General features: G+C 44.7%; 103 protein-coding genes, 1 tRNA gene and 1 riboswitch (1 of these 105 running past the window's edge). Of the genes, 36 read left to right on the top strand and 68 right to left on the bottom strand.

From position 1 onward, the window contains the following. On the bottom strand, window positions 1–228 hold the 5' portion of the coding sequence (gene thiM, locus ACOV1R_RS02155; RefSeq protein WP_021357002.1) for a hydroxyethylthiazole kinase. Its footprint begins 564 nt before the window's first position; 228 of the gene's 792 nt are visible here — the first part of the coding sequence; the start codon lies at window positions 226–228; its stop codon lies off the left edge, out of view. Window positions 229–306: 78 nt separating this feature from the next. Beyond that, a riboswitch (TPP riboswitch) is annotated at window positions 307–412 on the bottom strand. Between the two features lie 171 nt (window positions 413–583). On the opposite strand from thiM, the gene ACOV1R_RS02150 reads away from it, so the two are divergent. Further along, window positions 584–1,561, top strand: coding sequence for a zinc-binding dehydrogenase (locus ACOV1R_RS02150; RefSeq protein WP_021357001.1), 978 nt, complete (start codon window positions 584–586; stop codon window positions 1,559–1,561). Between the two features lie 199 nt (window positions 1,562–1,760). On the opposite strand, the gene larE is transcribed toward ACOV1R_RS02150, so the two are convergent. Genes larE through larA form a run of 6 tightly spaced genes read right to left on the bottom strand, consistent with a single transcriptional unit; the run spans window position 1,761 to window position 6,645 of the window. After that, window positions 1,761–2,591 carry an ATP-dependent sacrificial sulfur transferase LarE gene (larE, locus tag ACOV1R_RS02145; RefSeq protein WP_015379628.1) on the bottom strand — a complete coding sequence of 277 codons (831 nt, stop codon included), beginning with the start codon at window positions 2,589–2,591 and terminating at the stop codon, window positions 1,761–1,763. A gap of 24 nt (window positions 2,592–2,615) precedes the next feature. After that, the gene (larD, locus tag ACOV1R_RS02140; RefSeq protein ID WP_003643656.1) at window positions 2,616–3,332 is read right to left on the bottom strand and encodes a D/L-lactic acid transporter LarD; all 717 of its coding nucleotides are present in this window, start codon (window positions 3,330–3,332) and stop codon (window positions 2,616–2,618) included. 4 nt (window positions 3,333–3,336) lie between these two features. Continuing rightward, entirely contained in the window at window positions 3,337–3,768 is a 432-nt protein-coding gene (gene larC, locus ACOV1R_RS02135) for a nickel insertion protein (RefSeq protein ID WP_003641714.1), read from the bottom strand. A 38-nt stretch (window positions 3,769–3,806) separates the two neighbouring features. Continuing rightward, a complete protein-coding gene (locus ACOV1R_RS02130; protein ID WP_003641713.1) occupies window positions 3,807–4,598 on the bottom strand; it encodes a LarC family nickel insertion protein in 792 nt (263 codons plus the stop codon). Window positions 4,599–4,628: 30 nt separating this feature from the next. Next, window positions 4,629–5,369, bottom strand: coding sequence for a nickel pincer cofactor biosynthesis protein LarB (gene larB / locus ACOV1R_RS02125; protein ID WP_003641712.1), 741 nt, complete (start codon window positions 5,367–5,369; stop codon window positions 4,629–4,631). A gap of 1 nt (window position 5,370) precedes the next feature. After that, complete coding sequence (larA, locus tag ACOV1R_RS02120; RefSeq protein ID WP_003641711.1) at window positions 5,371–6,645, bottom strand: nickel-dependent lactate racemase; 1,275 nt, start codon at window positions 6,643–6,645, stop codon at window positions 5,371–5,373. Between the two features lie 252 nt (window positions 6,646–6,897). Here larA and ACOV1R_RS02115 point away from each other — a divergent pair, with 252 nt between their 5' ends. The 5 genes from ACOV1R_RS02115 to ACOV1R_RS02095 are packed head-to-tail and all read left to right on the top strand — an operon-like array spanning window position 6,898 to window position 10,347. Beyond that, window positions 6,898–7,563, top strand: a complete 666-nt coding sequence (locus ACOV1R_RS02115) for a Crp/Fnr family transcriptional regulator (protein WP_003641710.1) — start codon at window positions 6,898–6,900, stop codon at window positions 7,561–7,563. A 14-nt stretch (window positions 7,564–7,577) separates the two neighbouring features. Then, window positions 7,578–8,564 (top strand): cobalt transporter CbiM, encoded by a 987-nt coding sequence (gene cbiM, locus ACOV1R_RS02110; protein ID WP_003641709.1) that lies wholly within the window; start codon window positions 7,578–7,580, stop codon window positions 8,562–8,564. Continuing rightward, window positions 8,539–9,360: an energy-coupling factor transporter transmembrane component T gene (locus tag ACOV1R_RS02105; RefSeq protein ID WP_003641708.1), complete on the top strand. Its 822-nt coding sequence runs from the start codon at window positions 8,539–8,541 to the stop codon at window positions 9,358–9,360. The genes cbiM and ACOV1R_RS02105 overlap by 26 nt, the downstream gene beginning before the upstream one ends. A 1-nt stretch (window position 9,361) precedes the next feature. Continuing rightward, entirely contained in the window at window positions 9,362–10,093 is a 732-nt protein-coding gene (locus ACOV1R_RS02100; RefSeq protein ID WP_003646303.1) for an energy-coupling factor ABC transporter ATP-binding protein, read from the top strand. A 20-nt stretch (window positions 10,094–10,113) separates the two neighbouring features. Continuing rightward, window positions 10,114–10,347, top strand: a complete 234-nt coding sequence (locus tag ACOV1R_RS02095; RefSeq protein WP_003641706.1) for a hypothetical protein — start codon at window positions 10,114–10,116, stop codon at window positions 10,345–10,347. Between the two features lie 67 nt (window positions 10,348–10,414). Here ACOV1R_RS02095 and ACOV1R_RS02090 read toward each other — a convergent pair whose 3' ends face one another. The 3 genes from ACOV1R_RS02090 to ACOV1R_RS02080 form a co-directional block, all read right to left on the bottom strand. Further along, window positions 10,415–11,194 carry an aminoglycoside adenylyltransferase domain-containing protein gene (locus ACOV1R_RS02090; RefSeq protein WP_021356999.1) on the bottom strand — a complete coding sequence of 260 codons (780 nt, stop codon included), beginning with the start codon at window positions 11,192–11,194 and terminating at the stop codon, window positions 10,415–10,417. Between the two features lie 27 nt (window positions 11,195–11,221). Further along, window positions 11,222–11,347: a hypothetical protein gene (locus tag ACOV1R_RS02085; protein WP_003641704.1), complete on the bottom strand. Its 126-nt coding sequence runs from the start codon at window positions 11,345–11,347 to the stop codon at window positions 11,222–11,224. A 104-nt stretch (window positions 11,348–11,451) separates the two neighbouring features. Beyond that, window positions 11,452–12,201 (bottom strand): hypothetical protein, encoded by a 750-nt coding sequence (locus ACOV1R_RS02080; protein WP_003646301.1) that lies wholly within the window; start codon window positions 12,199–12,201, stop codon window positions 11,452–11,454. Between the two features lie 668 nt (window positions 12,202–12,869). On the opposite strand from ACOV1R_RS02080, the gene ACOV1R_RS02075 reads away from it, so the two are divergent. Continuing rightward, entirely contained in the window at window positions 12,870–14,513 is a 1,644-nt protein-coding gene (locus tag ACOV1R_RS02075; protein WP_003646300.1) for a peptide ABC transporter substrate-binding protein, read from the top strand. A gap of 101 nt (window positions 14,514–14,614) precedes the next feature. On the opposite strand, the gene ACOV1R_RS02070 is transcribed toward ACOV1R_RS02075, so the two are convergent. Next, window positions 14,615–15,049, bottom strand: coding sequence for a pyridoxamine 5'-phosphate oxidase (locus tag ACOV1R_RS02070; protein ID WP_003641701.1), 435 nt, complete (start codon window positions 15,047–15,049; stop codon window positions 14,615–14,617). Between the two features lie 169 nt (window positions 15,050–15,218). On the opposite strand from ACOV1R_RS02070, the gene yaaA (ACOV1R_RS02065) reads away from it, so the two are divergent. Continuing rightward, complete coding sequence (gene yaaA, locus ACOV1R_RS02065; protein ID WP_003646299.1) at window positions 15,219–15,965, top strand: peroxide stress protein YaaA; 747 nt, start codon at window positions 15,219–15,221, stop codon at window positions 15,963–15,965. A gap of 181 nt (window positions 15,966–16,146) precedes the next feature. Here yaaA (ACOV1R_RS02065) and pepI read toward each other — a convergent pair whose 3' ends face one another. Continuing rightward, window positions 16,147–17,031, bottom strand: a complete 885-nt coding sequence (gene pepI, locus ACOV1R_RS02060) for a proline iminopeptidase (protein ID WP_164906277.1) — start codon at window positions 17,029–17,031, stop codon at window positions 16,147–16,149. Between the two features lie 997 nt (window positions 17,032–18,028). Here pepI and ACOV1R_RS02055 point away from each other — a divergent pair. Next, window positions 18,029–18,181 carry a hypothetical protein gene (locus ACOV1R_RS02055; RefSeq protein WP_003646152.1) on the top strand — a complete coding sequence of 51 codons (153 nt, stop codon included), beginning with the start codon at window positions 18,029–18,031 and terminating at the stop codon, window positions 18,179–18,181. A 202-nt stretch (window positions 18,182–18,383) separates the two neighbouring features. Beyond that, window positions 18,384–19,718 carry an MATE family efflux transporter gene (locus tag ACOV1R_RS02050; RefSeq protein WP_003646153.1) on the top strand — a complete coding sequence of 445 codons (1,335 nt, stop codon included), beginning with the start codon at window positions 18,384–18,386 and terminating at the stop codon, window positions 19,716–19,718. Window positions 19,719–19,888: 170 nt separating this feature from the next. On the opposite strand, the gene ACOV1R_RS02045 is transcribed toward ACOV1R_RS02050, so the two are convergent. Further along, window positions 19,889–20,212 carry an ArsR/SmtB family transcription factor gene (locus tag ACOV1R_RS02045; protein ID WP_003641695.1) on the bottom strand — a complete coding sequence of 108 codons (324 nt, stop codon included), beginning with the start codon at window positions 20,210–20,212 and terminating at the stop codon, window positions 19,889–19,891. Between the two features lie 166 nt (window positions 20,213–20,378). Here ACOV1R_RS02045 and ACOV1R_RS02040 point away from each other — a divergent pair, with 166 nt between their 5' ends. Both ACOV1R_RS02040 and ACOV1R_RS02035 read left to right on the top strand, forming a co-directional pair. Then, window positions 20,379–21,383 carry an NADP-dependent oxidoreductase gene (locus ACOV1R_RS02040; RefSeq protein ID WP_003641694.1) on the top strand — a complete coding sequence of 335 codons (1,005 nt, stop codon included), beginning with the start codon at window positions 20,379–20,381 and terminating at the stop codon, window positions 21,381–21,383. Window positions 21,384–21,420: 37 nt separating this feature from the next. Continuing rightward, complete coding sequence (locus tag ACOV1R_RS02035; protein WP_003643650.1) at window positions 21,421–22,095, top strand: type 1 glutamine amidotransferase domain-containing protein; 675 nt, start codon at window positions 21,421–21,423, stop codon at window positions 22,093–22,095. Between the two features lie 30 nt (window positions 22,096–22,125). Here ACOV1R_RS02035 and ACOV1R_RS02030 read toward each other — a convergent pair whose 3' ends face one another. The 6 genes from ACOV1R_RS02030 to ACOV1R_RS02005 form a co-directional block, all read right to left on the bottom strand. Further along, window positions 22,126–22,617 (bottom strand): GNAT family N-acetyltransferase, encoded by a 492-nt coding sequence (locus ACOV1R_RS02030; protein ID WP_003641692.1) that lies wholly within the window; start codon window positions 22,615–22,617, stop codon window positions 22,126–22,128. 187 nt (window positions 22,618–22,804) lie between these two features. Continuing rightward, window positions 22,805–23,689 carry an EamA family transporter gene (locus ACOV1R_RS02025; RefSeq protein WP_003643649.1) on the bottom strand — a complete coding sequence of 295 codons (885 nt, stop codon included), beginning with the start codon at window positions 23,687–23,689 and terminating at the stop codon, window positions 22,805–22,807. Between the two features lie 5 nt (window positions 23,690–23,694). After that, window positions 23,695–24,066 (bottom strand): DUF3658 domain-containing protein, encoded by a 372-nt coding sequence (locus tag ACOV1R_RS02020; RefSeq protein WP_128485147.1) that lies wholly within the window; start codon window positions 24,064–24,066, stop codon window positions 23,695–23,697. A gap of 29 nt (window positions 24,067–24,095) precedes the next feature. Beyond that, on the bottom strand, window positions 24,096–24,371 hold the full coding sequence (locus tag ACOV1R_RS02015) for a hypothetical protein (RefSeq protein WP_003641689.1): 276 nt from the start codon (window positions 24,369–24,371) through the stop codon (window positions 24,096–24,098). A gap of 17 nt (window positions 24,372–24,388) precedes the next feature. Continuing rightward, a complete protein-coding gene (locus ACOV1R_RS02010; RefSeq protein ID WP_021357392.1) occupies window positions 24,389–26,407 on the bottom strand; it encodes an elongation factor G in 2,019 nt (672 codons plus the stop codon). A 261-nt stretch (window positions 26,408–26,668) separates the two neighbouring features. Next, a complete protein-coding gene (locus tag ACOV1R_RS02005) occupies window positions 26,669–27,316 on the bottom strand; it encodes an FMN-dependent NADH-azoreductase (protein ID WP_021357391.1) in 648 nt (215 codons plus the stop codon). Window positions 27,317–27,433: 117 nt separating this feature from the next. Here ACOV1R_RS02005 and ACOV1R_RS02000 point away from each other — a divergent pair, with 117 nt between their 5' ends. Further along, window positions 27,434–28,354, top strand: coding sequence for a helix-turn-helix transcriptional regulator (locus ACOV1R_RS02000; protein WP_003641685.1), 921 nt, complete (start codon window positions 27,434–27,436; stop codon window positions 28,352–28,354). A gap of 86 nt (window positions 28,355–28,440) precedes the next feature. Here ACOV1R_RS02000 and ACOV1R_RS01995 read toward each other — a convergent pair whose 3' ends face one another. Further along, window positions 28,441–29,109, bottom strand: a complete 669-nt coding sequence (locus ACOV1R_RS01995) for a type 1 glutamine amidotransferase (RefSeq protein WP_015379618.1) — start codon at window positions 29,107–29,109, stop codon at window positions 28,441–28,443. A 143-nt stretch (window positions 29,110–29,252) separates the two neighbouring features. Between ACOV1R_RS01995 and ACOV1R_RS01990 the strand changes: the two genes are divergently transcribed. Both ACOV1R_RS01990 and ACOV1R_RS01985 read left to right on the top strand, forming a co-directional pair. Continuing rightward, window positions 29,253–29,702: an ASCH domain-containing protein gene (locus ACOV1R_RS01990; protein ID WP_015379617.1), complete on the top strand. Its 450-nt coding sequence runs from the start codon at window positions 29,253–29,255 to the stop codon at window positions 29,700–29,702. A gap of 82 nt (window positions 29,703–29,784) precedes the next feature. Then, window positions 29,785–31,221, top strand: coding sequence for a 4-hydroxyphenylacetate 3-hydroxylase N-terminal domain-containing protein (locus tag ACOV1R_RS01985; RefSeq protein ID WP_015379616.1), 1,437 nt, complete (start codon window positions 29,785–29,787; stop codon window positions 31,219–31,221). A gap of 72 nt (window positions 31,222–31,293) precedes the next feature. Here the strand turns inward: ACOV1R_RS01985 and ACOV1R_RS01980 are convergent, their stop codons facing one another. After that, the gene (locus ACOV1R_RS01980) at window positions 31,294–32,040 is read right to left on the bottom strand and encodes a tyrosine-protein phosphatase (protein ID WP_003646161.1); all 747 of its coding nucleotides are present in this window, start codon (window positions 32,038–32,040) and stop codon (window positions 31,294–31,296) included. A gap of 148 nt (window positions 32,041–32,188) precedes the next feature. Beyond that, a complete protein-coding gene (locus ACOV1R_RS01975) occupies window positions 32,189–33,532 on the bottom strand; it encodes a threonine/serine ThrE exporter family protein (protein WP_003641680.1) in 1,344 nt (447 codons plus the stop codon). A 273-nt stretch (window positions 33,533–33,805) separates the two neighbouring features. Between ACOV1R_RS01975 and ACOV1R_RS01970 the strand changes: the two genes are divergently transcribed. Then, a complete protein-coding gene (locus ACOV1R_RS01970) occupies window positions 33,806–34,822 on the top strand; it encodes a choloylglycine hydrolase family protein (protein ID WP_021357210.1) in 1,017 nt (338 codons plus the stop codon). Window positions 34,823–34,907: 85 nt separating this feature from the next. On the opposite strand, the gene pgmB (ACOV1R_RS01965) is transcribed toward ACOV1R_RS01970, so the two are convergent. The 6 genes from pgmB (ACOV1R_RS01965) to arsC all read right to left on the bottom strand — a co-directional run bounded on the left by pgmB (ACOV1R_RS01965) (window position 34,908) and on the right by arsC (window position 40,777). Continuing rightward, the gene (pgmB, locus tag ACOV1R_RS01965; RefSeq protein WP_003646163.1) at window positions 34,908–35,579 is read right to left on the bottom strand and encodes a beta-phosphoglucomutase; all 672 of its coding nucleotides are present in this window, start codon (window positions 35,577–35,579) and stop codon (window positions 34,908–34,910) included. A gap of 330 nt (window positions 35,580–35,909) precedes the next feature. Next, complete coding sequence (locus ACOV1R_RS01960) at window positions 35,910–37,445, bottom strand: PucR family transcriptional regulator (RefSeq protein ID WP_003641676.1); 1,536 nt, start codon at window positions 37,443–37,445, stop codon at window positions 35,910–35,912. A 168-nt stretch (window positions 37,446–37,613) separates the two neighbouring features. Next, complete coding sequence (locus ACOV1R_RS01955) at window positions 37,614–38,267, bottom strand: nitroreductase family protein (RefSeq protein ID WP_003641675.1); 654 nt, start codon at window positions 38,265–38,267, stop codon at window positions 37,614–37,616. 27 nt (window positions 38,268–38,294) lie between these two features. Further along, window positions 38,295–39,140, bottom strand: coding sequence for an acetoacetate decarboxylase family protein (locus ACOV1R_RS01950; protein WP_003641674.1), 846 nt, complete (start codon window positions 39,138–39,140; stop codon window positions 38,295–38,297). Window positions 39,141–39,171: 31 nt separating this feature from the next. Beyond that, window positions 39,172–40,032, bottom strand: coding sequence for an SDR family NAD(P)-dependent oxidoreductase (locus tag ACOV1R_RS01945; RefSeq protein ID WP_021357209.1), 861 nt, complete (start codon window positions 40,030–40,032; stop codon window positions 39,172–39,174). A 319-nt stretch (window positions 40,033–40,351) separates the two neighbouring features. Further along, on the bottom strand, window positions 40,352–40,777 hold the full coding sequence (gene arsC / locus ACOV1R_RS01940; protein ID WP_003641672.1) for an arsenate reductase (thioredoxin): 426 nt from the start codon (window positions 40,775–40,777) through the stop codon (window positions 40,352–40,354). Window positions 40,778–41,112: 335 nt separating this feature from the next. Between arsC and ACOV1R_RS01935 the strand changes: the two genes are divergently transcribed. Beyond that, complete coding sequence (locus tag ACOV1R_RS01935; RefSeq protein WP_003641671.1) at window positions 41,113–41,538, top strand: flavodoxin family protein; 426 nt, start codon at window positions 41,113–41,115, stop codon at window positions 41,536–41,538. A 69-nt stretch (window positions 41,539–41,607) separates the two neighbouring features. On the opposite strand, the gene ACOV1R_RS01930 is transcribed toward ACOV1R_RS01935, so the two are convergent. Together ACOV1R_RS01930 and ACOV1R_RS01925 are read right to left on the bottom strand one after the other, a co-directional pair. Next, window positions 41,608–42,495 carry a LysR family transcriptional regulator gene (locus tag ACOV1R_RS01930; RefSeq protein ID WP_003643641.1) on the bottom strand — a complete coding sequence of 296 codons (888 nt, stop codon included), beginning with the start codon at window positions 42,493–42,495 and terminating at the stop codon, window positions 41,608–41,610. A 109-nt stretch (window positions 42,496–42,604) separates the two neighbouring features. Next, the gene (locus tag ACOV1R_RS01925; RefSeq protein WP_015379612.1) at window positions 42,605–44,020 is read right to left on the bottom strand and encodes a DASS family sodium-coupled anion symporter; all 1,416 of its coding nucleotides are present in this window, start codon (window positions 44,018–44,020) and stop codon (window positions 42,605–42,607) included. Between the two features lie 464 nt (window positions 44,021–44,484). On the opposite strand from ACOV1R_RS01925, the gene ACOV1R_RS01920 reads away from it, so the two are divergent. Together ACOV1R_RS01920 and ACOV1R_RS01915 are read left to right on the top strand one after the other, a co-directional pair. Further along, window positions 44,485–46,854: an FAD-binding protein gene (locus ACOV1R_RS01920; RefSeq protein ID WP_003646167.1), complete on the top strand. Its 2,370-nt coding sequence runs from the start codon at window positions 44,485–44,487 to the stop codon at window positions 46,852–46,854. Window positions 46,855–47,200: 346 nt separating this feature from the next. Further along, complete coding sequence (locus tag ACOV1R_RS01915; RefSeq protein WP_003646168.1) at window positions 47,201–47,848, top strand: FusB/FusC family EF-G-binding protein; 648 nt, start codon at window positions 47,201–47,203, stop codon at window positions 47,846–47,848. Between the two features lie 67 nt (window positions 47,849–47,915). Here the strand turns inward: ACOV1R_RS01915 and ACOV1R_RS01910 are convergent, their stop codons facing one another. The 13 genes from ACOV1R_RS01910 to yycF form a co-directional block, all read right to left on the bottom strand. Next, window positions 47,916–48,284, bottom strand: coding sequence for a 6-carboxytetrahydropterin synthase (locus ACOV1R_RS01910; RefSeq protein WP_003646169.1), 369 nt, complete (start codon window positions 48,282–48,284; stop codon window positions 47,916–47,918). Window positions 48,285–48,399: 115 nt separating this feature from the next. Continuing rightward, window positions 48,400–49,041 carry a nitroreductase gene (locus ACOV1R_RS01905; RefSeq protein WP_015379609.1) on the bottom strand — a complete coding sequence of 214 codons (642 nt, stop codon included), beginning with the start codon at window positions 49,039–49,041 and terminating at the stop codon, window positions 48,400–48,402. 248 nt (window positions 49,042–49,289) lie between these two features. Continuing rightward, a complete protein-coding gene (locus tag ACOV1R_RS01900) occupies window positions 49,290–49,922 on the bottom strand; it encodes a uracil-DNA glycosylase family protein (RefSeq protein ID WP_003646171.1) in 633 nt (210 codons plus the stop codon). Beyond that, window positions 49,901–50,854, bottom strand: a complete 954-nt coding sequence (locus tag ACOV1R_RS01895; RefSeq protein ID WP_003646172.1) for a DUF5655 domain-containing protein — start codon at window positions 50,852–50,854, stop codon at window positions 49,901–49,903. The genes ACOV1R_RS01900 and ACOV1R_RS01895 overlap by 22 nt, the downstream gene beginning before the upstream one ends. A gap of 106 nt (window positions 50,855–50,960) precedes the next feature. Continuing rightward, window positions 50,961–52,388, bottom strand: coding sequence for a coniferyl aldehyde dehydrogenase (locus ACOV1R_RS01890; RefSeq protein ID WP_003646173.1), 1,428 nt, complete (start codon window positions 52,386–52,388; stop codon window positions 50,961–50,963). A gap of 67 nt (window positions 52,389–52,455) precedes the next feature. Next, window positions 52,456–53,031 (bottom strand): TetR/AcrR family transcriptional regulator, encoded by a 576-nt coding sequence (locus ACOV1R_RS01885; RefSeq protein WP_128485150.1) that lies wholly within the window; start codon window positions 53,029–53,031, stop codon window positions 52,456–52,458. Between the two features lie 482 nt (window positions 53,032–53,513). Then, on the bottom strand, window positions 53,514–53,993 hold the full coding sequence (gene rlmH / locus ACOV1R_RS01880; RefSeq protein WP_003643636.1) for a 23S rRNA (pseudouridine(1915)-N(3))-methyltransferase RlmH: 480 nt from the start codon (window positions 53,991–53,993) through the stop codon (window positions 53,514–53,516). Between the two features lie 554 nt (window positions 53,994–54,547). Beyond that, window positions 54,548–55,810 (bottom strand): S1C family serine protease, encoded by a 1,263-nt coding sequence (locus tag ACOV1R_RS01875; RefSeq protein WP_003641660.1) that lies wholly within the window; start codon window positions 55,808–55,810, stop codon window positions 54,548–54,550. 110 nt (window positions 55,811–55,920) lie between these two features. Next, entirely contained in the window at window positions 55,921–56,736 is an 816-nt protein-coding gene (locus tag ACOV1R_RS01870) for an MBL fold metallo-hydrolase (RefSeq protein ID WP_003641659.1), read from the bottom strand. Window positions 56,737–57,094: 358 nt separating this feature from the next. Next, complete coding sequence (locus ACOV1R_RS01865; RefSeq protein ID WP_003646175.1) at window positions 57,095–57,949, bottom strand: two-component system regulatory protein YycI; 855 nt, start codon at window positions 57,947–57,949, stop codon at window positions 57,095–57,097. A gap of 11 nt (window positions 57,950–57,960) precedes the next feature. Next, window positions 57,961–59,286 carry a YycH family regulatory protein gene (locus ACOV1R_RS01860; protein ID WP_003646176.1) on the bottom strand — a complete coding sequence of 442 codons (1,326 nt, stop codon included), beginning with the start codon at window positions 59,284–59,286 and terminating at the stop codon, window positions 57,961–57,963. After that, a complete protein-coding gene (walK, locus tag ACOV1R_RS01855) occupies window positions 59,267–61,141 on the bottom strand; it encodes a cell wall metabolism sensor histidine kinase WalK (protein WP_003641656.1) in 1,875 nt (624 codons plus the stop codon). The genes ACOV1R_RS01860 and walK overlap by 20 nt, the downstream gene beginning before the upstream one ends. A 13-nt stretch (window positions 61,142–61,154) precedes the next feature. Further along, window positions 61,155–61,862: a response regulator YycF gene (yycF, locus tag ACOV1R_RS01850; protein WP_003637294.1), complete on the bottom strand. Its 708-nt coding sequence runs from the start codon at window positions 61,860–61,862 to the stop codon at window positions 61,155–61,157. Window positions 61,863–62,185: 323 nt separating this feature from the next. Here yycF and ACOV1R_RS01845 point away from each other — a divergent pair. Then, window positions 62,186–62,258: transfer RNA gene (locus ACOV1R_RS01845), tRNA-Lys, on the top strand. A gap of 177 nt (window positions 62,259–62,435) precedes the next feature. Here the strand turns inward: ACOV1R_RS01845 and ACOV1R_RS01840 are convergent. Together ACOV1R_RS01840 and ACOV1R_RS01835 are read right to left on the bottom strand one after the other, a co-directional pair. Then, a complete protein-coding gene (locus ACOV1R_RS01840; RefSeq protein WP_003641655.1) occupies window positions 62,436–62,660 on the bottom strand; it encodes a hypothetical protein in 225 nt (74 codons plus the stop codon). Between the two features lie 91 nt (window positions 62,661–62,751). Beyond that, complete coding sequence (locus ACOV1R_RS01835) at window positions 62,752–62,952, bottom strand: cold-shock protein (RefSeq protein WP_003643615.1); 201 nt, start codon at window positions 62,950–62,952, stop codon at window positions 62,752–62,754. A 197-nt stretch (window positions 62,953–63,149) separates the two neighbouring features. Here ACOV1R_RS01835 and ACOV1R_RS01830 point away from each other — a divergent pair, with 197 nt between their 5' ends. The 3 genes from ACOV1R_RS01830 to pgmB (ACOV1R_RS01820) all read left to right on the top strand — a co-directional run bounded on the left by ACOV1R_RS01830 (window position 63,150) and on the right by pgmB (ACOV1R_RS01820) (window position 67,396). Then, on the top strand, window positions 63,150–63,599 hold the full coding sequence (locus tag ACOV1R_RS01830; protein ID WP_003641653.1) for a pyridoxamine 5'-phosphate oxidase family protein: 450 nt from the start codon (window positions 63,150–63,152) through the stop codon (window positions 63,597–63,599). A 387-nt stretch (window positions 63,600–63,986) separates the two neighbouring features. Further along, entirely contained in the window at window positions 63,987–66,707 is a 2,721-nt protein-coding gene (locus ACOV1R_RS01825) for a glycoside hydrolase family 65 protein (protein ID WP_217203173.1), read from the top strand. Window positions 66,708–66,724: 17 nt separating this feature from the next. Then, window positions 66,725–67,396: a beta-phosphoglucomutase gene (pgmB, locus tag ACOV1R_RS01820; RefSeq protein ID WP_128485151.1), complete on the top strand. Its 672-nt coding sequence runs from the start codon at window positions 66,725–66,727 to the stop codon at window positions 67,394–67,396. 151 nt (window positions 67,397–67,547) lie between these two features. Here the strand turns inward: pgmB (ACOV1R_RS01820) and ACOV1R_RS01815 are convergent, their stop codons facing one another. The 23 genes from ACOV1R_RS01815 to dnaA form a co-directional block, all read right to left on the bottom strand. Continuing rightward, entirely contained in the window at window positions 67,548–68,315 is a 768-nt protein-coding gene (locus tag ACOV1R_RS01815; protein ID WP_021357483.1) for a Cof-type HAD-IIB family hydrolase, read from the bottom strand. A gap of 332 nt (window positions 68,316–68,647) precedes the next feature. Beyond that, window positions 68,648–70,465 (bottom strand): glycoside hydrolase family 13 protein, encoded by a 1,818-nt coding sequence (locus ACOV1R_RS01810; protein WP_128485152.1) that lies wholly within the window; start codon window positions 70,463–70,465, stop codon window positions 68,648–68,650. A 17-nt stretch (window positions 70,466–70,482) separates the two neighbouring features. Continuing rightward, on the bottom strand, window positions 70,483–72,879 hold the full coding sequence (locus ACOV1R_RS01805) for a glycogen/starch/alpha-glucan phosphorylase (RefSeq protein ID WP_021357481.1): 2,397 nt from the start codon (window positions 72,877–72,879) through the stop codon (window positions 70,483–70,485). 19 nt (window positions 72,880–72,898) lie between these two features. Further along, complete coding sequence (gene glgA, locus ACOV1R_RS01800) at window positions 72,899–74,338, bottom strand: glycogen synthase GlgA (protein WP_021357480.1); 1,440 nt, start codon at window positions 74,336–74,338, stop codon at window positions 72,899–72,901. Further along, on the bottom strand, window positions 74,331–75,503 hold the full coding sequence (gene glgD / locus ACOV1R_RS01795) for a glucose-1-phosphate adenylyltransferase subunit GlgD (protein ID WP_003641646.1): 1,173 nt from the start codon (window positions 75,501–75,503) through the stop codon (window positions 74,331–74,333). The genes glgA and glgD overlap by 8 nt, the downstream gene beginning before the upstream one ends. Next, complete coding sequence (locus tag ACOV1R_RS01790; protein WP_015379601.1) at window positions 75,500–76,639, bottom strand: glucose-1-phosphate adenylyltransferase; 1,140 nt, start codon at window positions 76,637–76,639, stop codon at window positions 75,500–75,502. The genes glgD and ACOV1R_RS01790 overlap by 4 nt, the downstream gene beginning before the upstream one ends. Continuing rightward, window positions 76,629–78,512, bottom strand: a complete 1,884-nt coding sequence (glgB, locus tag ACOV1R_RS01785; protein WP_225914157.1) for a 1,4-alpha-glucan branching protein GlgB — start codon at window positions 78,510–78,512, stop codon at window positions 76,629–76,631. The genes ACOV1R_RS01790 and glgB overlap by 11 nt, the downstream gene beginning before the upstream one ends. 351 nt (window positions 78,513–78,863) lie before the next feature. Beyond that, on the bottom strand, window positions 78,864–80,480 hold the full coding sequence (locus tag ACOV1R_RS01780) for a peptide ABC transporter substrate-binding protein (protein ID WP_003646181.1): 1,617 nt from the start codon (window positions 80,478–80,480) through the stop codon (window positions 78,864–78,866). Window positions 80,481–80,941: 461 nt separating this feature from the next. After that, window positions 80,942–82,180 carry a glutamate-5-semialdehyde dehydrogenase gene (locus ACOV1R_RS01775; protein ID WP_012778280.1) on the bottom strand — a complete coding sequence of 413 codons (1,239 nt, stop codon included), beginning with the start codon at window positions 82,178–82,180 and terminating at the stop codon, window positions 80,942–80,944. Window positions 82,181–82,198: 18 nt separating this feature from the next. Next, window positions 82,199–82,996, bottom strand: a complete 798-nt coding sequence (proB, locus tag ACOV1R_RS01770) for a glutamate 5-kinase (RefSeq protein ID WP_003643611.1) — start codon at window positions 82,994–82,996, stop codon at window positions 82,199–82,201. A 21-nt stretch (window positions 82,997–83,017) separates the two neighbouring features. Then, window positions 83,018–84,241: an MDR family MFS transporter gene (locus tag ACOV1R_RS01765; RefSeq protein WP_003641639.1), complete on the bottom strand. Its 1,224-nt coding sequence runs from the start codon at window positions 84,239–84,241 to the stop codon at window positions 83,018–83,020. Between the two features lie 221 nt (window positions 84,242–84,462). Further along, on the bottom strand, window positions 84,463–85,887 hold the full coding sequence (dnaB, locus tag ACOV1R_RS01760) for a replicative DNA helicase (RefSeq protein ID WP_003641638.1): 1,425 nt from the start codon (window positions 85,885–85,887) through the stop codon (window positions 84,463–84,465). Between the two features lie 15 nt (window positions 85,888–85,902). After that, window positions 85,903–86,355: a 50S ribosomal protein L9 gene (gene rplI, locus ACOV1R_RS01755; RefSeq protein WP_003641637.1), complete on the bottom strand. Its 453-nt coding sequence runs from the start codon at window positions 86,353–86,355 to the stop codon at window positions 85,903–85,905. Window positions 86,356–86,367: 12 nt separating this feature from the next. Next, window positions 86,368–88,380 carry a DHH family phosphoesterase gene (locus ACOV1R_RS01750; RefSeq protein ID WP_003643610.1) on the bottom strand — a complete coding sequence of 671 codons (2,013 nt, stop codon included), beginning with the start codon at window positions 88,378–88,380 and terminating at the stop codon, window positions 86,368–86,370. A 180-nt stretch (window positions 88,381–88,560) separates the two neighbouring features. Next, a complete protein-coding gene (gene rpsR / locus ACOV1R_RS01745) occupies window positions 88,561–88,797 on the bottom strand; it encodes a 30S ribosomal protein S18 (protein WP_003641635.1) in 237 nt (78 codons plus the stop codon). 38 nt (window positions 88,798–88,835) lie between these two features. Next, the gene (ssb, locus tag ACOV1R_RS01740; RefSeq protein ID WP_003646183.1) at window positions 88,836–89,417 is read right to left on the bottom strand and encodes a single-stranded DNA-binding protein; all 582 of its coding nucleotides are present in this window, start codon (window positions 89,415–89,417) and stop codon (window positions 88,836–88,838) included. A 36-nt stretch (window positions 89,418–89,453) separates the two neighbouring features. Beyond that, window positions 89,454–89,753 carry a 30S ribosomal protein S6 gene (gene rpsF, locus ACOV1R_RS01735; protein WP_021357319.1) on the bottom strand — a complete coding sequence of 100 codons (300 nt, stop codon included), beginning with the start codon at window positions 89,751–89,753 and terminating at the stop codon, window positions 89,454–89,456. A gap of 621 nt (window positions 89,754–90,374) precedes the next feature. Beyond that, complete coding sequence (gene gyrA / locus ACOV1R_RS01730; RefSeq protein ID WP_003641633.1) at window positions 90,375–92,936, bottom strand: DNA gyrase subunit A; 2,562 nt, start codon at window positions 92,934–92,936, stop codon at window positions 90,375–90,377. Between the two features lie 164 nt (window positions 92,937–93,100). Then, window positions 93,101–95,047, bottom strand: coding sequence for a DNA topoisomerase (ATP-hydrolyzing) subunit B (gyrB, locus tag ACOV1R_RS01725; protein ID WP_003641632.1), 1,947 nt, complete (start codon window positions 95,045–95,047; stop codon window positions 93,101–93,103). Further along, window positions 95,044–96,168: a DNA replication/repair protein RecF gene (recF, locus tag ACOV1R_RS01720; RefSeq protein ID WP_003641631.1), complete on the bottom strand. Its 1,125-nt coding sequence runs from the start codon at window positions 96,166–96,168 to the stop codon at window positions 95,044–95,046. Before recF ends, gyrB begins: the two co-directional genes overlap by 4 nt. Continuing rightward, window positions 96,169–96,402 carry a S4 domain-containing protein YaaA gene (gene yaaA / locus ACOV1R_RS01715; RefSeq protein ID WP_003641630.1) on the bottom strand — a complete coding sequence of 78 codons (234 nt, stop codon included), beginning with the start codon at window positions 96,400–96,402 and terminating at the stop codon, window positions 96,169–96,171. Between the two features lie 524 nt (window positions 96,403–96,926). Next, window positions 96,927–98,066 (bottom strand): DNA polymerase III subunit beta, encoded by a 1,140-nt coding sequence (gene dnaN, locus ACOV1R_RS01710; RefSeq protein ID WP_128485153.1) that lies wholly within the window; start codon window positions 98,064–98,066, stop codon window positions 96,927–96,929. A gap of 177 nt (window positions 98,067–98,243) precedes the next feature. Then, on the bottom strand, window positions 98,244–99,611 hold the full coding sequence (gene dnaA / locus ACOV1R_RS01705) for a chromosomal replication initiator protein DnaA (RefSeq protein ID WP_003641628.1): 1,368 nt from the start codon (window positions 99,609–99,611) through the stop codon (window positions 98,244–98,246). A gap of 505 nt (window positions 99,612–100,116) precedes the next feature. On the opposite strand from dnaA, the gene rpmH reads away from it, so the two are divergent. From rpmH to lepB, 13 genes are all read left to right on the top strand, one after another. Then, complete coding sequence (rpmH, locus tag ACOV1R_RS01700) at window positions 100,117–100,251, top strand: 50S ribosomal protein L34 (protein ID WP_003640225.1); 135 nt, start codon at window positions 100,117–100,119, stop codon at window positions 100,249–100,251. Between the two features lie 110 nt (window positions 100,252–100,361). Then, window positions 100,362–100,706, top strand: a complete 345-nt coding sequence (gene rnpA / locus ACOV1R_RS01695) for a ribonuclease P protein component (protein ID WP_003640224.1) — start codon at window positions 100,362–100,364, stop codon at window positions 100,704–100,706. A gap of 15 nt (window positions 100,707–100,721) precedes the next feature. Next, window positions 100,722–101,555 (top strand): membrane protein insertase YidC, encoded by an 834-nt coding sequence (gene yidC / locus ACOV1R_RS01690; RefSeq protein ID WP_003641627.1) that lies wholly within the window; start codon window positions 100,722–100,724, stop codon window positions 101,553–101,555. 714 nt (window positions 101,556–102,269) lie between these two features. Then, on the top strand, window positions 102,270–103,907 hold the full coding sequence (locus ACOV1R_RS01685) for a peptide ABC transporter substrate-binding protein (RefSeq protein WP_003646186.1): 1,638 nt from the start codon (window positions 102,270–102,272) through the stop codon (window positions 103,905–103,907). A 132-nt stretch (window positions 103,908–104,039) separates the two neighbouring features. Continuing rightward, window positions 104,040–105,293 carry a metal-dependent hydrolase family protein gene (locus ACOV1R_RS01680; RefSeq protein WP_011102291.1) on the top strand — a complete coding sequence of 418 codons (1,254 nt, stop codon included), beginning with the start codon at window positions 104,040–104,042 and terminating at the stop codon, window positions 105,291–105,293. A 485-nt stretch (window positions 105,294–105,778) separates the two neighbouring features. Beyond that, a complete protein-coding gene (gene jag, locus ACOV1R_RS01675; protein ID WP_021357463.1) occupies window positions 105,779–106,747 on the top strand; it encodes an RNA-binding cell elongation regulator Jag/EloR in 969 nt (322 codons plus the stop codon). A gap of 231 nt (window positions 106,748–106,978) precedes the next feature. Continuing rightward, a complete protein-coding gene (mnmE, locus tag ACOV1R_RS01670; RefSeq protein WP_003641622.1) occupies window positions 106,979–108,370 on the top strand; it encodes a tRNA uridine-5-carboxymethylaminomethyl(34) synthesis GTPase MnmE in 1,392 nt (463 codons plus the stop codon). A gap of 18 nt (window positions 108,371–108,388) precedes the next feature. Beyond that, window positions 108,389–110,299, top strand: a complete 1,911-nt coding sequence (gene mnmG, locus ACOV1R_RS01665) for a tRNA uridine-5-carboxymethylaminomethyl(34) synthesis enzyme MnmG (protein ID WP_044432737.1) — start codon at window positions 108,389–108,391, stop codon at window positions 110,297–110,299. Between the two features lie 255 nt (window positions 110,300–110,554). Continuing rightward, a complete protein-coding gene (locus ACOV1R_RS01660) occupies window positions 110,555–111,292 on the top strand; it encodes a WxL domain-containing protein (RefSeq protein ID WP_003641620.1) in 738 nt (245 codons plus the stop codon). 182 nt (window positions 111,293–111,474) lie between these two features. Then, window positions 111,475–112,500, top strand: a complete 1,026-nt coding sequence (locus tag ACOV1R_RS01655; RefSeq protein ID WP_164906273.1) for a DUF916 and DUF3324 domain-containing protein — start codon at window positions 111,475–111,477, stop codon at window positions 112,498–112,500. Between the two features lie 19 nt (window positions 112,501–112,519). Beyond that, complete coding sequence (locus ACOV1R_RS01650; protein ID WP_015379586.1) at window positions 112,520–112,861, top strand: hypothetical protein; 342 nt, start codon at window positions 112,520–112,522, stop codon at window positions 112,859–112,861. 19 nt (window positions 112,862–112,880) lie between these two features. After that, window positions 112,881–114,419 carry a cell surface protein gene (locus ACOV1R_RS01645; protein ID WP_217203171.1) on the top strand — a complete coding sequence of 513 codons (1,539 nt, stop codon included), beginning with the start codon at window positions 112,881–112,883 and terminating at the stop codon, window positions 114,417–114,419. 208 nt (window positions 114,420–114,627) lie between these two features. Next, entirely contained in the window at window positions 114,628–115,215 is a 588-nt protein-coding gene (gene lepB / locus ACOV1R_RS01640) for a signal peptidase I (protein WP_003641616.1), read from the top strand. Window positions 115,216–115,343: the final 128 nt, after the last annotated feature.

The following is a 115,343-nucleotide window of genomic DNA, read 5'->3' as shown; positions in this document are numbered from 1 at the left end:
AACCACCCGCATTTGATCAATCTGGGTGGTGGTCAGGGTTCCTAAATTAATGCAAACAGCCCCGGCAATTTGGACCATCGTCTCCGCTTCTTGGACTTCAGCTGACATAATTGGCGAGGCCCCTAACGCGTTTAGCCCATTGGCAACGTCTTGAACCGTAACAAAATTGGCAATGTTAAAAACAATCGGATTGTGATCCCGTAAAGTATTCAATAATTGTAATTCCATAGCAATTCTCCTCCTCATTGACCGTCACACCAATCAAAAACGACCACCAATCAACATGCATTGATCCAGTGGCCGCTAACATTAGCTGTGACACTTTCCTACGCAAGTTTGAGCTTACAGGTTCAGAGGGATCGGCACTTACAGCACCATCTCAGCCCATTTTTGGACACCCCTAGTGTTTAAAAATATTCAATTACTAACCTTAGTCTAACGATTGTAACCGCTAACGTCAATCTTTCCGTTAACCGAATCACCCTCATTGCTACTTAATTAATTAGGCATTAAAGTTTAAATTCACCGCCGCGACCGGTTATAATAAAAAGCAAATATGCCTTTAAGAAAAGAGTGATTGAAGATGCAAGCACTTGTTGTGCCAGATCCATCCGCTCAAACTATGGAACAGCTTCAATGGCAAGAACGGCCCATGCCCAACCTCGGGCCAACTGAGGTGTTGATCAAGACCCAAGCAGTCGGGCTCAATCCGGTAGATTTTAAATTAGTTGCGGCGGGTAACGCCGCCTGGCAATATCCACACACACTAGGACTAGACACAGCTGGAATCGTGGAGGCGGTTGGCGCTGAGGTCACTAATTTTCGGCCTGGCGAACGAGTTTGTGGGCACGCTAATCTCGCCAATAATGGGACGTTTGCCGAATACGTGAGTTTACCAGCAGCCGTGCTAGCTAAGATTCCAACGACTGTGAGCTTTGAAGCAGCCGCCGCTAGTCTCTGCGCTGGATTGACGGCTTATCAGGCCCTCCTGCGCAAAGCCAATTTAAATGCCGCGCAAACTGTGCTGATCCATGCAGGTGCGGGCGGTGTAGGCAGTATGGCTATTCAACTCGCTAAGGCTGCTGGCAAGACCGTCTTCACGACCGTTTCAAAGGCCAAGCAAGCCTTCGTGGCACCGCTGCATCCCGATGCCCAAATCGATTACCATCATGAAGATGTGACCACACGCATTCAAGACCTAACGCAGCAGCACGGTGTTGATCTGATCATTAATACCATTGGTCATGCTGATGCGGACTTACCGCGCTTAGCTTACAATGGCCAGCTTGTCTGTGTATTAGCAACTCCGGACCACTTTCCAAGTAATCAAGTTGTAACTATCAGTAAATTGGACCTCGGTGGTGCCCACCGTAGCGGTAACCCAGCGCAAGTTGCCGATCTTGGGAAAATGACCGCCGCCTTATTAGCTTTGGTCCAAGCTGGCAAGGTCGACCCACTAATTACTCAGGTCTTGCACCGTGACCAACTTGTAACTGGTTTGCAACAACTCCAAGCTGGTCAAGTCGTTGGTAAACTCGTCGTGACTTTTGACGCCTGTTGATCTAAAAATGAAGATACGAAAAACGCAGCTCAAGGGCGGCCTTGAACTGCGCTTTTTGGGGTGTCAGGCGATAATCGCAACATGTGCGTATCGGCTGGGGTTACGATTATCATCGGGTGGGCGAATGAACCATGATCACCGCCGTTCAGCCGCCCATCTCCGATTAATCCCGACACCACTATCATTAATTTGATTAGGCCTAGGCGAAAGTGGCCAATTGTGCCTTGGTCAACGTATCATTCATCCGACCACTACGGAAGCCACCTAAATCAAGGGTAACGTAGCGGAATCCAAGTGATTGTAATTGACGGTTAACGCGGTCGTTAAAGACTAAGAAATCACCAATTCGTGCTTCTGGTAATTCGATCCGCGCAATATCATTGTGGAAACGAACCCGGACCGTTGGAAAACCTAAACTACGCAAATATTTTTCGGCGGCCATTACTTGAGCAATATTGTCATGTGTCAACGTCGTCCCGTATGGGAACCGTGAAGATACAGAGCATGACGCCACTTTATTCCAGTTCGTCAAACCGAGTTCTTGTGCCAAGGCCCGAACGTCAGTCTTGAAGAAATCAGCTTCTTGTAACAAGCTCCGGGCCCCCGCTTCACTACGGGCCTTCAAACCAGGACGATAATCATTTTCATCATTCTTGATCATACCGTCTAAGACAGCGGCACTACCGTTATTAGCCGCAATGTCATTCAACCGGCTGTAGAACATCTTCTTCGCATAGTACCAGCTATCAGGCGTGTTGTTCTTGATGTGGTCATCGCTCAAGTAGTCTAGCGTGGTTCCTTGAACGTTAGCACCTAGTTCTTCGGCTAAACTCATCGCTTTATCGAATTCTTCATCCGTAAATAATTCAGAGTTCGCAACCACAGCGGTCACATTGTCACGGCCTAAAACATCGAAGGCCAACTTCAAAACTAAGGTACTGTCGATCCCACCAGAAAAGGCCACGGTGACCCGTTGTAAATCCTTTAATGCTGCTACTAACGTTGCTTTTTTTGTTGCTAATGTTGCCATAATAAAACCCTTCTTCTATTTAATTTAATTAATTCCAAAAAATCCATGCATAAACCAAGCGGCAATTGCTGCCCCGACAAAGGGCGCAATTCCTGGCACAATGATACCGTATTGCCAATCACTATCGGCTTTATTGGCAATTGGTAAGATGGCGTGGGCAATCCGGGGTCCCATATCTCGAGCTAAGTTCATTGCGAACCCGGTTGGACCACCAAGTCCCATCCCAATGGCCCATACAAGTAGGCCAACGCCAATTGGCACGATTCCCGGCGTTTTAATCTCAGAAATCGCTAAAATACCCGAAATAAAAATAAATGTATCAAATAATTCCACAAAGAAATTCCGCGGTAAGTTACGAACGGCTGGTGCCGTACAGAATAAGTTCCGAATTGTAATGGGTGAAATCTCATCTGTTGAGGCTTTAAAATGATCAGCATACATGATCCAAACGATCACTGAGCCCACGACCCCACCAAGCACTTCCGCAACGGAATACGGAATAAATAAAGACCATGCGATATTTCCTAATAGACACTGCGCCAAAACCATTGCCGGGTTAATGCAAACATTGCCAAAAATGAATAAGGCAACGCTAATCCCAAAACCCCAAGTTGTAATGGCAAAAATATGACCGGAACCCCGATACTTGGTTCCCTTTAATACGGAACTACAATGAACACCCACCCCAAAAATAATCATTAGGGCTGTGCCCATAAATTCAGCAATCAACTGATGTACCAAAAAATTACGCCTCCTCATCTAATTGATCTACCGCCACTAAGGCTGCCTGGTAGACCGTTCTAAACGGAATATGAAATTGCTGCGCCAGCTGGGCACAATCCGCATATTCCGGCATCTTCTTCTCAATATCTTGATATGTCGCCACTTTAACTTGAACGTCACCGTACGGCGTTGCGACCGTCAGGAAGTGCCGTTGCATAATAGTACGTTGCCACGTCTGGTAACGTACACCAATCGTCGTCGTTTCTTGTAAAATCAACTTAGTCAGTAAGTCCTTATCGTTAACGTTTCCCAAAACCGTTAACTTTGTCGCCGGCCGATCTTTCTTCATCTGAATGGGCGTGAAAAACACATCGTATGCGCCCGCCGTTAATAACTGGTTCATCACGTACCCCAGTCCTTCACCCGTCTGATCATCCAGATTAGCTTCAATCATTAAGACAGCATCAGCCGTCCGGTTAACGATTTGCTGACTTAGTTTTTTTTTTCGAATAATACGGCTCGCAGTGCATTGAAACCACCCGTGTCCCGTTTACCAAACCCATAACCAACTCTAGTTGGCACGGCATTTTCCGGTAACGGTCCGAATTCACGTACGAGCGTCTTGACCAAGCCCATCCCAGTGGGGGTAATCAATTCAGTATGCACATCCAACCGTTGTTGAATCGGAATGGCACTACCAACTCGCATCTGCATCACGGCTGGTACGGGAACTGGCATCTGACCATGGGCAACGTTAATAAAACCACTACCATCACTTAACGGTGAAGCCATGATGGTATCAATCTGCATCAATTCCAACCCAATACAGCAGCCCACAATATCAACAATCGAATCCAACGCGCCCACTTCATGGAAATGAACTTCAGCTAGTGGCATGTGATGAACCGCTGCTTCCGCTTGCGCAATTTCCATAAAGATCGCTTTCGCGTGGTGTTTCACGGTATCTGATAAGTCACTGCCGTCAATTAACGCCTCAATATCAGCTAAATGACGCGCTTCATGATCATGATGATGCCCAGCTTCATGCTGATGATGGTGATGTTCCACAAAACCATGGTCCTTACCACCCGCAACCTGAACATCAAAGCTCGTGCCATAGATGCTACTCTGGGCTTCCCGTTGCTGCGTTAATTCATAACCGTGCACGTGTAACTTAGCCAATTCGGTTTTTAATTGCTCAAAATCAAGTCCTAAATCGAGTAACGCGCCCAGAAACATATCACCGCTAATCCCCGAAAAAGCGTCTAAATAAAGTGTTTGCATTTATCTTCTCCTTGTTCAGTTAACTGAATCTTACATTTGATTGATCATACTAGCTGAGTAAGCGGCACCAAAGCCGTTATCAATGTTGACAACGGTAATCCCCGACGCACAGCTATTGAGCATGGTCAATAGCGCGGTCATACCTTGAAAACTAGTACCATAACCAACGCTGGTCGGCACTGCAATCACGGGCTTATCAACTAGTCCACCAACGACACTGGCCAGCGCACCTTCCATGCCCGCAATCACAATGACCACCCGGGCACCACGAATCACATCCAACTTGGCAAACAGTCGGTGGATTCCCGCAACACCCACGTCATAGACTCGTTCAACACGATTGCCAAAAGTTTCCGCGGTTACTGCTGCTTCTTCAGCAACCGGTTGATCGGAGGTCCCCGCCGTCACCACAGCAATGTACCCTGGTGTTTTCGGTGCGGGTTGTTCCCCGACCGTCATACACTGCGCAGTGGCATGATAGACAGCCGTTGGTAACGCTGGTTGGAGTGCCGCGAATTTTTCTGCGGATAACCGGGTCGTTAAAATCGGCAACGTCTGTTGGGACAAGGCTTGCACGATACCCACAATTTGGGTTGCCGTCTTACCAGCACCGTAGATGACCTCAGGAAAGCCATTGCGGCGTTGACGATCTAAATCGACATTGGCAAAACCTAATGCCGCTGTTTTGCCCGCTTCTAACTGTTGGGCAGCCGCCGTCGGACTTAATTGCCCTGCCGCCACTTGTTGTAATATTTCTGCTGTGGTTGCCATACTACTTCACAATAACGCCTAAACCATCAGGAATAACCGTCACTTTAGCGGCTTGACCCTCGCGTGCGTAGGCCTTTTCCATGGCTTCATCTAACGTCTTGGCTAGTTCCATATGCATATTCGTAATCAAATCAGGATCAACGAGGTCTGACACAAAAATCACGTGATGATGAACTAAGATTCGAGCAAAGATTTGGGCCGTCCATTGGTCAGGAATAGTTTTAAGCCGTGGCGTGTTGATTGCTTGGTCCAGGAATTCCTTAGGATCATCAACGTCAGCTAAGTTGTGATAAAACCCTTCACCACCGTGACCATCACGAGCACCGGCAACCATAATAATCGTGCCGCCTTCTTTGTTTGTTGCTTCAGCAGCGGTCATTCCTTTAACGGCCTGATAAATATTTTGATCAAGCGGATAACCACCATTCGTCGAAATCGCAATGTCACAATCAATGGCTGGTACACTAGAAAGTTCTTTGACAAAGTCACAGCCCACTTTATGGGCGGCTTCCATGTCACCGGCAAATGACCCAATGATTTTTTTATCTTCGTCTAAAACAACATTGATAATAAAGGCAAGTTTAGCGGTCCGAGCAGCGTACACCATATCCTTATGAATCGGATTATGCATTAAATTACCGGTCCGGGCCTTCGGTGAGTTAATAAATTCGCCGGAATGGTTCGCCATAATCGTCTTGTATGAAGCAATCCCAGGTAAAACGGACTTCCGACCACCTGAAAAACCAGCAAAGAAATGTGATTCGATAAAGCCTTCGGAGATTAGCAAATCCGCTTCAGCAGCGACCTTATTAATAATGCAATCGCCGCCAGATGGTAATTGGCCAATCTTGACCATACTACTGTCATCGGTTGAGACATGCATCACGATTTCTTCGTTATTGACGATGTCTTCACCATACTTATTCACCAATTCTTCGTGGGTTGATGGCCGATGGAAACCAGTAGCTACGAGAATCCGAATCCGTGCATCGGGCGCCACTGACCGTAACCGCCGCAATAGGATCGGGGTGATAATATGTGAAGGAACTGGCCGCGTGTGATCGGAACTAATAATCACAATATTGTGCTTCCCACGAGCAAGTTCCTCCAGCTTATCGGAGCCGATTGGATTATCCAGCGACTTCTCGACCGTTTCCTGTTCTGATAATTTGTTATGATATGTTGCAGCTTGCGACACTAACTTACCGGCGTAATTTTCATCATCAATCTGAGCCGTAATTGTGCGCTTGTCATATGGTAAATCAATTGCAACCATGACTTTTAGCCATCCTCTTTCTCTAAAAACTAATTTTTACATGCACGTTTTGTTATACTAGAAGACGGATAACTTGTCCGTTACATTTTAAGTTTTCAAAAATAGTTAACAAATGTATACTTTAAATGCGATTGTCACAATCATGAAAACCGCTATGCTTAAGTAGCGTTATCGTCGTGATTACTGTTGAGAATCGCTATTTTTACTGACCTCAACCTTAAAAATTATTCACGAAAGAACTGAAAAACTAAGATGGTATTAACTGATATTGAATATTTACTAAGTTATTTGGAAGCCCATCACGTGCCGACAATCAAAAAAAAGCGGCATACTTACCTGACCTATCATGGTTTAGCCGAACACTATACGTACGTCTTAAAGGACGGCATCATCAAAAACAGCATTATTTTACAAGACGGTCGCGAATATAATTTATCTTATATTGCCAAGCCCGACGTGATCTCCCTGCTGCGTGATGAAGTTTCTCGTTCTACGGATCAACCGTTTAACGTCCGTATTGAGTCCGAATATGCCACTTTTTACCAGGTCAACCGGGTCGCTTTTTGGAAGTACGTCAACAGCACGCCTGAACTGCAAAACTACGTTAAAAATTATTACCGTAAAAAGTTGTCCGAAAACATTCTTCGACTGCAACGGATGGTCATGAACGGTAAAAAAGGAGCCATTTGTGCCTTTATCTATAGTCTTGTTGATTTGTTCGGACGAAAAGTTAACGAAGGGATTCTGATTGACTTTGTGGTCACCAATGACGACATCGCCGGTTTCTGTGGTATTAGCTCCCGGAGCAGTGTCAACCGGATGCTCAAGGAATTACGAACAGACGGCGTCATTACGGTCAAAAATCACAAATTTATTATTCAAGATGTTAGTTACCTCTTAGATCAAATTGCAAATTAGTGAGGTGCTCATCCGTGCATATTCCGGATAATTATTTAAGTCCCGCAACTTGCGGAACGTTGGTCACCGCGATGGCTCCCGTCTGGACCGTCGCCGTTTTAAAAGTTAAAGTTCAAATCAAAAAACATCATGAAACCCTGCCAATGCTCGGCATCGCCGCTTCATTGGCTTTTTTAATTATGATGTTCAACTTGCCGATTCCAGGTGGGACCACGGCTCACGCTGTCGGGGGAACCCTGTTAGCTGTCTTGATTGGCCCATGGGCGGCGTGTCTTGCGCTGACCGTGACGCTACTACTACAAGCCTTATTATTCGGTGATGGCGGTATCCTAGCCTTTGGCGCTAACGCGTTGAATATGGCGGTCATTATGCCGTTTGTCGGCTACGCCTGCTATCGCCTAGGTCAAAAATGGCACCATGAAAAGTTGGGGCTCGCAATTGGTGCTTACTTAGGCATTAATATGGCGGCGCTAGTTGCTGGTATCGAGCTCGGGTTACAACCCATACTGGCTCATACGGCAAGTGGTGCGCCGCTCTACTGCCCATACGGCCTCAACATTACGATACCCGCAATGTTGACGGCTCACTTATTAGTCGCCGGCTGGGTCGAAGTCGTCTTCACACTGCTTGTCTTTCAATTTGTAAAACGAGTCGCACCGACTAACCTCTATCAGACACCCACTCGGCGCAATCAGCGGCCGTGGATCGCACTGCTACTCGGATTAGCGGTGTTATCACCATTAGGCTTGTTGGCTAGCAATACGGCTTGGGGCGAATGGAGCCCCCAAGAATTACAGCAACGGCTAGCGCAACAACATATCAGTACTCACGCGCCTCAAGGAATGGTCCACGGGTTCCATTTTCAGGCCTTGTTCAGTGATTACGCCATCGCGGGCTTACCGGTCAGTGTGGGTTATATTTTATCGGCCATTACCGCTGTTTTGATTTTCTTACTTTTGATTCGAGGTCTTCAACATGAAACCGACACGTCCCAACACTGATATTCCAGCTTGGCTGCAAACTACGACCACCACGCCAACACCTGCTATTAAAGCGAAATTTTGGCAACGTAATCAGCGTCACCTACGCCAATTACTCAGTCGACTAGCACAGCCAGCGCCAGTCACGGCAACGTCTCATTGGCGCGTTGCACCGCAATTCAAATTAATTCAGCTCCTGTTGCTCGTCATTTTAATTGCTTTAAGTAATAATCTCATTCTGTTATGGGGCCTAGCACTATTAGTTGGGTGCCAATTATTATGGTTACCTCCACGCCAACTGCGCCGTTTTATGGGAAGCTGGCTAATCAGTGTTGGGATGGCCATGCTGTTCGTATTACCGAGCTACTGGTTAGCCGGTCCCACCACGCTATTATTCTTTGGCCTTAAAACCAGTCTAATGCTGGCAAATGCTCAATATTACCGTCTAACCACGCCGTTTCAAGATTTATTGGCTGGCTTGAAGGCACTCCATTGCCCTGATCTATTAATTATGACTTTGGCCATTGCCATCACGTACTTACGAATGCTCGGCCAACATCTATTGCTGACGATGGAAGCACTAGAATTGCGGACGGTCGCCCCAACGGCTCATCCATACCGTTTAATCGGCGCATTATTTGGTAATTTATATCTTAAAAGTTACACTTATGCGCTAGAACTATACGCTGCCATGGAAGCACGCGGGTTCAATGGTCATTACGCGCGCTCAACCGGGCGTCGTACCCATTGGCGCGATTATCTTGCCCTGAGCCCAGCGATTATTGTCTGGATATTATTTATTTTTTGGAGGCATTAACGTGGTATTGATTAAATTGGTGAATATTTGCTATGATTATCCTGATACGTGTGGCTTGAAGGACCTCAGCTTAACGGTCAACTCAGGCGACTTTGTCTGTCTAATGGGGCCCAATGGATCTGGTAAATCGACCCTTTTACGACTATTGAGTGGATTAGCTAGTCCAACTAGTGGCACTTATCAGTTTCACGATCAGCCGATTACGACCACTTATCTCGCTGATGCCCAAAATCGACAACAACTTCATCAGCGGATCGGCATGGTCTTTCAAAATACTGATGTTCAACTATTCAACACGTCGGTCACTGAGGAAGTCGCTTTCGGTCCCCGACAACTCGGTTTATCAGCAGCCATGGTTGCGCAACGCGTCGCCGACTGCTTACAATTAACGGACTGTGCTAACTTAGCAGACCGGGTCCCTTACCAACTTTCAGGTGGTGAAAAGAAGCGCGTGGCACTAGCCAGCGTTCTCGCCTTGAACCCTGAAATTTTATTGTTAGATGAACCGCTGAACGGCTTAACAATTGCCGCTCAGCAGCAAATGCTAACCCTACTGCAACGGCTACAAGCTGCCGGCAAAACTATCATCATGGCAAGCCATAACTACCAGCAAGTCCAAGCCGTTGGTGAACGTTTCATTATTTTTAACAGTACCCACCAAGTCGACGCTGACCTAACGCGCGCTGATCTTGATCAGCAACCCGCTCGGCAAGCGCAATTGATGACTTTATAATTAAGAGGAGTTGAGAAGAGATGCTTAATCCAAATACTGAGATCCATCGTGGTTGGAACCGGCGCGTTGTGACCGGTAAAACTTTAGCTGAATGTGATGAACGTTTAGTGAAGTATTTAAACGACCAAGATTATGGTTCTGGTGAATTCGTTGTTTTACACGAAAATGACGGTAGCAACGAAAACACTGGCTATGATTTACCTGATGGCGATAACTGCTACATTAGTTTCTTGATTTATAACAGCCGACTTTAAGTTGGTGGTGACAAAAATGCTTACTGGTGGATGATCGCCAGTAAGCATTTTTTGTTAAACTCACAAACTATTCTGATTTTAAGCCCAACTCGGCTAACATGATTCGTGCAAACGCCACTAAGTTTGGACGTGACCATCGTATAACCTGTTCGTCCTGTTGACCAGCATAGGCTGCTAACGCCTGCCTGATCAACGGATGCCACTGTGTTGGCAGCTGTTGTAACCCACATTCACCCCCGGCCTGCTTAGAAATAATTAACTGATCTTGCTGGTAAGCGCGAACTCGACAAAGGTTTAATACCGTATACATTGGTAACTGAACGATCGCCGTTTCAGCATTCGCGATATCAGACTTGATACTGTCCCAATAGGCCGTCGCAGGAACGGGGCCAAAGACCGTTGTAATAGCTGGCCCAAGTAAGACTTGTCCCGCTGCTTGGAGAATCGTTAAGTGGGCAGCAAGATCAGGATCCGTGCCGTGCATCGCTTTTAGGTAGGCTAGCGGTGTCCGTTGATAATCCTCATAATGGTATTTTGAAAAATGAAAATCGAATGGGCAAGGATGCACAAAATGCTGGGTTGCACTCAGTAACAGCACATGAAACTCTAATCCCTTGTGTGGCGCTAATGGCCACAATTGCGTTATGGTAGCTGTCATTAACTGCCGTTTTTCAGCTAATGTTAACGAACGCCGAACAACGATCAGATAGTCTAAATCGCTCACCTGTTCGTTATATGAGCCTAAAACATAGGATCCATGCAGGTAAATACCAACAAGGTTTGTTTTTAAAATTGCGGTGGTCGTTTGTTGAATGGCTTGTAATAACCGTGGTGTTGATGTCATCATCAAACCACTCCCCTCTAAGTCTTGAGCTTAGCGATAGCCACGAAGATGCTTAATCAACCACGCTTCGTCGAAAAGCTTTTCCCAATCACGTTCGATAGAAATATTGCCAGTTTGTTTGATAAATGAGCGATGCTGATAAGTTTCTAATAACATATTTTCTCCCGTGAAGATGTGTTACGGTTCGTGCGTATCATATCATACAACGCACTAAAGAAAATAACGGACTGCCAAGTGCCAGTTGTTTCACGTGAAACATCCTACTTCAAATAAACACGAGTCAGCGCTTCGCACAATTTTTCATTACACTCTTGAGCGTTATGAATGGTCTGCAAAACTTGCTGCTCGTCACCTTGTGGCTGTGTTAACACCACCCACACGTCAACGTTCGCTTGATGAACATCATCACTCAAATGTGTCGGCAAAGCCGTTGAACTTTGCGGTGTGGGTAGATTAATTTGTTGTAACGTTAAACCAAGTTGATCAATTGCCTTAATTAGCGCCGCCACTGGTGCTTGCATTGGTTCTGCCAACGTCTCACTTAACTGTCGAAAGCCACCGCTATCTCCTAGTGTCCAGTTGCCACTAAAGCCAACCGCGTCAATAGGGTCATCCGTCCGACGATAAGTCACATATCGAACTGGCATCGGTCCCTGAGCCAAGAGTCCGGGCATCGTTTCCAAGTTCGCATTGATCTCAGCTAAAGGTAATTCTCGGAAATCATGGCCGACTAGTTCGTAACGACCACCAACCAATTGATAATCAACTAGTCCCATCGCCTTAATCAGGCCAGCTTGCACTTTGAAACCATCGTAACCAACTTTTAACGCATCGAACACATCAATCGCTTGCGCGTCGGTTCGAAAACCAAAGTTTGGCCCCGCCCCTTCTGGATAAACGAGATTACATTGATACTGAAACGACATGCCGATTACACCTAAGTCTTGATTGGCCCGCTTCGCTTCATCACTAAATTCACCGAAATAACCGGCTACAACTCTAAAGCTCATGTTTAGCCCTCCTTAATCTTGTCACCGCAATATTGAATCCGTTTACATTATTGATGTCATTATAATTTTTATTCGCGCATAATGAAAGTAATTAATGCTTGCAGCCGTTATTAAAAGCCACGCAATCAATGCCACGCGACACTATATTAATCCTCGGTTTATTTACGAACATCGTTTTCTGTTTGACTAAATTTATAGTTGAACAATATTTTTCCAGCTCTTGACAACTGATTTTCAAAAGCGGTATACTCACTTCAACAAAATATCGTCCTTATAAACCAATGAGGTGGAGATCAAGATTATCGTGCCCGCACAGAGAGTCATCGTTGCTGAGAGTATGGCCGAACGCAGGTAATTAAATGGACCACCGAGGGCTTTGCCGAAATTAACGTCAGTTGAGAGTACGGAAAGACGTGCGACATACGTCAGTTGTCAGGGAAATGTTAGTTTCCTATGGAGTAGGAGTGTACGCGTGATTTAATCACTAAATTGGCGAACACTCAATTAAGGTGGCACCGCGGTTATCAAACCGTCCTTAACACAGCATTGGCTGGATAAGGACGGTTTTTTTGACGATAAAAACGGGGTGAAATAAATGGTCACGAAACGATGGCAAAACTCATGGATCAAACTAACCAAATACAATTATATTTTTGGAGGATTTAATTATGAGTTTATCCGGAACACACAAATTAATTTTAACAATCGGCAGCGTGGCTATTATTGGCGGCATCGGGTTTACCGTCAACGCCCACTCGCACCCAGCTACGACTAAACAATCACAAGTTATCAATCTATCAGCTGGCTCAGAAATTATGAGCTTAGATCCCGCTAAAATGACGGACAGCGTTTCTAATAGCCAAGTCACCCAAGTTGACGAGGGGCTCTATCGGCTGAACAGTCAGAGCCAACCCGTCAACGCTTTGGCTACTAAGACAACTGTCACCAATGGTGGTCATACCTATACCATTCAATTACGCCACGATGCGCGCTGGAGTAACGGTAACAAGGTGACCGCTCACGATTTTGTCTATTCATGGAGACGAACTCTTGATCCAAAAAATAAATCTGAATTCACCTATGTCTTCACAAACATTAAAAATGCCGACGCCATTGCAGCCGGCAAGAAAAAGCCATCAACCCTTGGTGTCAAAGCTAATGGTGACTATCAATTAACAATCACGTTAAGCAAACCCGTCGCCTACTTTAAAAAGATTTTAGCTGTTTCGACCTTTTATCCGGTCAATCAAAATGCTGTTAACAAATACGGGAAGAAGTACGGGACTTCAGCCGCGACGACCGTCTACAACGGGCCATTTACGCTTACTGGCTGGACCGGGACTAATAATACGTGGACCTTAAAGAAAAATCCAGCTTATTACGATCACAAACTGGTGAAACTGCACCAAATCAATTATCAGGTTATTAAGTCCAATACGACTGCCTATAATTTATATCAATCTAATAAGTTAGATAGTGTGACACTTAATGGCGAGCAGAGTGTCCAGAATAAAAATAATCAAGAACTCAAAACACTTGCGGGTGGTCAAATCAGCTTTATTCAATACAATCACCATGACCATGTAGCAGCCAACCGTGAACTCCGCACCGCTTTATCCTTAGCAATCAACCGGTCGCAACTGACCAACAAAGTTCTAGAAAATGGTTCGCTTCCAGCCAAAAGCTTTGGTGTACGCAATATGGCTAAGAATCCTAAAACTGGTACCGATTTTGTCAATGATGCGACCGTTGATGGTACTGTTAATTATCATCTCAACCAGGCTCGAGCCGCTTATCATAAAGCACAACAACAATTGGGCAAAAAATCGCTAACGTTAACGATTACTTGTGGTGATGATGACAACTCACATCAGGTCGCTGAATTCATCCAGGGACAATTGACCAGTCACCTCCCCGGACTAAAGGTAACAATCAAGGCAATGCCATTTACCGCAATGCTAGGTAAAGTTTCCAAGGGAACCTTCCAGCTTAATTTAACTAGCTGGAGTATGGATTTTGCCGACCCTTCACAATCATTAACAATTTTGACTGGCGACAGCAACTCCAACATGGGCCACTATCAAAGCAAGGCTTACGACCAGGCAATGCAAGCCGCTGATGGTCCAGATGCTTTGAACGCGACCAAGCGCTATCAAGACTTAGTTCAAGCCGCTAAAACGGCGCTAACTGATCAGGCCGTGACCCCACTCTACGAAGGCCGTTCCCATCTGCTCGTTAAGTCGCACTTAAAGGGCGTCATCTATAATAATTTCAGCGGTGCCGCCAATTATCGGACCGCATATGTGAAGTAACACCTCATAGTTGCTCCTAAAATTACCCGACCAAAAAGCGTTTCAAGACCATAGCTTAACCTAAGCCGGCCTTGAAACGCTTTTAGTATAGGAATCCAGTGTTAATTAAAAGTCAGTGTTTGCTTCTCGCCACCAACACCCGCGTCAACAAAAAGATCAGTTAGTTTTAATTCAAAAACAACGAGTGTCGATCCAATAGCATCCCAGACTTGTTGATAATTCGGAACTGTTTCTAAATATTGGGGTAGCAAGTCGGTCATCGTCTTAGTTGACCGTTGTAACTTAACGTGTTGGGCTCGTAGATATGGATTGCCCGCTGTTCCATCATTAGGAATCGTAATGAATGCAATATCCGGATTCTGGTCATAAACCTTCAAAGCGGGACTTGTCTTAACTGATGAGAAGTATAGCGTATCTGGTTGTGCTTCGTACCAGACAAAGTTAACAATTTTAACATCTGCTTCATTATTGACGGCCGTGCTGAGGGCAATCTTATTAGTTGATTGAACCACTTGTTTTAATAGTGAAATATCCATACCGACAAACTCCTTTTACTCAATTAGTATCATAATTTCATTATACCGCAATTGATAGTTTTAGGAACGTACGTTTGTCTAATGTGCTATCATATTTCTATAGCTTAGTTTTTGCTTTAAATGCTATCAACATTATTTATAAACTGAACGCTTCGAAAGTAGTGACCTTATGAAAATCATCATTGCACCTGCGAAAAAAATGATTATCGACCAAGATGCCTTTCCAGCCCTAACTGAACCAATCTATCTTGATCAGACGCAACAATTACTGGCTCAACTGCAACACCTCACCTATCCTGAGGCCAAGACCTTATGGCATTGCAGTGACAAACTAGCCCAACCTAATTATGATTGGCTTCAAAAAATTGACCTGACCCGCAATCTGACTCCCGCTATTCTCAGTTACAGCGGTATTCAGTACCGTTACATGGCCCCGGACGTCTTTACCCAGCCAGCCCTTGACTATATTCAGGCAAACTTACGAATCTTGTCAGGCTTTTACGGCATTCTCCGACCGTTTGATGGTATCGTTCCTTATCGGTTAGAAATGCAAGCACGGTTGGCTGTTGGTCAAGCCAAGAACCTCTATGCGTTTTGGGGCGACCGCCTCTATCAGGCACTGACTCCGCGGCCAGAACCAATTATCAATCTTGCTTCTCAAGAATATGCTAAGACCATTGCACCTTATCTGGCTCCGCATCAATCAATGATTGATATTGTCTTTGCAAGCTTTATCGACGGCAAACTCAAGACTAAAGCCACATTAGCTAAGATGGCACGTGGGGCCATGGTCCGTTTTTTGGCTGAACATCAAATCGATGATGTGACGGCCATTCGCACATTTGACCATCCCGATTATCAATTTGACGAGAAGCGCTCGACGGCTAATCGATTCGTCTTTATCTATCAACATTAAACATCATCACAGCAATCACCAAAGCGCCCGCAGAAGGCTAACTTCCACAGGCGCTTTTGTCTACTTTAAACCTTTTAATAACCATTATAGTGACAGCCAAACAAAATCAGATCACACCGATAAACTTCTCAATCTAGCTATTCAGCAAATTATTTCCCGGGAAATGATTACGCTCATTTCTCTAATCATGGGCTGCTAGCCAGTGACGCAATCGCGTCATATAGGCCGTGGTTTCATCGATAAACGCCATGTGACGGCTACGGGGAAATAACGTCCAAGTCGCATGAGGTAACTGGTCGACCATGGTCTTAGCGACTAATGGCGTACACAAATCATCCGTTCCACTGGTGACTAAAGTTGGCATCTGCAAATACTGTAATCGGTCGGTATACTCATAATCCGCTAACGTACCAGTCGGATTATATTCATTGGGACCCCACGTTACATTATAAGCCGTGGTCCCCACCCGTTTTGATCGCCGTAGAAATTCAGGATCATCAGCAGTAATCGGGCCCGACGCATGTTGCGTCATAAAATGTTGATTAGCAGTCAGGTAGGCAGCACCTGTGAAATCCTGTAACCGTTCTGCTGTCGCAATAGCCGACTGATCCGCTGGGGACATTAACCGAATCATCCGATGCTGTTCCTGAGCCCACAGTCGGGCTGAAGACAAGGTACTGGCTAAAATCAAACTTTTAATCCCCTGTGGTCGATAGTCACAACCATAAATAATAGCTAGCATACCACCCCAGGACTGCCCTAGTAAGTGAATCTCGGGTAAGTCTAAATACGTACGTAACGCCTGTAACTCTGCCACCCACGTTGCGGCTTGCCATAATTGATCGTCATCAGGTATCGATGAACGCCCACAGCCTAATTGATCATACATGACGATTGGTCGTCCCGTTTGAACGGCCAGGTCATCAAATCCTTCAAAGTAATTATGCGTTGATCCTGGACCACCATGTAGCAAAACTAACGGTGTCTTATTTGATTGCCGATCCCCTACGATTCGATAATACGTCTGATAACCATTAAATGGCATGTATCCTTCTTGCACGTCCAAAATATCACTCACTTTCGTTACTAATTTTTTACTTGTTACGCGTTATGCGTTATGCTAGCCGCTATTTAGCATTAGCCTTGATTAAAACGTGCCAAACAGATGGATTCCTGTTCGTCAGCAATGCGTGTCCGATTCCGGCCTCCGGGGCTGGGTGACAATTGCTGGAACGTAAGCCGACGTCGATTAGAGCCCGTGCACAAACCGCCCGGTCTCAAATACGAGTCTTATTCTAAGCCGGAAGCAACCCACTTCCGACTAAGAATAATTTGGCTACTGAGCATTGTCACCCAGCTCCTCCAGTCGGTAAGCCGCTCGAATGGCTGATGAACAGCCACTGAACTCAGTACAATTTGTCGTTGGCTATTTTAATACTGAACCCTTTAAGTTAAATATCAGAGTGCCTTCTCCACTTTTTCGAAATATTCAATTATTACTACGGTAATTCAGAAATAGTGAGTTATCACAAGACCTTTTCAATCTGACAGTTGATTGATAAAATTAACGTTTATGAAAAACAACGACAAATTCAGCAAAAGTTGGGTATATCCTTGTCAGCCATTCGAACGCTATCCCGACTGGAAGGCGTTTCTGACAATGCCCAGTGGTGAAATTTCACTTAGCAAGCGTCCTGTGCTTGGTTAGTGAAAGGCCAGTATTTGAGACGTGGTTTTTTCGGCTCAGATCTGTGCCCACCACGTTCCGGCAATTGGCAGAAATGCCTGGAGGTCGGTGTAGGACGCGCACCCTAAGCAAGTTTACGCTAACTCGAACTGTTCCCAGCGAACCTAAGCTGGCTGCTTTTGAATTTAAAAAATGGCACGTTTTAATCATAATCGATGACAAATTAACTCGCACAATGCGTACTTATTCCATCCCAATACTAATGTCCACCTGAAAAAGTGAAAAACTTAATTCCATTCTAATACAACTCAAATGACAATGGTGATGTAAGCGCTACAATAGAAGTGCAGAAATAATCAGAAACGGGTGAATAATGATGGTATTAAGTATTATTACAGTATTAGGAATGGGATTAATTGCAGCCACTGGTGTGCACTTTATCAATGGCGCACAAGCGATGCACGCAGGAACGGTCGGCCATCATGTTGGTCAGATGCCAGCTAACCTTCACCAAATCGACTTACGTTAATCTCTTAAAAATTCACGTTAATTTTTAGTATTGCCGCTGAAACACTGGGCAATGCTTTTTTTGTCGTTCCTTTAGCTGACCGTCCTTATCAGTTTGGTGCCTTGAGCAGCTTGACAGTCAAGCGTATCATTAACTTATATTATCTTTCTGTTCGTCTAGTCACGCTTCGACCGACCGTTCAGAGAAGGAGTGACTTATTTTTATGAATGATTTATTTGAGAAGGCCCCGATTCCCAAAGCGTATTTCCATTTAGCCTTTCCTGTGGTTCTTGGCATGGTTGCCAGCATGATTTATAACTTAGCAGATACATTTTTTGTTGCTCAAACTGGTAATGCTGATTTAGTTGCTGGTATTGCCCTCGGCAGTCCGCTATTTTCGTTTATGTTAGCAGTTGGTGATATTTTTGGCCTCGGTGGGAGTGCCGTTATTTCAAGAGTCCTTGGCCGTCATGATTATCACCAAAGTGCACGTATCAGTAGCTTTTGTTTTTACATTGCGATCGCGCTTAGCTTAGTACTGACAGCCTTATTATTACTATTCGAACAACCAATTTTAGGCTTGCTAGGTGCTACTGCAGCTACCCGTCCCTACATTGCGGACTTCTATCGTATATTGGTATTAGGATCAACCTTTATCATCGTTTCACTGGTTCCCGGTAACATTATCCGAACGGAGGGTCTGGCACAACTTTCCATGATTGCGACCATCAGTGGGACGGTTCTGACCATTATTCTCGATCCCTTATTCTTATTTGGCTTTCACTGGGGTGCTTCGGGCGTTGCTTTTGCCAACGTTTTGGGGTACGCGGTCAACACCAGTCTGTTAGTCTTTTTTATGCGCCGAGCCAAAACGCTCTCCTTAGCACCAAAGTTAGCCCATATCTCGCGACCAACCCTTAAAGCCGTCGTCGCGGTTGGGATTCCAGCCTCACTGACTAACCTAACCCAGAGTTTTGGCATGATGATCTTAAACAGCTACTTAGCCGCATACGGCGCCCAAGCCGTGGCGGCCATGGGAATTGTTCAAAAAGTTTACATGGTCGTTATGATGGTCATGGTCGGCTTTGCTTTTGGGGCCCAGCCTTTAGTTGGTTACACGTACGGTGCTAAAAATTGGCAAAGACTACGGGCAACGTTGCGCTTCGATTTAAAAGTCGAAGGTGGCTACGCAACCATTTGTGCGATTATTCTAATGATTTTTGCGCCTCAACTTATTAAACTATTTATGAATCAACCAGTCATTGTCACTATGGGTACACAAATGTTGCGAGCAATGTTGATTACGACACCATTAGTGGGCTTCATCCTCGTGTTCACGACCGTCTTTCAATCAGTCGGTGCGGGTTTGAGTGCCCTAGCCATGGCGCTTTCGCGGCAAGCAATCTTACTAGGTATCGCCATCGTTATTCTGGCACAGTTCTTTGGACTAACTGGTATTATTTGGGCTCAAGCGGTCGCTGATGTCTTAACGTGCTTACTTGGCTGGTTACTTTATCGGCACACCTTCAAAGATATTCAAGTACCATCCTCAAATTAATAATAACGATATCATGTCGTTAGCTCACTGATAATCATTAAATGGCGCCATCCATTTCAAGTACTGGTGATTCAGTGCGCTGAAATGCATAAGTGAACTAAAAGCTGGTACTTTTGGAATGAGAGGCGTCATTCCAAAAGTACCAGCTTTTTTCACTCTGATTCATTTTTTTATTCGTCTACAGACTGAGTATGGGCTAAATCGGCTTCTAATGACGCAGTGAGTGCCTTCAATAGTTTTAGAGTCGCCGTCATGTTAGCGCGGTAATAACGTTCAGTACCTGTTTTGCTAACCGCTAAAATGCCGGCATCCAGCATCAACTTCAAATGGTGCGATACGGCCGGCCGTGATAAGGCGATTTGCGCTGTAATTTGGTTAACCGTCATCTGATCAGTCCGGCACAGCATCACCAAAATTCGTTGCCGATTTTCGTCTTGAAGAATTGTAAAAATCGGAACACCCTTCTTAAATATTGCCATCGTTCGTTCTGCCAAAAAATCACACCTTTCCAATTACGGTTCGTATTCTTAAACCATTTAACGCTTGCTAAAATTGAAAGTCAAGAATTAATCGTTGACTTTTTGTAAGTAAGCGACTAGAATCAACAGCATGGTTTGTTCAAGATGTTAAACATTTAAACCAATATGTTAGGAGTCCACTATGAAAGCTGCCATTATTACTAAATACAAGCAAATAACCCCCATGGTGACAGAAGTCCCTGTTCCGACAATAGCTCCCACCGATGTTCTCGTCAAAATCGTTGCCGCCAGTGTCAACCCAATCGATTTGAAAACCAAAGATGGCGATCTAAGATTGTTACTACAATACACCATGCCACTAATTATGGGCAGTGACTTTGCCGGTGTAATTACTGCCGTTGGCGACCAAGTACCGGGCTTTAAAGTTGGTGATGCTGTTTACGGTCGCGCACCCAAAGATCGAATTGGAACCTTTGCTGAATTTATCGCCATTGATCATCAAGCCATCGCACTGAAACCAGCCAATCTCAATTTTGAAGAAGCCGCTGCAATTCCATTAGTAGGTTTAACCAGTTACCAAGCACTACACGATATAATGAACATCCAGCCGGGACAGAAGGTTTTCATTCCCGGCGGTTCGGGTGGTATTGGGATTATTGCCATTCAACTGGCCAAATATCTCGGCGCTTACGTCGCAACCACTACCAGTGCGAAACATTTTGACCTCGTTCAATCACTAGGTGCTGATAAAATCATTGACTATCATCAGCAAGACTTTACTGATGTATTATCCCATTACGATGCCGTATTAGATACTCGTGGCGGGCAATCCCTCGAGGCCGCTTTTCAGATTATCAAACCAGGCGGTCAGATTGTCAGCATTGCCGGACTGCCAAACGCGCGTTTTGGTAAGGATTACGGACTGCCAATATGGAAACAATGGTTATTGGGTCTAGCAACGCGGAAACTGAGTCAACTGGAACAACAAGCCCAAGCTACCTATTCGTTTCTGTTCATGCAACCTAGTGGCCAGCAACTTGTACGCCTGCGACAACTAATTGAACAGGACGTTATTAAGCCAGTTATTGATCGGATTATCCCCCTCACCGACATCAACGACGCGTTAGAATACTCGCATTCCGGTCATGCTACCGGTAAAATCATTATCAGTATTCAACCTAATTAGCTAACTTCAAATCAATCTTTTTAAGGAGTCATGATCAATGAAAAAAGTTTTAATTGTCGAAACCAATATCACTCGTTACCAAGGAACTAATGAGCCGACTGGTCTTTGGTTAGGTGAAGCCGCTGAGTTCGTCGATGAAATGCAGCAAGCCCAAATTGCCGTTGACTATGTTAGTCCTAATGGTGGCTTCGTGCCCCTTGACCCGCGTAGTATGAAATATACCGATGCCGCCACAATGGCCGTGTATGAAGATTCTGACTTCATTAATCGGGCCCTTAAGAACACGCTCAAGCCTAGTCAGGTCGATCCCGATGATTACACTGCTATTTACTATACCGGGGGCCACGGTGTGATGTGGGACTTTCCGGACAACCCTGAGTTACAAGCCATCGCACTGGCCATTTATCAACATGGTGGATATGTGACCTCCGTTTGTCACGGAATTGCTGGCCTCCTAAACATCAAAGACCAAACGGGCCAATACTTGATTGCTGGCAAAACCATTACGGGCTTTACCGCAACTGAAGAGCTGATTGCCGGCAAAAAACGGATCGTCCCGTTCCTTAACCGTGAACGAGCTACTGCTCACGGTGCTATCTTTAGTCAGCATCGATTTTATCGCGAATATGCAATTACTGACGGCCAATTGATCACTGGTCAAAATCCGTTCTCAGCACGCGCGGTCGCACGCCAATTGATTGCTAAACTATAAAAAAACGAGCACAAGGCTCGTTTTTTTGCGTTAATCTTCAAAAATCCGCTCATGCAAAACACCAAACGGCGCATGATCGACATAAATCTGACCAGTGTCGTGAAATCCATTACGTTGATAAAAACGCTGGGCCACAGCATTATTTGCCAGAACAAGTAGATAATTCTGTGGATAGACCGCCTTTAAGCGACGGTGGGCCTGGATTATTAATTGCTGACCAATGCCATGATGATGATAGTTCGGGTGAACATATAGCGAATACAGTTCGCCCCACCCCTCATAGTTCGCATGTCTGGCCGGACCAAATGTGCAAACACCCACAACTTCACCATCAGCCGTCATTGCCAGCAACATATTTTGCCACCGCCGTTCCGGCCGCCAAGTTGCTGGCGTCAATTGCTGTAAATAACTTGCAGGCATCAAATCACGATATGCTGATTGCCAGGTCTCATAATATAACTGTCGAATTTTTCCAAAATCACTGTCTGCTTCAGCGCGGACGATCCGATAGGTTAGTGCCATCAGCCTGACCACCTTTCAATTCAAGTTGTCCCTAAGTGAGGCACATTTTATCATTTATATAAATAAGGTACCCACCAACTATTCATAAAGAGCATCAATTAGATGAATGTTTCACGTGAAACAAAAAACACAGTACAAAAATGAATCCAGTACAACATGTTCATTTTGAGTTTGGTATTGACCTGAACTATGGCCGAACTCGTCGCATATTTAACACGTTTGGCAGAATTACGGCCGTAATAATAATGACCACGCCAACCATTTGCACCCAATCAATAGTTTCATCAAGCAGTACAAATGCAACAACAATCGAGGCTGGTAATTCTAAAGAAGAAAGGATTGGGCCAATGCCAAGCTCTAAGTACGGCATAAACAATGAATACATAACCAGTGGGAAAACCATTGAGAATAGTGCAATCAGTACTCCCCAGCCGACTGTTGCTGGCGTGGTGGGTGCCGTAACTAATTGCGGTGACCACACGATAGCAATGAGTATGAAAGCGCCCAAACACAGTAACCATGTTTTCGATAACGGGTCTAAGTTATTGCCTAAGCTAGCCGTAAACTGCATCGTGCAAGCATACGAGCATGCCGCTAAAAAACTTAATATCAAGCCCCACGGCGAGAGCGCCTGCGTAATTGGAAACAGACCAGCAGCTAAAATCGTGCCTATCAATACCAAAATAATGCTAACCACTTGCAGTCGGGAGGGACGCCGATGATGAATCACTGCTCCTAGTAATGTTGATAACCAGACCGCCTGCATCAACATTACCGCGGCCACAGCAACTGGGATAAGCTTTAACGCCTGTATGTAAAAGGTGTTAGTAAATCCCGAAGCCGTTCCAGCCGAAATTACCAGTCCGATTTGCTTCCAATTCGTTTGCTGATTACGCAAACGTGCACGGCGTAAAATTTGAATCACACCTAAAATCACAACCGCACTCAGAAAGGACCAGAATAGCAATGGGCCATTGACAACCCCCTGCCGACGCGCAATTTTAAATAGTGACGCCGGAATTCCAAAACTAATGGCCCCTAAGCCAACGAACAGGGGCGCAATTTTCTTCACATTAATCATCCTCTCGTTGACAAGATATGTTGGAGCCGGGCACGATACCACCAGTCTGGCAAGCCCAGTGAGTAGTGCATCAGCATCTCACCAATAATTTGCACAATTGGGCGTCCCGGTTGTATTTGGCGTTCTAACAAGCTGTCATAAAAGTCCGCTGGGGCACTGACTAAGTGCCCGTTAAGATTGACCCGTAACGGCGCATTTTCTACCACGAGCGCTTGCCATTCATAACTATGAGCACGCTGTTCGTCCTCAGAAACGTCTTGTGCCAACTGTAAGTAATGCGCAATATCCGCTGGCAATACTTCCGATAAATCCGACAAAGTCTGTAAAGCTAGACCTGGCCGAGTTATCACTTGACTTAGCGGTACCATCACTTGTCTCAATTGCGCGTCTGTGTCTGCTAACTGCTGACACAACCAGTCGAATCATCGGGCATGGTAGACCACCATACTCGTAGCACGCCCCCCTGCTCAACTTGAGACTTTAATATTACCAACGCTTGCTTGACAACCGTGGCATCGGTACTGTGTGACATGATAGCAAGCTGTGCTGGATCATCAGTTGTCAATCGAGTTAAATCACCGATTTGTAACGACAATGGCAAACTCAATACTGGCTGGTGCAACTCATGTTGCAAGGTTACCGCGAACGTCGAATTAAACGTCACATCCATCATCTGACTTTCCTCAATTTCTATTTTGATGGCGCCTTAAAATGTGCTAATTCCGCATCCGAATAAACGTACGGGACGTGCGCCATCTCTGGCACTTGATTCCAAGCTACCGGATAACCCGCACCATGTGCGCAAAAGACCGAGTCCGGTGTATTTTCTAAATCTGCTGTGGGGACATATTCGGTCTTATCGACAACAGCCATCTCGTTATGACACGGCCGATAGCCATCCACGATACATTCCAATTGCCCCTGCCCATGCGTGTAAGCTCGAACCGTCTGTGAATAGTCCTGCATCGCTGCTACTGGCGCCGTTCCCGTAATTGTCGTCAAGTCAGTCCCGTCCGTGGCTACGCTTGTATTAGCGACCGGTGCGTCAAACTGACCATTCATCCGCTGAATATCAGTCATCGCCCGGCCAACTTGTTCCTGACCAATTTCTAGACGGAACCGATACAACGGCTCCAACAACTGACAATCACCACGTTGTTTTAACATCATCAAGCCTTGACGCAACGCGCGCCACGTCGCTTCACGAAAGTCACCACCAACCGAATGAACATTGCTAGCCCGACCACTAACCAGTGTTACCTTAACATCCGTTAGTGGTGCGCCAATCAGGACACCCACTTGTGTTTTGGCTTGTAGGTTTGACACGACTTGGTGTTGCCAATTTCGGCCAAGCACTTCCAATGAACAATCGGTCGTAAATTGAAGCCCACTTCCCCGCGGTGCGGGCGTCAGCAACAAATGTACTTCCGCGTAGTGTCGTAACGGTTCAAAATGCCCAACACCTTCAACAGCTTGGATAATCGTCTCTTGATACAAGATACTCCCCGTTCCAAACTTTACAGTCAGTTGAAAACGATCCTGCAAGATTTGTTGCAAAACTTCCAGTTGAATCGTTCCCATGACCTGTACTCGCAATTCCTGAAGTGGTTCTGACCAAGTCACGTGTAATTGTGGATCCTCATCTTCAAGTTGACGCAAGGCTGCTAAGCAGGTGTGTAACTCCTCACGCTGAGGATCAAGTGCGTAAGTCAGTACGGGCTGCATGACGGGTTGTAGACTAGTTGCTGCCTGTCCCAATCCTTGCCCCGGCCGCGTTCCCGTTAGACCGGTAATGGCACCAACGGATCCTGCCGTCAGCGCGGACGTGGTCGCATACTTAGTCCCGTTGTAAACCCGTAACTGATTGACTTTTTGGTCATCATACACGATATCTTTAGGTCGTAAGGTGCCACCGGTCATCCGAATCCAAGTAAGCCGTTCACCTTGATCATCGTGCGTAATCTTGAACACCCGCGCGCCAAATTCAGGACGCGTTAATTGTGGCGTCGTCCAATAATCAAGACCAGCCATTAGCGCATCAACCCCGTCCAGCTTAAGTGCCGCGCCAAAATAACACGGAAAAACTTCCCGCCGTTGAATCATCTGCCGAATCGTGGCATCACTTAACGTCCCTGTTTCTAAGTAATCCGTTAACACTTCGTCATTTTGCATCGCAATATCTTCAACTGCCGCAGTCGGTATGACTGGCCGATCTTCCAACGTGTCCCCGGCTCCCGGCGTGTTAAACGCCACACAACCAGGCGATAATGTCTGTTGAATTTGTTGTATCAATTGGTCGCTATCCGTCCCCGGCGCATCCATCTTATTTACAAACAGAATGGTAGGAACGTCATAACGGGCTAATAATCGCCATAACGTCCGCGTGTACCCCTGCACACCATCAGTCGCTGAAACGACTAAAATTGCGACGTCCAAAACCGACAGTACTTGTTCAGTCTGGGTCGCAAAATCGACGTGGCCCGGGGTATCCAAGAGTGTTAAATTAATGTCTTTATATTGTAAATTAGCTTGGTGTGAAAAAATCGTAATACCACGCTGTTTTTCAAGCACATCCGTATCTAAAAAAGCATCGCCATTATCGACGCGCCCTAATTGCCGTAGCGCGCCAGACCGGTATAGTAATGCTTCTGACAGCGTCGTTTTACCGGCATCGACGTGGGCAATAATTCCCGCTACAATCCGTTTCATATTGGGCTCCCTTCACGATTAGTGAATCACTGCTTCCAGTATACCGGTTCTCAGCACTGAACGGCTAGTAAAGGTCTGCCACTAACGTTAAATATGCATGAATTTTGGCGTGTTTTAGTCCAATGTTAATCACCAAAATCAGGCTAGTTACTTTCCATAGTTGCGATCACTTTAAAGTAGTGGTGACCCATTTCCCGTGCAGTATCGCAAAAAAGGTATCCGTAGCCTACAACTACCGATACCTTAAAATCATTTTCAGGCTTAATCATAAAAACGCTCAAAAGCTGCCTTCAGGTCCATTTTGGCTTGCTTTAATGCCTGTGATACCGCCACCCCGTTCGTTTGCAGTCCTTGTGCACGGACAATCTCAAACCGGTCAAACCCCATAATTTCAGTAAAGATCTTGTCAAGATACAGCCGAGAAAATTCCATGGGTGTATAACGGTCATTACGAGTATAGATTGACCCACTGGCCTGCAGTAACATGACACGATAATTATCGGTCATCAAACCCACTGATCCATTTTCGGTATAACGAAAAGTCTCCCTGGCAACTAAGATATTATCGATATAGTCCTTTAACCGTGCCGGCACGTTGAAATTATGCAACGGCATCGCAATCACAATCCGATGATGAGCTTTAAACTGTTGTAGGAGTTGCTGATTGATTGCAAACAGGCGTTGTTCCTCAATCGATAAATTTACATGTTGCGCTTGCTTTTCCCAGATTCCCAGCAATTCAGGTACCGTTGCTTGGGGAATCACCGTATCATACAAATTGATCACATCCACAGTATCATTAGGAAAGCGAGTCTGAAAAAGTTGCAAAAAAGCTTGTTCTAGTTGAACTGAGTAGTGCGCCGCATTACGAAAATCGGGATGTGCATTAACAATCAAAGTCTTAGTCATTTAAATATCTCCTTAATTAATAATCTATTTATTGGTTGTTTTTGACAACAGTTATATACTACAGTCGAAAGGTGCCAATCCATGTCACCATTAAAATCATTTTTAGGAGTTATTTATATGAACCGCTCTGAACGTCTTAATCAAGAATTGATCTTTCTCAGTTACCGACAAGAATTCCACATCAAAGAACTCATGCAAGAATTCAATATCTCCAAACGGACCGCCTTGCGCGACGTTAACTCGTTAGAACAACTTGGTTTGTCCATTTACGTTGAACCGGGACGTTACGGTGGCTACCAAATCATGCAACAACAACTATGGGTACCCATCTTATTAAACAGCCAGGAAATTAATGCGCTCTTTTTTGCGCTCAAAGCACTCAGTTTATTGTCGGCGACCCCCTTTGAAAAGTCCTACCATACAATTTACAAAAAACTCATGGCAACACTATCTTTAAGCAACCAGCGCCAGGTCGCCAAATTGCAACGTGTGGTTAACTACTACTCAATTCCTAACTTGGATGCCCCAACCCATTTAAGTGATTTATTAACGGCTATCCTTGATGAAAATGTTGTCCAGTTAACGATGACTACTGTGACAGCTGGGTTTCAGATTTTTGATTTATTATATCGGCATGGCATTTGGTTTTTCAGTGGCGTCAATCTCGATAACAATGCTTGGGGCATCTATCGCTGTGATACGATCAAAGCATTTCAAACCAGTGAGCAACCAGCTCGGTATACTTGGAAACAGCTCGCGCAACGGCAACGGTCCTACGATCACCATCATCACAATATACGTTATAAATGTGCACTAACACCTCTAGGCCGTGAACATGTACAAAAGAATAATTATCCTAATATGCACTTAACACATCAGAACGACCAAGATTATCTCATTGGTGGTTATAATCAAGATGAATTAGCCTATATGGTCGACTATTTACTGGGACTTGGCCGCAACGTTAGAATTATTTATCCGGAAGCGTTAAAAACTGCCTATCTGCAAGAACTGCAGCAAATTCAAGATTTCTATTAACGTTTGGTTTTCTGAACAAAATGTCGGTAGCCCCGTCAAGGGCTACCGACATTTTTACTAACCTGATTATTCTCTTCTTAACTGCTTTATTCAGCCGTAATATAATTCAAAATTGCATTCAGAACTTGTTGATTCTCTCGTGGTACCGGCGTTTGTAAAATTTCTGCTGCTGTTTGGTTTAGGACCGACCCCGCAACATACCGATAATCATTAACGACCATCTCACGAACATTGTCCGCAGCCGGCTCAAAGTGAAATTGTAACCCCACTACCCGATGCTTCCATACGAAGCCCTGATTGGTCACACGATCACTAGAGAACAACAGCGTTGCTTCTGCTGGAACAGTGAACATCTCCTCGTGCCAATGCAAGACCGACAGTTTTGCTGGAATCCCCGGAATCACGGGACTCTGTCGGTAAATCGGTGCCCAACCTACTTCCTTAGCTGGCGCCTTAGTGACTGGGTATCCTAAGGTCTTCGCAATTTGTTGCGCGCCGTAACACGCACCAAACATTGGGATATCGCGGTCCAATAATTGTTGAATCAAGTCTCGTTCCTGCTTGATCCATGGCAGCGTATCGTTGGGACTCATCGGTCCGCCGAGGATAACAAGCATCTCCGTCTCATCCGCCGTTGGGAGAACACCGAATTGATACGGGTGATAGACATACATGGTATGACCATGGGCATGCGCCCAATCAGCAATCATTCCAGGGCCCTCATTGGGGGTATGTTGCAACACATTAATTCGCATGATTAGTCCTTTCCACAACGGCAATGTTTGGTCTGGGTATCGCCTGCAATTACCCAAGATAGAGTCATTATACCACGCTAATTACTTGAGCCATGGGCGCTTATGTTAAACTTAAAACCGATCATAATTTAGAGGTGATAATAATGGACGTCCAATCTTTTTTCGAACAAGCTAAAACGACGCTCAAATTGACACAAAGTACCCCATTACAAAGTGCTTATCAGTTTGGCAGCGATCCTGATAAACTTGCACAGCTCGTACTAACTGGCACAAAAGCGGCTACCACCAGCGCTTATGACCTATACGAAACTGATGAACCACTGCCAAAAGTGGGCGCTTATGACGTCATCTTAGATGCTCATAATCAGCCTGTCTGTGTGACCCGGACCGATCAAGTCATGATTACGCCTTACTTGGACATCGATGCAACCCACGCTTACTTAGAAGGTGAAGGCGATCGTACTTATGCCTATTGGCGCCGTGTTCATGATGCCTTCTTCAAGCAGGAGTACCAAAGCGAGCATCAGCGCTTTGATCCCCATACTGCACAAATGGTTCTGGAACGCTTCCACGTCGTTTATCCCGTTCACTAAAAATAGCGTTCCAATCGGCACTGGTGAATTCGCTTCCATTAGTGGTATATTGGAATAGAACTTTCATTAGGGGGAACGACACATGCATACTATCGAACAACTCAATGACGGGCGCGCGGTCTATCTAAATGGTCACCGCGTCAATGTCGCCGATGTGCCCATTTTTCGTAAAACTTTAGCACTCAATAATCAGTACTATGACCTGCAACACAACCATCCCGAAGTACATACTTATCAGGAAAATGGTCACCGCTACGATATTGCTTTCAAAGTGCCACGCACCGTCGCTGATTTACAACAAAAGCACCGTGCTTATCAAGAAATTGCGCAAAGTAACAGCGGCATGTTAGGCCGCACACCGGATTTTCTTAATACTGGGATGGCCGTCTTAGCAGAACGCGCTGCCTTCCTCGGGCAAAATCAATATACTGATTTTGCAGCTAATGCCCGCAATTACGCTAAGGAGGTCAAAGCTAACGATATCTTCATTAGCCATGCGCTTCAAAACCCACAACTCAACCGTCAAAAAGCCATCAATGCCATTCCGTCTGGATACGCGGGTGTTCATACCATTGAACGTAATCAAGATGGAATCTTCGTTTCTGGTGCCAAAATGGTCAATACGATGGCCCCAATTGCTGATGACCTCCTGATTTTTAATCCGCCGGAACTGTTGTTAGAAAACGGCGATAGTAGTTATGCTGTCGCCTTTGCTACGCCACTCAATAATCCGGGCGTCAAGATCATTTGTCGCAAATTATTAGATCATCCCACCGCTTCCATTACGGATTACCCACTCAGCAACGCCCTTGATGAGATTGACGCCTACATTGTCTTTGATCACGCCTTTATTCCGTGGTCAAAAGTATTTGTTGAAAATAATGTTGAAATGAGTAATCGTTTCTTCATCGATTCAGGCATGTTTAGCCACACTTCCCATCAAGATGAGGTTCGAGGTATTACTAAGCTTGAGTTAGCAACCAGTTTAGCGCTTCGGATTGCTCATATCTTAGGATTAGATGGTTTCTTAGGTGTCCAAGAAAAACTCGGTCGGTTAACCGCTAATCTGGAACTCATCAAGGGTACCATCACCCGTTCAGAAGACAACGGTCATCTGGACGAATTCGGTATCTATACGCCCAGTCTCCAAGCTTTGCAAGCGGTTCGCTCGACCCTTCCCGAATACTATGACGAGGCCTTGCGCGTGACTCAACACTTAGCGGCCGGTTCCATAGTTGGCGTGCCAAGTTTTGCGGAATTTGACGGCGATAATGCGACAATCCTCAACCAGGCACTCACGACGGACCGAGCCACCGCTAAAACCCGCACGCGCTTGTTGAACTTAGCCTTCGATTTAACAAGTTCTGGCTTTGGTCAGCGCCAATTGATGTACGAATACTATCATGGTGGTGATCCAATGCGTATTCGTGCCCAACATTATCAACGCGCCGATTTACAGGCTGGCAATCAGATGATTGACCGACTATTGTCAGCGGACAACGCAAACACCCATGAATAAGTAATCACACCAATACCCAGGTTAGTCCTTAAGTGAGTATTGGTGTGATTTTTTGCGCCTTTATATTATTGACTATTTAGTCAAATATAATTCGCGTAACTGTTGACATTCCGCTGAGGTCAGCCCTAGACCCGTCTGCAAGTAATTTGAAAATGTGTCGTACCGGGCTTTGATAACTTCAAAGTAATGGCTCAGGTAATCAGCGTCTACTAATAATGCCTGGTTCACGGCCCGTTGTTGCTCATCAGATAATTGCGACGCCATCGTCGCCAAGATTTGTTGATTAGCAGCTGCACGTGCTTGATTTGTGAGCAGATAGTCAGCCATGATTTGCTCGTCACTAATACCCAAAATTTTTAGAAATAAGGCGGCCCCGACGCCGGTGCGATCCTTACCGGCAAAACAATGGAACAGTAGTGGCTGATCTGGAACCAGTAGTAGCTGTATAAATTGACAATAACTTTGACGGGCAGTAGGATCTAACGCTAGCTGTTCATATAACTGAACCATGCGGTCATGGACCGCCCCCGTACTACTAATCATCGATTGTAAACTTGCGTCGTTCGTCATGACTTGTGCTAGCACATCCAGCACGTGATACTGGACGTGTGGCCATGTCGCATCTGGAAATTGATGACGCTCATCAGCACTACGCATGTCCACGATTCGCGTAATGCCAAGCGTGGTTGCTAGATACTGCGTCTGTGCCGGTGTTAATTGATCCAATTGTCCTGACCGGTAAATTAAACCATCTTTGATTACTTGCTGATTTTTATTGCGATAACCACCTAGTGACCGTAAATTAGTAATCCCTTCCATGACCAAGCCCCCTGCTAGATTGATAACTTAATTGTAAACTGTCACCGTTAAATTTTCAGTCAAAGGCCATTTAAAAAGTCATTTAGTCACCAGACCTAACTGAGCTGGTGACTAAATGACTTTTTAACCGCTAACTTGATAGACTCAATTAATCAAAGTGTCGCCATTCGTGATCCAACAACGCACGCGCTACAAATAGCCCGAGCGGTAAAAACATGATGATTAACACGGCCTTCGTCAGCCATAGTGAACCGACACCAATTTGATTATTGCCAATACTATAAATTGCACGATAAATATATAATCCCGGAACCATAATTACGATTGAAGGTACCGTCAATGAAATCCGGGGATAGCCGTTATAACGATTAACCACCGATGCGATCAAGCCGGCAACGAGCGCCCCACAAAAGGCGGCCGCGGCCGGTGGCATTGCTGTCAAGTCAACTAGTTCAAGGCGCAATGTATTCGCAATGGCCCCAATAAATCCCGCGGTAATGGCCATCTTTTGCGAACTATTAAACATTATTGAGAACCCGTAAACGCCGCAAAAACTAGCTGGTAATCGTAATAAAAGTACCGCTAACGGTGAAAGTCCTAGCGGTAAGAAATCAGCTGGCTTGAAGCTCACCAGTGTCGCGACTAGCCATCCGACGAGAGTTGCAATCAGGGTAACCATAATCGCGTAAGCTAAGCGCTCCAGTCCTGAGCGCATATCCAACTTAGAGATATCCAACATACTCGTAATGAACGGAAAACCCGGAATCACGAATAACATGGCACCAATATACCCCGCCTCATGCTGGGCAAGAATTTGGAAATTATATTCAAAAATCTTAAAACTAACCATATAAGCCAAACACGCCACCGCAACGCTGACCGCAATCCCGGCAACCGTCGTCATCGACCGTTTACCCATCAGCGCCCGAACATAGTTACCAAGACCCGCGCCCAAAAAGGAACAAATCATCTCGGGAATACCCCCACCAAGTAAGAAGATAAATCCACTACAGGCTAAGCCAGCTGCCAACCCAAGAACCAGTGGCGAATACTGTTTAGGACGCGTCTGAACTTCATCAATTGCTGCATGCACTTGTGCCACCGTTAACCGTGCATATTTCGCATCAAAGTCTTTGACAAACTGTTCAAGAATATTTAGTTTATCCGTATTTACACCAGTATTTGGTATCGATAATACTTGCGTATAACTACGTTCATGATGAAAACACGTGTACTGAATCGAAATCAACCCGATATCTGCCGAGCACGTTAAATTCAGGCTGCGAGCAATCTTATTCATCGCATCACGAACCCGCCACGCTCCCGTCCCACACGACAACATTAAAATGCCAACTCGACCAACAATTGATGTTCGCTCTTGTAAGCTAGCATGCTTAGCGGGAACATCTTCATTACGGATAAAGTCCTTCCATGGAATTGTCATATGATGTCGTTGTGATAGTGGCATCACCGACTTACGCTCTTTATTCATTTCTTCCTCCGTCTTAGATCGTTCATTATGTTAGTAGCTTTCCCCCTTATTTTAGGCTACTAACATCATTTATGATAGCGATTTTGTCATTTTAAAAGCATAATGTTTCACGTGAAACATTAGCCTCATGATGAGTTTCCCCAGCTTGTTAATTGAACTACCCCCTCAAAAGTAAACTTGATTACCATTCGTTAATTTAAGCGTCACAATTTTCGCCGCTATCCGCAATCATATGATAAGTTACCGATATCATCTAATAAAGGAGCGATTTGTATGTGCACTAGTCTAACTTATACAAATAGTCATGGAGGCCACTTCTTAGCTCGTACAATGGATTTTAACGTTGACTTTGAGACCCGTATTATGTTCATGCCTCGACATTACCGCGTGACGGGTGACCTTGGTGATTTCACCACGACTTATGGCTTTATTGGCGCGGGTCGCCAACTGAACCATGAAATTTTCACGGACGGCGTTAACGAATGTGGTGTCAGCATCGCAGCACTCTACTTTCCGAATCATGCAATTTACCAGCCTCACAGTAACCAAGACAAAATCGATCTCGCACCCCACGATTTCGTCGCCTGGGTACTCGGAAAAATCACTAGTGTTGCTGACTTACGTGAGCGCGTCAAAGACGTTCAATTGATTAGTAGCACGGCAGAATTAATTAACGAAATTCCACCACTTCACTTTATCATTAGTGACCAAACCGGTGAAACCGCCGTCTTGGAACCAACTAGTGGCGAGCTTCGCCTGATTAATAACCCAGTCGGCGTCCTGACCAATTCACCGAACCTCAAATGGCAGCTACAAAACTTAAGTAAGTATGGCACCCTGACTAACACCGAGCGGCCACTAAATAAATTCATTAACTACCAACCTGGTTCACAGGGACCTGGTACGGGCGCATTAGGTCTACCTGGTGACTATACTTCGATGTCTCGCTTTGCACGGACCGTCTTCTTGAAACACTATGCGCAAGTGCCAGCGACAACAACAGATACAGTCAACTTACTTCAACACATCTTGAATGCTGTGACTATTCCCAAGGGCGCCAAAGTAGCCGCCAACGGCCAAGCAACCTATACTGAGTACCGTAGCTACATGGACTTGAATCATCAAACGTACGCACTAGAACTGTACGAAAATCCGGGAGTGATTCAGCAAGTTAACTTAACTGATCATTTATTAGAAAAACAGACCGTTCCGTTAGAATACGCCCTTAGTCGCACCCCGCACGTCCAATTACTACCTCCCGATATTGCCACCTTGCCAGTGGCCCATTAAGACTTTCAGAAAAGCAGTAACTCAAAAAAGCTTGCATCACAAATCTAGTTGATTTTGTGACGTAAGCTTTTCGTATTATTTAAACTTAGGCTAACGCGGCTTTTAGATTAGCTAAGGTTAATTCGCTCGTTGAAGTGAAGTTAACATCCGCACCCGTCAAAATGGCAGGATCACCAATCCCAATCGACGTTTCACCAGCACCATTAATTGACTGAATACCGACCTTAGCATCTTCAACGCCCGCACATTCTTCAGGCTTCAAGCCAAGCACTTCCGCGCCACGTTCGAAGATCTCTGGATCTGGCTTACCGTGTTTCAAGGTTGCGGGATCCACCCGGGCTTCAAAGTAATGCGCCAAGCCTAACTGTTCCAGAACCAATGGTGAATTCTTAGAAGCTGAGGCCAAAGATAAACGATACCCATGCTTGGCGAGATCGGCTAAGAAGTCTTCGATACCAGGTAAAATTGCAGTTTTATCCATTCCCTTCAACAGGTTCAGATAATTAGTATTTTTCTTGGCTGCGTAAGCCACTTTTTCAGCTTCCGTATAGTCGTTTTCCTTACCACCCGTTTTTAAGATCAAGTTCAACGAGTCCATTCGACTAACACCCTTTAAATTATCGGCAAGTTCTTCACTCCAGGCAACGCCCAACTCGTCAGCTAATTGATGCCAAGCTTGTGAGTGATAAACGGACGTATCCGCAATCACGCCATCTAAATCAAATACAAACCCTTTAATATCTGCAAATTTACTCATTAATGGTTCCTCCTCGTTAATTACCAGCACAATTGATTGCTGGGTACCGGACAACTGCGCAATCATCAATAGATGCGCCAAGAGTGACGGCTACCCGTCTTGTTTTGAAGCACACCGTTAATGTTCACTTAACATTATAAAACGCTTTCAGTTTCAATGCAACCGGTTGCATAGCGATTTTAATGACGATTGTTGCCAATCACACGCCTGCCCGCCGATCAAATCGCAATGGCGGCCCCATTACTGCCGTCCATCCTGAATTTACGGATTTACTAATAATGACTGTTCCAACCATTTTTCCACAAACGGTTGCACGCTTTTATGCCCCGCTTAATCTTGGGTCGGAATTGGAATATCCGGTCGATACTGGTACTGATGCTGGGTTAAAAATTGCCGTAATTTAAAACTAGCAGCCAATTTAAAGCACGTTTCCGCATCCCGTAAATCGCATCCGGTCAGTGTTGTGATATGGTGCAGTCGATTACGCAGTGTATTTGGATGAACGTATAATTGCTTAGCCGTGCGGGTCAAATTACAAGTCGCCCGTAAGTAGACATCTAATGTTGGTACCAGTTCTGTATGGTTTTGCTGATCATAGGCTAACAACAAACGTAGGGCTGGATTAATAAAGAACGGTAAGATCTCAAGATGATTAACTCGTGCCAACGCAAGATTATAGAATTGGTCTTCACAAAAAATCACCCGACCACGGCCAGTCTTCAGTTGCGCCGTTCGTTCACAAACTGTATACGCGGCAAAGGTATCTTCCGGATTAACGTAGTGCTGAGACACGATCAAGCGGCAATCCGCTTGCTTCGTAATTTGCTGCAACGTTAGTTTAAATTGATTCTGATTATATGCGACCAGACTAATTGGGATCAGTGCCACACATTGTTGCTGATAAGTCGAAACCAACACTTGTTTGAATCGTGGCATCATCAAGTACTGTAGTCGCTGCTGTAAAATCATCGGTGCTTGATCAGCTAGTGGTTCGCAGCGGATTAACACCATGGCTGTCGGTAATTGCACGTGTTGTTCAGCAAACTGATCAGCAAACGTTCCCCCTTGATGTTCCGTCAATAATAAGTTTAATAACCGGTCCCGTTGCGATTCAGCTGTTGGCATAATCTGATTTTTAACTAACGAGCCAGCGATAACCTGACCAATCGAATTGATCAGTAGTGCTTGTCGATCATTCAGTGGTTTATTGAGTGCTGGCATCACCAAATAACCGATCGGCTCGGTGCCATTTGCTAACGGCGTAATTAGCATGGGCCCCGCCGACAACTGATCTTCCGCCACATAGACTTGCGTTAAAAAATCCGGCGTATCCGGTGCAAATCCGTGGTCTAACAGCCAGCGTCCGACTCGATTCGTCTCAACTGCAGCGTGAATACTAGTCCCATTGAGTTGCGTCGTATGCGACCGTGTCAGAATCTCCCCGTTCAGATCAATAATCGCCAGCGGATTCTCTAATAAGTGTACTGCTTGGGCCAGTGTGGTATCAAAATCCGCCGTGATTGCTTGGATAGCGAGCTGATTGATGGCTGCTTGAATTTGAACATCGTGGTGTAAGCACTGACCAAGCGTCATTAATAATTTCAATAACTGATTTTGTGCCGCAATGATCGTAGTCAGACCGGTTCCCAGATTTACTAGTCCGACCGACTGACGATGGCCGTGCCAACTATAAGCAAGTTGAACTAGCTGACCCGAGTCGGGGGACAAATATAACCGGTGGCTTGCTAACACTTCCGTCGGATCAACAAATTGGACGTGAGTAACTTCGGGATTATGTGTAAATGTTGGATCGACAGTCACCTCAAACGTTGTGGCTAACTGCCGCAATAACGGCTTTAATTGCATACTCAAGTAACCTCCTTATTCACGCTTGTCGCCTTCATCATAAATAATGTAAGCGCTTTTGTAAAGAGGCCTACTGACAACCCACCACCCCACTCGAAAGGCCCTCAGCTTTCTTAGGCCCGTATTCGGACAAAAAAGAGCGGGAATCCCGCTCTTTTCATAAACCTATTAGGCTAAGAAATCAGTCTGTGTTTTGGCATCGTACCGAGTCGTATGGAGCGGTTCTTGCGCTGCTTTCCCGATTGCGATCCCCATTACTGGCACGTATCGTTTAGGATCAAGACCCAGCGTCGGAATCATCTTTTCAAAGTCAATTCCGGAGAACGCATTGGCATCATACCCATGAGCCCGTGCCACTAGCAGCAACTGCATCCCGACAACGGAACAATCAATCGTCGCATCGAATTTCAAGAAATCTGGTGTGGCATTTTCATATAATGGTAAGAAGGTTCCCAGAATCTGATCCAAGCGTTCCTTCGTAATATTCCCATCCTCATAAACTTTGTTCCAGACATCGCGATAAACATAATGCGACTGGGTGTCACCGGCAATAAAGACGATGGCCGATGCACTGTCGACCTGTGGGTAGTTGAATTTCATCACGGCTTGTTTGAACTTAGCCTTTGCCTCGGGGGTATCCACGACGACAAAGTGCCATGACTGTAAATTACATGCCGATGGCGCGGTGGCTGCTTCCGCAATCATCTTTTGTAACTCATCACGTCCAATTTTAACGTTCGGGTCAAACTGCCGAACTGAATGGCGGTTAAACATCACGTCTGCTAAATCATTGTTCACCAAATTTTTTACTGCTTCTGACATCAGCTATTCCTCGCTTTCGTAATCGGCCTAAATAATGTAAGTCGCTGCCTTGGGATTGAAGAAACTCCGGTCATACCGACCCGTTAAGAGCTTTGGCATTGTTGTCGCAGCATCAACTTCGTCCAACTTCAGTGTGTTAAACATAACTGACGTGTCGAAGTGAAACCAAGCGGCACCGAGTGGCTTCAAGACCTTCAATTCGCCAAATGGATCATCATCGGTTGACTCCAACTGAATACTTAGGTTCCCAGGTTCAACTTGATCAGCTAAGGACCGTAATTGAGTCGCAACTAATTGGACATTACTGAAATGGTTCGTCCCATCTTCATGTTGATCAATGTCATATTTATAGAAGAAACTATTCATTTCGGCTTCCTTACCTAACGCGAGCTGCCCCGCAAATTGTTTCATAATTGACGGATCATTCAGTTCACCGGCCGTCCACGAAACGTTCAGTAATGTCTTGCCATGGCGTTCGACCGTGGCTGTCGCACTGTTGTCATTCCGGCGCAATTCGATGTCATCCGCTAATTTCTTAGGAATCCCAGCACCTTCCCGACCTGCAATCACACCACTCTCCGCCCCGGGACCGTGGAGTAAGAGGTTAATCGGGTAAGCGCCCATCATTTTATCCTTGTAGCTAACTAACGCAAATAGGCTTTCTTCAAGGTATGGGGCACTAAAAGTCGGTTTTCCCATATGAACGACATAACCGCAAACCACCGGTGCCATTAATTTTAATGGTGCTGGAATTAAAGCCTTAAGCACCGCTTCGTCAGTGGCATAAGCAAACCCAATACCTTCCTGGTCATTCATGCTTGGTGCTGTCAAAAAGTTCTTAACATCCTGATCACTTGCAATAAAACTTGCCATGGTAAAACACTCCTTTGTTTGCGTGATTAGCTTACATGATACCGTCCATGATGTGCACGTCTGGTGCGCCATCCGTCACGATCCGTTTAACTCGGTCTTCAATCAGTGGATTATATTCTGGATGGGTCAAAATGTAGAAACGGTTATCCTCTAAGGCTTTAAAGACGGTATCGGCAATCGTATCAATTGGTTTCCCGTTGGTAATGACATACTTCGCAAATTGTTGTCCCTTTAAGTACGCTTCACTTTGATAATACGGGTCCGTTGGGTCGCTGTATTGCGCTGGCCGGTGATTTTCAGTGTGATAGAGATCCGTCTGAACAAAGCCAGGGCACATCACGTGCATGTCGATATCAATATTAGCCCGTTGTAAGTCATAGGCGGTCGCTTCAGTCATCCCAACAGAAGCGAACTTGCTAGCATGATAAGAAGGCATTCCGGGCGTATCAACTAAGCCGGCAATCGAAGCCACGTTAAGAATATCCGCATGGGTCTTCTGTTGAATCATAATTGGGATAACGCGCTTCATCGCATAAACTTGACTCATTAAGTTGATATGCATGATCCATTCCCAATCACGAGTCGGCAATTCCCAAATTCGGCCAGGTAGCGCGATCCCGGCATTATTAATCAGTAGGTCGATCCGCCCAAACTTTTCCATGGCCTGCTCAACCGCATCGTCGACACTAGCTTCCTTTGTAACGTCAGCGGTAACCATCAACACCTTGGCACCCTTGTCGAGAATATGTTGGTACGTTTTCTTCAAAGCTGGTTCGTCGATATCAACAATCGTGAGCTTCATACCCCGATCCGCGGCGCCTTCAGCAATAACTTGACCAAATCCGTGGGCCGCACCCGTGATAAACATAACTTTATCTTTAAAATCTTTCATGATGTTTTGCGTCCTCCTCGATGAAATTGTGATTTTATTAACTTATCAGTAAATATTAACCTGATGACCGGTCATTTATCTTGACTACGCTTTCATATTAACCCACTAAATTTGTTTGAGTAATGGATAAAAGTACTAGTCTTACGACGATTAAACTGTAGCTTTTATACATGTGTGTTGGTTCACAATTATAACTAACTAAAGTGTGGTTCCAACTTTAATTAGCTCATAAAAACGCATGCCAGCCCTTCTTAGCTTACATGCGCATCATTATAATTGGATTTATTTTCTTAATACTGCAACCGTTCATTGTGCACGGCTACGTTGCCGAAACATTCAAGGTCCGTGCCAGATCAATCACTCGTGCTTTGATCTGATCTCGGACCTGTCGAAATACTAGCAATTGGTCACTAACACTGCCAGTCGTGCGAGCCGGATCAGGCAATGGCCAGTGTAGCCTGGTCACCGTTGCCGGAGTGACGGGGCAGCGATCCCGTGCATCACCACACAACGTCACCACGACTGCACACTGATTAAGATAGGTCAGGTCGATTAATTTAGAAACCTGGTCACTGATATCAATACCCACCTCGCTCATTACTTGAACAGCTAGTGGGTTCAGGCCATGTGTCTCCACCCCAGCACTAGCAACTTGCCAGTTTGGTCCTAATAATTGCTGTGCAAAGCCTTCTGCCATCTGACTGCGACAGGCATTGCCCGTACATAAAAAATATATTTTTGGCATTTCGCCGTCCTCCTAAATTACTGACGATAACGACACTAATCGCGTATCATCACCAATATTATGCCCGCAAGAATCCCGCTTGCTCCGCTAATAACCATTAAGATACAACATCGTCATGCGCGTAACCGCGATAGATTGCTGTGACTATTCCAGCAATCGAATAAGCTAGCCTTAACCCTCAAGAATGCGCTCACTATATTTTTGTAATCGATTTCAAAACGATTTATACTAGAATTGATATTACAATATTATTCTAAACTTATAACCAGTCCCCCTGAGCAGTTACTCATCGCGAGAACGGTCTTATTTCAACTAATTTATCGGAGGTCTTTTCCATGACAGTAGCAATTCGTTATCAAACTCGCAATGGCAATACACAAGCATTTGCCGAACAAATCGCTAGCGTGGCAGGTGTTCCAGCACAATCCATCGATACACCTGTCGAACAAGCTGACACACTCTTTTTTGGCGGCGGTACTTATTTTATGAAACCCGACAAAACCGCATCTGCTTTTATGAAGAACCTTGATCCGACTAAGATCAAACAAATCGCCCTATTCACAACTTCTGGCGGACCAGAAATGGTTTCAGACAAAGCCCTGACAAAGATTGCCACCGAAAAGGGCATTCCCGTCATCGGCCACTTCCACCAAGTCATGGGTGGCAAAGGAATGAAAATCATCGGCAGTACTGGCGGCAAGCTCAAAGATGAGCAGATTGAACTCGTTAAGGAATTCGCTCAAAAAATGTTAGCTCAATAATGATTTGACGGCGCTCGCGTTGACTGAAAAAGTCAATGCGAGCGCTATTTTTGGATTAGTGCTGAAGACCTAATTAGCCCGTCTAATTTGACGTAGGACGTCAATGCACCGCTGCTGATTAGCGTTAGGCAAAAAGGACTTCCGCACCGCCAGTTGCATGTAACAGTGTAATTGCTCTTGGGCAGCTAGTGGAATCCCTACAACCTGATCACTTAGCACTACGGAATCCGCAATGACCACCCCAACACCAACGTTTTGAGCAACTAGACCTTCGACTAACGCGTTGGTAGCTGCCTCGTAGACGATTTTAGGCTGTATGTGGCCGCGCTGACAATATTGTTCTAATGCTAACCGTGGTAATGCGTGTTTAGGACGAGCGATGATAGGCACTCCTTGTAAGTCAGTTGCTCGAATCGTTTTTAAGTGACTTAATGGACTATTGACATTGGCCAAGACCTGCATCTGATGTTCCTCTAAGATGCTCACCCGTAAATCCGTGGCACGTTCTGGGACCAAAGTTGAAAAAACCGCTGCGTCTAACTTGCCTTGCCGCAAGTCAACTAACAATTGTTCTGAATCAGCAACGGTCGTTGTGACCTGGTCTAATAAATCAACTGAGATAAATTTTTTTATCACCCGGGGAAGCCAAATACCACCCGCAACATTGGAAAATCCGAGCCGAACTTGCTGCTCATTAGCGTGATGAACTTCCAGTGCCATCTGCGCAACGTCTTTTAAGAGTTGCTTAGACTTAATATACAAGGTCCGCCCCGCTGCCGTCGTTACTAGTTGGGCCCGATGGTTGGCCTGCGTTAGTAATACTGCTTGGTATTCTTCTTCCAATCGTCGTAAAGCTGCAGAAATAGCCGGTTGTGTGACGTGAAACTTGGTCGCCGTGGCCGTGTAATTTCCCGTCTCAACTAATGAACAGAAGTACTTTAAATCGCGTTCATTCACGTCAACGCCCCCATTCAATCTATTTAATACCTAATTTTAACACGAAAGATGCGGCAAATCGTGGTCAGGATCAATCACGACTTACCGCATCTATATTGCTCAGTTAGTCTTACCAAAAGCCTAATAACTTGGTCCACAGCAAGCCCCCACCTAACCAGATGACGTTAAAAATAACCCCAATAATTGCACTCAATCGCCACCACTCCGCACTAGTCACATAGCCTGTACTTGACAATAATGCCGCGGGCCCGGCCGAGTACGGCGTCGTTGACAAGTTGATTGAACCAGCAAATGCCAATAGTAACGCCGCTAAAACATGGGGAACACCGGCACCAATGGCGATGGATAAAAAGCCAGCATATAACGCCGAAATCTGTGTTGAAACACTCGGAAACATGTAATGTAAGTAAAAATAAGCTAAAAACAGGATAATGAGCACGCTAATCCAGTTCATACCATTCAGTAAATGACCTAACGTTTTGGAAAACCATGGGAAAAAGCCTAGTGTCATTAGCTTCTTAGACATCATCATCATGATCGATAACCAGACTAAAATATTCCAAGCAAAATGTTCATTGAGCAAATCGTTAGTCGTTAACACGCCCGTAATCAGCAAAATAACAACTGCGATAAAACTTACTTCGGTCGCATCGATGCCAATTTTAGTCCCGATCAACCATAAAACAATCGCTAAAATAAAGGTAATTGACATAATTTTTTCACTAGCTGTCATTTTTCCAAGTGCGGCCAAACGCGTCGTTGCCCAGCGGTGCGCGTCTGGCGTTTGTTTCACCTCAGGGGGATAGACTTTATATAGTACCCATGGAATAATTAGTAGCGATAAAATACCTGGGACACAAGCAGCCATAAACCATTGCATCCAAGTTACCGTGATTCCCTGCATCTTAGCTAAACCAATAGCCACCATGTTGCCAGCTAAACCGGTCAAAAACAAGCCTGATGTAATATTATTAACTTCATATTCATTAAAAACTAGAAATGAGCCTAATTTTCGCTGTGTGCCCTGTTTCGGATCAGATCCCATTTCACGAGAAAGATTATCAATAATGGGATACATAATCCCGTTGACCCGCGCATTATTGCTAGGAATACCAATCGCCAATACGGCATCAACAAAGGATAAGGCGTATGCTAAGCTCAGCGTGCGCTTGCCAAATAAACTGACAAACAGATAGGCGATCCGCTTGCCAAGTCCTGATTTAATAAAACCAGCAGCCATGAACATGCACATGGCAACCATCCACGCCGTCGAATTACCAAAACCAGTAGCGACTTCGTCCATCGTAAAAACACCCGTTAACGTCGCGACAACAATCCCAATCAGCGTGACGGCCATCATCGGTAATGGCTTGGTAATACAAGCAATAATCGTTGCCACAAAAATTGCAAATAAGTGCCACGCCATAATACTAATTGCTACTGGTCGTAGTGGCGTAACTAGCCATAACCCAATTCCCAAAATTAGCGGTAACAGAAAGCCCTTCCATTTTATTTCACTCAACATCTGCACTTCCTCCTAATCTTCATATAATTGTTAAGATTTTCACATATCTTGCCATTAACGGTTGTTTGCCGTTTTTCAATATCACCATAACTTAATTTATAAGTCTGTCAATTTAAATTTAGTTGTAGTTGCTTGAGGTGTCGCAATAAAACCCGTTATATACAGCCTACAGGGACCTGTTTGCGATTAAAAATACCTGAAATTATCATAGCGACTAGTGCCTTTTATCGGACACTTTTATAAATAGAATTTATAAAAAGCTAAAATAAAGTTTGCCACTTGCTTAATTCTCACTAAAGTTTCGACAACCCGTCAAATTAATCACAGCTTGTTATCCTTGTCACAATAGCATTCTGTTGGCTTCGTTAAAATTAACGGTTGTTTTTTCTAGGTAACTATTTATATTGAAAGCGTAAACAATTCGTATACTTATCCAACTAAAAACTAATAAAGGAATGTTAATTATGAAATATATTGCCTTGATTGGTACGGCGGCACAACAGTCTTACAACCGTGAATTATTACAATTTATGAAGCATCATTTTAGTCAACGGGCTACCATTGACGTTAATGAAATTACAGGGATTCCCCTTTTTAATGAACCAACTCAAAATCATATCCCGGCGACCGTTCAAGCCTTAAATGATAAAATTAGCCAGGCCGATGGGGTGATCATCGGGGTACCCGAATACGATCATGCCATTCCGGCCGCACTCAAGAACGTTATTGAATGGCTTTCTTACCAGCTCCACCCCTTTGCTAATAAACCGGTCATGTTAGTTGGTACTTCCCTTGGCGTACAGGGGACGTGTCGTGCTCAAGGTGACTTACGCAATATTCTCAATGCGCCCGGAGTTGATGCTCAGGTACTCCCTGGCAATGAATACATGTTAAGCTACGCTGCTAAAGCCTTTGATCAGAATGGTCAAATGACCGATGCCCCTTCTATCAAGTTCTTGGAACGGTGCTTCGATAACTTTGAAAAATACGTTAAGGCACTCAACGGCACGCCCGCGCTCAATGTGAACTGGCACGGTAACTACGACGTCATCGTTTTAGGCTTTGGTGGTGCCGGTGCTTCAGCGGCTCGTTTTGCTGCTGATAATGGTGCCCACGTACTAGTAGTTGATGCGGCACCATTTGGCCGTGAAGGTGGCAACACCCGCTACTCCGCCCAACACGTCGTTACGGGTGAAAGCTTAGATAAACTAACCGCTTATTATCAAGCACTGGGCGCGCCATTCAGTACCCCTACTAAGACACTCAACGCCTATTTAAGCGGCATGAGTAAAATTCCAGCATATTTTGAAAAATATCTGGGGATTAAAGCCGTTAGTTGGAAACATGATATTAAACCCGGTGATGCCGTTGCCATCAAGAAAACCATGGCGGAATACCCAGAACTAGCCGGAAGTGATACGATTGACTTTGCCCTCGTTCACAAGCGTGATAAAGACGCTGCATTATGGAAACTACTCCGGCAAAAAGTCCTTGAACGAGCTGACAATATTGACGTTTGGTTGGACTCACGGGCACAACATTTGATCCAAGATCCTAATACTAAAGTGATCCAAGGGGTCCAAATCAAACGGGGCGAGCGACTGCTTAATATCCATGCTAATAATGGCGTCGTTTTAGCTATGGGTGGTTTTGAAAACAATCCTGAGTTAAAGCAAACCTACTTGCACAGTGATCATCTGACACCACTTGGGACGCTCTATAACCGCGGTGATGGTATCAAAATGGCTCAAGAAGTTGATGCCAAAATGTGGCACATGACCAATTATGAATCTCACGGTATCTTACCTGGAATCACCTTCAAAGAAGACGCCAATGAACGGGGCCGTCAAATTGAACACTGGCCTTTATTAAAAAACGGTAGTATTTTCGTTATCGCTGATGACGGGACACGCTACTTCCAAGAAGACGCTAAGCACCGTCACGGACACGTTTACACACATGGCTCTTGGCTAATCCCAATGAATAATCAGCACCCCTACTTAATTTTTGATCAAACCCAGTACGATGCCTTCAAACAAGAAGAAAGTCAGGCTGGTCAGTTACCGTATCCGAAATTCATGACCAAGCTCGTTTCCGCGCCAACGATTGCACAATTGGCCGCCAAATTGGGAGTTCCTGCTAATAATCTACAACAGACGGTAACTGACTTTAATCACTACACAGAAGTGGGACGTGATTTTGAATTTGGTCGTGATCCGCAAACGATGCGTCAACTGGACGATGGCCCTTACTATGCCATTGCTGCGGCCAATGACGTCCTCAACACGCAAGGGGGGCCACAACGCAATGAAAATGCCCAAATTCTCAACGTCAATGACGAACCTATTCCACGCTTGTTCGGCGCTGGTGAATTAGGCGGTATCGTTGCAAACTGCTATCAAGGTGGTGGTAATTTAGCCGAATGTTTGATCTTTGGTAAGTTAGCCGGTGAAAACGCTGCTCGTCCAAAGGTAGATAGTGAATCTGTCACCGCCAACGAAGCCAACGGAATTAATGACCTTGTTGATGGCGAAACAGCATCTAATGTTAAACTGGCCGCTGATCAATATCTCGGCAGTTCCAATGCCGGGCTAGGTGGCAAAGTTATTGTGCGTGTGACTTACAACGACCATAAAATTCAAGCAGTCGATGTTATTCAACACCATGAAAGTGAAGATGTTGGTTTAACCGCTATCGATCAAATTCCACAAGAAATTGTGGCAGCCAACTCCACTAGCGTTGACGCCGTTTCAGGTGCCTCTGCATCTAGCCGAGCTATTAAAGAAGCGGTCCAAAATGCGCTGAAACAAGTCAAAGATTCAGTCACGAATTAAGCACAATTCAAAGCGAATATGTATTTGAGAACATCACGTAACTCACGAGTTGCGTGATGTTTTAGTGTCCCATGGCGAAAGTTTCACGTGAAACATTTTAGGACTTACGGTATTTGATTTCCAAATATAAGTTATGCAAGGTGCCTATCAAAACAGACACCATCTATTGCCAAAATCAGCAGTATCCGTTATACTGTTTATCGCTGTGGCTATAATCGGCCACAATAAGGAGATGATTAATGATGATGGCATCATTATCTGTACGCAAAAGTGCTGCTCGTTAGCGACACTTTTCGACAGAACCTTTCAGAGAAGTGTCTGGTTTGAATCTGAAAGGAATTATATTATGCAACCGACAATTACCACCTATCAATACAGTTATATTACTCAGCAAGTCAATCAGTTAATTAGCGCCGAGCTCGCCGTAAACGATCTTCAAATTAGAGCCGTCGTACGGGCACAAGCTATCGAGCGGATTACGCCACTGCTTCCTAGTGACAATCCAATCACCGCTAATTTCTTGTCCCATTTGCAAACGGACCGGCTAACCCGTGCCAAGGCCCCTCAACTACTTGAAACGCTAATTCCGCTAATTATTCCGTTTCCATCCTTGACGACAAAGCAACTAAGCAAGTTGTTTCGCAAGGTCAAAAAGTTGAAGCAGCCTGTATGGTCACAATTAGCATTACACGAATTGACTTACCTAGGTTGGAATGATGGTGGTAACCAGAAAAAGTATTTAGTAATCCCGGATCATGATCGTCTCATTGGTATCCAGGGAGATTTAGCACCACAAACAGTCAAGGGCGTCTGTGCCATTTGCCAAACAATTGGCAACGTCGCACTCTTTATGTCGACAACCAAGTCATCTGGTCTCGGACCTTACACGCGTAACGGCAATTACATTTGTCGTGACAGCAATCAGTGTAATCGACAATTGACCAACCCGCAGGCTTTAGCTGACTTTTTAGCAGTTGTCCGTCCAAAACGATAATTAAATAAAAATCAGGGCCACCAAGAACAGCTGCAACTGCCGTTCTTGGTGGCCCCTTTCATTAATCTTATTCGGTGACACTAATACAATAAGCGCGTGTTGGCGAATCACTAACTTCAATTCGCAGCAGTTGCGCCCCGTTGTCTCGCAATGTCTTATCAATCTTGGTAAATAAATACTCCGTGACATTTTCAACAGTTGGATTAACAGTTTTAAATTCAGGTAAGTCGTTCAAAAATTTACCTGACAATTCATCCAACGCTTGATGCAAGTTTTTTTCAATATCGTAAAAAGCGACCATCGCATCAACCGTGTGCAATTCACAAACAATTTCCCACGTGTGCGTGTGCTTTTTTCCGGAGCCAGTTGCCCACCGCACCGCATGGCTAGCGTTGACATAGGACTTAATTTTGTACGTTCGTTGTTTAGTCGGCATTGCCCAGCCTCCCCTATCAGGTTCAAGTTACCCTCCATCTTAGATGAAACGGTGTCGGTTGGCAATAGTGTCTGCTGGTAAACAGCTGGTTTTCTGCTGCAAAAGTGAGTCTAAATTAGTTGATAATATGCAAAACTTGCGGCGTAGCAACTCGGTCAGTTCGAAATTGATTTAACGGTTTTTCAGGCTTCTCATAGCCTAAAGCAATCCCCATCGCCACTACTTTATTCGCAGGCATCCCGAGTGCATTTCGTACAATGGCCGGATATTTAACCAATTCATAAGATGGTACTGACTGTACTCCGCGAGCAGTTGCGGCCAACATTAACGTCTGCGAAAAAGCTCCTAAATCATAGATTGACCAACTATTAGGGTTAGCGTCGAGTACGAGATAGGCAATCGCCGGTGCGCGATAAAGATTAGCACGACTATCCCAATAAGTGGTCGGGTCTGAGTCGATCACGGGCCGAAAAGTTCCGACCCAGTGCCCCATATTTTGGCTAGCAAACGCCGAAAAATCACCCCGGTGTACTTTGGCGAGATCAGCGTCTTCCGCAATCCCTTGCTCAGCGGCAGTAGCATAGTGTTGTTTAATATTAGTTAGTGCGTGCCCCGTTGCAATATAGACTTGCCATGGTTGTGAATTGCCCCACGAGGGGGTATCCGTAACAATCATTGTTAATAACTGTGGCTCAATAGGGTCGTCTTTAAAAGCCCGGACTGAATGCCGGGTGTGAATCGCTTTAATTGTTTCCATGAATTTTTAGCTCCTATATTTTAAATAGTGATGAACAAAGAGAATAAATATCATTATAAAAGATAGTACTATCTTTTTCAAGTGAGAAAGCTTGGCTAGCTAAGCGCATCGTCATAAACCAGTAAACTAAAAACGTGGTAATACCGAGCCATTCATGCTCAGTATTACCACGTTTTTAACCAAATTAGGCCCTTGAAGTTACAGTCAACAAGCTATGAACACTGGCCTTAACAAGGCTGTCATAGACCTTATTTTAATGCAATCTGTACCCGTCGTTGAAGATCTGGCACCACGGTCGCTTGGAACCATGGATTCTTCTTTTGCCAGCCATAATTTAGGGGCGATGGATGCACTAATGGGAAATAATCAGGCAAGTAATCCTGATAATTTTGAACCGTTGCAGTCAACGTCTTTTGCCGTGAACGTCCTAAATAAGCCTTAATTGCATATTGGCCCACAAGTAACGTCAGTTGAACGTTAGGCATCATTGCTAGCAGCGGTTCATGCCATTTATCCATGAAGCCCTTGCGCGGTGGCAAGTCACCGCTTTTGCCTTTACCAGGATAGTAGAAATCTAGTGGCATAACTGCAATGCGGTCACTTTGATAGAATTGCTCCCGCGTCACGCCCATCCAATCTCGAAGTCGGTCGCCGCTCGCATCATTGAAATACGTCTTGGTATTTTGGGCAATACGTCCCGGCGCCTGACTAATCACTAAAATAGTGGCTGTCGGTAACACATGAAATAATGGGTCCCACCCCTTCGCCGTATATTCAGCGTTATCGGGATCAGCCTTGATAGCTTCAGTAATTTCTTTGATTGTTGTGATATAGATGCACCTGCGATTCGTTTTTAGTTTTAGTGACGATACTTTTCCCATGCCTGTTTGATTAAGCTCAGAATATATTCAATCTGAGTATCATCTTTTATAATTACTTCATAATCTCCATTTCCCCAATGGCCGATACTGCTAACATCTCTCAATAAATTATTGGGATCGTTTAGTTCTCCTTTTGATAAGTTAATCCAAATTTTTAACTGGCTTTTTTGCGGTAACAAATCAACCACATTATGATGTTTAATACGTAGTCCGATGTAAACTTTGGTCGGTTTAACTTCAAATTCTGAATCCCACAGCAAAATGGCGGCTTTAAGCTCATCATACAAGTCACAAATATTAGCAGTAGCTTTATCTAGGAACATTTCCTCAGTATAGGGCTTCAAATCACTTACCTGATCAACATCCGCTGCTTTCGAGATTACTTTGGATTGTGACGATAACGCACTAACCTTATTGGCAAAACGACTATTTTCACTATTATTCATAATTTGAAGCAGAGTCAAATAGCCATTCTCAGTTTTCCTAGCCTCATATAACTCAATTGGCAAATTGGGGTTATCGATAGCATCTTTTTGATAATTAGTATAACTACCAGCGATAAAAACAACCCGTGTTTGTGTCCAGTCAAAGTCAGCCACTCGCGCCCGTGCACCAAGCTTTTCATTGTAGGCTAACGTAAAATCGGCTTTATGTTGCAAAAGTGTGTTTAAATAGGCAGTGCCCTGATCAACTACGCTATCCTTAGACGTTCGTTTATATTCAATGATTACGAAAGCTCGAACCTCACTATCATACGCCACTGTATCCAACCGATAATGACCTACTGTAAATTCACTGACAATAAATTGAATCCCTAAAACTAATTCTAAATTATTTTCAATCAAATCTTGTAATTCACGCTCAATATTAAAACTTGAGACCCTAACCTTATTTAAACTATTTTTACTTTGATTTATTTTGTAGAGATCCATATTAACTCCTAATCAATGTTCATACTTATACTAGTATTTTACATCAATTAGTCATAGACACGAAGAAAAGTCCTAACCATGTTATTGCCCTAGATTAAACACGACTTCATAGTCCCAACATTCGCTTCAGCAGCTTTTCATTACGTTTATTATGGATCGGCACCATTAAGCGCGTAGTATATTTTGCCAAAACACCTTGCTTATACACAGATTTTTGATTACTAAACGTCTCAAAGCCCGTCTTACCGCCTTTATAGCGTCCCATTCCAGAATAACCCACACCACCGAAACCCATTGAATGCGAACCCGCATGCAAGGATAACTCATTAATATCTACTCCACCAGATGATGTCTGCGAAATAATTTGATTCAAATGCCTTGAACTCCTACCAAATAAGTACATGGCTAACGGCTTTTCATGAGAGTTAATAAAAGCGATGGCTTCATCAAGTGAATCATACGTAAAAATCGATAAAATAGGTCCAAAAATTTCATTTCTGGCAATCTGTAAATCTCGATCAGGATTAATCGCCAACGTTAATGGAATTAGCCGTCTTTTCACGTCCGGAACCAATTCATTATTTGGATTAATCGTTATCAGCCTAGTTCCCCGTTGCCGAGCTTCAGTAAGCATTCTCAAAATCCGATCGTAAGAACGATCGTTGATAATGGCAGAATATTCAGAATTATTAATGTAAGTTGGAAATGCTTGCGCAAGTTGTGCAGTGATTAAGCGCACGTATTCATCCAACTGGTCAGTGGGAAGTAACACATAATCGGTGTCCAAACAAATCTGACCACTATTACCAGAACGACTACGCGCAATCTTGGCAGCTGTCATTTGCTTGTTAGCATCTGGTAAAACAACGGCTGGATTTTTACCACCCAGTTCTAAAACAACCGGTGTTAAATTAGGAGCCGCCGCCGATAATACCTTCTTACCAGTTTCAGAGCCACCTGTAAAAACTAGTTTGTCCCAATCCAGTGCTGAAAACTGAGCCGCAATATCAGCTTCTCCTGTCACTACTGCAAAGTTCTTTTCATTTAAATACTGTTGTGACAATTTCTGGACCAGTGCCGCTGTCTTAGGGGTATACTCAGAGATCTTTACCATCACTCGATTCCCCGCTGCAATCGCTTCTACCGCTGGATCTAGCGCAAGATCGATTGGTGCATTAAACGGCGACATGATACCAACTACACCCAATGGTTCATTATAAACATACTGTTTAGTTCCAGTTAATGCCATCAAACCCGACCGTTGCTTAGCTGGTAGTATCCATTTACGAAGATGCTTCTTAATATATGCAATCGTCGCTAGTGGTCCGGTTAAATCAGCACTTACAATTTGTAGCGGATCACGCTGCCCAAAATCTGCTTGAAGTGCCGTGATTAATTCTGAAATATTATCCCGAATCAATGCCTCAATCTGATTTAAAACAGTCACACGCTCTTCATAGGTCATTGGTTGCGCACGGTCATACTGTGTCTTTTGCAAGTTAAAAATTTGGTGCATCTCATTAATTGTAGTCATCATAGCTCTCCTTTTTTAATCGAACAATCGTTTAATTATAGACAAAAAAATATCATGTTCTGATATTTTATTTTTTCAATAGTGCATTCATACACATCACAACCACTTGATTGATCATAATTGTCTTATTATCAATTTGACGTGTTTTTAAGGCTTTAACAAACAAAACAATTGGTGCATAAACAAAACCTAAAATAACTGCTGGTGAAGAAATGACAAATTCAGGTGTATGTTTGACTGCTTCAAAAAGTTGCTCGAAACCTTGATAGGATTCCTCCTTTTTGATTTTTAAGCTATCAAGAATGGGCGAATTATTGAATTGTTCAATAATCATTAATGCTTCGTAATATTGCATGCCGAAATCGTATAACGCATACATAAACTGTTGGACAAACTTAACTGAGTTATTGGGTTTGGTATTGATATTTTGACTTAAAAATGCTGCCAACTGTCGCTTTTTAGCAAGGTAGACCTGTTTTAGAAGATCCTCTTTATCTGAAAAATAAACGTAAATAGTTGACGAAGAAATACCACTCGCTTTGGCAATTTTGGACATCGAAACATCCGCAATTCCCTCTTTTAGAATAATACGACTTACTTCATCGATAATACTCTTCTCTTTGTCTAAATCTTTTTCCCGCATATTTGGCACCCTCTTTTAATCGATTGAACGTTCGATTAATAATATAAAACTATCCCTAATAAATGTCAATTAAAATTATTAGAAATTTTATGGATGTGGCACCTGTACGCAAAAAATCACTAGCTATATATACCTGAGAATCTACAATCAGCATCTTGGGGATTGGGTATACTCAAAAACGGCAAGCCTTTTTGAGGAGCACCTGCCGCTTACTTTGCTATTATCAATCAATTGAGTATAGTGATAACCAGGCTATTTCAATCTAGCCTTAATATCAGCATCTGAAAAATCGTTGCTACCGTCCTTTTTTATTTCGCCATTATTTAATGGTAATTGCATATCTATATACTGCTTACACTTTAGTAAGGTAACTGTAATTCTTTGCAGCCTTATCTAAACTGTTATAAATACGACCATCAAAAACAGATTAGAATTCCTATTCACCTAATAAATCCGTAACTATTGAAAAACAAATTTTAGCATCACTTATGGTACGGACTTCCCACATTAATCATAAACGCCCGATAAACCTGCTCCGACAGCACTAACCGCATTAATTGGTGAGGTAACGTGAAACGCCCAAACGAAATCTGAGTATCCGCGCGCTTCAGCACTTCCGGTGATAATCCCAGCGAACCACCGATTACGAAATCAATATCACTGTGACCATACGTCGTTAGTTTATCAATTTCCGCCGCAAATTCTTCACTCGAGCGTTCTTTGCCCAAAATTGCTAGCGCGTATACGTAATCGCGATCCTTGATCTTTTCTAGGATCCGTTGGCCCTCTTTGGCCTTCACATTTTCCATCTCTGCGTTACTTAATGACTCTGGAGCCTTTTCATCTGGCACTTCAACAATCTGGAATTTTGCAAATTTACTCATTCTTTTCGCATATTCCGCAATCCCCTGTTTGAAGTATTTCTCTTTTAATTTCCCGACACAGATAATTTTGATGTTCATAATTGACCGCCTTTACACAAGTTATTAACATAGTTATCCACAGGTGCATAACTCAATAATCAATATATTGTGTTGAACACCAGTTCGCCACAATATTTATTTAGCCTCGTTTTGTCAAGACCTTTCCGACTTATCCACAGTTTTGCACAGCAACACTTGTTCGTGGATTCCGGTTACAAATCCTATTATATCAAGAACCGAGGCCTATTAAAATAACTTTTTAAAATTAAATCCACAGGACAGTCCGGTGCCTGTGGATAACTTTTAAACAAGCTTCAACCCCATGGTTCCGGCTGTTCATAAATTTCGACTAACGCGACTAAAATTTATCACCAAAGTTGTCCACACTTTTGCACACCATCAAATTCGACAATAAATGCTTTCTGCTATTTCAACCAGTTTGTTCGGCTTTTGTCGCAACCATTGCCAGCTTTCGCAAATTTAGTCGATTATTGAAAATCGATTCTTCGTTTTTTCATAATTTCGGCTACTAACCTAAAAAAACGCCCCCGACTGCTTTATCCAGTCAGGGACGTTTATGAAATTCTCATTTATTAGTTACTTTGTTTAGTTAACGTTTTGGTAGTTTCCGTCAACTTCATGTTGGCTGTCTTGAGTTTTCCGTTATGGTAGTATTTCACCGTCACGGTATCATTAACCGAATGGGCATACAGGGCACTCCGTAACGTGGCTAAGCTGGTCACTTTCTTGCCACCTAGCTCCGTAATCACATCGTACTTCGTTAACCCAGCAGCTTTAGCCGGTGAACCTGAGTACGTCTTCATGATGACGACACCCTTCGTCACACTGGTTGGTAACTTAAGAACAGACTTCTGATCACTAGAAGAAATATTGGATAGGTCATAGGTTGCAACCCCTAAAGCCGGCCGAACGACTTCACCCTTTTGAACCAATTCATTGATGATCTTCACAACTTCATTACTTGGAATTGCAAAGCCCATCCCTTCGACACTAGTCCCAGAATTATCTGAGGCCAACTTCATCGAGTTGATCCCGATAACTTGTCCAGCAATGTTGAACAACGGACCACCAGAGTTTCCAGAGTTAATTGCCGTATCTGTTTGGATAACCGTCGCGTACCCCGTCGTTTGACCAGATGTATTCGTCGTCGCCACGGTCCGCTTCTTCGCTGAAATGATTCCTTGCGTCAAGGTCGTTGCGTAATTAGAGCCCATCGGTGACCCAATGGCTAAGGCCGTTTCACCAACCTTGATATTATCTGAGTTACCAAAGCTAGCCGTCTTCGTTACTTTAGAAGAATTGATTTTCAGAACGGCCAAGTCAGTCACAGAATCGGTTCCGACAATTTTAGCTGACAACTTAGTCCCATCACTCATAATCACTCGAATGGCACTTGAACCACTCACCACGTGATTATTCGTTACAATATAAGCCGCGTCACCGCTCTTCTTATAGATCAACCCAGAACCTTCACTGTACTCTTCCAGCTTACTAGAGCTAGAATCTGAACTGGATGAACTATCACTGCCAGACGAGTCATCGCCACCCAAAATACCACTCCAACTGCTTGAAGAGCTCTTCTTTTGGAGATTAATGACCGATACAACGGCCGCCTTGTTATTTTCAAACACCTTGGTCGCCTGTGAACTGACATTGACCTTAACGTTCGTCGTTGACGTTGACCCCGATTTATTAGAACCAGTTGGTACACTGGTCGATGACGTTGCGATGTTATTGTTTTGGAAATAATTAATACCGCCGTAAGCAACACCACCACCGATTAAACCAGCTACTAGTGCGGTTACTGCGACTTTGATTAATGATTTATTAGCCATAATTGCGCGTCGAAACGCGATCCCTCCCTACTAATGCTTATTTTAAGTTTATTTTAGCGAAAAAGTGTGATTTTTTTATGACTGAAGCGTTTTGAAACATTAAAGCTAACCTATAACGTAATTAACTTAGTCGCTTGTTCTGGCTCCGTATCGTACAATTGAAAATCATGCTCAACGCCAAAATCTCGTTCCGTCATCATGGAAGCAACCGTTAAATGCGCCAAGGACTTCAAGTTATTATCCTGACTACGATGCCCTAAGTAAATCCGCTTGGTATGCCGGCCAATCACATCCATCAAGGCGTTCGCACCATCTTCATTCGATAAATGGCCCTCATCACCAATAATTCGCTGCTTTAATGGCCATGGATACCGACCCATCCGCAACATTTCTAAGTCATGATTACATTCAAATAAATAGCCGTCAGCGTCTTTGATTACACCTTCAACGTGCTCTGAAACGTAGCCCGTATCCGTAATGATGACAAACGATTTTCCGGCATGATGTAGTTCATAAAATTGTGGCTCGGCCGCATCATGTGACACACTAAATGATTCCACGTCGAGATCACCTAGTCCAAGCGTCGTGTTCGGGTCAAAGACATGACATAATTCGGCAGGAACGTTGCCGATTTTATGCGCCATTGCGTCCCAGGTCCCCTGATTAGCATAAACATCCATACCATACTTCCGCGCTAAAATCCCCGCAGAATGGCAGTGATCAGTGTGTTCATGGCTAATAAATAAACTATCGACTTCATTAATATCACGATCGATCGACGCCATTAAATTAGCAATTTTTTTGCCACTTAGCCCCGCATCAACCAATACTTTGTGCTCTGGCGTTTCGATGTATGTCACGTTACCCGTACTACCCGATGCCAGAATGCTTACTTTCATATCATCCGTTGCTAATTTTAATACCATTATTTAGGCTCTTCCTATCTCTGAAATCCATTACTATCTTCATATGATACACGCTTTTAGCGGGGTTGAAAAGCAAGCCACCTGCAAGTGCTCAAACTTAACGTCCACGACTATCGCCATCACGCGGTTAGTCTAGTTTACTGTCGTGTATGCGCACACTAGTTTACCGGCCATTAAACTCACACGAAACCGCGAACATCAACGCTGAGCAATCCACGCTACGTCATGCCACCTCGACATTGGCGTATCACAACTAGTCAAAAATCTAGTCACCAAAAAACGGGCCTGTTAGGAAAAACACCCTTCTTCACAGCACCCGTTATTCGACAACGACACCTAGTCGTTAAACTGGTTTTCACTAATCAATTGCATTCCACATCATTCCGACCGTCGCATCTAAACTACTCGTATCACTAGCCGTACTACCGTTCTTCATTGAAGAACCAGTAAAGGCATTGATACGGTGCAGTGTAACGTTAGAACTATTCTTACCCCGGACCGCAAAGATCCACGTTGGGACGTAAACACTACTATCCTTCAATTTCAATAACCGAGAATACCCAAGCTTTGCCCAAACGATCCGGGAACTACTTGCCACCTGATTATATTGATACAACGCAACCAGGGCCTTTTTTTCACTGATCGTAACAGCCTTTTCGCGTAAAGTTTTGACGTGATTGACGTACGTCTGAGTATAACTTGTCAGCTGCTTGTTTTTATTAACAAATAGGTGGACTTGCCCAGCGCCAGTCATGATCTCGCCATCCGCAACCTTTTGAACAAAAACGTAATCGCCGTTAGACGACAAATCCGCATCATAGACGTACTCGGTTCCATGGATTACATTGGTCCGCTGACTCATAAACGTCGTCAAGTCCGCTTTAGGATTGCGGGTATCGATAGTGGTGGTTGCCCGTAGTGTGCTCACGAGCTTACCGCCGCTTTGCACCCGGGCTGTCTGTTCAGTTAACTGACTCAACAATTGTTTGAGACCACTCTCGTTACTGCCCGCAATATAGTAACCCGTCCCTTCGCTCGTGTCCGGGTTTTTAAAGCTAATATTATCTGCGCGCATTTCACGAATTATCGTGGTCGCCGTATCACCAGTCGTTTGTGTCGACTTAGAGCTCGTTTGCACGAACATAAAACCCAAGAAGATATCTAGAACAACAAATGCTAGTAGGAAAATCCACTCAATTCTCCGAAAATTCATGCGGCCACCTCCTAAGATCCACTTAACATCGACGTATATGTCCGCCAAGTGCCATTATAGTAGACATAATACGTCGGCGTCAGGTCGATCACGAGTTTGGACGACTTGTTCTGTGACCATTCGTAGCCAAGTTCAATACTGCCAATTTTACTGTCTTTATAACCAGCGGCCTTCAGACGTTTTAACACACTTGTCGAACTCGGTAAGGTCACCGCTTGCTTCTGACCAGTAGTTGGTACTGGCACCTGCAAACTGTACAGTGAGAAGTAGTAACGGTCTAACCCGTTAGAAGTGAGCTGAATCCGGACATCGCCATTTTCGGTCTGATTAAAGATCGGGAACCCTTCAACATAGCTTCGGTAAATGACACTATTACTCGTTGCGTCAAAACCGTAGTAGCGGATATTATCCATTGGGACACCGAGACTAGTTAACAAATTGAAGCTCTTCTTTAGCTGATTAGTCAGTGATAGGTTCCGCGTGGTTCCTGAATCACTATAATCTTCGAAATACACTGTTCCTAGCTTAGAATCCACCGTCATGCGCTTGTAACTACCCGTTGTATACTCCTGTTTACCACTGCGATTATGCACTGAAACGGTCGAATTACCATCCGCATCTAGTAATCGGTTGGCAATCTCACTCGCAGCCGCTTTACTCATCAAGTAGCTATAATGTTGCATCGTAACTTGCTTTGGATAATCAATATACGTTGTATTATCCTCATAGGTCATCTTGACAGCAATCCGTTTGACCTTGTCGACTGCCAAAACTTTTTTCAACGACGACAGAGATTTTTTCTTCAACCGAACACTATAAATCTCATGATGGTCATCATTCAAAAAGTAGATGTGATTCGTATCATTGACTGGAATCACGATCCGACTAAATTCCGAGGAGCGAAAATTACTGAGATGTTGCTTGAAGACCGTATTAAACATACTGACAGTAATACTGTCAGGAAAGTTCAATACGTACGAATCAGTTCCATTTAAGAGCGCACGGTAGCTTTTTGCCGACGTAATGCGAACTTTAGAGATACTCCGCGCATCCCATTTGCGTAACTGCTCACTAAATTGACTGACTAAGCTGACATTTTTATTAATCAGCAGGGATTGGCCACCCTGACTGTTAGTGTGAATTAATTGTGTCGGTAAATAAATATCATCGATTGTCCGAGTTGTCAACGAAGAGTTCGATGACGTCGTACTAACCTTGCTTTCATGCTCATAGCGTGACGGATTCAACCAGATATACATGGATAAAACCACGCTCAATAAGATCAGAATCGTCAATAAAATGGGTAAGATAAAGCGTCTAAGCTTGTGAGTCGTCATCCCAAAGGTCCTCCTCCTCATAAGGTTCGTATGGCAGGGAGATATAGAACGTAGACCCCTTACCTTCAACACTATCAACCCAAATACGACCGCCGAGCATCTGAACAACTTCTTTTGAAATCGCCAAACCGAGGCCCGTCCCACCTTGGGCCCGTGACCGCGCCTTGTCGACTCGGAAGAATCGGTCAAAGACGTGTCCTAAGTCGGCCCGTGGGATACCCAAGCCCTGATCACTAATACTAATGATCACTTGGTTATGCGTCTCTAACAGGCGACAAGTCACGACACCGCCATCAGGTGAATACTTGATCGCATTATTCATAATGTTATCCAATACTTGAGTGAATTTATCGGTATCAATTTCAACCCACAGATCACGCTTGGTAAACTCGCGCTTAATAGTGTAATACTTAGCTGGATTATCATCCTTCTTTAAGATCATATCAAACCGATCAAGCACGTAATTGAACATCTCATTAATATTGACCAATTCCATATCGACCCGGGTGGTCCCTGAGTCCATCCGTGATAGACTTAAGAGTTCATTGATCATTCGAATCATACGATCGGTTTCTTCTTGAGTGACCTTCAAAAATCCTGGGGCCACTTCAGGATCCTTCCACGCTCCATCACTCAGTGCTTCAATATAACTCCGCAAACTAGTCAGTGGTGTCCGTAATTCATGAGACACGTTCGAAACAAATTGTTTCCGGTCATTATCAATCTTTTGTTGTTCCGTGACATCGTGGAGCACACAGACTAACCCACTAATAAACCCAGACTCCCGTTGAATTAACGAGAAGTAGGCATTCAAGATTAGGTCACGCTCGTTCGAAGAAAAATCAAGCATCAATTCATCTTGATTTTCAATCAAATCACGCAATGAATAATCATCACGGATTTTCAAAATATCTAAAATCGAGTTACCGATTGCCTTTTCGGCCGTAACATCCATAAAGTCCGAGGCTGTTTCATTGATGATGGTAATATTACCCCGGCGATCAGTGGCAATCACGCCATCACTCATGTGTGAGAGCACACTATCCAACCGGCGCCGCTCAGCTTCTGTCGACTCTTGCGATTCTTCCACTCGAATCGACAAGTTATTAATGGCTTTAGCCAACTGGCCCAACTCATCATCGCTATAAACTCGGACTTGCCCCGCATAATCACCACGGGCAATTCGTTGCGTCTGCTGCTTCATTTCTTCGATTGGACGAGTTATTGCCCGGGCAATAATGATTGCAATTCCCAGTCCCAAGACCATCGCAGCAAGTGACGCAATCACAAAGATTCCCATAATGTTGTTAATCGTACTGTAGACAGACTTCATATTTGCCCGTACATACAGTACCCCAACTAACTGACTGCTATTACCCGCTGAATTGGAGCTATATAGCGGCACGATTGAAACGTAGTAGCGTCCATTATTCTGAGTGTCATAGGTACTTTTAGTGTAAGTTCGATTATTATAGATCGCATTCTTGACGTTTCGATCGGTCGTTTTTTGTCCAACTACTGACTGATCATTAACATCACTCGTCCCACGAATTGTTCCTTTGCTGTCAACAACTTGGATTTCATCAACATTCGTATTGTTGTAGTTCGACAAAATCGTCTTGATTTGGCCGTTGGCCTTGCGCGTACTGCTGACGGTCAATTGTTCGGACAACGAATTATCAATATAAGTTGGAATTTGCACCGACTGTTTAAAATCCTGGATGTTCTTTGATTCCAACTGTTTCACAAAGATTGCACCCACGATTTCCAACGTAATCAATAATAGAAGGGCAAACACGAGCGCAATTTTGAAATTAATTGTTTTAAAAAAATTTTTCCGTTTAAATCTCAACACGGTTTAGCAACCTCTACTCATTTTCAGGATTGCGGAGATAGTAACCCACGCCCCGCCGCGTCACCAGCCATTTTGGATGACTCGGGTTATCTTCAACTTTTTCACGTAACCGCCGCACGGTCACATCAACTGTCCGGACATCACCAAAGTAATCATAGCCCCAGACCGTCTGCAACAAGTGTTCCCGCGTCATGACTTGGCCGATATGTTGGGCTAAGTAATGTAACAGTTCAAATTCACGGTGCGTTAATTCGATGTTTTCACCGCGTTTGGAAACCATATAAGCTTCTGGATGAATCACCAGATCGCCAATTTCAATGTCTGAATTTTCTTCAACTTCAGCTGGTTGAGCACTTGGTGCACCTTGCCGCCGTAGATTTGCTTTGACTCGAGCCACGAGTTCCCGGTTTGAGAACGGTTTGGTCACATAGTCGTCCGCGCCCAGTTCCAAGCCCAACACCTTGTCTAATTCAGAGTCCTTTGCCGTTACCATGATAATTGGCATATCATAGTTCTTCCGTACTTGTCGAGCAACTTCCAAGCCATCCATCTTAGGCAACATCAAATCTAACAAAATCAAATCAGGGTGGACTTCATCCACTTTTTGTAAGGCTTCCTCTCCGTCAGCTGCAACGTGAACTTCATAGCCTTCTTTGGTCAGATTAAATTTCATGATATCAGAGATGGGCTTTTCATCATCAACTACTAAGATTTTTTTCATAACGATTCTTCCTCCTTAGGGGAAAACAGGTTTACATTTCAATTTTTAGGGTAATTCGCGATATATTACGAGAAAACAGGTCCTTTCTCGTGTCAGGGTTGGTTGAAACTAAATTCAACACTGGTTTTAGTATATCACAAATGTAGTTGGCTTTCTTTGATTGCTAATCCGCGTGGCCGTAGTATTTCCCGGGAAATCATTTGCCAGTTCAAGCAATCGTTTTCACCAATTAATTACTCAAAAAAACACTTTTTTCGAAAAAACTTTCGAAATAGTGTTGTCAGAACTCAAAATTCATGATATTATATTTTTTGTTGAGTTATGGGCAGTTAGCTCAGCTGGCAGAGCAACGGACTCTTAATCCGTGGGTCCAGGGTTCGATCCCCTGACTGCCCATCATATAACCACACTAATCAGTTTTCACGCCGTGATAATCCACCGTGAAAGCTGATTTTTTTATTCCTACAAAAAAGCCTCAGGAAGCACGACGCAAAGTGCGTGTGACGTCCCTGGGGCTTTTTCTAACGATCTAATGTTTACCATCAGCGTAGCTAAGTAACTCAATTGCTAGGGTTATTCTTGATCAATATGGAAATAACCTTCAGGAGCTGCACTCGGCTGTGCTTGATGCCAATGTTGGCTACTACTTCCATATTTAGTTGGTTGTGGATCCGGTCCCATTGCAACAAAGCGCCGGCCCAATGCGTCCATAAAAATAACGACCCGCTGATATTCACGCGCAGGTGCAACTAACGTACAATTCTCATGCTTAATGCCGTAAACATCTACAAAATCCATTCCGACCACTTAGCTTTCTTGTTTAGCTGACAACCCGTCACTTCAAATAAAAACCGAACCAGTTAATGATAATGGTTCGGCCCAACAGTTACTATTGTGGTTGAACGTTCGTTGCTTGGGGGCCACGATCGCCCTGTTCTTCATCATAAGTTACTTTTTGACCTTCATCTAAGGTTTTAAAGCCATCAGTTTGAATCGCTGAAAAATGAACAAAGACATCGGTACCGTCTTCACCCGTAATAAAACCAAACCCTTTATCCGCATTGAACCATTTTACTGTACCATTCTTCATTATTAGATAAGTCCTCTCAGAACTGACTGCAGTAACAACATCGTTAACCTTGGGAGCGCCAATCAATCATAACGTTCCACGCGTTAAGTGGCTTAAGTATATCACATCCCTAGTTTTTAATCGCTGAAAACGGTGTGCATAACGTATGACTTTCCCCCATGATTCCTGCATACTGAGGTGTAAAGGGGTGACTAAGTATGCAACACACGACTCGTCAGGCAGCCCTACATATGATCCAAACCGCCCCCGTCTTCACGTTAGCAACTGTTGATGCGGACGGCTTTCCGACCATGGTAGCGCTCAGTCCCTTACCTATCAAACGGAGCCTAGAAGAACTTTACTTCTATACTAGTCGTCAAACTTCAACAACGCAGAACATTCAAAACTGGCGTCAAGCGAGTTTATTCTATTACCAACTGTCAGACTATGCGTCAATTATGCTTCGGGGAAAACTCTCATTAGTCGGTACCAACGTTTTTGAACAAGATTGGCGGGCTGAACTAACGGACTTTCAGCAGCAACTAAATTACAAAGACCCCGTCATTCTCAGGTTTCAGACAAGTTCAATCAAGATTCGCCAGATGATGACGATCGACCATCTCGAACTCGTTGATCAGCCCACTGACGGCCCCGCTCACTTAGATTAGCCGTTACAAATTGGGCCTTCTCAGAAAGACACAACCGAAGCGCCACGACTAGATTCTACGCAAATTCTAGTTGTGGCGCTTCGTTCTTTGGTCACCCAACAACTAGCATGGCTCGAAGCGTGATATCACTTTCAAACCAGTTATTAATGCAAGCACGTCCGACTATTCCGGACGTGCATCAAAGACCAAGTATCATCAGCACAAGCCAGAACACTTTGTTCATTCACCTTCGAAAACAACGCCACTTTCAACCTCGTCAGCCCCTACTTTCATCACCAATATTTGCGAGTCTTGTAAAAAGAGACTAGGCTGTAGTTATGGTTAATATTTTTATATTTAGGATTACTTATTGCAATTTTTAATGACCGAACTAAGGAGTGTGGACTTATGAAACTTATTAGATTGCGAATTGAAAATGACGCGATGGATATCGCTTATCATCCAGTATCGGGGCAAGCCGCAACGGCCCATTACCTGATTGCCTATAATTCTGACCAAACAATTGGTGAAAATCTAGAGAACATCAAGGTTCGCTTAGCCGGACTTCAATTCGATGCTGCTATTCTTGAAAACGGACTGTCCTATCCATTCTCAGACACAATCGTCGATGTCAACTATGATCGCATTGATGTCGGGCTAGCTTTGACTAATTTGCTTAATATCCCAGTCGTTAGCCAAGCTGCCGTTGATCAACTTGGACTAGCAGCCGCAGTTAAAGCTAAAAGTGCCTATTTAAAATGGCATTTGGATTACTACGGCCAATACCACGGTGTCCGTAATAATGGTCAAGAAGCCATGTTGACCATTGGTAACGGTTATTTTGGTCTACGGGGCGCCTTTTTGGAAAGTCACGCCGACAAGGACAATTATCCTGGGACATACGTTGCCGGGGTCTATGATCAAACCACCACGACTGTTCATGACCACCAAGTTAAGAATGAAGATTTAGTCAATTTACCGAACGCTCAGTTCATGACTTTCGGTATTGATCATCAGACTCCCTTTACACTCAACGAACATGATTTACAAGACGCTTATCGGAGCCTTGATTTGAAAACGGGACTCTTGACGACCACTAAATTGATTCAGCTCGCTTCCGGACATCAACTCAGAATCCGGTCGCAGAAAGTCGCCAACATGCGTGATTGGCACCGTTACAGCATTCGTTACCAAGTCACCCCACTCAACTTTGCGGGTAGTCTACAAATCTATACCGAAATCGACGGTAGCGTCGTGAATAGCAACGTTAGCCGCTATAACGTCTTCGATCAGCATCATCTGAAGACTATGGGTATCGAAACGGCTGCTAATACCGTCTACCTTTCTGGTCAGACCAAATCATCACATATCAATTACACAATTGGGGCCAAACTAACTAGCCCAGACGTTCCTGCCATTGAGAACTTTAATAGCACGCAACAACCTCAGGGCGTTCAGCAAACCGTTTCACTGGCGGTAGAAGCTGGTAAAACGTATACCTTCGATAAGAACGTCGTCATTGCAACTAGTAATGACCATAGCGATCCCCAGTTGACCCACGTCCAAGCCGAGCTCGACCAGTCCAGTTTTGACAATACGGTAACCACTAGCAAGGACTATTGGGAAGCGACTTGGCGAGCCACAGATATTAAGATCCGTGGCGATATTACAAGCCAACGCTTACTGCGCGTCAATATTTACCACAGTTTCGTTTCCGCTGCCGCAATTGAAAGCGGCCAATTAGACGCTTCCGTTGGTGCTCGGGGGCTCCACGGAGAAGCTTACCGGGGACACGTCTTTTGGGACGAAATGTTCATTTTACCATTCTACACGTTGCACCGACCGGAACTAGCCAAACAACTCTTAGCTTATCGTTACCGGCGACTACCAATGGCGCGTAAAAATGCCGAAGCAGAAGGCTACGCGGGAGCCATGTACCCCTGGCAATCAGCATCCAAGGGTGATGAACAATCTCAATTCACTCACTTAAATCCCATTACTAAAACCTGGGATCCAGATAATAGCCGGCTCCAGCGACACGTCTCGTTAGATATTGCCTACAACGTCTGGTTTTACTACCACGTTACTCAGGACCGTGATTTCTTAACTCATTACGGTATGGAAATGTTGCTATCGATCGCAGCCTTTTGGATCAGTAAAGCAGATTATGACCAAGCTAATGGCCGTTATAACATTAGTGGGGTCATGGGACCAGATGAATTCCATGAAAACTATCCAAACAGCACGACCGCTGGATTGAAGAATAACGCCTATACCAATATCATGGTTGCGTGGCTCTTTGACACGATTACCACGCTTCGGGCGCAGATGCCCCAAGCTGCTTTTCAAGCGGCAGCTCAGGCCGCACAATTTGACTCAACGGCTGAGCAAGCGTTAACGACGATCAGTCATCAATTAACACTTGAAATCAACCGTCGGGGAATCATTGCTCAATTTGAGGGGTACTTCAACCTACCGACGCTTGACTTTCAAGCTTACCGGCAAAAGTACGGTGACATCGCCCGGATGGACCGGATCTTGAAAGCAGAGTCTAAGACACCCGATGCTTACCAAGTGGCCAAACAAGCAGACGCCTTGATGGCCTTTTATAACTTCGATGTCACAACTGTTCAGAAGATTATTGAAAAAATGGGATATCAACTTCCTAAAGAGTATCTGACCCATAACATTCAATACTATTTAGCGCGCACAACGCATGGTTCCACTCTCTCGCGGATCGTTTACGCCGTTTTGAATCAGCTTGACGATAATGACGATGACGCCTGGAAGCTTTTCTCAGAGGCCCTCGCATCCGACTATTACGACATTCAAGGTGGGACGACCGCTGAAGGGATTCACCTCGGCGTCATGTGTGCGACCTTAAACCTGACGACACGGAACTTTGGCGGGGTCAATCCACTAGGTGCCCACTTACAGGTGAGCCCACGGCTACCTGAACACTGGCAAACATTGAAATTCAAGCATCTCTTTCGGGGTGTTCACTATGTTTTCGTTATCGATCATCAACGGGTAACCGTCACTGCGGACCAACCCAGCACGATTATGATTGGAAAACAGCATTACCAATTACAAGCTAAGAAACCACTTTCCGTCACTTATACCGATTAATCTAGGAGGCAATCAACATGGTTAAATTTGCAGCAATCAAGGGGTTTGTCTTTGACCTCGATGGCGTTATCACGGACACATCTACTTTTCATAGCCAAGCTTGGCACCAGATCGCCGATAAAGTCGGGGTCAGTTGGAATGATCAATTAGCTGACGCGCTCAAAGGTATCAGTCGGATGGATTCACTCAACCTCATTCTAGCTCAAGGGCACCGAGAAAATGACTTCACACCGGCCCAAAAACAAGCGCTAGCTACGGAAAAGAACACCAATTATTTGCAGCTCGTTAACCAAATGACCCCAGCCAACATTCTACCAGGCATCACCGCCTTTTTGACTGAATTAACAACGGCTGGCTACGCATTGTCACTCGCTTCAGCATCAAAAAATGCTCCGCTTGTGCTACGTAAACTCGGTCTTAGTGACTACTTTACGAAGGCCGTCGACCCCGCTAGTCTCAAACACGGTAAACCTGATTCCGAGATTTTTCGGCGCGGTGCTGAGATTTTAGGCCTTAATCCAGCTGACTGTATTGGTGTCGAGGACGCGGCGGCTGGCGTACAATCGATCAAAGGCGCTGGCGAAACTGCCATCGGTATTGGTGACCCGACCGTTTTAGCGGCGGCAGATATCAATTTTACCGATACGACTCAGCTCACACTCGCCAATATTAAGGCACAACTAAACTAACGTATTTCCATTAAACTCATCACAAAACAAACCGGATTTGGCGACCACGTCATGGTTACCAAATCCGGTTTGTTTTGTTTAAGCCAGTCGCTAATCTCACCAGTTGGACTGCTCACTGGAAGCTTATAATTATCAGACTAGCTGTCAATTCTCAAATCAAATCAAAATGTTGCAATCCTTGGGCAATCCCGCCGTGCATGTTGTCAGCGGTCACGTACCGCGCGAGTTGTTTGACCTGCGGATGACCATTGCCCATTGCAATCGGTGTCTGGATCATTCGGAACATCTCAATATCATTTAATTGATCACCAAACGCATAGGTCGGTACCTTAGTTAAATGCGCCTTGGTTAAGATATCCTGAATTCCAACCGCCTTGGAGACGCCCCATTGCATAGTGTCCAGCGCACGCGGATTATTACGAACAAAATGTAGTCGGCCTCGATATCGCTGCCGATATTGCGCCGCATTCAACGGATCAAACGTCAGTAAGAAATTAATATGTTGATGTTCAAAAAAGTGCGGTGCGACCCGGGCCGTCTGTCTGAGTGCCCGATAATTACTGGTTGTCAATGCATCACGATGGCTTAACGCAAAACCGGCGTTATTATAATAAGCTAGCGCATTCTGTTGGCGATTGGCAAAATGAGTAATATCGGTCAAAAGCTCCTTATCCAGTTCGTGCGCACTCAAAAACTGCCCTTGATACGCGACGTAACTCCCATTCGCACTGACGATTGAATCGATCCCCGTCGTTGTCATCACATCTTGAACTTCGAATACATTGCGACCCGTGGCAATGACGGGTAGGACGTGGTTAGCTCGTAATTGCTGGATTGCCCGCACACTGCTGGCCGCAACCGTCTTATCGTCCTGCATTAACGTTCCATCCAAATCAAAAAACACTACTGCTTGGTACAACCAATTACCCCCTAATTAATCAGTCACTGGCCAATAACCAGCGCCACCAATACACTAATTACCTTCGTGATGACGTCTATTTAAAACCATCCGAAAAGGTGCTTTAGTGTTTACCTTTATTATAAGCACCTCGTCTGAACAACGCAGACATTCTGCTTATAAGCGCACAAAAATGCGTGGCCAATCAAGGAAAGCCACGCACTAATGTGCCTACGTCTCATTAAGGATCGATGAGTACTTCGTAATACATAATCAATAGCGGGGTGCTATTAAAAAGTACAATTATACTATACGGCTGAACCGTACTAACAATCATCAAGTTCCTGTAAAATTTAGGTAAAGTTTTCAATAAGGCGCAACTGTTCACCACCCAGCGTCTGCGTCACAAGGGAGCGTTGAATCGCTTGTGCTAATTTTATGGGCACACCACTCAACTTTAAATCGTGACTCGTCATGGTTCGCGGCTCAGTAGTCACATTGACAATCACCATCACGGTCTGATCAGCCTGCCAATAAAGGTAGCCAATGCCATAATCTGCCAAGTAAAACGGCACAAAGTGGGCTGTGTTTAACCACGGGTGCCGTTGACGCCAATTCGCCCAGTCAGCAACAAACTGAACTTGCGCCTGATCTGCGTCCTGCCACGGATAAAACGCACGGTTATCAGGGCCTTTCCCCCCCATCATCAACGCCTCATCACCGTAATACAGGCACGGTACACCTGGAAGCGTCAAGAGTAGTTGGACGGCCAAACGTAGGCGTTGGCGATCTTCGGCTAACATAGTCAGGATTCTGGGCGTATCATGGCTACCGATGTTATTGAAGTTAAAGCGAAACGTCGTAGCGGGATAATTTTCCTTGAGGGTCATTAGTTCACGCCACCATTCGGCCGGTGTTAGCATGCCGTTTAAAACGTGAATAATCAAGCGGCGGAGCGGATAATTCATGACAGCCTGTAAGCCGCCGCCCTCTAAGTAGTGCCGGCGCATCCCATACGCTAATTTATGAGAGGCATCCTCCCAAACTTCACCGATCAAAACCTTATCCGGATAACGGTCAAGGGTCCGTCGAATTCCAGCAATGAAATCGTCTGGCAACTCATCCGCGACATCTAGGCGCCAGCCATCCACACCGCGTTGCGTCCAATAGTCAATGACCGAATCGGGTTTACCAAAGATAAAATCGCGGTATGTTGGATCGTCTTTATCAACTGTCGGCAGATCACGGATGCCCCACCAGCTATCGTAATCGTGGGGATAATGAATGAATGTGAACCACGGGTAGTACGGACTCGTGGTCGACTGAGTTGCCCCAACCGTCGGGTAATGGCCCGCCTGATTGAAATACTTAGAATCCACACCAACATGGTTAAAAACACCGTCTAAGATCAGTCGCATACCGGCCCGGTGTACGGCCGCGACCAGGTTATCAAAGTCCGTCAAATCGCCGACGACCGGATCAATCTTCAGATAGTCACCCGTATCATACCGATGATTACTGCTGGCCTCAAAGATCGGCGTCAGATAAATAATTGTCACACCGAGTCGCTGTAAATATGGAATCTTAGCACTAATACCGCGCAAATTACCACCGTAAAAATCCCAGCGTAAAATCGCCCGGTGTTCATCACGCACGTATAGTGGGCGATCCGTTAGTTGACCATAAATAAAGCTATTTGGCTTGGGCGCATTAACGTGGCCATCCGCGTTGCCATTATTGAAGCGGTCAACAAAGATCTGATAAGCAACCCCTTCACGATACCATTGTGGCAATGTTTCTACTGCTTTCAAGATTGTCAATTGATACATTTGAACATGCTCGCGCAAGACGTATTGAACGCCCGGGCCACCATAACCACCATCAACGCAACCATAATAAGCGGTCATGGTCGCCGTTTCAATCCGAAAATAGTAGAAGTACAGGCCAACCTGGGTCGGTATAAACGTGGCCGTATACATTGTGGGACTGATTGGATGTAACGGTAAGGCCTGTTCATCATCCCACTGACCATCATGAGCCACGCATAAATCAATCTGCTTAACCGGCGTTACTGTCTGAACACTGATTGTGAATTGAACGGGTGTCTGGCGGGTCACGGCACCAAAGGGTGTCTTATACGTGGGTAAAAATGAGTTATACGTTACCTGCATCCGTCACCCCTCCTTTCTTAATTCAGTCGTTCGTGGGGCACTTGCCAAATATCGTCAGCATACCGCGCCACTGCTAAGTCCGCGGCAAAGTGTCCCGAAGCGGCAATGTTGGCTAACGAGCGTTGTTGCCAAGTGGGTTGATTTTGAAAATCACGACTGATCTGCTGTTGTTGGGTGACATAAGCCCGGTAATCGGCTAAGACAAAGAATTCATCATTATACCGCAGTAATGAATCATAGATTTCCCGACCAACCGTTGGAATTCCCGGAATCGTGCCATCAATCAAACTATCTAAGAGCCGTTTTAATTCAGGATCAGCATCGTAAAAGTCAGCGGCGTGATAGTTGCCGCGATGGTAATAGTCGTACACTTCATTGACCTTAAGCCCAAACGGATATTCATTTTCAGCACCCGCCGCTTGCATAATGTCGATATTCGCGCCGTCATACGTTGCCAATGATAATGCACCGTTGGCCATCAGTTTCATGTTACTAGTCCCCGACGCTTCTTTGGAGGCCGTTGAAATCTGCTCGCTAACGTCGGCGGCGGGAATGATCAGTTCGGCAATGGAGACCCCGTAGTTCGGAATAAAGACGATCTTTAACCGATCACCAATCGCCGGGTCCTGATTCACCATGTCAGCGACGACATTAATGAGTTTGATAATCGCCTTGGCATAGTGATAACTAGGAGCCGCCTTGGCACCGAAAATGTGTACTCGCGACACGACTGGCTGTTGCGGATGATCCTTAATGGCAAAATACTCGCGCAAGATTTCAAAGACGTGTAGGAGTTGCCGCTTATAAGCATGCAACCGTTTGATTTGAACATCGTAAATCGCGTCGGTGCGAATCTTGATCCCCATAGTACGCTGAACGTACGCGGCTAAAGCTTGCTTGTTAGTCAGTTTAACTTGACCTAACTGGTACAAAAAGTGATCATCTTGTTGATACGGCAGTAGCGTCTGTAATAAATCTGGTTGCCGCCGCCAGTCCGAACCAATCGTCTGATCAATCAATTGCGCTAGTGGTTGGTTCGCCAATTGAACCCACCGCCGGGTTGCAATGCCATTCGTCTTATTATTAAACCGCTCCGGATAAACTTGATACAGGCCCCGTAACACATCCGTTTTCAGTAATTCCGTATGCAGTGGCGCGACACCGTTCACACTGTGACTCCCAATCACAGCTAGGTAGGCCATCCGTACTTGTCCGTTGCCTAAAGGCGCCGTCTGATCAACGAGCGCTTTGCCAAAAATCGGCGTTTGTTGTTCCCGGTAGCGCCGGTCGATTTCCGCAATAATCTGATAGATCCGGGGTAGCAGGTTTTTAAACATATCGATTGGCCAAGTCTCGAGGGCCTCTTGTAAAATCGTATGGTTCGTGTAACTCATGACTTGCGTCGTTAACGTCCACGCGACTTCCCATGAACAGTGATGTTCATCCATTAATAGCCGCATCATCTCAGGGATCACCAGCGTCGGGTGCGTATCGTTAATGTGAATCGCGACCTTTTTGCCTAACAATTTGATGCCATGGTGCGTCGCACAAAAATCACGCACGATACTTTGAACACCCGCAGAAGAGAAAAAGTATTCTTGGCGTAAACGCAGTTGTTGCCCGGCCGAGTTAGAATCGTCAGGATACAAGACCTTGGTAATCTCACTGATTCGATCACGCTGATCCTGCGAAGAATAGGTCGCACTGGGTGGTAACTCCGCGGACCACAAACGCAAGGTGTTCGTAATATCGTTGTGATACCCGACGATACCAACGTCGTAAGGAACCGCTAGCACGTCTTCCGTATTTTCAGATTGCGGTTGTAAACTACCATCCGCTTGCGGTTGTAACCACACATTGCCGCCGAACTGGACAATGCAGCTCTTGTTATCGCGCCGGGTCTCCCACACGTTGCCATGATGGAGCCAATCATCGGGTAATTCTACTTGATAGCCATCCATGAAAACTTGTTTGAACAAGCCGTAACGATAGCGGATGCCGTTACCGTTGCCGGCAATTTTCAAACTAGCCATCGCGTCCATATAACAGGCTGCCAACCGACCTAATCCTCCGTTACCAAGCGCCGGATCAGGTTCAGCCTGACTGATTGTCTCAAAGTCTAAGCCTAATTCCGTTAGCCCTTTTTTTACCGTCGTCAATAAGTTGAGATTCAACAAATTAGAAGCGAGTAAGCGTCCCGGCAAGAACTCGATGGAAAAATAATAGACTTGTTTCTGATGATGATCGCGGTAAAATTTAGCTGTTCGTGTCCAACTCTGACTGTTATAGCACCGAACTAGCTGTCCCAGTGCAATAAATTGCCCAATCGTCGAGGTGTCACTCAGCGATGTTGAATACAAGGTCTCAATTTCACTTAGAAAGTCCTTTTTAAATTGCGCACACGTTAATTTCAAATTCACACCCCCATCAAACCTAACGCATTAGCTTCTGATAAGTCGCACGGTACTGCTGTGCAGAATGTTCCCAGCCAAAATCACAAGTCATTGCTTGGTGCTGCAGCTGCCGCCAAACCAGTGGATGCTGCCGATATAAGGTCACGGCTAGAACCATAATTTTACGTAGAACCGCTGGCTGGTAGTCGTCAAAGCTAAAGCCGGTTCCCTGATCGGTATAGCGATTGTACGGAATGACCGTGTCCCGCAACCCACCGACCGCGTGCACGATCGGTAACGTCCCGTAATGCATCGCCATCATCTGCGACAAGCCACACGGTTCAAAGGCAGAAGGCATAAGAAAGATATCACTGGCCGCATAGATTTGCTGAGCTAGCTGCGTATCAAATTGAATCGCGGCGACCACCTTTTGCGGATACGCCGACTGATAGGTGCGTAACGCGCGTTCCAATGCTGGGTCACCCGTTCCCAAAACAATGAGTTGCACATCTTGTTGCTGCAAGAATGGATTCAATGCATCCAGCAAGAGGTCGATACCCTTTTGCTTCGTTAACCGAGAAACGACTGCCAATACCGGCACGTTTTTGACAGGCAACCCTAATCGGCGCTGTAAAGCACGTTTATTCTGACGCTTAGGTTTCAAATTCTTAGCCGAATAATTCGCCGTTAGTGCCAGGTCGGTTGCGGGATCGTATAATTGCATATCAATGCCATTAAGAATCCCACTCAGTTTGTACCGATTGGCCCGCAGTACCCCGTCGAGACGTTCCCCAAAAGCTGGTGTTTGAATCTCTTGTGCGTAGGTCGGTGACACCGTATTAACGGCATCTGCAAAGTTAATACCGCCCTTCAGCCAGTTCACTTGATCGTAAAACGCCACGCCGGCTTCGGTGTAGGTCTCAGTTCCGATTCGAAAGAGACTATCCAAAATAATCGGATCGTAGACACCTTGAAACTGTAAGTTATGAATCGTCAGCACCGTTTTAATATCACGATACGCTTCGATCCAATAGTACTTTTCAGCTAGCAAGACAGGAATAAACGCTGTATGCCAATCATTGAGTTGTAAAATATCAGGGATATAATCGATCCGCTCCATCATTTCACAAACGGCCATTTGAAAGAAGGCAAAGCGTGCACCATCATCCCAATAACCATATAATCCTTCACGGCCAAAATAATCTAAATTATCAATTAGATAATACTGAACGTGCGCGACTGTCAGAGTTTTAATACCGCAATACATCGCATGTTCACCCACTTGAACAGTAAAATGCGTCACTGGCACTAACTGCTGCTGATATTCGGTCGGCATCTGGTGAGGGTAATACGGAATCACTACACGCGTCTCAATTCCTTCCGCTTGCAAGGCGCGCGGTAACGCCATACTAACATCGCCTAAGCCACCAGTCTTATAAAAAGGGGCCGCTTCTGCCGCCGCGAATAATACCCTAGTCATGCACAGCCACCTCCGCTTGTTGAAAGACGTGCTGCCCTTTGCTGATGACTAACGGTGTCGTTGAAGTTCCTTTAAGCACTAGGTTGGGCCCGATTACGGCGTCTTTATCGATAATGACGTTTTCTAACTTACAACCGGCACCGATCCGGGCCCCCTGCATAATGATGGCATTTTTAACTTGGCTATCACGATTAATCAGTACATCCCGAAAGATGACGGAGTGGTCAAGTTGCCCTTCAATATAGCCCCCAGTACCACATAAACTATCACGACACTGTGAACCAGTCGCAAAGAACGTCGGGATTTCATTTTTGACCTTGGTGTAAATACGGCGCGAACTGTAGAATAACGCTCGGAAATTAGCTTCATCCAAAACGGCCATATTGGCCGCAAAGTAGCTGTTGATATCATGAATATTCGCCTGAAAGCCCGTATATTCAAAAGCATTAGCGTTATGTTGGATGACTGCTTGCCGCATCAATTCCTCTAGGCTGATCATGTCACCCCGTTGATTGGCCGACTGCAATAATTCGATTAAATCGACCGTACTCATCAAGTAAATAGCCATGCTCTTGGCAACTTGTTTCGTCTTCGGGCTAATCTTGGCCTTGCTCATCGGAACGACCGCCGTTGCTTCTCCCTTAGCAGTCAATTGTAAGATTGTATTTTCGGGAATCAAACTAGCTGGATCAACGCGCTTATAAACCGCCGTCACGGGACTGTTACGTTCCTCGTGATACCGTAGTAGCGCCTTTAAATCAATATTACCAACATTGCGAGTACTCATCACTACCGAGTACTCACTCTGGCTGCATTTCAGAAACTGAATCGAATTATCATAGTAATGGTGCAGTAATGCGGCCTTCTTTTCTGGTGCCACTAATTTCAAGTCATTGTATGGGGACAAGAATAGGCCGCCGCGAATTGTGTTCAGGCTCCAGTCACGCCCGCTACGCAAATGATCAGCCACGGAACGCCCTGACCGCGGGACCGTCACCATCACATTTTGAATCCCCGCATTGATGACACTCGATAATTGAAAATCAACCAACCGATAACGACCACCAAAGGGTAACATTCCAACTGGCCGAACTGCAGTCAATGGTTGTAACGCGTCACTTGGTTCCAGTAAATTAATAATGGCACTCACTTGTTCACGTCTCATGGTTGTTCCACCCCCATCGTTTCGTGATACCCAACAACTGCAATCTTATCAGTCGTACCAATAATCTGGGCATCATCACCAATCAATGCATCTTCGCCAATCAATGCGTGGTCAATCACCACATTTTTTCCAATCGTTGCACCGGGCATAATCATACTGTCAACCACGCGACTACCCATCCCAACTGACACGCGTTGCGATAAGATTGAATGATCAATTTCGCCCGCAACGTAACAACTATCAACGACCATGGCATTATTAACCTGGCTCGTTTCCGTCAAAAACATCGGTGGTAGCACCTCTGCTTTAGAGTAAATCCGCCAGTAACGATCGCCGATATTTAACCGGTTATGGGGCGATAGGAATTCCATATTGGCTTGCCACAGACTCTTAATCGTTCCAACATCTCGCCAGTAACCCTTAAAAGCATAAGCGTAAACGGATTCATTATTGGCTAAGTATGATGGAATGACATTTTTACCAAAGTCTTCAAGTGACTTATCGGTAGCATAACTCTTAACTAAGTAATCCCGCAAAGTCGGCCAATTGAAGATATAAATACCCATCGAGGCTTTATCACTCTTAGGATGTTCCGGTTTTTCCTCAAACTCAATGATTCGATCCGTCGCATCCGTATTCATCATGCCAAAGCGTTTGGCTTCTTCGTTAGTCACGTGGATCACCCCAACGGTCAACGAAGCCTTCTTCTCCTGATGATATTTCAGCATAGCGTCATAATCCATCTTATAAATATGATCGCCAGATAAGACGAGCAGGTACTTGGGGTCTTGTTGATCAATATATTCGATATTTTGATAAATGGCGTGCGCCGTCCCTTGAAAGAACTTCTCACCTTCACTAGACGAGTATGGTTGTAAAACCGTCACCCCACCATTTAAGCTATCAAAGCCCCAGCTCGCACCGCTACCAATATGTGCATTCAGTTCTAGGGGTTGATATTGCGTGATAACCCCAACGGTATTCACACCCGAGTTAGCACAGTTGCTGAGTGTAAAATCAATAATTCGATAACGACCGCCGAATGGCACGGCGGGCTTAGCCGTATCCTTCGTCAACTTACCAAGCCGGGTGCCCTGACCGCCCGCTAAAATAATCCCTAACATTTCATCTTGCATGCTTAACTCCTCCTATCACTTTAACTGGTCGAATCAACAATGCACCCATCGCCGGCAAGGTCACGGTAAAACTAGCTGGTTGCCCCCGATACGGCTTATCGACCGCCGTAAACGTTGTTTCTAGCTTTGTCCACGTGCCGCCAAAAGCCTGCGCTTCAGTATTGAGTAACAACTCATAACGGCCACGATACGGTACGCCGATCCGGTAATCTTGACGTTCAACAGGAACAAAATTGAAAGCAGCGACCACAAAACTGTATTTCCGTTTGGCCTGCCGGATAAACCCCATGGTCGAACTGTCAGGATCATCGGTATGTGTATAAATAATCCCCGCAGGATCATGGTCCTGTTCCCACAACGGCCGATTGTGCCGATAGACCGCGTTCAGTTGCGTTGTGAACTGTTGCATCCGATGGTTGAGATCATCCTTTAAGTCGACCCATTCCAACGCACTCCAGTCCCGCCACTCTAGGAACTGCCCCCACTCTGAGCCCATAAAATTCAGTTGTTTTCCTGGGAAGGCAGCCATACAAGTTAGCATCGTCCGCAAATTTGCAAACTGATTATAGCGGTCCCCCGGCATTTTATGCATTAATGATTTCTTGCCGTGCACGACTTCATCATGTGAAAACGGTAGAATAAACCGTTCATCGAACATGTACACGAATGCAAATGTCAGTAGATTAAAGTGGTCGTGCCGATATAACGGATCCATCATGAAGAAATCCAGGGTATCGTGCATCCACCCCATGTTCCACTTATAGTTAAATCCCAATCCGCCATTGGCCACCGAACCCGTAACCTGCGGATAGGCGGACGACTCTTCCGCAATCATCAAGATATCGGGATGGTGGGTTAAGACCGTGGTGTTCAACTTTTGTAAAAAGGCGATGCCTTCTAAATTACGATTATCCCCATACTGATTAACCTGCCCTTCGCGCCCTTCATCATAGTCGCAATACAACATGTTAGAGACAGCATCCACTCGCAAGCCATCTAGATGACACTGGTCGAGCCAATATTCGGCGCTTGAAATCAGAAAACTCTGAACCTGTGTTTTACCGAGATCAAAATTCCATGCCCCCCAACGACGGTTATTCGCGCGCTCAGGATCAGCGTATTCAAATGTCGGCGTACCATCATACTGGTACAACGCATCATAATTGCGAATAAAGTGACCCGGTACCCAATCAACGAATACCCCGATATTCGCTTGGTGACACTGGTCAACAAAGCTGAGAAAACTGTCACGCTTGCCAAAACGACTGGTTGGCGCAAAATACCCTAATTGCTGATAACCCCAAGACGCATCTAACAAATGTTCCATCACGGGCATTAATTCAATGTGGGTATAGCCCCGTTGTTTTACATAGGGAATCAGTTCAGCGGCTAATTCCGCATAAGTGTAGTAGCTACCATCAAGATGACGGCGCCACGAACCTAAGTGCACCTCATAAATGTTAATTGGCCGATTGGCAGCGCGCGACTTCTTCCGGCGAGCTAGCCACAAACTATCGTGCCAACGCATCGTCATCGGCTCAACAACTACGGCCGCATCCCCCGGTTTTCGTTCGAACTGTTGTGCAAACGGGTCAATCTTTAGTTGCACTTGGCCAGTTGGTGTTGTGATCTGAAACTTGTATAACTGACCCGCATGAACGTTCGGAACTTGTCCTTGCCAAATCCCCGTCGCCCCTAATAACTTTAGTGCGCTTGGTTGCCAGTCATTAAAATCGCCAACAAGCCCGGCAGCCTTAGCATGCGGCGCCCAGACGCGAAATACCGCCCGACCAGATGCGCCCAAATGACAGCCTAAGTAATCCTGACTATTAAATCCTGCGCCGGTATTAAATAAGTAACTTGCATCATTCATTTCCGTAGTTTGTTTAACCAAAGCATCACACCCCCTATGTGATTAACTGAGCAGATTATAAAATTAATCTTATTATAAGAAGGTGACAGGGTGTTTGCCTATCCTTGATAAGGTCGCCTTACTTAGTGATCAAACAGGGCACAAACCCCTAAAAGATAACGATTATTATGACTAGCCACCCAGACCGCTGCAAACTGATTCAGGACAACTATTCACAGTTAAGCCCGTGGTTATCCGTTTTATTGCGCCGTTTGCCAAAACATCAAAAAAAGCCCGAAAAAACGCGTTTTTTCGGGCTAGTTGATTTATTCAATTACATTTCTATCAAATTAATAATATTTATCTGACTGATTACTTCCAGTAGGCATAGCGATAAAGGGCGTCTCGCAACAATGTGAAGTGAACCCCACCAACCTTGTTACTGATCAAGTGAGCAGCAGCAGTTTGATAAATCGGTGTGACCCCCTGTTGCTGAGCGACTAGCTTAGCCGCTTGCTGCATCGTCTGATATCGGGCCTTAGTTGACTGCTTATCGGCCGTAATCGTCGAGATTAATTGCTCATATTTCGCATTGTTAAACTTCCCAAAGTTGACAGAATTAGTTATCGAAGCCTTATTCAAGAAATCAACTGGATCTTGGAAATCACTCGACCACGACAACGTGGCAAAGTCAAAATCACCCTTGCTTAAAGTTGAAATCTCATTTGTCAGTGGTACTGACTTGACATTGACCGTGACACCACTAAGATTTTTCTCAATTGCAGCTTGAATATATTCTGCCACCGACTTATTAATATCATTATCGTTCGTCAATAATTGCAGTGTTAACTTTTGCTTTCCTAAGCTCGCCTGAGCCTTCTGCCAATACTGTTTAGCCTTTGCTGGACTGTATGGATACAAATTTCCGGTATCCGTATTAAAATCTTTCCCTGTTGTCGGGTTCTTGGTATTGCCAGCAGGAACTAATGACGTCGCCGCTACTGAGCCGTCTTTGAGAACGTTCTTAACCAATGACTGGCGATTCAAAGCGTAACTCACAGCACGCCGCAAGTCAGTATTCTGCAATGCTGAGCGCTTCTGGTTCCACAACATGAAGTAGAGTTGATTTAACTTCGTAACCTTCATCTGACTTTTTAGTGACCCTTGCTCAGCTGCCGATACTTGGGTGCCCGTAATCTGGGTGACTTGGACCTCATTGCTTTGGAAGAGGTTCTCGGCCGTACTGTTATTTTTGACCGTCTGCACCTTAATATTCTTGATTCGGACCTGTTTACGGTCATAATAATACGGGTTCTTCACATATTTCCACGTGTCATTCGTCCCATTCCAACTCTTCAAGACATAGGGACCATTAGAGAGCGTTCGCTGTGCCGATGTCCCATACTTATTCCCGTATTTCTCAGTAAATTGTTTGTTTAACGGATAGATCTCTGTGGCTAGCCGATAATTAAAATACGGCACGCGCTGTTGCAATGTAATTTGTAACTTATACTTACCCAACGCTTTAACGCCTAAGGTCTTCACCGCCTTCTTACCAGCCGTGATTGCTGTTGCATTCTTGATTTCAGCAACGTGTCCGACTTCCTGTGACTTGGTATTCGGATCGACCTGGCGTTGCACGGAATAAACAAAGTCAGCGGCCGTGACCTTTTTTCCATTCGACCACTTGGCATTGTGCCGCAAATTAAAGGTATAAGTCTTCCCATTATTAGTCGGTTTGACGACTTTCTTGGCAATTGCCGGCACGACTTTCCCCTTTTGATTAGTTGTATACAAGCCTTCCATAAACTGAGCAATAGCGGCCTGACTAGCGATATCGTCGGCCTTATTAGGATCAGCGGTCGCAATCGACTGGGTCGCCGTTACGTTCAACGTCTTCTGCTGACTACTCTGCTGGCTACCGCAGCCAGTTAAGACTAATCCTAGGGCTACAATACCAATACTGCTGATCCATATTCTTTTTTTCATGAATGATGACTCCTAACTTAACGATGATGTCGGTTACTGGCAACGATACTTCGATTGGCGCCGACAACAACACATCAACGGTAAGCCTCCGTTATCCGTGGTAAACCGGTAATTACCGGTTTTCACGACTACAATAACGTTTTGCAATCCTGCGTTCATCATCATGATTCCTCCCCTTAGATTAAAAACTAATTAAGATAAGATTAGCTTTTAAGTTTACATCTGTCAACTAAAAGTTTCACTCAACATTCTAAGTCACCATGGTATTGTGCCTTCACTATTCAGGCCGAAACCAGCTTGCTGCTTTTGAACCAAACGTATGGTACGCGAGCTTAAAACTAGACCGGCTATGTTGGGTTATCAAATCAAGAAGTCAAAAATCGGATAAACACTTGTCCCCCCAATCGGCAATAAAAAAATCGCTATTAGCCGATATAATGACTAATAACGATACTTGCTCATCAATGGCGAATCTGACCATTGCCATCAATGACATATTTATAAGATGTTAATTCCGCTAATCCCATCGGACCGCGAGCATGTAACTTCTGCGTTGAAATCCCGATTTCAGCGCCAAACCCAAATTCAAAGCCATCCGTAAACCGGGTGGAAGCATTGATATAAACACACGCTGCGTTGACCCGTTGCTGGAAGAGCTTCCCAGCTTGATAATTATCCGTCACAATAGCTTCGGAATGTTGGGTATTGTAACGATTGATGTGCGTAATGGCTGCTGCTTCTGAATCAACAACTTTCACTGCAATAATTAAATCATTATATTCCGTTCCCCAGTCCGCATCCGTTGCTGGAACCACATCAGGAACAATGGCTTGAGTTGCGGCATCCCCGCGTACTTCTACGCCTTGTTCACGAAGTGCCTGAATCATGCTAGGTAAATAATCGGCCGCAACCTCACGATGAATTAGAAGCTTTTCAGTGGCGTTGCAAACCGATGGTCGCTGAACTTTCCCATTGATCACGATATCGGTTGCCATTTGCAATTGCGCGTCTTTGTCCACATATACGTGACAATTACCGGCTCCTGTTTCAATAACGGGTACCGTTGCTTTAGCCAACACCGTTTGAATCAAACGGGCGCTCCCGCGTGGAATTAAGACATCCACGTAATCAGTGAGCTGCATGAACTTAGCCGCAGTCGCATGCGACGTATCCGTAATCAGTTGAATCGCATTCTCATCGACCGCTTCGGCCCGTAATGCACCACGTAAGACTTGGACAAGTGCTTGATTAGAGTGAAGGGCTTCCTTACCACCACGTAAGATTACAGCGTTTCCGGTTTTAAAACACAGTGCTGATGCATCCACCGTCACATTGGGGCGCGCTTCAAAAATCATGCCGATAACACCTAGTGGTACCCGTTCCTTGGCAATCATCAACCCGGCCTCGTTGCGCCACGCGCGGTCCACATTTCCAATTGGATCTGGCAAACTCACGACCTGTTTGAGTCCGGTCGCCATATCCTGGATGCGGTCTGCTGTTAGCCGGAGCCGGTCAACAAACTTAACTGGTACTTGCGGGTTCTCTAAATCCTGCGCATTAGCTGCCAATATCTCATCTTGATGGCTCGTTAACGCCGTTGCCATTGCGGTCAACACTTGATTTTTTTGCGCCGTTGAAAGTAACCCCAGCGTATAGCTAGCTTGTTGAGCCTGCTGACCCAACTGTTCTAAATCTACCATTTTGATAACCTCCCCAACTTAACCGAATAGCGTTCCGACTGGTTCGCCTGCTAAAATTTGAAAAATAATTGTGGGATCCGCACCATTGGCTAAAATCATTTGACCATTCGCATCGATCATCCGTTCTGCCGCTTTTAGCTTAGTGACCATCCCACCAGTACCAAACCGACTGCCACTACCGCCAGCTAGCTTATAAGTATGTTGATCAACCTTCTCAATGTGCCCTAATAACTGGGCTCGGGCATCCGCATTGGGATTACCATCATAAAAGCCATCGATGTCGGATAGCATGATTAACAAATCCGCCCCGATATTCGTGGCCACGATTGCGGATAGTTGATCGTTATCACCGAACTTTGTTTCATGATCCAATTCATCGACCGCGACCGTATCATTTTCATTAACAATTGGGACCACGTTTTGTTTTAATAGCGCCTCAAATGTATTCAACACATTATGGTGACTCTTAGGATAAACAAAGATATCACGTGTTAATAACAACTGGCCAATTTTTTGTTCATAAATGGCGAAACGTTCTTTGTAAATCGAAATCAATTCAGTTTGCCCAATCGCCGCAATCGCCTGTTGTTCAGGAATTGCTTTTGGACGTTGCTTGAGTCCCATATAATTCAAGCCAACACCAATAGCCCCTGACGAAACCAAGACAACTTCACGCCCACGGTGTCGCATTGCGCTAATAACAAAGGCTAATTGATCGATTGCCCGTAAGTTGATCGATCCATCTGGATAAACTAGCGTGCTTGTCCCGACTTTAATCACGACTCGTTTAGCCTTTAGTTTTCGTATCACTTTCACTACTGCCACCAACTTCTCTAATTATTTTGTTTCACGTGAAACATCGGTCTGAACGTCCGTCTTCATATAATTAACGGCCTTGCGTAAATTAAAGTGAACGACACCGATATTAACTGCCAACACGATCAATAAAACCACAAATGCCAACAAAAACAGCACCTTATAAGACCAATTATCGATAATCACACCACCAAATAACGGCCCTAGCGAGCGCCCTAACGCACAAAAGGCTTGTACTAGTCCTTGGTAACGCCCCTTAGCACTAACTGGTGATAACTGACTCACTAGTGTTGGCATGGCTGGTGACCAAGTTGCTTCACCAATCGTCAATAAAATCATGGCAAAGATAAAGTGTGGGTAATCATGCGCAATCACAAGTGATAGAAATGATAAGCCCACGAATAGCATGCCGAAGAAAAATTGATTATATAAATTTTTAATCCGATTCCCCAGCAAACTTAAAATACTCTGAATAAGGACTAGTAAGCCCGCGTTGATTGTCCATAGAAAACTGTAATTCCGCAGCGGCATCCCCAAATTCGTCATGTAGACGGATAAATTGCTGACCCACTGTTCGTATAGCAACCAGATAATGAATAAACTAATAAAGAAGGTCCAGACAATGTGAAAATTGGCCCGTGGCAAGTGCACATCTTGTCCTTGGCGCGGATCAACCCCGGTCACGTTCGACGAATCCACATTGTATTCAAATAATGCAATAATCAAGAAAATCACGAAGAGGCTCGTGGTCATCGAGAATAGCAAGGCCATCCCCATGCTATACACGATACCAACCAGCATCGTGCCGAAGACAACTCCGAGATTGGCAGCGAGATACATCAACGTAAACGTTCGCCGCACTTTATCGCGGGGGACACTGGCAGCCAAAGCATTAAACATCGTATTTAGCCAGCCACTAGCAAACCCGGTCACGACTAACAACATCGGATACCACGGCCATCCATGAAAAAAGATCAGAGCAAAGTTCGCGAGGCCATTCAACGTGATTCCCATCAGTAACAGGTGATAAGGATTACCTCGATCAAATATACGCCCACCAATCGTACTTGCCAAAACGTTGGCAACTGAATTGAGCATCAGGACAATTCCAGTCTCCGTCAACGACTTACCTAACACATTGTGCATGTAGATCGTCGTTAACGGCCAAATGAAACTCATACCAATGTTATTCATAAACTGCCCGGCAATTAGCCACGGCGTTTTAATGAGTTGCTTTTGTGCCACGCCATCACCACCATTATTAAATCTGTCTACTTTTCATCATAGCAAAGTTTATTTAAAATAACAGGGACATTTATCTCACTAACTCATTATTATCACGGCCAAATTGGTGCATCAGCCCAACCAATTGGCGGAAAACAAGTAGCCTCGGCACGTGATAAACAAAAAATTCCTCTTAATTAGTTTAAGAGGAATTTGATAACAAATTTATTGATCGACTGCAATTAAGCTTGGGGATCCTGCGCATAAGAGACTGAGGAGAACTTATTAAATGGTTTCACAAATAATAGTTTGACCGTTCCCCGCGCCCCAGCACGGTTCTTTTCGATAATCACTTCAACTTCACCAACATCCTCAGAAGCATCTTCGTCCCGCGGATCGCCGCCATTAAAGTCACCACCGCCACCAAAATTACCGCCATCATCATCGTCGCCGCCTTCGCGATCATAATAATCTTCCCGGTATAGGAAGGCAACGATGTCAGCATCTTGTTCAATTGAACCCGATTCACGAATATCGGAAAGCACTGGCCGCTTATCTTGACGCTGTTCAACACCACGAGATAGCTGTGATAAGGCAATGACTGGAACACCTAGTTCCTTAGCCAGTTTCTTCATTTGCCGCGAAATTTCGGAAACTTCCTGTTGCCGACTTTCTGTGTTACTACCTTCGATCAGTTGCAAATAATCGACCACAATCAAGCCGAGGTTACCTTGCTCTTTCGCTAAGCGGCGACTTTTGGCCCGGATTTCTGACATCTTGATTCCGGGGGTATCGTCAATAAAAATACTAGCTTTAGACAAACTCCCCATGGCAACCACCAAGTGTTCCCACTCTTCTTCGTTCAGTTGCCCCGTCCGTAAATGCCCAGCGTCAATACTACCTTCTGCACACAGCATCCGGTTGACTAAGGATTCGGCACCCATTTCCAAACTGAAAATGGCCACTGTCGTATCCGTTTTAGTCGCCACATTTTGGGCAATATTCAGGACAAAGGCTGTCTTACCAACGGCTGGCCGGGCAGCCAAAATAATCAGATTATCCGGTTGTAAGCCGGCGGTCATTTTATCCAGCTCCGCAAAACCAGTCGGTAAACCGGTAATGTCATCATCATTTTGATACAAGCGGTCAATTTCTTCAATCGACGCGTTCAACACATCTGAAATCGACTTAAACCCACTCTGATTACGCTGTTCAGACACGTTCATAATGTCGCGTTCCGCGTCATCTAATAACGTGGTCACGTCATCATTTTCCGTATAGGCCTTTTGCGTAATCTCCGTGGCCGTCTTGATCAACCGCCGCACCGTCGCCTTTTGCGCCACAATCTTAGCATAGTAGCCAGCGTTAGCCGCAGTCGGTACGGACCCAGCTAATTCAGCAATGTAACTCATCCCACCAACATCATCCAATTGATTTTGGGCCGTTAATAAATCACTAACGGTCACCGCATCAATAGCCTCGTCACGGTCATTTAAAGTCACCATGCTGGCAAAAATGATCTGATGTGCGCGCCGATAGAAATCTTGCGCTTCGACAAACTCCATCGCTTCCACGAGGGCATCACTGTTTAAGAAAATAGCCCCCAAGACTGCCTTTTCAGCTTCAATATTTTGTGGTGGGGTTTGATCCAGCACATCGTTGTTCATTTGTGATCCGTCCTTTTACTTTTCGACAACGTGCACGCGAATTTTCGCCGTTACTTCTGGATGTAACTTAACAGGCACGTTTGTGTAACCTAATACCCGAATTGGTTCTGGTAATTCGATCTTACGTTTATCAAGCTTAACTTGGTATTGGTCAGCTAACGCCGTTGCAATTTGTTTGCTAGGAATTGACCCAAACAACCGACCATCAGTACCAGCTTTGGCCTTCAATTCAACAACCGTTTCATCAGCTTCCAAAACTGTCTTGACTTGCTTAGCTTCGGCTAATTCCTCAGCGGCACGTGCTGCTTCAGACTTCTGTTCAGCCTTCAACGTATTGATTGCCGCTTTAGTGGCTTCCTTGGCCAATCCCTTTTTAATTAAAAAGTTCTGTGCGTAACCATCCGGGACATTCTTGATTTGGCCCCGCTTGCCCTTACCACGGACATCATTCAAAAAAATAACTTGCATTTAGACTCACTCCTAATTAGATTCTGTGGTCGGCTCATCAGTTGCCGTTAACAAATCAATCAACGATTGTTTGACGGCTTCAACTGACTGCCCTTCAATCTGGGTTGCAGCATTCGATAAATGACCGCCACCACCCAATTTTTCCATATAAACTTGTACGTTGATCTCGCCAAGTGATCGTGCCGAAATTCCGACCCGTCCATCTTCACGACGTGTAATCACGAATGATGCGTCGACACCAGACATAGATAATAGTGAATCAGCAGCTTGAGCCGCCGTTACTGGGTCATAGACCTGATCATCTTCACCAACACATAATGCCATATCCTGATTAACAAATTCAACGGTTTCAATCAGATGATTGCGTTGTAGATAACTATCAACGTTCTCCTTCATAAATTGTTGAACGAGTAACGAGTCCGCACCGGCTGATCGTAGATAACTAGCAGCATCAAACGTCCGCGATCCTGATCGTAATGAAAATGACTTCGTATCGATAACGATTCCGGTCAACATTGCGGTCGCCTCAATCTTATTGATTGGTTCGGCATCGTGCGATTGATATTCAAACATCTCGGTAATCAGCTCACAAGTCGACGAAGCATACGGTTCAATATAAACCAAAACTGGGTTTTCTGGAAATTCTTCGCCCCGTCGATGATGATCAATAATCATAACGCGATTTTCGAGCCGCTCATAAAGGGCCTGTGACATTGAAATACTTGGCTTAGAATGGTCAGCCATAATCAATAAACTTTGGTCAGTGGCCTTCTCAAGTGCTTCTTCCGGCGAGATAATCGCTGACTCGATGTTCTCATCAGACTTCAACTGGTCCAGTAAACGCTGAATGTCTGAATGCACATTTTGCTCATCCAAGACGATCCAACACTGTTTACCATTCATTTCAGCAATTCGGCGAATCCCGAGACAGGCCCCAACGGCATCCATATCTGGTTGGCGGTGCCCCTGAACAAAGATCTGGTCAGATTGATTCATTAACTCTTGTAACGTCTGACTGATCATCCGGGCCCGTACCCGCGTCCGTTTTTCCATCGGGTTGGTTTTACCACCGTAGAAACGAGCAGGTTCGTCCTCAGACTTCACCACAACTTGGTCACCACCCCGCCCCAAGGCAAGGTCCATGTTACTCTGCGCTAAATCGGCCAAATTGTTCATGTTCCGTTCACCATAAGCAATCCCAATACTCAATGTTAGTGGGAAATTTTGCTTAGAAGTCGACTCCCGAATTCGATCTAAAATGCGAAACTTATTCTCTTCAACACGTCGTAAACTACTAGCATAGCCCAACAAGAAGAAGTGATCATCATCCAAGCGCTTCAGGTACATCCCAAACATCTGGGTCCACTTAGACAATTCATTGGTCACGTAATTGTTCAGGTTGGAAATATCCGTATCAGTCATCGACTGGGTGATTTCATCGTAATTATCCAAAAAGATTTGTCCAATCACGAGTTTTTCATCTTCGAATTGATCCGTCAGCTCAGCATACTTGGTCACATCCATCATATAGACCGTATTAGTGCTCTGCTGGACACGTACATCAAACTGGTAGTCTTGCCAACGAATCGTCGCGGGCTCGTCCAGATGAGCGTTCAGCGTCGCTGCCAGTGTTGGCTCAATATCTTCCAAGCGGTATCCTAAGACGTCCTTATCACCGAAATAGCGCTGAAGATAAGGATTGATCCATTCGATGGTCTGGTCGGAATTAAAAATCATTACTCCGATAGGCATCTGAATCAGTGCCTCTTGTTCGCCGCGCTTAATACGATACGACAAGTCTGAGATATATTCATTTGCACTCGAACTGAGCTCAATCAACGTATTATAAGATATCACCACAGCCATCACAATCAAGATGAGGACAACGGTCCCAAAAATCCAGTTCATTAAATAACCAGTGACGAGCATAATTAACGACAAGCTAAAAATAACCAACGCTAAGAGTCGTAACTGCTGATTTTGTAGGAAAAATGGAATTTTTTCACGCGAAAAGATCTTTTTCATATTAAAAATCCCTCAAGCCTTCTCAGTAATGACTATATTTTATCACAAACCACCGTCCGCTTCAGCGTTTCGTGTCAATCACCGTAAACGCTTCATTGAACGGCCACCACCCTATCTAGTCAAGTTAAGGGTAAATAAAAACCACAGAGCCGAAGTCTGTGGTTTTTGAATGACTAAAAATTAGTCTTCAGATACAAAGGCTAATAAGCCCATGATCCGTGCACGCTTGATGGCGATAGTTAAAGAACGTTGGTTCTTAGCACTAGTCCCCGTTACACGACGTGGCAAAATCTTCCCACGTTCTGAAATAAAGCGACGTAATAAGTCAGTATCTTTATAATCGATGTATTCGATATGGTTTGCGGCGATGAAGTCGACTTTACGACGACGACGGCCACCTCTTCTTTGTTGTGCCATTGATATTTCCCTCCTCGTTATCTGTCTAAGCAATTAGACTAGAATGGTAAATCATCATCCGAGATATCAATTTGATCGCCATTATTAGCGAATGGGTCAGCCTGATTATTGTTGTTAGCACTGCTTGATGGTGCCGCACTGCTAGCATTACCAGTATTACCATTACCAAATGGGTTATTGTTATTCGCTGATGATTGTTGAGGAGCCGCATTTTGGCCTTGATTACTATACCCATTATTATTGTTGTTGTAATTGTTATTACCACTACCACCATTGGCAGACTGATGACGTTCAGACTCTGCCCGTGATTCTAATAATGAGAAGTTTTCAACGACAACTTCTGTAACGTAAACACGTACCCCTTGTTGGTTTTCGTAGTTCCGGGTTTGAATCCGGCCATCGATACCAACAAGTGAACCTTTATGAGTAAAGTTCGCAAAATTTTCAGCAGCTTTACGCCAAATGACGCAACTAATGAAATCTGCTTCACGTTCCCCATTTTGATTCGTGAATTGACGGTTTACGGCAATAGTGAACGTCGCGACGGCGGCACCACCATTCGTGTAACGTAATTCCGGATCTCTTGTCAGTCGGCCAACAAGAATTGTACGGTTAATCATGCAGAAGCGCTCCTCTCTTAAAATTAATTTTGTCTATTAGTCTTCGCGTTTAACGATCATGTGACGTAAAATGTCATCATTGATCTTTGAAAGACGGTCGAATTCGTTTAAAGCAGCATCGTCAGTTGCTGTTAAGTTAACGATATGGTAAGTACCTTCGTTAAAGCCACCGATTTCGTATGCGAAACGACGCTTTGACCAGTCTTTTGAATCAATTACTCGCGCACCGTTATCAGTTAAGATTTTGTCGAAACGATCAACTAAGGCTGTCTTGGCAGCATCGTCGATGTCGGGACGTACGATGTAAGTAATTTCATATTTCTTTGATTCACTCATGAAATTTGCACCTCCTTATGGACTTCAGGCCCTTCTTTTTGAAGAGCAAGGAAAGTAATCTAGCTAATGCTAGATACTCACGAATTTAAAGTATAGCATCTAAATCAGTTTGTTGCAAGGGTTGAAGCGGCCGACTGTTACAAAAAGATCCTGAATCCGTTACACCAATCAATTACGTCAATTGAGCGATATTTCATTTTATTTCCCGGGAAATATTTCTTTTTTCTGAAATCCTCCCCTTCGCTTACATTTCCCCACACCCACACAGCATTAATTTAAACCAAGTCGACGTCAGAATAACACGCACTGCTGTAATCCTCTCAATCGCACAAGCCAGTTTTGACCGCGTAAATCTAAAATTGCTTACTTCATGTTGTCCTCTCCCAATTTATCGGCATTTCTGCCAATCACTGGAAGATGGCAGGACTAAGTGATGAGCCTCCAGCAGTCAAATTATTCTTCGCAGGAAGATTGTTTCTACCGGTTCAAAACAAGACTTTGGAGGCCAGAATAGGACCGATGACCGGTAAATCACACACGACCCGTTGCCATAATAATTCTTGACTCACATAAAAAACAAGCGTGGTCGACAATCTTGTCGACCACGCTTGTTTTATCAATTTATTCGTTTGAATCGTTTGAATCAGTTGTTGGTTCTGTCGTAGTGGCATCGGCGTTGACGGTTTGATCGTCAACTGGTGCCTCAGTCGTTGCATCCGTTGCGACAGTCTCATCAACTTCTGGCTCTGGATCAACCTTGGCCATCGTTGCGACTTGACCATCATCGCCTAACCGCATGAGACGAACACCTAAGGTTGCCCGACCAGTCTGAGAAACGGTTGCGATATTGAAGCGAATCATGACCCCTTGGTTCGTCATTACCATGATATCTTCTTGACCATCAACCGTCGTCAAACCAGCTAAATGACCATTCTTCTCAGTCACGTTAGCGGTCTTGATTCCTTTGCCACCACGCCCCTTAATTGGGTAATCGGCAGCTGGCGTTTGTTTCCCATAACCCTTTTCCGTGATGATGAAGACGTTGCTGTCGGGCTTCAAAACGTCAAAGCCAATCACAAAGTCATCATCGCGTAAGCGAATCCCGCGAACCCCAGAAGCCGTCCGGCCCATGGACCGCACTGTGGTTTCGTCGAAACTGACGGCATAACCGTCGTGCGTCCCGATGATTACATTTTGGTGACCATCCGTGATTGTAACCCCGATTAATTCATCATCATCCTTAAGCGTAATGGCCTTCAAACCATTGCTACGGATATTGGCAAATTCTTGAACTGGTGTCCGTTTGACAACCCCTTTAACGGTTGTAAAGAACAGGTAGTTATCAGAAGCGCTCGCATCGCCCGTGACATTAACGACCGCCTGAATTTTTTCACCAGAATTGACTCCCAGTAAATTGATGACCGGGATTCCTTTGGCCGTACGACCGTATTCAGGAATCTCGTAAGCCTTCATCCGGTAAACTTTACCCGCATTAGTGAAAAAGAGTAGGACATCATGGGTCGACGTCGTCAGGAGATGTTCAATAAAGTCATCATCATGGACGTCCATCCCTTGAATCCCACGACCACCACGGTGTTGCGACTTAAATTCAGTCGTTGGTAACCGTTTGATGTAGCCATTGTGAGTTAAGGTAACAGCCACTTCTTCTTCTTCGATCAAGTCTTCATCTTCAATACTGAGGACTTCACCGACCATCAATTCGGTCCGACGCTTATCACCAAACTTACGTTGAATTTCCATTAATTCTTCGTAAATAATTTGGTTGATACGATCCTTGCTAGCTAAGATTTCTTTGTAGTCAGCAATGGCTTTCAATAAGTCCTGGTATTCACTCTCGATCTTTTCACGTTCCAAACCAGTTAACCGGACTAACCGCATATCAAGAATGGCTTGTGCCTGCTTATCAGACAAGCCGTAATTATCCATCAATTGGTTCTTCGCAATTTCACTCGTTTGTGATTGACGAATAATCGCAATGATTTCATCAATATGATCAAGGGCAATCCGTAAGCCTTCAAGAATATGGGCCCGTGCTTGGGCTTTCTTCAAGTCAAACTCAGTCCGACGCCGAATCACGTCTTCCTGGTGTTCCAGGTAATAGATTAAGATTTGCTTTAAGCTTAAGACTTTTGGAGCACCCTTAACGATGGCTAACATGTTAAAGCCAAAGTTAGTCTGCATCAATGTCATCTTGTAAAGGTTATTCAAGATAACCGAGGCGCTGGCATCCCGCCGAACATCAATGACGATCCGCATCCCTTCACGGTCACTTTCATCATTGATATCAGTGATACCTTCAATTTCCTTGTCTCGAGCTAAACCAGCAATCCGTTCGATCAATTTAGCTTTATTGACCATATATGGTAATTCGGTCACGATAATTCGTTGCTTACCATTCTTTTGGTCTTGAATATCGACCTTCGCACGAACAATAATGTTCCCACGACCAGTCTGGTAAGCCTTACGAATACCGGACTTTCCCATTACGATCCCGCCAGTTGGAAAATCTGGTCCAGGTAAGACTTCCATCAAGTCAGCAACTGTTGCATCAGGATTATCCATCAACAGGTGGATTGCTGAAATGACTTCCGCTAAGTTATGTGGCGGAATGTTTGTTGTCATCCCAACAGCAATCCCAGTGGCACCGTTAACGAGTAAGTTCGGGAAACGTGCTGGTAAGACTGCTGGTTCCCGTTCTGTATCATCATAGTTTGGTTGCCAATCAACGGTATCCTTGTTAATATCGCGGAGCATTTCAACCGCAATCTTACTCATCCGGGCTTCGGTATACCGCATCGCGGCAGCCCCGTCACCATCGACAGAACCGAAGTTCCCGTGACCATCCACTAACATGTAGCGATAGCTAAAGTCTTGGGCCATCCGCACCATTGACTCATAAATTGCGGAGTCACCATGGGGATGATACTTCCCCATAACATCCCCAACAATCCGGGCCGACTTCTTATACGGCTTATCCGGCGTCACACCTAATTCACTCATACCGTAAAGAATCCGCCGGTGCACTGGCTTTAACCCATCACGTACGTCCGGCAGTGCCCGTGCCACGATAACACTCATGGCATAGCTTAAGAATGACGTTCGCATGGTCTTCGAAAGGTTCACATCCGAAATACGATTGTTCGATAAATCTGAATCAGCCAAAATATTCGTCCTCCTTCATCCGTTTTGCCGCTATTAAAGCTTGATTAAGCTTTACATGTCTCAAGTAAAAGTCGCCATTAAGACAACCGTCGTGCCATTACGACCCTAAGTCTGATTAACAGCTTGCGCCTCAGTTCTTAGGTCAAAATGACTAAACTGACACACTAAACATCCAGATCCTGGACGAACTTGGCATTATCTTCAATAAATTCTCGCCGTGGTTTGACTTGGTCCCCCATCAACATCGAGAAGACCCCATCGGCATCCGCAGCGTCTTCATCACGAACCCGTAATAGGCGCCGCTTGTCTGGATCCATGGTCGTTTCCCATAATTGTTCCGCGTCCATTTCACCAAGCCCCTTGTACCGTTGAACAACTGGTTTCGGTGATGGTGCCAATTGCCCCATGACCTCACTCAATTCTTCATCTGAATCAATATACTTCACAAATTTACCTTGCCGGACTTGGTACAACGGTGGTTGAGCGATGTACACAAAGCCAGCGTCAACTAATGGCCGCATGTACCGGTAAAACAACGTCAATAACAAGGTCCGAATATGGGCCCCATCGACATCGGCATCAGTCATGATAATTAATTTGTGATAATTGGCTTTGCTCAAGTCGAAGTCACCACCGAAGCCAGTTCCCATTGCCGTAAACAATGACCGGATTTCTTCATTGGCTAAAATCTTATCAATGCTGGCCTTTTCAACGTTCAAAATTTTACCCCGAATCGGTAAAATCGCTTGCGTCAACCGGGAACGTCCCTGCTTAGCCGACCCACCGGCAGAATCCCCTTCGACAATGAACAACTCACTAATTTCAGGGTCTTTACTACTGTTGTCCGCCAACTTACCTGGTAAATTACTAATTTCCAAGCCACTCTTTTTTCGCGTAACTTCCCGCGCACGCTTAGCAGCGACCCGGGCCTTGGAAGCAAGTAACCCTTTATCGACCACTTTACGGGCAACACTTGGGTTTTCCATCAAGTACTTGCTAAAGTGTTCTGAGAATAACCGGTCAACTGCTGCCCGAGCATCGGAATTACCAAGTTTCGTCTTCGTTTGACCTTCAAATTGAGGATCCGGATGCTTGACGCTGACAACAGCCGTCATCCCTTCACGAACATCTTCGCCAGATAGGTTCGCATCGCTTTCCTTCAACAAGTTATTCTTACGAGCATAGTCGTTGATGACCCGCGTCAAAGCACGTTTGAAACCTTCTTCATGCGTCCCACCTTCGTACGTATGAATATTGTTGGTGAAGGTCATCAAATTACTGTGGTAGTCGTCAGTATATTGCAACGCAACTTCTACCGTAATCCCATTCTGTTCCCCTTCCACATAAATCGGTTCTGGAAATAGAACGGTCTTATTCTTATCTAGATATTCAACATAGTGACGAATCCCACCTTCGTAGAGAAAGTCATCTTCAGTGGGTTCATCAGGGCGATTATCCCGAATCGTGATCCGTAATCCCTTATTTAAGAAAGCGAGTTCGCGAATCCGAGTCGTCAAAATATTAATGTCATAGGTGGTCGTTTCCCGGAAAATATCAGGATCCGGAACAAAATGAACCGCCGTACCATGAGCATCATCAGGCGCATCACCAATGATCTTCATCGGTGTTTTAACCTTTCCACGTTCAAAGTCCATGTAATAAACATGACCATTCCGAGTTACTTTGACGTCCAGGGTCGATGATAAGGCGTTAACAACGGAAGCCCCGACCCCGTGAAGACCACCAGAGACTTTATAACCGCCACCACCGAATTTACCACCGGCATGTAAAATCGTATAAACCGTTTCAAGCGCTGGTTTACCCGTTTTTTCTTGAATATCAACAGGAATCCCACGACCGTTATCAGTAACCGTAATACTATTATCCTTTTCAACGGTCACGTGGATCACGTTTGCAAACCCTGCTAGGGCTTCATCAATTCCGTTATCAACAATTTCCCAAACTAAGTGGTGGAGTCCTTGGCTACTCGTCGTACCGATATACATTCCGGGACGTTTCCGGACAGCTTCTAAACCTTCCAAAACTTGAATTTGACTAGCATCATATTCGCGAGCCTGTTCAAGTTTGGTTTCTTTTTCGTTTTCGGTCAATGCGGTTCCTCCTCATGTAAAGTGCCATGGCTAACTTCAAATACTTTTGGCGCATTAATTAATTTGCGGGCCACCCCGTCAAGACTTGGCGTGGTTAAAAAGGTCTGCACTTTATCTTGGATCGCTGTCAGCAGATGAGTCTGCCGTGCAGCGTCTAATTCTGATAAGACATCGTCTAATAATAAGACCGGGTACTCGCCCGTCTCAGCTTTCATCAGATCAATTTCAGCAAGCTTAACGGACAAAGCAGTTGTACGTTGTTGGCCTTGGGAGCCAAAAGTCTGCACATTTTTGCCGTTAACACCAAATTGTAAATCATCGCGATGAGGACCTAATAAAGTCGTTCCTTGAAAAATTTCTTTGGCTTGTTGTTGCTGATATAAGGCCTGTAGCGTTTGATAAATGTGATCGACCGACGTCTGGTCGGCAGTTGGCACTTGAGTGACATAGTGAAACGTTAATTGTTCCTGTTCTTGCGTAATCTCGCTGTGAACAGCTTGCGCCCATTTCTCAAGTTGCTGCAACAGTTGTAGTCGTTTATGGATGATTTCCGCACCAAATGCAGCCAATTGATCCGACAAGACACCCAAATAAACCTTATCCTTGGCCTGCTGCCGATTTAATTGCCGTAAGTATTGATTACGTTGTTTTAAAATCGTGCGATACTGACTTAGGTTATAGAGGTATTTAGGGCTCATCTGACCAAATTCCATATCCATAAACCGACGGCGAACCGCGGGTGCCCCTTTAACGATGGATAAATCTTCAGGTGCAAACACGATCACGTTCAAATTTCCGACGTACTGGGATAATTTGGCTTGCTCAAGATGATTGACTTTCGCTCGCTTGCCCCGCCGCCCCAATTCAAGTTCCAGGGGGACAGCACCGGTACTTTTATGTAACCGGCCTTGCAACGTTGCCGTGGTGGTTTGCCACCGAATTAATTCCTTATCGTTAGCGGTGCGGTGACTACGCGTTAACGCCAACACATAAATGGCTTCCAACAGGTTCGTCTTTCCCTGCGCATTTTCACCTAATAGAACATTAACGCCCTGACTAAAATTAATGGTCAAATCCGCGTAGTTCCGAAAATCATGCAAGACTAAGTTTTCTAAGTACATCTAATCAGTCGTTTCTTGATTTGAGCGAATAAAAAATGACCCGTTGTCTTCAACTTCAATCGTATCGCCTGGATAAAGTTTCCGACCCCGCCGATCATCTGGTTCACCATTAACTAACACGGTTGTTTCTTTTAAGAACCACTTCGCCTGACCACCCGATCCAATGATGGCCGTTTCTTTTAAGAGTTGCCCCAACGTCATATATGGGGTTTTAATATCTATTGGCTGTTTCACAATGTCACCTGCCTATCTGATTACAAGCTATTAAACGACTGTCTGGCGTGCTACACACACTCCTAACAGGTTATATTATACTTGTTTTTTGATGAAAATTCAATTTATAACCGCACTCAGAGCCATTTTAAGACGATTTAGGGCTTTTTAATATCGGGATACTAGCCTAGGGGTAAATTTGCTGAAATTCCCTAATTTTGCGGATTTTAATAAAATATCTTGTTTTTTACCTATAAAAATTGGCTAAAGCCAGCATTCATTATCTGAAAGCGAGCGTTTGTAGCGAACGAGTGCAAGGACTGGGGTTCATCAGATGGTGGGATTTTAGTAGGGCAACATCGATAGTTAGCGTGACAATTCACCAGCAGCTAATATAATATGCATAAGTTAAAACTTCAAAAGTTACATCATCGCTATTGCCTATTCATTGCCCCATCTTTAGCTAGTTTTAGCCGTCATAAAAGGCCCGCATTTCACGGTGAAATGCGGGCCTTTTATTTAGAATTGTATATTTATTCAGCTAATTAAAACGTTCGAACTGGTGTAATCAACTGAATAAAGTTTTCGCCTTCTTCAGTTGGCACTAAAGTGAATGGGCGCAATGCCATCGTGAATGAGATTTTGATCATAGCTTGCCCAAACGAACGTAACGCTTCTTTCATGTAGTCTGGGTTAAACGAAATTTCAAGTTCGTCACCTGACAAATCAGTGGGCTGTAGTTGTTCCGTTACTTCCCCGACATCTGGTGAGTTACCGAAAATCGTAATCGTTTTGTCCGTTGGGTTAACGGAGAAGCGAACCACATTATTGCGACTTTCGTGTGATAACAGGGATGCCCGTTCAATTGCTGCTGAAAGTGCGGGTGCTGAAATTTCAACAGTCGTATTAGATTCTTTAGGAATCAGCCGTGACGTGTCGGGATAATTTCCTTCGAGTAAGCGAGAATAGAAGGACGTATTCCCCAGCACAAATAGGACTTGGTTTTCTGATAACCGCATCTGCACGTCAGGATTATTGTCGCCGATCATCCGAGATAATTCTGTCAAACTTTTACCAGGAATGATTACATCATAATTGGCATTATTGGCTTCTGGCAACTTGATCCGGCGTTGACTTAGGCGGTGTGAATCGGTTGCGACCGCTAAGAACTCACCGTTAGCTAAGATAAAATGAACCCCGGTCAGGATTGGCCGACTTTCCTGATTGGAAACAGCAATAACGGTCTGACCAATCAACTCTTTAAGTACATCCCCAGCTAACGTGATGGTATTAGTCGTATCAATTTCAGGTAAGTGTGGGTAGTTTTCAGGGTCTAAGCCGTTGATTGTAAAGGAAGCGGCTCCTGAAGTAATTTGTGTTTGAAAACCCTCGACCACGTTAACAGTCATGGTGTCTTCTGGTAATTTTTTTACGATTTCACTAAAGAAACGGGCAGGTAAAACGATTGAACCGGCATCTTCAACGACTAACGTATTGTTGTCATCACTTGCTGGAATGGTGGTTTCAATAGAAATATCAGCATCACTACCAGTTAAGGTAATAGCGTCAGTATTAACGTCAAGTTTAAGACCAGTCAAAATTGGAATGGTCGTTTTTGAAGAAATGGCCCGTTGGACGTTATTTAATTCTTTGATGAAGGCAGATCGATTGATCGTGAATTTCATAAGTTAATCCCCTCTTTATTCTAGCGACGGGCACTAGATATATATTAATAATAAAAGTTCGTAGTAATAGTAGAGCAGTGGGTACTGTGGAAAACCGAGTAAAGACTCGGCGTTATCAAGTTTTCCACATGTGTATAAGTTGTGGAAAACTTTTTGAGTTATCCTTTTTTATCCACACTAAGATTTGAGCTGGCCTGTCAAATCACCCACGGCTTTTTGTAATTCAGCATCAGTTTTGAGTGCCTTAGTGATTTTATCATGCGCATGGATCACAGTCGTATGGTCCTTACCACCAAACTCGTTACCGATGCGCGGAAGTGAACTTTCAGTCAGTTCGCGTGATAAATACATGGCAATTTGACGTGGAATCACGATTTGTTTATTGCGTTTCTTTCCCTTAAGGTCAGCCATTGTTACATGGAAGTACTTGGCGACTTTTTCCTGAATGACGGGAATCGAAACCTCTGATAGTTTACTGCTAAGGTGCAAACTCTTCAATGCATCCGCCACTAAACTGGTGGTAATCGGTGAATTATTCAGTCGTGAGTATGCCTGCACTCGTGCTAAGGCACCTTCGAGTTCTCGCACGTTTGAGTCGATCTGACCGGCGATATAACTTAACGTATCGTCAGGGATTTCGATCCCTTCAAGATCGGCTTTATTGCGCAAAATAGCAATCCGCGTCTCGAGATCAGGTGGGGTAATATCAACGGATAATCCCCACTTAAACCTAGAAACTAGGCGATCTTGGAGTTGCGGAATTTCGTTCGGTAAGCGATCGGATGTAAGCACGATTTGCTTATCATCTTCATATAAAGCATTAAATGTATGGAAGAACTCTTCTTGGGTTGCTTCCTTATTGGCAAAAAATTGAATGTCGTCGACTAATAACAGGTCAACGTTCCGATATTCTTCGCGGAACGCCTCCTGTTTTTTAGTTTGAATGGCATTAATTAATTCATTCGTAAAAGATTCGCTAGTCACATATTTAATGTTACTAGTCGGATCGGTTTCTAACAATTTGTTACCGATAGCGTGCATTAGGTGGGTTTTTCCCAGACCAACGCCCCCGTAGAAAAACAACGGATTATACATGGTGCCGGGTTCTTCCGACACAACTAACGCAGCGGCATGGGCCATTTGATTGCCTTTACCGATCACGAAAGTATCAAAAGTGTATTTCGGGTTGAGTTTCGTTTCCCGCATAAATGTGGGGGTAGTTGCGGTTGTTGGTTGTTGTCCCGCAACGTTACCGGTAGTCACTTGCGAGTCCTTGTCTCTCGTAAGTTGCTGACGTTCTTCTTCCGTTATCATGACCGGCCGAATCTGCTCGTTAGTCGCTTGCATCGCAATGTCCGTGAACTTTGCGGCCAAGTTTTTCTCCCAATAGTCACGATGAAGTTGTGTTGGGACTTCGATCGTCATTTGGGCTTTATCGAGTTGGAGTGGTTTTGCCGGTTCGACAAACGTTTGAAACGTGATCTTGGACAGATCTTGTTCCATAGAGAACTTAATGAGATTCCATAAGTCATTACGTTCCAGCACGTGGATACCCCTTTTCTTAAAAAACGTAATTCTATTTTAGCATGAACATATAGAGTTTTCCACAAGTGGACAAGTTAAAGTTAAGAGAATTCACAGGCTGGGATTTGAATATACACAGCTTGTCGAAAACTAGGAATTAATTTTATAAAACAGCACTTATCCACAAAAGCGAGTTCAAAACTAAAGCCGCAATAAAAGCGTTTATTGGAGTTATACACACAACAAATACGCCCTGTGGATAACTAAATAACAACCCGTTAATTTGTCGAAAAACTTGTGGGTAAATTGCGAATAACGGAAAGTCACTTTGCTATAATCCACAAATAAATTCGCAATTAAATAATTTTTTGACCTCGAATTACTACGGAGAAATTTAATTTACTGGTTTTCAAACAAATAAAAATATGCTATAGTAGTCAGGAAATGCGTTTAGATGTAAACTGCGTTTTGAAAATAACGACTTAATCGAATTGATTCATGTCATTATGGAGAAGGAGGTGTCATGATGAAGAGAACTTACCAACCAAAGAAGCGCCATCGTCAACGTGTACATGGTTTCCGCAAACGGATGAGCACCAGCAATGGCCGTAAAGTGTTAGCCCGTCGACGCCAACGAGGCAGAAAAGTATTGTCTGCATAGGCCACTGATAATCAGTGGCTTTTTCTTTACAGTCCTAGACCAGGTGTTTAGGGCTGTAAAGTTGTGTAGCAATTCGCTCAAGAGCTTGAGCGCACACATGGAGATGGATTATGCGAAAATCATATCGGGTAAAAAAAGAAACTGAGTTCCAACAAGTTTTTGAGACCCGCAACTCGTATGCCAATCGTCAATTTGTCATTTACGTTTTGGAAAAACCGGGGCAACCCCATTTCCGCGTCGGTATTTCGGTCGGTAAGAAGATCGGGAACGCCGTTGCGCGTAACTGGGTCAAACGCCGGATTCGGCAATCAATCACCGAGCTAAAGCCGCAGCTTAAGCAAGATGCAGACTTTCTCGTCATTGCCCGACCAACCGTTGCTGGTAAGTCGCAAGCCGAAACCAAAGCTTATCTAAGCCATGCGCTAAAGCTAGCGCACCTGCTGGACAATGATTAAAGTGAGGACATTCGTTTGAAAAAGTACAGAAAAATACTGGCAATGCTGGCCGTACTAGCGATCGTACTAGTTTTGAGTGGGTGTAGTAATACCCCAATCACGGATAAGAGCACCGGGTTTTGGGATGGCTTAATCATCTTGAACTTCTCACGGGCGATTATTTGGTTATCAAACTTGTTTGGTCATAGTTATGGTCTCGGGATCATCGTCTTTACGTTGATCATCCGGATCATTATCTTGCCATTGATGATCTTCCAAACCCGCAACATGGTAGCCATGCAAGAAGTCCAACCGCAGATGAAGGCTTTGCAAAAGAAGTATTCGTCACGCGATATGGAAACTCAGCAAAAGCTCCAAGCGGAAATGAAGAAGTTGTATGCCAAGCATGGTGTGCATCCAATGGCCAGCATGTTGCCATTACTAGTTCAGTTGCCTATTTTGATTGCGTTGTACCAAGCAATCTGGCGGACACAAGCCTTGAAGACCGGTTCGTTCTTATGGTTGCAATTAGGTAGCAAGGATCCGTACTACGTTTTGCCAATTCTAGCGGCGATCTTTACGTTTGCTAGTTCCTGGTTAGCGATGAAGTCGCAGCCAGAACAAAACGGGATGACAACGTCAATGACGTATTTGATGCCTGTGATTATTTTGATTACGGCCATTAACGTGCCATCAGCGTTGTCCTTGTACTGGGTGATTTCCAACGCGTTCCAAGTTGGTCAAACCTTGTTATTACAAAACCCATTCAAGATTAATCGCGAACGGGAAGCTAAGAAGCAAGCTGAACGTGATCGTAAGCGAACGCTTGAAAAAGCTAGAAAGCGCGCGATTCGTAATCATAAACGTTAAATACAAGTAGACCTGCCATGTGTGGTGGGTCTTTTTTGCTGGCTCTGTATCATCTTTACCAATCGGTCAATATGATTTGGACTGTGATGGCAGGATGCTAATGTGCGTTTATGTAAGGCCCCTGGACGGTCCGTGATGAGGAAATTGTAATGAACGATCAAATACTGGTAATAGTAATCATCCGGGGATCAAGGTGCCTATAAAAATAATTGTCTGCACCATTTTATCACATGTTTTTAATAGCGTGCCGCGGTTTGAGAGAGCTACTTTGTCAGTCGTAATTAGAACGGGCGATTAAAAACGTAATGACCCGGCGCATGAAAAAGTTCCAAAAAAAGATTTGACAAATTGAAAAATGACCGCTAAGATGTGAATCACATTAAAAAATAATTAGATTAAGCGAACGGCAGTCGAGGAGTCGGTTATCAGTCAGTTACAGCGAGTCGCGGATGATGAAAAGCGATCTGAACTGGTAGCTAAAAGTCGATTACTAGTGAGAAGTTGCGTGAAGCAATTTCCGGGTGTACCCGATAACGTACCAACATATCGTCAATAAATTTGGCCGTATGTAAGTGGTGAGTCTGACTGGCTCGCAAATGAGGTGGTACCGCGTGAAGACGTCCTTTTAAGCATAACAGCTTAGTAGGGCGTCTTTTTGTTTTGCGGGATGCCGGTTGATCTGATTAAAATCAAAACATAATGGAGGGATTAGAGATGCAAGCAAAGTATACATATAGCATTATAGGGGTGGTGAGCGCCTTATTATTAACCGGCTGCTTGGGGGCGGTCTCTAATTCTTCGAAAACGACCAGTACGGCTGATCAAAATAGGACGTTAGGCATCACGATTCCTGGCGAACCGATGACGACTGATCCAACGACTTCGATCGAAACCAACGGCGGTGCCGTAATTACACAGACTGGTGAAGGGATTTACCGCAAAAACGCGAATAATAAGATTGTTGCGGGGGTAGTCGAGAAGAAGGTCAAGCCTACTGAAAACAAGACCCGGTATACGTTTACGATTCGCAAAAATGCACGCTGGCAAAATGGAACCAAGATCACTTCACAAGATTTCGTGACGGCGTTGCGGCGGCAAGCTAATCCAACAACGAAGTCTCAAAACTTGGATGCCATTAGTTACATCAAGAACTTTGATGCCGTTAATAAAGGAAAAATGGCCGTTAATAAATTAGGTGTGACGGCTATTAATAAGCGAACGTTTTCCATCAAGTTGAGCAAGCCGGTGCCTTATATGAATTATGAGTTTACGAGCTTTTACCCACTCAATACGGCGGCAGTCCAGAAATACGGGTTTAAGTTAGGGAGTAACTCAGCGACGACGGTAGCAAACGGTGCCTACGTTATTAAGGGCTGGAAAGGCTCTAATGATAGTTGGTATTACGTTAAGAATAAGTACTACTGGAATGCCAAGAACGTTAAGATCAAGCGCATCAAAGTCACGGTCACTAAGGATGATAATACGGCGCAGAACCTCTTCAACGCCGGAACGGTCCAAGTGACCAACATTTCGGGGCAGTACGTGAAGAATAATGCCAATAATAGTCAAATGACGGTCACTAAAACTGGCCGGAATAATTACATTTATTTCAATAGTAAGAAGTCCGTAACTGCCAATGAGAATTTCCGGCACGCGCTAAGCCTGGTCATTAATCAAAAAACACTAGCAAAAGATGTCTTGCAAGACGGCTCGCAAGCCGCGACGAACATTGTTCCGAAAAACTACGCGAGTGATCCGACTACTGGTGAGGATTTTGTTAAGGAAGTTGGGAACTTATCACCGACTAATATCAAGCAAGCTAAGCAGTATTGGCAGAAGGCCCAAAAGGAACTCGGCAAGCAAAATGTGACTTTGAATTTTCTATGCGACGATACGGATACTGAGAAGAAACTCGCTGAATACGTCCAGGGCGTGGCCGAAAAGTATTTGAAAGGCGTGACGATCAAGATCGTTGCGGTTCCACACGCGACCCACGTATCACGTGATTTTACGGGGAACTTTGACCTCGTCACAGTCGGTTGGGGGCCGGATTATCCGGATGCCCAAAACTTTTTGGATGGGATGCAGAGCTCGAATAGCATCAACTTTACTCAGTGGAAAGATGCGAAGTACGATGCGTTGATGGCCAAGGTATCTAATACGGCGAAATACACGGCCGCGCAACGGTGGACTTATGAAAAGCAAGCTGATCGCCGGTTGATGAAACTCGATGCCGTGATTCCCACTTACCAAGCCTCTTCTGCATTTTTGGTCAGCAAGGATGTTGGTGGCTTGCAATGGGATGAATTTTCTGGAACGTCCAGTCAACTTCAATATGCTTATTGGAAATAAAAACTTGTCATGAAAGGTGGTGAGGCGTGGTGAATAGTCAGTTAGAGAACCAACAATGCAGTGATGAAAATGATGGTCCGTTACCGTTAATGAACGGTGTGCGACCTGCCAAAATGAAAGGAAGTCATTATTATGACCAAAACCAACTATATCAATGCCTCAATCTACAGTTCAGAAAAGCAAACTTTTATCGATAATCAATTCATGACTGTTGACGACGCAACCGGAAAAATCATCGCGGTCGGTACAGGAACCCCGGATACGATTGCTGAACAAACGACAGACATGCAAGGAAAGTATGTTATGCCGGGCATCATGAATGCCCATACACATATTACCAGTATTCCAACTTACTGGTGGCATGACGGCCAGGAAGACCGCCATCCGGAGTCACGTGAGTATAATACCATGTATGCGATTCACAATATGCAAGATATGGTAAACCATGGGGTAACCTATATTCGCAATGTTGGCGCCCAGTATGATATTGACGTTGCGATTTCAAAGATGCAACGAGAAGGAAAGATTGCGGGTCCTCGCGTGATGACATCTGGCCAGGCCTTTTCAATTACGGGTGGTCATGGTGCGGATGGCGGCCACGAAGTCGATGGTGTGGATGCGGTCGTTCAAGGTGTTCGCCAGGCCCTTAAAATGGGCGTCGATAATATCAAGATGATGGTTACCGGTGGGGTACTTCGAAACGGCGAGACCCCAGATGATATTCAGTTTAATTTTGAAGAAGTTCAAGCAGCCGTTGCTGAGGCCCATCATAAAGGCAAGACGGTGGCGGCTCACGCGCAGGGGAATGCCGGGGTAAAAGAGGCGGTTCAAGCCGGCGTCGATACTGTCGAACACGCCTTTGATATTGATGATGAAACAATTGAGATGATGCGGCAACATGGCACTGTGATCGTACCAACGATGAACGCGATGTATGCTATTTATAAATATGGCGAGAAGACCGTTCCAGCATGGGCGCGTGAAAAGGTAATCGTCAACATCAAGAAGCATTTTGCAAGTATCACTAAAGCCGCGGCGGCTGGCATTCCCATCGCGATGGGGACGGATGCTGGAACGCCTTATAATGGCTTTGAGGATGAATCAGCATACGAAATGCAGCTCTATGTCGATAAGGCGGGCATGACTCCCGCACAAGCCATCGATACGGCCACAATCAACTGTGCCCGTGCGATGCATGTTGCGGATGAATACGGGACGATTTCTGCTGGTAAATTTGCAGATTTTATTGCAATGACCGCCAATCCAATCGAAGATATTCGGGTTATTCAGCAAGATAAGGATGTTTTCCAACATGGCATTCAAGTTCATCAAGCGGCTAAAACGGCCGGTGTTGATGAGCAAGTTCCTGTACGGCAGGTCGGGTAGTCCGTCTTATTGAGAATCAGGGCTAAGTGTGGGTAGTCTTGATTCGTCATATGACCAGTTAGTGTACTGACAGGTGGGCTGGTTCTGGCTTGAATTTGATAGTGGTTTGATTTAGTGGCCAATCAGTAGGTCAGATGCCGTGAATTAGTCGGCTAAAAATACTAGCATTATAAACCGATTTTCTAGTCATTACGGACGGGAAAATCGGTTTTATTGAGTTTAGAGCAGCTTTGATACGGCTCGCGAGTGGCAATTAGTAAATACGGCAAAGGGAGGCTGTGGGCCGCGTCTCTGAAACGCGCCATGAACAGGTTGGTTATTGACATAATAAGCACTAGATTTTGCTAGTCTGAGTTTTCAGGGGTAGTAGAACGGCCGAAGTCCTAATCGTTGTAAGGGTTCATTAAGTGTTCATACTCAGGTGTTCGCATGGCGAATGGTAATGCTATAATGAAAGCAGGATTTTTAACGAGGAGGATTCAAGCATGACAGTATTTGAAGGTAATACCGTCGCGGCCGCAATCGCGGCTGGTCTAAAACAACTGCACCGAACACGCGATCAAGTTGAAGTTGAAGTGATCGCTGAAGCAAAAAAAGGATTTCTGGGGCTAGGCAAACACCCCGCCCAAGTACGGCTAACGGTGGTGCCAGCCTCCGCAGCACCTGCAACGACGCCAACTTCCGCTACGGCGACAGCGCAACAGTCAGTAGCTACTGAATCAACGACAGCACCGACCATGCCGCGGCCTACCGTGCGGACACCAAAGTCAACGCCGACCAGACAAGCTAAAACTAGTCAGGCCACGACCAGTGCCGCAAAACCAGCGACTAGCAAGGCGAAAGCAGTGGCTAAACCCGCTTCAATGGCGGTTACCACCGGCCCGGTTATCGCTGATACCGACCAATCTAAACCAGCGACCACTAGTAAGACCAAATCAGTGGCTGCTGACCAGAGCCAGACGCCGCGGACACCCGCAGAAATTGCAGCGCGCCAAGCAGCTAACGAGACCGCGGTGCGGGCGTTGTGTGATTACTTGCTTGCGGTGGTCAAAGAACTAGGTGTCGCGGCGGATCTTGACGTCGGCTTCGGCAACCGCTATGCGACATTGAATTTCGATACAACTAAGCAGGGTTTGCTGATTGGCAAACACGGTCGAACGATCAATGCACTGCAAGATTTGGCGCAAGTTTATATGAATCATCATGGTGCGTCACACGTTAACGTGGTGCTAGATGTGGATGATTATCGGGAGCGCCGGGCTGCGACACTTAAGCGGTTAGCCGAGAGTACGGCTCGAGAAGTGATTGCAACGGGCAAACAAGTTTTCTTGGACCCGATGCCATCGTTTGAACGGAAATTAATTCACGCTGAACTAGCGAATAATCACCATGTAACCACATTCTCAGAAGGCCGCGATCCGCACCGGGCCGTGGTTGTGGCGATTCGCAAATAGTTTATTCAAAGTAACGCAAACAGGCGTTTGACAAACTCCGGGTGAGCTATTATAGTAGGTGTTAATCATTCTTATCTTTTAGATAAAGTAGTCAAAGTGCTTTATCCACGCTTTAAGGTGGCGTGGACTAGGCGCTTTTTTTCTGCATTTTAGGACATATTATTAACTAATTGTAAGTAAATTTGGTATGGTATTAGGCGATGAAACGCTGACAAGAAAGGACATGATGGTATGCCAACGACCACAGAATTTGACACGATCGCGGCAATTTCAACGCCGCCTGGTGAGGGTGGTATTTCAATTATTCGGATTAGTGGGGACCAAACGTTTAACGTGGTGACCCAGATTTTTAAGGGTAAAGATCTCAGTCGAGTGCAATCACACACAATCAACTATGGACATATTGTTGATCCTGATACCCATCAGGAAGTCGACGAAGTCATGGCGACCGTAATGCGCGCGCCTAAAACCTATACGCGTGAAGACGTGGTTGAAATCAACTGTCACGGGGGACTCGTGGCAACTAATGAAATTTTACAATTGATCTTGAGTCACGGTGCGCGAATGGCGGAACCCGGTGAATTTACCAAGCGGGCATTCTTGAATGGTCGGTTGGACTTGTCACAGGCGGAAGCAGTTATGGATCTGATTCGTGCTAAGACGGATAAGTCCATGAAGGTCGCGTTAAACCAATTAGATGGTGATCTATCTAAGCTGATTCGACATTTACGGCAAGATATTTTGGACGTATTAGCCCAAGTAGAGGTCAATATTGATTATCCAGAGTATGACGCGGTTGAAACAATGACCACCAAGATGCTGAAGGAGAAGGCTACCGAGGTCGCCCAAAGCATTAATCAACTGTTAGCGACGGCTAAGCAAGGTAAGGTCTTACGCGAAGGTTTGGCAACGGCGATCATTGGGCGTCCCAATGTCGGTAAATCTAGTCTGCTTAACCACCTTTTGCATGAAGACAAAGCTATTGTGACGGATGTTGCCGGGACGACCCGCGATGTGATTGAAGAATACGTCAATGTTCGTGGAGTGCCATTGAAACTCGTCGATACGGCAGGAATTCGGGACACTGAAGATAAGGTCGAAAAGATTGGGGTCGAGCGAAGTCGCAAAGCAATCGGGGCCGCCGATTTAGTCTTATTAGTGTTGGATAATAGCCAACCGTTGACGGCTGAAGACCGAGAGTTGTTGCAAGAGACTGACCAGTCAAAACGAATCGTTATCTTGAACAAGACTGATCTACCAGCCCGTCTTGATCAAGCTGAATTGGCGCAATTAGTCGATTTGAGTGACGTTTTAAGTATGTCAGTCTTGGAACAAAGTGGCGTCACGCAACTTGAACAACGGATTGCCAAGATGTTCTTCAATGAAGGTATCGAAAGTAGTCAAAATAACGTGATGGTGACCAATGCGCGTCACATCGGTTTGTTGAATCAAGCCAAACAAGCGTTGCAAGATGTTCAAACGGGACTTGCGGCTGGTATGCCAGTTGATTTGGTTCAAATCGATATGACCCGTTGCTGGGAATTCCTCGGTCAAATTACCGGGGATAGCTATGAAGATGAATTATTAGACCAGCTATTTAGTCAGTTCTGTCTGGGTAAGTAGTGGTAGGAGGAAATTGGAATGACAGAAGTAAAGCAGTACCCAGGCCGCGACTATGATGTTATCGTCGTTGGTGCTGGTCATGCCGGTTCTGAAGCAGCATTGGCCGCTGCCCGAATGGGTAACCGGACACTCTTAATGACGATCAACCTAGACATGGTGGCCTTTATGCCATGTAATCCATCGGTTGGTGGTCCGGCTAAAGGAATTGTCGTCCGTGAGATTGATGCTTTGGGCGGTGAAATGGGCCGTAACATTGATAAGACTTACGTTCAGATGCGGATGCTTAATACGGGTAAAGGCCCAGCTGTTCGAGCTTTACGGGCCCAAGCTGATAAGCATGCTTACCATGCGGAAATGAAACACACGATTGAACGGGAACCGAATCTGACGTTACGGCAAGGAATTGTCGATGGCTTAATTGTTGAAGATGGGGTCTGCAAGGGCGTTATCACGAATACGGGAGCGCGCTATAGTGCCAAGAGTGTCGTTTTGACGACTGGGACGGCGGCTCGTGGCAAGATTATCATTGGTGAACTAATGTATTCTTCGGGTCCAAATAATTCGCAACCAGCGATGAAGTTATCTGGTGATCTGGAACGACTTGGATTTAACTTGGAACGGTTTAAGACCGGTACACCACCACGAGTCGATGGTAATACGATCGACTACAGTGTTACGGAAGAACAACCTGGTGATCCTGAACCACATCATTTTAGTTTTGAAACGAAGGATGCTGACTACATTGATCTAAAGCATCAATTATCTTGCTGGTTAACTTATACGAATGAGACGACTCATAAGATCATTCGTGAAAATCTTGATCGAGCACCAATGTTTACAGGCGTGATTGAAGGGGTCGGACCACGGTACTGCCCATCGATCGAAGATAAGATCGTGCGATTCGCTGATAAGAAGCGGCACCAATTATTCTTGGAACCAGAAGGCCGTAATACGGATGAATGGTATGTTCAGGGCCTTTCAACGTCGATGCCGGAAGAAGTTCAACAGCGGATTTTACATTCCATTAAGGGTCTTGAAGATGCTGAAATGATGCGCCCAGGTTATGCCATCGAATACGACGTGGTGGCGCCTTACCAGTTAAAGGCAACCTTGGAAACAAAGTTGGTCAAGAATCTCTATACTGCTGGTCAAACGAATGGGACTTCTGGGTATGAAGAAGCCGCTGGGCAAGGATTAATTGCCGGTATCAACGCTGGTTTGCGAGCCCTTGATCGTGGTCAATTCACTTTGAAGCGTAGTGATGCTTATATTGGAGTCATGATTGATGACTTAGTTACCAAAGGCACCAATGAACCCTATCGGTTACTAACGAGTCGGGCTGAATACCGGTTGATCTTACGGCATGATAATGCTGATTTGCGGTTAACGGATAAGGGCCGCGAGTTAGGATTGATTGATGATGAACGGTATGTGGCATTTGAGGCGAAACGCCAAGCAATCAAGAATGAACTTGACCGTTTAGGCAAAATCAGAATCAAGCCTAATGATGAGGTCAATGCTTTCTTACGTGCTCATAATTCTGGTGAGCTTAAGGATGGTGTGTTGGCGGCAGATTTCTTAAAGCGGCCAGAGGTACAATATGCTGATTTAATGAAATTTATCCCGGCAGCACCCGAACCACTAGAACGGCATGTTATTGAGCAAGTTGAAATTCAGATCAAGTATGCCGGTTATATCCAAAAAGCAGAGGAACGTGTTGATCGGTTGAAGAAGATGGAAGCTAAAAAGATTCCGGATCGGATCGATTATGATGCGATCGACGGATTAGCGACTGAGGCTCATCAGAAGCTAAAGAAGATTCAGCCGACAACGATTGCACAAGCTTCACGGATCAGTGGGGTTAATCCCGCGGATATTGCAATTCTGAGTGTTTATATTCAACAGGGGCGAATCGCTAAAGTTCAATAATCATCAGTAGTAGGTTATGACTGGTGTGTTCAGTTGATATTAACGAATGATGAAAGAAAAAATTAATATTTTTAACGATAAAGCACAATTCCAACTTGGAATTGTGCTTTTTTAGTGAGCTTACTTTTTAATTAGTACACGTTTCATTAAAAAAACAACAACACTTTAATTAATGATGACTAAATTAAATTAAGGTATTATACTTCAGAACTAGTAAACATTGTTTACAGTGTTTACAAAATAAAGGGGGAGTTATTGTTGGTAAGAGTTAGTAAGTTAGTCAGTGGTATTTTAGTGGCAAGTAGTTTATTAGTGAGTTCGGGTGTCATCGCTCAGGCAGATACGCCTGCTGCTCCCAACGCAGATAGTACGGCCAATACGACTGGTACGACTGATATTCAGGCGATGTTTAAAGGAAATAGTAGTCCGGTATCACCAGTTAATCCGGATAATCCCAATAAGCCTGATAATAGCGGTGATAGTGGTAACGGTGCTAAAGCCGGTGGCGGCTTATCGCTGATCTACGTTTCTAATAAATTAGATTTTGGAAGCCATGAGATCGATGTTTTAAATCCAGAAACGTACACTGCCGCAGAAACTGATTCGGATTTATCAGGCTTATGGAACAAAAAAGCAGTCACAGAAGTATCTGATGTCCGAGGAAGTAATGCTGGTTGGACACTGGCCGTTGCCGGGAGTAGTTTGACTGGTACAGACGGTTCTGTAATGAAAGGGGCAACGCTTCAGCTACCAAAAGGTACGGTAACTAATTCTGGTGCAACTAATAATGGCGTGCAGTCCACTGAGGCTCTTAATGTGTTAGATGGTAATTCGGCGACAGTATTATCGGCAGCGAAAGATCATGGTGCTGGTGTAACTGTTGATCAAATTGATCCAAGTAATGTTAAGTTAACGGTGCCGGCAAACACGGCTAAAGCGCAGGGGTACCAAACAACTTTGAACTGGAGTTTGAGTGATACACCAGCAAGTTAGTTAGAATATAACCAAGAGGGGAAGCTAAAGCAGATGGCGATGGCTAACGGTTATTATGGATAAAGTAATCGTTGATGTAATCGCGAGCAGTGGCTTCCCTTTTATTAAATGATAGCTTTAAAAGATGCGTCATAATATGGGGTGTGTTGAGATTGAAAGTGGTTATCCAATTCATAAGACTAATGGGTGTGAGTCTTGGATTTAGTATTTTAATCGGACAGACAGGAGTGTCGGCTAATCGGCAACAATCGGTCCACAACAACAATGTCGGTTTTAGTGTTGCCGCTGAGATACCAAAAAATCAGATTCATAAACCAAATTCTTTTTTTGATTTGAAAATGGCAAGCGGTCAACAGCAGACGTTACGGACAGTCATTTACAATGTCACTAATAAGGATATTAAGGTTCGAACGGCTATTCATACCGCGTATACGAATACTAATGGGACGATTGAATATATTAATCCGGCCAAATCGTACGATCAGTCGTTAAAATACCGAGTCAGTGATTTAGCCACAATTCAGGGTGAGCGGACAATAACGATTCCGGCTGAAGGCTCCAAAACGGTCGCAATCAAGGTGAAGTTACCTAAGCAGCCAGTAAATGGCGTCTTGTTGGGTGGATGGTATTTTAAACGGGTTGATGACAAGGTAACAGGAGTAACGGAGAAAAGTATCAACGTTAAGAATGAGTATTCGTATGTTATTGGGTTGAAATTATCTTCAGGAAAATTGCCAATTCCTAATTTGTGTCTAGGGCCGGTGAAAGCTGGCTTGAACAATTATCATCGAAGCATTATTGTTGCGCTACGTAATCCTGTCGCAAGAATTATTCCGAATTTAAAAATCCGAACGGTGATTATTAATAAGCGGCATCAAAAGGTCATTATTAAGAATACGAAAACGGGTGTCATGATGGCGCCAAACACAGTTTTTAAAGCACCAATGCCATTAGGATCACAACAATTACAACCGGGTGATTATCAGTTACAAATGACGGTTAATAATCAGCGTCATCATTGGCGATTTAAACGAGATTTTCATATTAGTATGACAGCAGCTCAAAAATATAATCATGAGTCAATTGATAATAAGGGGGTTAGTATGTGGATGCTAATTGGAATTGGCGCAATTTCAATGCTAGTACTGGGGTTAGGGTTAGGCGTAATCGTCTGGCTATGGCGGCGACAACGGCGGTCGAAGGATTAGGTTAATTAATGGGGGTAGGATGGTGCAACGGTTTAGCGTGTGTGTAGCAACCATTTTAATCAGTTTAATAATGTTCACAATAACGGGAGTTGCGGCCGTTGGGGGGCGGTCAACAGTCACCGTTAGCTTTTATGCTGGTCAGAGAACTCAGCAACAGATAGATAATCGCAACGTTAAGATTCCTAATGGAACCAGGCCATATCGTGTGGTGACAGAAAAGACGTTGACAAGACCAAAGGGGTATTATCAATTACCACAGACTGATGAGCAGCTCTTAACCTGGTTTTATGCGAGTTTCGGTAGCGTGCTACTGATATTATTGATGGTTATCCGTTGGTTTAATAAAGAAAGCTATTGCTAGGTAAGGAGGGACCGTAGAAGTGAGAAGGTTACTTACTGGCACGTTGGTCGTGGGTGGGCTGTTATTGGTAGTTTGCCTCATGGCTGTTAATGGGCAGGCAAAGGTTGTCGATGAGCCGACCAGTGCGATGCAGGATATTACAACTAATTTCGAACAACGAACAATTGGTCGAGTGCCATGGCCCATTACACACATTGCGGCTAATTATGTGCGAGATGGTCACATGACGCACAAGACTAGTCGAGTGAAAATTACTTTAGGGAAAGGTGTAGTACATTCGCCGAATGGTAAGGGATTATATAATTTATGGGATCTGGTTTTGAATCGCCAAGGCAAAGAGTATGGCGCAACTTTCCTGGCGTATAATATCAATAATCGAGTTTGGCGACCGCATCGAACAGATACTATCAAGACGCATGGAATCAAAGCAGGTCAGCCGGTTTGGATTGGTAATAAGAGCAGTACTAATGCGAGCAGTAATCCCATTCGAACACTGCCTGCTTACATGGTAACGAAGCAGTACTGTCAAATGGTTAGTCAGATTAAATTATCACCACATATTACTGGATTTGAGGCTAATAAGCGCATCATTACCGGGACGGGCACACAAGGTGGTGATCTAATCATGGCTAAATTTGGTAATCAGATCAAAAAAACACGAGTCGATCATGAGGGGCGCTGGCAGATGAAATGCTTTAGCGGTAATGGTCACTTGATGGTAACGGAAACAAATGCGTATGATGATATTCCAGGGCACACTGAAACGGTGATTAATAACGGAACTCCACGAACGGATGCGACGATTAAGCTCAACTTGTTTTTAACTAATGGTCATACCTTTTCAACCGCTAAGGGACGCAAGGTATTAGTGACCAGAATGATCTTGGGGACTGATCAGAATGATTTTGATCGCGATGTTGTTTTAAAAAATAACGCACTAACCATCCACTTTGCCCATGCTGATGGAACGCCCATCGCTAATTATAAGGCTAATGGTTCGGTGAATGAGCCAGATAAGGCGGGGTATTTTCATCTGAAATTACCCACTGAATCGCTTAAACAAGGGCCTAATGATGTGAAAGTGTGGGTGTCAGATCAACACGGCCAACGATCTAATATTGATACGTTAACAGTTAATGTAAATTCAGGACTCATGTTTGGTCAAATCAATGCTCAAATGCGTTTTCGGAGTAACACGATTCCACAAAGCGAGCGCTTATTATCGCCCACAAATCAGTGGCAAATTGAGGTTCATGATACGCGATCAGTTGCTTCAAAGTGGTATGTGTATGCCACCGCAACTAAAATGAAGTCTGCTCAACACTCATTAATTGGGGATTTGGTCTATATTGATGCTGCTGGTCAAAAACATGTGATGACCAATCAGGAAACGTTGGTAGGCCATGGCACACATACAAATCCTAATCGACAAACTACAAATATTGCAGCAACCTGGCAAGCGCGACAAGGTATTTTTCTCGATGTTCAGCCCGAATTGTATGCAGGATCCTATCATGGAAAGATCAATTGGAGTTTGCAAGATACACCACAATCTTGATGAGTGGAAGAAAGATGTCATCAAGATGTGTTAGTTAGTCATTAAGGAAATTATGAATGACCGTCAAGATTGTTTTGGCGGTCATTTTAGTGTGATATCGTTGCAAGGTTACTTATAAATTTGTAAAAACGATTCACCAATACCAGACAAGCTGAGTTGATTGGACTATAATGATTGGAAGTTATAGCGGGGTAAGGGAGAACGTTTGATGAAAACTTTTAAGAGTATTATGAGCTGGGTACTACCAATTGTAGTGGGGTTACTCGTCGCCATGGTGATCAGGCACTTTATTTTTACGATGGTTCGGGTGGATGGACCGTCAATGGAACCTAACTTAGATGACAATGAGCGCGTCGCCGTGGTCAAGACAGCTAAGATTCAGCACCTCAGTGTCATCGTTTTTAACGCCTATCAAGTTGATCCAGACGCACGCTCCAAGACGGTCAAATATGTCAAACGAGTGATCGGAATGCCCGGTGATACAGTTAAATCTGAAGACGGCCGACTCTATGTCAATGGCAAGCTTGTCCCGCAGAAGTTCATCAGTCAGTATGAGCGGACGCAGGGAACGACAAATTGGGATTTGAGTACGCTGGAGAACCGTTACAGTTGGAATCTGAAAACAACTAAGGTCCCTAAGCATTCGTACTTTGTGTTAGGTGATCATCGGTCAGTGTCAAATGATAGTCGTTACTGGGGATTTGTCCCAGCCAATAAGGTATTGGGCGTGGTCAAAGTGCCATTTTGGGACTCGAATAAAACTAAGCGCCATAATATTAATTCAATTAGTTACTGAATAGCAGCCAGCGCGACTCGTTAGTGAGCGCGCTTTTTTTGTATGACGAATTTACAATTGAAGTGCAACAAATGATCAAAAAGAAGACTCACAGCCTGAGTCCTTGTAAAATATAGTCACCACAACTT

Origin of the sequence: Lactiplantibacillus sp. YT640 (assembly GCF_049745435.1) — a bacterium.
GTDB classification, from domain to species: Bacteria; Bacillota; Bacilli; order Lactobacillales; family Lactobacillaceae; genus Lactiplantibacillus; species Lactiplantibacillus plantarum.
This window is presented reverse-complemented; position numbering and strand designations above follow the sequence as displayed.

What these genes read in the sequence shown, in the direction of transcription:
- ACOV1R_RS02150 (WP_021357001.1), top strand. Translation starts at nt 584, where the DNA reads ATGCAAGCACTTGTTGTGCCAGATCCATCCGCTCAAACTATGGAACAG.
- larE (WP_015379628.1), bottom strand. Translation starts at nt 2,591, where the DNA reads ATGGCAACATTAGCAACAAAAAAAGCAACGTTAGTAGCAGCATTAAAG.
- larC (WP_003641714.1), bottom strand. Translation starts at nt 3,768, where the DNA reads ATGATTGAAGCTAATCTGGATGATCAGACGGGTGAAGGACTGGGGTAC.
- ACOV1R_RS02130 (WP_003641713.1), bottom strand. Translation starts at nt 4,598, where the DNA reads ATGCAAACACTTTATTTAGACGCTTTTTCGGGGATTAGCGGTGATATG.
- larB (WP_003641712.1), bottom strand. Translation starts at nt 5,369, where the DNA reads ATGGCAACCACAGCAGAAATATTACAACAAGTGGCGGCAGGGCAATTA.
- larA (WP_003641711.1), bottom strand. Translation starts at nt 6,645, where the DNA reads ATGGTTGCAATTGATTTACCATATGACAAGCGCACAATTACGGCTCAG.
- ACOV1R_RS02115 (WP_003641710.1), top strand. Translation starts at nt 6,898, where the DNA reads ATGGTATTAACTGATATTGAATATTTACTAAGTTATTTGGAAGCCCAT.
- ACOV1R_RS02105 (WP_003641708.1), top strand. Translation starts at nt 8,539, where the DNA reads ATGAAACCGACACGTCCCAACACTGATATTCCAGCTTGGCTGCAAACT.
- ACOV1R_RS02095 (WP_003641706.1), top strand. Translation starts at nt 10,114, where the DNA reads ATGCTTAATCCAAATACTGAGATCCATCGTGGTTGGAACCGGCGCGTT.
- ACOV1R_RS02090 (WP_021356999.1), bottom strand. Translation starts at nt 11,194, where the DNA reads ATGATGACATCAACACCACGGTTATTACAAGCCATTCAACAAACGACC.
- ACOV1R_RS02085 (WP_003641704.1), bottom strand. Translation starts at nt 11,347, where the DNA reads ATGTTATTAGAAACTTATCAGCATCGCTCATTTATCAAACAAACTGGC.
- ACOV1R_RS02080 (WP_003646301.1), bottom strand. Translation starts at nt 12,201, where the DNA reads ATGAGCTTTAGAGTTGTAGCCGGTTATTTCGGTGAATTTAGTGATGAA.
- ACOV1R_RS02075 (WP_003646300.1), top strand. Translation starts at nt 12,870, where the DNA reads ATGAGTTTATCCGGAACACACAAATTAATTTTAACAATCGGCAGCGTG.
- ACOV1R_RS02070 (WP_003641701.1), bottom strand. Translation starts at nt 15,049, where the DNA reads ATGGATATTTCACTATTAAAACAAGTGGTTCAATCAACTAATAAGATT.
- yaaA (WP_003646299.1), top strand. Translation starts at nt 15,219, where the DNA reads ATGAAAATCATCATTGCACCTGCGAAAAAAATGATTATCGACCAAGAT.
- ACOV1R_RS02055 (WP_003646152.1), top strand. Translation starts at nt 18,029, where the DNA reads ATGGTATTAAGTATTATTACAGTATTAGGAATGGGATTAATTGCAGCC.
- ACOV1R_RS02050 (WP_003646153.1), top strand. Translation starts at nt 18,384, where the DNA reads ATGAATGATTTATTTGAGAAGGCCCCGATTCCCAAAGCGTATTTCCAT.
- ACOV1R_RS02040 (WP_003641694.1), top strand. Translation starts at nt 20,379, where the DNA reads ATGAAAGCTGCCATTATTACTAAATACAAGCAAATAACCCCCATGGTG.
- ACOV1R_RS02035 (WP_003643650.1), top strand. Translation starts at nt 21,421, where the DNA reads ATGAAAAAAGTTTTAATTGTCGAAACCAATATCACTCGTTACCAAGGA.
- ACOV1R_RS02030 (WP_003641692.1), bottom strand. Translation starts at nt 22,617, where the DNA reads ATGGCACTAACCTATCGGATCGTCCGCGCTGAAGCAGACAGTGATTTT.
- ACOV1R_RS02020 (WP_128485147.1), bottom strand. Translation starts at nt 24,066, where the DNA reads ATGGTACCGCTAAGTCAAGTGATAACTCGGCCAGGTCTAGCTTTACAG.
- ACOV1R_RS02015 (WP_003641689.1), bottom strand. Translation starts at nt 24,371, where the DNA reads ATGATGGATGTGACGTTTAATTCGACGTTCGCGGTAACCTTGCAACAT.
- ACOV1R_RS02010 (WP_021357392.1), bottom strand. Translation starts at nt 26,407, where the DNA reads ATGAAACGGATTGTAGCGGGAATTATTGCCCACGTCGATGCCGGTAAA.
- ACOV1R_RS02005 (WP_021357391.1), bottom strand. Translation starts at nt 27,316, where the DNA reads ATGACTAAGACTTTGATTGTTAATGCACATCCCGATTTTCGTAATGCG.
- ACOV1R_RS02000 (WP_003641685.1), top strand. Translation starts at nt 27,434, where the DNA reads ATGAACCGCTCTGAACGTCTTAATCAAGAATTGATCTTTCTCAGTTAC.
- ACOV1R_RS01995 (WP_015379618.1), bottom strand. Translation starts at nt 29,109, where the DNA reads ATGCGAATTAATGTGTTGCAACATACCCCCAATGAGGGCCCTGGAATG.
- ACOV1R_RS01990 (WP_015379617.1), top strand. Translation starts at nt 29,253, where the DNA reads ATGGACGTCCAATCTTTTTTCGAACAAGCTAAAACGACGCTCAAATTG.
- ACOV1R_RS01985 (WP_015379616.1), top strand. Translation starts at nt 29,785, where the DNA reads ATGCATACTATCGAACAACTCAATGACGGGCGCGCGGTCTATCTAAAT.
- ACOV1R_RS01980 (WP_003646161.1), bottom strand. Translation starts at nt 32,040, where the DNA reads ATGGAAGGGATTACTAATTTACGGTCACTAGGTGGTTATCGCAATAAA.
- ACOV1R_RS01975 (WP_003641680.1), bottom strand. Translation starts at nt 33,532, where the DNA reads ATGAATAAAGAGCGTAAGTCGGTGATGCCACTATCACAACGACATCAT.
- ACOV1R_RS01970 (WP_021357210.1), top strand. Translation starts at nt 33,806, where the DNA reads ATGTGCACTAGTCTAACTTATACAAATAGTCATGGAGGCCACTTCTTA.
- pgmB (WP_003646163.1), bottom strand. Translation starts at nt 35,579, where the DNA reads ATGAGTAAATTTGCAGATATTAAAGGGTTTGTATTTGATTTAGATGGC.
- ACOV1R_RS01960 (WP_003641676.1), bottom strand. Translation starts at nt 37,445, where the DNA reads ATGCAATTAAAGCCGTTATTGCGGCAGTTAGCCACAACGTTTGAGGTG.
- ACOV1R_RS01955 (WP_003641675.1), bottom strand. Translation starts at nt 38,267, where the DNA reads ATGTCAGAAGCAGTAAAAAATTTGGTGAACAATGATTTAGCAGACGTG.
- ACOV1R_RS01950 (WP_003641674.1), bottom strand. Translation starts at nt 39,140, where the DNA reads ATGGCAAGTTTTATTGCAAGTGATCAGGATGTTAAGAACTTTTTGACA.
- ACOV1R_RS01945 (WP_021357209.1), bottom strand. Translation starts at nt 40,032, where the DNA reads ATGAAAGATTTTAAAGATAAAGTTATGTTTATCACGGGTGCGGCCCAC.
- arsC (WP_003641672.1), bottom strand. Translation starts at nt 40,777, where the DNA reads ATGCCAAAAATATATTTTTTATGTACGGGCAATGCCTGTCGCAGTCAG.
- ACOV1R_RS01935 (WP_003641671.1), top strand. Translation starts at nt 41,113, where the DNA reads ATGACAGTAGCAATTCGTTATCAAACTCGCAATGGCAATACACAAGCA.
- ACOV1R_RS01925 (WP_015379612.1), bottom strand. Translation starts at nt 44,020, where the DNA reads ATGTTGAGTGAAATAAAATGGAAGGGCTTTCTGTTACCGCTAATTTTG.
- ACOV1R_RS01920 (WP_003646167.1), top strand. Translation starts at nt 44,485, where the DNA reads ATGAAATATATTGCCTTGATTGGTACGGCGGCACAACAGTCTTACAAC.
- ACOV1R_RS01915 (WP_003646168.1), top strand. Translation starts at nt 47,201, where the DNA reads ATGCAACCGACAATTACCACCTATCAATACAGTTATATTACTCAGCAA.
- ACOV1R_RS01910 (WP_003646169.1), bottom strand. Translation starts at nt 48,284, where the DNA reads ATGCCGACTAAACAACGAACGTACAAAATTAAGTCCTATGTCAACGCT.
- ACOV1R_RS01905 (WP_015379609.1), bottom strand. Translation starts at nt 49,041, where the DNA reads ATGGAAACAATTAAAGCGATTCACACCCGGCATTCAGTCCGGGCTTTT.
- ACOV1R_RS01900 (WP_003646171.1), bottom strand. Translation starts at nt 49,922, where the DNA reads ATGGGAAAAGTATCGTCACTAAAACTAAAAACGAATCGCAGGTGCATC.
- ACOV1R_RS01895 (WP_003646172.1), bottom strand. Translation starts at nt 50,854, where the DNA reads ATGGATCTCTACAAAATAAATCAAAGTAAAAATAGTTTAAATAAGGTT.
- ACOV1R_RS01890 (WP_003646173.1), bottom strand. Translation starts at nt 52,388, where the DNA reads ATGACTACAATTAATGAGATGCACCAAATTTTTAACTTGCAAAAGACA.
- ACOV1R_RS01885 (WP_128485150.1), bottom strand. Translation starts at nt 53,031, where the DNA reads ATGCGGGAAAAAGATTTAGACAAAGAGAAGAGTATTATCGATGAAGTA.
- rlmH (WP_003643636.1), bottom strand. Translation starts at nt 53,993, where the DNA reads ATGAACATCAAAATTATCTGTGTCGGGAAATTAAAAGAGAAATACTTC.
- ACOV1R_RS01875 (WP_003641660.1), bottom strand. Translation starts at nt 55,810, where the DNA reads ATGGCTAATAAATCATTAATCAAAGTCGCAGTAACCGCACTAGTAGCT.
- ACOV1R_RS01870 (WP_003641659.1), bottom strand. Translation starts at nt 56,736, where the DNA reads ATGGTATTAAAATTAGCAACGGATGATATGAAAGTAAGCATTCTGGCA.
- ACOV1R_RS01865 (WP_003646175.1), bottom strand. Translation starts at nt 57,949, where the DNA reads ATGAATTTTCGGAGAATTGAGTGGATTTTCCTACTAGCATTTGTTGTT.
- ACOV1R_RS01860 (WP_003646176.1), bottom strand. Translation starts at nt 59,286, where the DNA reads ATGACGACTCACAAGCTTAGACGCTTTATCTTACCCATTTTATTGACG.
- yycF (WP_003637294.1), bottom strand. Translation starts at nt 61,862, where the DNA reads ATGAAAAAAATCTTAGTAGTTGATGATGAAAAGCCCATCTCTGATATC.
- ACOV1R_RS01840 (WP_003641655.1), bottom strand. Translation starts at nt 62,660, where the DNA reads ATGGATTTTGTAGATGTTTACGGCATTAAGCATGAGAATTGTACGTTA.
- ACOV1R_RS01835 (WP_003643615.1), bottom strand. Translation starts at nt 62,952, where the DNA reads ATGAAGAATGGTACAGTAAAATGGTTCAATGCGGATAAAGGGTTTGGT.
- ACOV1R_RS01830 (WP_003641653.1), top strand. Translation starts at nt 63,150, where the DNA reads ATGCAACACACGACTCGTCAGGCAGCCCTACATATGATCCAAACCGCC.
- ACOV1R_RS01825 (WP_217203173.1), top strand. Translation starts at nt 63,987, where the DNA reads ATGAAACTTATTAGATTGCGAATTGAAAATGACGCGATGGATATCGCT.
- pgmB (WP_128485151.1), top strand. Translation starts at nt 66,725, where the DNA reads ATGGTTAAATTTGCAGCAATCAAGGGGTTTGTCTTTGACCTCGATGGC.
- ACOV1R_RS01810 (WP_128485152.1), bottom strand. Translation starts at nt 70,465, where the DNA reads ATGCAGGTAACGTATAACTCATTTTTACCCACGTATAAGACACCCTTT.
- glgA (WP_021357480.1), bottom strand. Translation starts at nt 74,338, where the DNA reads ATGACTAGGGTATTATTCGCGGCGGCAGAAGCGGCCCCTTTTTATAAG.
- glgD (WP_003641646.1), bottom strand. Translation starts at nt 75,503, where the DNA reads ATGAGACGTGAACAAGTGAGTGCCATTATTAATTTACTGGAACCAAGT.
- ACOV1R_RS01790 (WP_015379601.1), bottom strand. Translation starts at nt 76,639, where the DNA reads ATGCAAGATGAAATGTTAGGGATTATTTTAGCGGGCGGTCAGGGCACC.
- glgB (WP_225914157.1), bottom strand. Translation starts at nt 78,512, where the DNA reads ATGAATGATGCAAGTTACTTATTTAATACCGGCGCAGGATTTAATAGT.
- ACOV1R_RS01780 (WP_003646181.1), bottom strand. Translation starts at nt 80,480, where the DNA reads ATGAAAAAAAGAATATGGATCAGCAGTATTGGTATTGTAGCCCTAGGA.
- ACOV1R_RS01775 (WP_012778280.1), bottom strand. Translation starts at nt 82,180, where the DNA reads ATGGTAGATTTAGAACAGTTGGGTCAGCAGGCTCAACAAGCTAGCTAT.
- dnaB (WP_003641638.1), bottom strand. Translation starts at nt 85,887, where the DNA reads ATGAACAACGATGTGCTGGATCAAACCCCACCACAAAATATTGAAGCT.
- rplI (WP_003641637.1), bottom strand. Translation starts at nt 86,355, where the DNA reads ATGCAAGTTATTTTTTTGAATGATGTCCGTGGTAAGGGCAAGCGGGGC.
- ACOV1R_RS01750 (WP_003643610.1), bottom strand. Translation starts at nt 88,380, where the DNA reads ATGAAAAAGATCTTTTCGCGTGAAAAAATTCCATTTTTCCTACAAAAT.
- rpsR (WP_003641635.1), bottom strand. Translation starts at nt 88,797, where the DNA reads ATGGCACAACAAAGAAGAGGTGGCCGTCGTCGTCGTAAAGTCGACTTC.
- ssb (WP_003646183.1), bottom strand. Translation starts at nt 89,417, where the DNA reads ATGATTAACCGTACAATTCTTGTTGGCCGACTGACAAGAGATCCGGAA.
- rpsF (WP_021357319.1), bottom strand. Translation starts at nt 89,753, where the DNA reads ATGAGTGAATCAAAGAAATATGAAATTACTTACATCGTACGTCCCGAC.
- recF (WP_003641631.1), bottom strand. Translation starts at nt 96,168, where the DNA reads ATGTACTTAGAAAACTTAGTCTTGCATGATTTTCGGAACTACGCGGAT.
- dnaN (WP_128485153.1), bottom strand. Translation starts at nt 98,066, where the DNA reads ATGAAATTCACGATCAATCGATCTGCCTTCATCAAAGAATTAAATAAC.
- rpmH (WP_003640225.1), top strand. Translation starts at nt 100,117, where the DNA reads ATGAAGAGAACTTACCAACCAAAGAAGCGCCATCGTCAACGTGTACAT.
- rnpA (WP_003640224.1), top strand. Translation starts at nt 100,362, where the DNA reads ATGCGAAAATCATATCGGGTAAAAAAAGAAACTGAGTTCCAACAAGTT.
- ACOV1R_RS01685 (WP_003646186.1), top strand. Translation starts at nt 102,270, where the DNA reads ATGCAAGCAAAGTATACATATAGCATTATAGGGGTGGTGAGCGCCTTA.
- ACOV1R_RS01680 (WP_011102291.1), top strand. Translation starts at nt 104,040, where the DNA reads ATGACCAAAACCAACTATATCAATGCCTCAATCTACAGTTCAGAAAAG.
- jag (WP_021357463.1), top strand. Translation starts at nt 105,779, where the DNA reads ATGACAGTATTTGAAGGTAATACCGTCGCGGCCGCAATCGCGGCTGGT.
- mnmE (WP_003641622.1), top strand. Translation starts at nt 106,979, where the DNA reads ATGCCAACGACCACAGAATTTGACACGATCGCGGCAATTTCAACGCCG.
- mnmG (WP_044432737.1), top strand. Translation starts at nt 108,389, where the DNA reads ATGACAGAAGTAAAGCAGTACCCAGGCCGCGACTATGATGTTATCGTC.
- ACOV1R_RS01655 (WP_164906273.1), top strand. Translation starts at nt 111,475, where the DNA reads ATGGGTGTGAGTCTTGGATTTAGTATTTTAATCGGACAGACAGGAGTG.
- ACOV1R_RS01650 (WP_015379586.1), top strand. Translation starts at nt 112,520, where the DNA reads ATGGTGCAACGGTTTAGCGTGTGTGTAGCAACCATTTTAATCAGTTTA.
- lepB (WP_003641616.1), top strand. Translation starts at nt 114,628, where the DNA reads ATGAAAACTTTTAAGAGTATTATGAGCTGGGTACTACCAATTGTAGTG.